Origin of the sequence: Arthrobacter sp. 2MCAF14 (genome assembly GCF_052115645.1) — a bacterium.
In the GTDB taxonomy this organism is placed as follows: domain Bacteria; phylum Actinomycetota; class Actinomycetes; order Actinomycetales; family Micrococcaceae; genus Arthrobacter.
This window is the reverse complement of record NZ_JBFRHB010000002.1, coordinates 1-113,428: the sequence shown is the minus strand read 5'-3', so window position 1 is coordinate 113,428 and position 113,428 is coordinate 1. Positions and strand designations below refer to the sequence as shown.

The following is a 113,428-nucleotide window of genomic DNA, read 5'->3' as shown; positions in this document are numbered from 1 at the left end:
CCCTCAATTGTCTCGTTCGGGCTTCGTTTGCCCGCCGTTGTTGGTGCTCTGGCTAGCCAATGGGCACAAGCAAGGCCACCGGGTATCTCTGCAGAAGCCTCGCGACGTGAACCTCGCCCGCAGGGTAACTGTTGCCTGTCAGTTCATCCTGGACTGCGCTCCCAAGACGAATGAACGTGTCCTGCCACCCGCCGCTCCGCTGAAGCTTCCGCGGGAGCCTGGTTGCCAAGGTGATGGCACCGCCACCGGCGGCAAGGACGCCACGGTCGAAGGCGATGAGATGTTCGGCCGCGGGACCCTCCGCATTGACAGCACTGTAGCCACCGAAAAGCTCCGGCCTGTCCCGGCCCAACCGCAGGGCCCGGGAAGTCAGCAGCAGTTTGGCCAGCTCGTCCCTCGCTTCAGTCTGGACACCGGCGTCGAGGGCTGCGAGAGCGGCCCTCCGCCGTTCGAAGTCGACCGCGCGCCGGTTGTCCGGGTCGGTAAGTGAACGATCCCAGAACTCCGTGCCTTGGTAGACGTCCGGTACGCCCGGCATGGTCAGCTGGACAATCTTTGCCGACAATGAGTTGGACGTCCCATACGGGTCCACGAGCGCAACGAACTCTTCCAGGGCGGTCGTCACCTCCGGCACGTCGAAGACGGCGTCGACGGCGGAAGCCAGCTTCGCTTCGAACTCTTCGTTCGGCTCGGTCCAGCTGGTGGAGTTGCCGGCTTCGCGTGCAGCCTTGACGACAAAACCCTGGAGGCGTTCACGACTGGCCGGCCAGGCACCCGCGATGGCTTGCCATACGAGGACTGCGAGTGGCCCGTCGGGAATCGGAGCCAGTTCCTGCATACGATCCACGAATGCTTCCCATTCGGCGACCGCCTCGGAGATAGCGGAGATCCTGGCCCGGGTGTCTTCGCTGCGTTTCGTGTCGTGGGTGGTCAGTGTGGTCATGGACAGCGGCAGCAGTGCCTGGCGCCGTACCATCCGCTCGTGGAATCCGGCCCCGGACAAGGCGAATTCCGTGGGATCCGCTCCCACCTCGGTCAGCGTCCCAAGGCGCGTGTAGCGGAAGAACGCAGTGTCTTCCACGCCCTTGGCCATGACCATGCCGGAGGTCTGCTGGAAGCGGCGGCCCAGTTCGCTGCCGGCGTCGAGCAGCAGCGGAAGCAGCGCCTTGAGGACCTGTTCCAACTCCGGTCTGGTGCGGGCAGCCCGTTCAACGGCCTCAACCAAGGTGTCTTTGCCGTACGGGAGATAGCTCCTGTAGACATGAAACGAGGCGATGGTCTCGGCCAGGGCGTCTGCCACCTCCGGATTGGCTACCCCTGAATTGGGCGTCTCCGGAGAGTCCGGGACGAGCCGCGCGAGCCGGAGGATTTCTGAATGCAGGATGCCGTCCGTGATACGCCGCTTGGTTCTGTGGATCATGGCCTGGTAGTCAACGGGCGAGCCGGTGCCCCGGAGCCTGGCATCCAAGGCATCAAGCTGCACCTCGGCGTCGGGATCCACGAAAAGGCGGTCGACGTCGGCGAGGGCGTCGTAGCCTGTGGTCCCCTCACAGTTGAAGTTCTCCGGAAGTTCCTCCCCTGGCTCAAGGATCTTCTCGACGAGCAGATAGGAGCCGGCCGTGGTTTCCTTGAGGCGCTCCAGGTACCCGGCAGGGTCAGCGAGCCCGTCGGGGTGATCGATCCTCAACCCGTCAACAAGCCCGTCACGGAACCATCGGGCGATCTCCGAGTGGGCTTCATCGTAGACCCATGGGATCTCGACGCGGATCCCGGCCAAGGTGTTGACTGCGAAGAACCGGCGGTAATTCAGCTCGTCGTCGGCCCGGCGCCAGCCGACCAGCTCATAGTGTTGGCGCGCATGGACGTCCCTGGCGTTGTCACCCGCGGCATAGCTGCCTTCGGCCAGCGGGAAGCGGTGGTCGAAGTAGCGTAATTCGCCGTCGACCACGTCCAGCTTGTCGACGTCGTCGTCGCTTCCGAGGACCGGGAGCCGGAGCTTTCCGCCGGCGAAGTCCCAATCGACGTCGAACGCTTCCGCATAGCGGGAGGCCTTGCCCTCTTTGAGGAGGGACCACCACCAAGCATTTTGCGGGGGCGACGCAACGCCCATGTGGTTCGGGACGATATCCACCAGGACCCCGAGGCCGGCCTCCCGTGCTGCCTTGGAGAGCGCTGCGAGCCCTTCGGCGCCGCCGCGCGAAGCATCAACGGTTGAGGGGTCGGTGACGTCGTAACCGTGGTCCGAGCCCTCCTCCGCCGTCAGGATGGGTGACACGTACACCCAATCCACCCCGAGCTCGCGCAGATAGCCCGTGAGGGCCGCCGCGTCCTGGAGCGTGAACGACGGCCTGATCTGGAGCCTGTATGTGGAGACGGGTGTCCTCATGATCCCCCGTTCTTGTGGGCGCGTGGCTTTCTGGGCTTCTTTGGCGCAGCGGCAGGCTTGGTTTCGGGGTCAGCCTTCGGCTCCGGAGCATGGCGCTTTTTCGGTTCAGGGGCTGCTTCCGGTACAGCCTGGAGCGTCCGGGTGGAGCGTTCCGGCGTGGCTGGGGCAGTCAAGGAAGCCGTTTCGGTGGTGGTTGTCTGCGACAACGCGGCGAGGGACGCCGCCACGGAATGGTCCGGGTCCGTGTCCGGGACGCTGTGTGCCCTCAACACGACGAGCGATTTGGCCCCAACACCCAGGACCGCTTCCGCCTGCACGGGTTCGGTGTCGGCTCCGCCACCGGCGGTGTCGATGATGATGTCCCACGCAGGTGCGTATTCGTCCGAGGGCACCTTGAAGCCGACTTCGTCGTCGTGGGCGTTGAAGTAGAGCAGGAAGTTGACGTCCGTGATGCGCCGGCCTTGGTTGTCCCGGCCGCGGATCCCGTCGCCGTTGAGGAACACGCCCACGGAGCGGCCGAAGCCGCTGTCCCAGTCCGACGGCGTCATGGTGGTTCCGTCGACGTCGAGCCATACGATGTCCGGAAGCCTCTCGCCTTCGCCTCGCAGTACCGGGCGTCCGTCGAAGAATCGGCTGCGCCGGAAGGTGGGGTGCTTGGCGCGCAAAGCGCTGACCGCGGCCGTGAACTCCACCAAGGGCTGGTCCACGCTGTCCCAGTTGATCCAGGTCAGCTCGGAGTCCTGGCAGTAGCCGTTGTTGTTGCCCCGTTGCGTCCGGCCGAGCTCGTCACCGTGCAGCAGCATCGGGACTCCCTGGGACAGGAGCATGGAGGCGATGAAGTTCCGCTGCTGGCGGGCACGAAGGCCCAGGACCTTCGGGTCCTCCGTGGGCCCCTCGACGCCGCAGTTCCAGGAACGGTTGTGCGATTCGCCGTCGTTGTTGCCCTCGCCGTTCGCCTCGTTGTGCTTCTCGTTATAGGACACCAGGTCGGCCAAGGTGAAGCCGTCGTGGGCCGTGACGAAGTTGATGGAAGCCACCGGGCGGCGCCCGGAGTGCTCGTAAAGGTCCGCCGATCCGGTCAACCGGGAGGCGAACTCGCCCAGGGTCGAAGGCTCGCCCCGCCAGAAGTCGCGGACCGTGTCCCGGTACTGGCCGTTCCATTCCGTCCATTGCGGCGGGAAGTTGCCCACCTGGTAGCCGCCGGGACCGACGTCCCACGGCTCGGCGATCAGCTTGACCTGCGAAACCACCGGATCCTGCTGGATAAGTTCGAAGAAAGTGGACAGCTTGTCCACGTCATAGAATTCGCGGGCCAGGGTGGATGCGAGGTCGAAGCGGAAACCGTCCACGTGCATTTCGGTGACCCAGTAGCGCAGGGAATCCATGAGCAACTGCAAGGAATGCGGGCTGCGCACGTTCAGCGAGTTGCCGGTGCCCGTGTAGTCCATGTAGTGCTTCTCGTCGCCCTCCATCAGACGGTAGTACGCGGAGTTGTCGATCCCCTTGAAGGACAGCGTGGGGCCCAGGTGGTTGCCTTCGGCCGTGTGGTTGTACACCACGTCGAGAATGACCTCAATGCCGGCCCGGTGGAGGGACCGGACCATGGCTTTGAAGTCCTGGACCTGCTGGCCGGTATCGCCCTTGGAGCTGTAGCTATTGTGCGGGGCAAAGAACCCGATGGTGTTGTAGCCCCAGTAGTTGTTCAGCCCCTTGTCCTGCAGGATGCCGTCGTTCGTGAACTGGTGCACCGGCATGAGCTCGATCGCGGTGATGCCGAGCTTTTGCAAGTGGGAAATCACCGCCGGGTGGGCGACGCCGGCGTAGGTGCCGCGCTGCTCCTCAGGAACCTCGGGGTGGAGCTGGGTCAGGCCCTTGACATGCGCCTCGTAAATCACGGAACGGTGGTACGGGATCCGCGGGAGGTGGTCTCCGTCCCAGTCAAAGAAAGGGTTGATGACCACGCCCATCATCATGTGGGGCGCGGAGTCCTTGTCGTTGCGGGAGTCCGGATCCCCCATGTTGTACGAGAAAAGCGCCGGGTCCCAGTCGATCTGCCGGTGGATGGCCTTGGCGTAAGGGTCCAGGAGGAGCTTGTTGGGATTGAAGCGCTGCCCGTTAGCAGGGTCATACGGACCGTGCACGCGGTAGCCGTACTTCTGTCCGGGCTGGACATGCGGGAGGTAGCAATGCCATACGTAGCCGTCCACCTCGCTGACGGTGTAGGAGATCTCTTCTCCGTCGTCGTCGAAGAGACACAATTCCACCTTTTCCGCCTTCTCGCTGAACAGCGCGAAGTTGGTTCCCGTGCCATCGAAAGTAGCCCCCAACGGGTATGCGGATCCTGGCCAAACGTCCATGTGTTCTCCTTCATGTGCCGGATAACTTTCTGCCAGCCTAGCGAGACTATGCGACATTCACGGAACATCCGGGATCATCCGGGGCGATGTTCCCCGAGAAATCGGAAGACATCGGGGACGGCCCGGGCAATATCGGAAGCGGTCAATGGCCCGCCCGCCGAGGCTTCGCTGCCTGCCATTCCGTGGATGCCCGCGCCGACGGCGGCTACCGCGGCCCAGCGCTCATCAGGGGCGATTCCCAACGCTGCGAAGGGTCCGTCGTCGTCCAGCCCGGATTCCGCGTACGCCGCAGCCAACGCGCCGACAATCCCGCCAAGGACGTCCCCGCTGCCCGCCGTTGACATCCACGCGCATCCATCCGACTGGCTGAAGACCGCCCCGGAAGGCGAAGCAACTACCGTCGTGGCACCTTTGAGCAAGACGACTGCACCGGTGTGCTCGGCCGCGAGCCGGGCGAAGTGCACGGTCCGCGATTCCACGTCCTCCCGCGTGACGCGCACCTCGCCTCGGCCGAGAAGGGCCGCGAGCTCCCCGGCGTGCGGGGTGAGAATCCAGTTCGGCGGGCAGCGTTCCGGCAGGAGCTCCAGGGCTCCGGCGTCGACGACGGCGGGCTGGCCGGCGCTGGCCGCCACGGCCAGCACTTCGCGGGCTCGCTGGAGTTGTTCGGCTCCGTCCAAGCCAGGGCCGAGCAGCCACGCCTGGACCCGGCCGGGCTCGGCCGGCTCCCAGATGGCTTCGGGGGTTCGTACCAGGACCTGCCGCGCCACGACTTCCGGACCGAGGTACCGCACCATTCCCGCACCGGCCGCGGAGGCGGCCTCGACACAGAGAGCCGCGGCCCCGGTGTAGCGCTCGGAACCTGCCACGATGCCCAGAACTCCCCTGGTGTACTTCTGGGCCCGACGCCCCGGCTCAGGAAGCACGGCGGCCAGGTCAAGGGCGGAGAAGCGGCGCAGGGCAGGTGCCGGAAGATGCTCCTCGATGCCGATGGGCACGAGGATCACGCGGCCGGCGCGGCCCTCACCCGGGTCGGCCATCAGCCCGGCTTTGATTCCCCCGAATGCCACGGTCAGCCGCGCTGCCAATACAGGCCAGTGGACCTCGCCTGTGTCGGCGTCCACTCCGCTGGGAGTATCGCAGGCCACCACCAGACTGGGCCTTAGCTCCTCCAGGGCGGCAATTAATTCCGCGGCCGGGCCTCCGAGGCCGCCACGGGCACCGGTGCCCAAGATGGCATCGATGACTGCATCGTCGCCGGCAATCAGCACGGCCAGTTCTTCGGCGTTGTCCCGGTCCAAGACGTGGACGCGTCCGCCCACGTCACGGAAGGCCTCGAGGGCGTCAGGATGGGCGGAACCGGCGGTGAGCACCGCCGTCGTGCGCATGCCACGCCTCGCGAGCATTGCCGCGGCGAAAAGACCGTCCCCGCCGTTGTTGCCCTTGCCCGCCAGCACGGTGACGCTCGAGCCGTAAAGGCGGCGGCCTTCCGAACGCAGTTCACGCACGACGGCGTTTGCCAGTCCGTATGCTGCGCGCTGCATGAGAACAGCGCCTTCGCCGGCATCAAGAAGCGGTTGTTCCGCTGCCCTGATCTGTGTTCCGGTGAAGGCGCTGATCATGGTTGCTTGCGCTGCTAGGCTTCGGCGATGACCATGGCAGTGGCGATTCCGCCGTCGTGGCTCATGGACACGTGCCAGCGCTTCACGCCCATGGACTCGGCCACTGCCAGCACGGTGCCCTTAACCTTGATGGTGGGGCCGTTCTGGTCCAGGCCGATCCAGCAGTCCTGCCAGTTCATGCCCGCCGGAGCCCCCAAGACCTTGGCTACGGCTTCCTTGGCCGCGAAGCGCGCGGCCAAAGACCGCGTGTTGAGTTCGCGTTCCGCGGGAACGAACAAACGGTCACGGAGGCCCGGGGTCCGCTCGAGTTGGCGCCCGAAGCGCTCTATGTCTACGACGTCTACGCCTATGCCAACAATCATGCGGCTATTCTACGGTCACACTCTTGGCGAGGTTGCGCGGCTGGTCCACGTCGTATCCCTTGGCCTTGGCCAGCTCGGCAGCAAAAATCTGCAGCGGAACAGTGGTGAGAAGCGGCATCAGCAGGGTAGGCGTCTGAGGAACGTAGAAAACGTGCTCGGCGTAAGCCCGCACGGCTTCGTCGCCTTCCTCGGCGATCACCAGGGTACGCGCACCGCGGGCGCGGATTTCCTGGATGTTGCTGACGACCTTCGCATGGAGGGAATCGCGGCCCCGAGGCGAGGGAACCACGACAAAGACGGGCTGCCCTTCGTCGATCAAGGCAATCGGACCGTGCTTGAGCTCACCGGCTGCGAACCCTTCAGCATGGATGTACGCGATTTCCTTGAGCTTCAACGCGCCCTCGAGCGCTACCGGGAAGCCGACGTGGCGGCCCAGGAACAGCACCGACTTCTCGTCCTTCATGCTGCGGGCGAGCTCGCGGATGGGACCCGCGTTGTCGAGGATCTTCTGGATGTGGGCGGGTATCTTGCCAAGGTCCGCCAGGACGTCCTTGATCTGACCGGAGAAGATGTTTCCACGCAGCTGGGCGAGGTAGAGACCGAGCAGGTACGCGGCCGTGATCTGGGCCAGGAACGCCTTGGTGGAAGCGACGGCGATCTCCGGACCGGCGTGGGTGTAGAGAACAGCATCGGATTCGCGCGGGATAGTGGATCCGTTGGTGTTGCAGATGGAGATCGTCTTGGCGCCCTGTTCGCGGGCGTAACGAACGGCCATCAGGGTGTCCATGGTCTCGCCGGACTGGCTGATGGACACCACCAGGGTGTTGGCGTCCACGATCGGGTCACGGTAGCGGAATTCATGCGCGAGCTCCACCTCGGTGGGGATGCGGCACCAGTTCTCGATCGCGTACTTGGCGACCATCCCGGCGTATGCGGCCGTGCCACAAGCCAGGACGATGATTTTGTTGACCTGCTTCAGCAGCTCAGGGTCGATCCGGAGCTCGCTCAAGGTCAGCTGGCCGTTAATGTCCGAGCGGCCGAGGAGGGTCTGGGTGACTGCGTCGGGCTGGTCGTGGATTTCCTTCTCCATGAAGGAGCTGAAGCCGCCCTTTTCCGCGGAAGCCGGGTCCCAGTCAACGTGGTATTCCTTGCCCTGGGCGGGGGCCCCGAAGAAGTCTGTGATCTCCACGGTCTCGGCGGTGATGGTGACGATCTGGTCCTGGCCCAGCTCGACGGCGCGGCGCGTGTGATCGATGAAACCGGAGACGTCGGAGCCGAGGAAGTTCTCGCCTTCCCCCAGACCTACAACAAGGGGGGAGTTGCGGCGGGCGGCGACGACGACGTCCGGCCGCTCGGCGTGCACGGCGAGGAGCGTGAACGCACCTTCGAGCCGCTGGCAGGCAAGCTGCATCGCTTTGGTGAGCTTGCCGTTGGAGGAGTCCCCGTTGAGCTGGTTACGGAAAATATCGCCCAGGAGTGCTGCCGCTACCTCGGTGTCCGTCTCCGACTCGAAAGTGACACCCTTGGCAATGAGTTCCTGCTTGAGCTCGGCGAAGTTTTCGATGATTCCGTTGTGGATCAGGGCCAAGCGTCCGCCATCGGCCAGATGCGGATGGGCGTTCTGGTCGGTGGGTCCGCCGTGGGTGGCCCAGCGGGTGTGGCCGATGCCGGTCAGCGAGTCCGGGAGCGGATTGGCATCGAGTTCGCTCAGCAGATTGCTGAGTTTTCCGGACTTCTTCCGGGATGCGATGGTTCCATCAGCCACCACGGCAACTCCGGCTGAATCATAGCCCCTGTATTCAAGCCTCCGGAGTCCTTCAAGCACGACGTCGAGAGCCGAGTGCCCGGCATCTGCCCGGCGGGATGAATTGCCAACGTAACCTACGATTCCACACATGCCTACAAGAGTAGCGGGTGCCCCTCGAAATGGACGTAGGATATCCGGGCCCGCACGTAGGCCAGACCGCGGGATATGCCGGATAGCGCACCTTTTCCGGAGAGCATGCTCACACAAAATCTTCCCGCCGTTCATGCTGTATTTCCGGATCAGCCAACGGAAGGGCAGAATCTCTATAGTGACTTTGCAACGCAATGAAGCGAACGGCGACAGCTCCTCTCCGTTCGTGGAGCTGGACAGGCAGACGTGGTCCCGGCTGGGTGCACAGATGGAGCAGCCGCTTAACGAAGAGGACATCATCCGGCTTCGCGGCCTCGGCGATCCCCTGGACATGAAGGAAATCCGCGAGGTCTACCTTCCGCTCTCCCGCTTGTTGCACCTTTATGTCCAGGCGTCACAGCAGCTTCATGCAGCCACAACCACCTTCCTTGGCGAGCAGACCCAGCGCACGCCCTTCGTGATCGGCGTCGCAGGTTCGGTGGCGGTCGGTAAGTCCACTATTGCCCGCGTGCTGCGCGAGATGCTCCGCCGTTGGCCTGGCACTCCGAACGTCGAACTCATCACCACCGACGGGTTCCTGTACCCGCTCGCTGAGTTGAAGCGCCGGCATTTGCTCGAACGCAAGGGCTTTCCGGAGTCGTACGACCGCCGGGCCTTGCTTCGATTCGTGAGTGCGATCAAAGGGGGCGCCGAAGAGGTCCGCGCTCCTTGGTATTCGCACGTCACCTACGACATCGTCCCGGACAAGGAAGTGGTGGTCCGACGGCCTGATGTCCTCATTGTTGAGGGCCTCAACGTGTTGGCACCCGCCCGTCCCCGGCAGGACGGCCGGCAAGGCTTGGCCCTGAGCGATTTCTTTGATTTCTCCATTTACGTTGACGCCAAGACCTCGTACATCGAAGACTGGTATGTGGACCGTTTCCGCAAGCTTCGAACCACGGCGTTCGCCCAGCCCGAATCCTACTTCCACCGTTACGCCACGCTCTCCGACGCCGAGGCGGAAGCCACTGCACGCGGCATTTGGAAGCGCATCAACGAACCCAACCTTGAGGAAAACGTGCTCCCTACCCGTGGCCGTGCGCAACTTGTCCTCACCAAGGACGCCGACCATTCCATCCGCCGCATGCTGCTCCGAAAGGTTTAGCACGGATGTGCTACAACTGCGGTCCCAGCCGAAGGTCCTTCACAACGCTACTTGCTGCAGGGGTGGGAATGGCGACCTTGGCGGCCTGCAGCCCGGATACCCGGGTCGCTTCGCCCACATCCGCACCGTCCTCTTCGGGCCCCCAGACCGCAACGCCGACGCCGACGACCACGACGCCGGTTCCCGCCGCAGCGGCGAGCGAGCCGCCGTCGAGCGCACCGCCGTCGAAGGCTCCGCCGTCGGGTGTGCTGTCCCAGCAGTTTTCCCTGAGCGACCCGGCGAGCCAGTGGGTCATCGTCAACAAGCACCGGCCGCTGACCCCCTTGCAGTTTGTCCCTGCCGACTTGGCACAGCCACGCGTGCAACTCGCAGTCAGCGGAGAGGCGTCCCTGCTCAACAGCACCACCGCCGGAGCAGCCGAAAAGCTCTTCGCGGCAGCCGCGTCGGCCGGCGTCACCATGACTCTGGCGTCCGGTTACCGTTCTTTCCAGACCCAAACGGCCACGTACAACGGCTACGTGAGCACCCGCGGCCAGGCCTCCGCGGACACGGCTTCCGCCCGTCCCGGCTTCTCGGAACACCAGACGGGTTGGGCGTTCGACATCGGAGACGGCGGCGGGGCGTGCAGCTTCGAGCCCTGCTTCGCTGACCAGCCGGCCGCCGTTTGGGCCAAGGCAAATGCATACAAGTACGGGTTCGTTGTCAGATACCCGGGGATGCTCAATGAAATCACCGGCTATTACTACGAACCGTGGCATTTGCGATTCATCGGGGTTGAGGCTGCAACGGATATGGCCAAGCGGGGCATCGGCACCCTCGAGGAGTACTTTGGACTCGAAGCGGCGCCGGGCTACCCCTAGAGGTTGATTAACCAGGGAAGTTCCCGACACTCCTGGGAATTGAACGGCTGCTCACTTCGAATTCACAAGCATGCACTAGCTTGGTGCCATGTTGAGTGGATTTAAGAATTTCATTCTGAAGGGCAATGTCGTAGACCTTGCCGTCGCCGTCGTCATGGGTGCCGCCTTCGGTGCAGTGGTTGATGCACTCGTCAAGAACGTCCTCATGCCGCTGATCGCTGCCTTGGTTGGATCCCCCAACTTCGACAGTTTCGCGAAGGTAACCATCAACGGAAATGACCTGCAGTTCGGGGTTTTACTGACCGCGATCGTCAACTTCGTCCTGGTAGCCGCCGCAATCTATTTCGTCGTGGTAGCCCCAATGAACCACATGATCGAGCGCCGCAACGCCAAGTTGGGCATCTCGGAAGATGAGCCCGCCGCCGATCCGGCGGTGACACTCCTCACCGAGATCCGCGACAACCTGGCCCAAAGGTAAGCAGTTGAAATAACTGTGGCCCGCCTCCTCACGGAGACGGGCCACAGTTGTTTGGTGCTTTCGGGCCTAGAGAGCCAGTTCGCGTGGAATAGCGAGGCGGTCTTCGACGACGCCGGCCAGTTCAGTGCATATGCGGGTGGCGGTTTCCATGTCCGCGGCCTCCACCATCACGCGCACCAGCGCTTCGGTGCCCGACGGCCGCAGGAGCACCCTGCCGGTGTCACCAAGTTCGAGTTCGGCGGCAGCCACCGCAGCGGCGACGCCTTCGTCCGTGGCGGCGCGCGACTTGTCTACGCCCTTCACGTTGATCATGAGTTGCGGCAGCTTGGTCATGGCGCGGGCAAGGTCTTGGAGGGTGCGGCCTGTCCCGGCCACCTGGGCGGCGATCTGCAGACCGGTCAGGACACCGTCGCCCGTGGTGGCGTAATCGGAGAAGATCACGTGGCCCGACTGTTCTCCCCCAAGGCTGAAGCCGCCGTCGCGCATTGCCTCCAGAACGTACCGGTCCCCCACCGCGGTCTCACGGAGGGTGATTCCAGCGTCGCGCAATGCGATCTTGAGCCCGAGGTTGCTCATCACGGTGGCTACCAGGACGTCGTCCTTCAGTTTTCCGGACGCCTTCAGCGCGAGGGCCAGGATCGCCATGATCTGGTCACCGTCGACCTCGTTGCCTTCGTGGTCTACGGCCAAGCAGCGGTCGGCGTCGCCGTCGTGCGCTATACCCAAGTCCGCACCGTGCTTGATGACCGCTTCCTTGAGCTGGCCAAGGTGGGTGGAACCGACGCCGTCGTTGATGTTCAGACCGTCGGGTTCCGCGCCGATCACCACAACCTCGGCGCCCGCACTGGCGAAGACCTGCGGGGAACAGCCGCTGGCTGCACCGTGGGCGCAGTCCAGCACAACCTTGAGACCCTCGAGGCGGTGCGGCAGGGTGCCGAGCAGGTGGACGATGTATCGGTCCTCGGCGTCCGAGAAACGCTGGATGCGGCCGACGTCGCCCCCCACTGGGCGTGAGGGTTCCTTGCCGAGCTGAGCCTCGATTGCGTCCTCCACCTCGTCCGGGAGCTTCTGGCCGCCGCGGGCAAAGAACTTGATTCCGTTGTCCGGTGCCGGGTTGTGCGAGGCCGAGATCATGACGCCGAAATCGGCATCGAGGTCGGCGATGAGGTAGGCCGCGGCGGGAGTGGGCAGCACGCCGGCGTCGTACACGTCGATGCCGGAGCTCGAAAGTCCGGCTTCCACGGCAGCGGCGATAAACTCCCCGCTGGCGCGCGGATCCCGGGCGACCACGGCGCGGGGCCGCGTTCCGTTGGCCGCACGCTCATGGCCAAGGACCACCGCGGCAGCTTGGGCCAACTGAAGAGCAAGCTCCGCGGTGAGCAATCCATTGGCGAGACCACGCACGCCATCTGTTCCAAATAATCTAGCCATCGCGTCCCAGTCTAGACGACGGTTGGAAGGTCGAGGGAAGGCGTGGCGAAGGGCCCGTCGGCGGGCGCCATCAATCCCCGATGGCGTTCCGGGGGCCGGCGCCCCATTGCTCTGGCATCCTGCTTGAGCCCATTATGGAGTTCACGGAACACGATCTTGATGCCTCCTGCAGTCTGGATCGTCAGTGCCCATAGCTTCTCCTTTTGCCTTGGGAGCCGTCGGCGCCGGTTGTTGGCGCCAAGGACCCGCCGTTCGCCGATTGGACCACCGCTTGCCCGATGCGCTTTTAGCCACTGAGCCGGACCACTTTGGCGCCGAGGTCGGGGCCGCCCAGGGTGAAGTTGCTCAGGCTGGTGAACTGCACGAATTTACCGATCAGGCCCTTGCAGCTGCCCTTGCAGCTGGGTGAGCCGTTGTTGTTCCAGCTGTGCCCGGGGAAGTTGAAGCCAAGGAGCTGGAACGCGGCGAATCCTTTGATGTGGTAGTTGCCGTTGCTGTCGACGTCGTCGAAGACGGGCAAAATGATGACCTGGTTCTCGAGAGAGTCGAATACGGCCGAGCACTGCCCGGGTTCGCTGACACCCTGCTTGGACTGGGCCGCTGGATTGGCGACTGAAATCGTTACCCCGCACTTTCCCGGGTCAGACTGCAGCCAACCGAACCCTCCGGGGATGATGTGTCCCGATGGGCTGGAACTGACGCAGGTCGTGGTGCCGTGGATCGGCAGGACCTGGATCGTTCCGGACAGATCGAACTGGCACTCGGAGAAGGTGACCGGAAGGGTGACCGTCCCGCCGGAGGGGGACCCCCATTTCGCTGTGGACTCGGCCTTGACGTCGGCGCGGTTCACGCCGAAGATCCTTGCCAGGCCCAGGGAGACTCCGCTGCCGTTGGCGTCCTGGGCCGAGACATCGACGACGACGGTGCCGGGGCTGGGGAACGTCGGGGCGGCCGCGTTGGCGAGGCCGCCGTCGGTGTTTGCCTTGGCCAGCTGCAGCGCCTTCCCCGGGGCGGCCGGGGTGCACAGGCTTGTGCCCCGTGTCGCGCAGTCCTGGGCGATCGCCAAGGCCCCGGCATCGGCTCCGTTTTGGAGTTTCGCCTTCGTGGCGTACAGGTTGCCGGCGTCAATGGCGATGGCTCCGAAACCCAGCAGCACCACCATGAGCAGTGCGATCAGGACAGCGGCGGCTCCGCGTTCACCCGTATCTTTCAAACCCGCCCCCAGGCAGCGTCCTTTGGGTTCGCCCGTTCGGCGCAACCCCCTCCGCAATCATAGGGGCTGAGAAGGGTACGGAACAGGTGCGCGGCGTTCCTTTTCAAGCTTCGGTGAGCCCGCGAATCGTGGCCAGATCCGGGTTTCATGGGTCTCGAAAACAGGTACTCGGTACTCGTGCCACGGACCACCCAAGGGATGTTAACTCGCACAAGGAACGTCAGTGCTTTGGGGAGGACATGGGATGGACGCTGGAGTGCCGCCACGGCAGGCTCCGTTGACCGTGCGACAGGCAGCCAGACGGGCAGGCCAGGACGTGATGTCCTTCAAGACCTTGGCAGACATGCTCAATGGCACGCCCGCGGATCTGTGCCCGTATGGGAACCGGGGCGCTGCCCGGTATGATGCGGAACGCCTCCGCCACTGGCTTAGGGGTCGGGAAATGCCTGACGAATCGCCACTGAAGGTGCGGATCACAGCGGCCTGAGACGGTGGGCAGTGGACTGTCCGAGATGCGGAGAGGTCCGTGAGTGTCACTGGTCCGCGTCTGATGGCTGCCAAGCGGTCCTTGGTGGAGCGCCTTGCCGAGGCCCTGCGGGTTGCCGGGGATCGGATACTTTTGGACATTACTTACGGAGCCGATCGCCCGGCCCTCCTAGCCTGGGCGGAGGCCGAGTCCCTGAAGGTCCGGGGGGACAAGCTTTTGAATGAAGCCGGCAGGCTTCGGGTGGAAGCGATCTTCGGGTTGATCGAAGAAGGCCTGACCCCGCCGGTCCCCCCAGCCGCTGTCGGCGCCGCAGGCGGCGCGGGTTTCATCCAGGGTATTCACCGACTCCGTGGACTAAGACGTGGCGGTTGCCACACCCTCATTGGAGATTTGTTCTGCGCCTCTTCAGCGGCTTCATATTGGTTTGGGGTCAGTTGCCCAAGGTCATTCCCTCCTGGAGCGCACGGGTGAGGAACTCGGACATGGCGGTTTTCAGAGTGCAGACGAGGCCGGGAAGAACGACGGCGTTGCGTGCTGCGCCTCGCATGTCGCCGTGGAGGATGCTTTGCTCAAGCCGGTCGCAGGCTTTCTCCATGGAGCGGGCGCCGACCATGTGGGCGTTGACTTTGAGGCTGAGGACGGCGTCGATAGCGTTCTCGGTGTCATTGTTGCCGATGGCAGAGAGGATGCGTTCTACCCGGGTCTGGAGCATTTTCAGAAATGTCAGCGCGTAGCTCCGGGGAATGGTGGTGCATTGCAGCTGCTCTGCGAGGTCGAGCAGGGCGTCTGGGTGGAAGACCGCATCGCATGCTGTGGCTGCCAAGTTCTTGTCCTCTTCGGGTTCAATGGGGTTGCCACGGGTGCTCTGTTGATCCATTGTCGTGGGTTCAGCCGCCGGTGGTCGTCCCGGTCCGGACCTGGGTGCGGTCCACGGTGATCCCGATGGTCAGTGTGGGGGCTGGTGTTTTGGGGACACTTCCGCTGAAGGTGATTCTTGCGCGGAGTCGTATTGCTGTCCCGGAGTCTGCAGGGGCCGGGCCAGAGGTGGCGGGGATGGTCGAGGTTCCCCAAGGTGTTGTCAGGACCGTTGCCACTGTTCCCCCCGGGCAGGCGCCGGTGGTTTCGTTCCACGTGCTGGTGCAGGATTCGATGATGAATCGCACAGTTGACGGAGCCGTAGTGGTGCCCACGTAGTTTGCTTGTGTGATGGGGATGGTGCCAGTGTTGCCGATGGTGAAGTACTTGGGCGTGAAAGAGGGGTGCGCGGGATTGCCGTTGTTGGTGAACGAGAGGGTCAGCGGGCCGCTGCCGTACGGCGCGGCGGTGCTTTTCGACGCGACGGCTCCCCAGCTGCCGCTCGAGACGGCTTGGGACGCGGTGGTTGTGGTGGCTAAGGTGACGGCTTGGGCTGGTGTGGACGTGCACGCCAGCAGGACCGCTGCCGCGATGGCGGCTGCGGCCCTCCTGGGGTAGTGGGGCACGTTCACGCGTTGTTAGCTTCCGGTGGTGGTGGAGGTGCGCTGGGTTTCGCCGAAGGTCCAGGTCAGTGCCGAGGCCAGGCCCTGGATCGTGGTGGCGGGGGCGGTGGGAGCGGGGGTTCCGTTGACCGTGGTTTCGTTCTGGTCCGGCAGGGTCAGGGAGACCTGGAGGTTCAAAGTGGACCCGGCAGTGACGGTGCCGGCGATCAAGGTCGAGGGCGTCGTTAAGAGGGTGTTGAGGGGGACGTTTGTCGCCAGGGCGGTGGGGGTGGCTCCGGCGCCTGTGCAGGATCCGGCGCCGGTGGTGGTCCAGGTGCCGCCAGTGCAAGCGGTGACGGTGACGTGCAGTCCCTTGATGGCGTCGGTGGTGAGCTTGCTCGGGGTGCCATCCGCGACCGTGAGGGTCAGGGCCTTGCCGTCCATGGTGGCGCCCTGGGTGAGGTTGACGTAGCGGTTCACGATGTCGCCGGGAGCCAGGTTGGAGACGGACTGGCCGAACCCGACTCCGTTGCTGGCCATGGTCAGGCTCAGGGTGCCGGAGGTGGCGTTCTGGGCGGTGGCGTTGGAGGCGGTGGCGTTCAGGGCGGCGAACACGCCGCCTCCGGTGATTGCCAGGCCTGCTGCGGCCACGGCGCAGGCGGCGAACAGGGCAGGGGCGCGGCGGCGGGTGGAGCGGGCGGCGCGGCGGGCTTTGATTTCAGACATGACGGATCCTTTGGAGGAGGGTGGTGCGGGATGGTTTTTAGAGAGCGGGGACGGCGCTGCGGCGACCGGACGTACCGGATTTGCGGCGTGCCGAGGAGACAGGGGCGCTTCTGAGGATCCACCAGACACCGGATCCGGTGACCGTGAGACCGAACAAGCCCGTCAGGAGAGCCCTCTGGAGAGGGCTCTCGATCCACAGAAGGACGCTTCCCACCGAGGGAACGACGGCGACGACGACCGGCACCTGGGTCTGGTCCAGCACGGCCTTCCAGTGGTCCGGGGCCGGGTTGGCGTCACCCTTGGTAGTGAGCGTCGGTTTCGACGGTGTGCCGGAGATGGCGGTGATGCGGTGGGCGAACGGTGTGCTTTCACCTGGAGGTGTAAACACTGCGATCTGGCCTGGGCGAAGGCTGGTCACGTCGGCCGGTGCCGTGATGAGCAGGTCCCCGGGGGCGTAAGCGGGAAGCATGCTGGCGGTCAAGACGGGAGAAAACCCGAGGTGCAGCAGCGGGGCCACAAGACCGACGGCAAGGAATACAAGCGTCGCGAGCGTCGCCGCCGTCGTCGCGATCACGCCGAGCACGCGGCGTGCAGAAAAGCGTTGGCGGGCCCTCGCCCCCAGGCGGGGACCCGCGCCAGAACTGAGTGAACTGTCCATGGGGACGTTTCCGTTTCGTTTGAGACCGTTTAGCGGAACAAGATCCACTTTTCTGGGCCCACCTCAAGACAGCTCAAATATTCCAATAAGGTTTGTTTAGGATTTTGGCTCAAGACTTAAGCGAATCTTGACCAAATCTTAAGAAGTCGAGCCTTTTGCTGGCAGCACCTACGTTCAGTTCTCTGGGCCTTACGCGGCACGCCGCTAGCTCGTCGGCTAGGGTCTCAGAGCAAACGAGACCCGCCTTTACTCCTTCAGCCGCGCGAGCGCAAGAGTAGAACTACTTGATTAGCTTGTTCTGCACCACTCTAGTATTGAGCCTTAACTATTATCTACGATTACCGCATGACACCTAGCTCTGGGGGCTTGGCGCTCGAAAGTAATTGTCCCCGTTTCAACGAGTCCGCCATACTCGAAAGAAGTATCAACCGGCTTGCCGACTATCTTTCTCGGGAATTGTTGCCCTGCTGGGAAATTTCGATTGCCTGTGCACGGGCCCGTACGGGGTCGGGTTGCCATGACTAATACAGACGGCAAGGACGTCACTAGCGCCTTGGTCGGTCCGCGGACTGCCTTTGCTAGGAAGTTTCCTCTGCTAACAAAAACCGCACTCGTTCTGGCGTGGCTCGCGGGTCCCTACTTCGCGGGGCACGGCATTTATTTCGCCATATTGAACAGCAACCCCGGCTTCGACGCTCATGCGTACTGGCTGGCAGGGCAGGGCCCCCTTTTGTATGACAAACCGGCCGGTCAATTGGATGCGTATCTTTACTCTCCGGCTTTTGCCACCGTCATTCGCCCGCTTGCCATGCTCGACTGGCCATTTTTCTTCGCAGTGTGGGCGTGTTTGGAGGCGGCTGTTCTTGTCTGGCTTCTCAAACCACTACAGCTCAAGTGGGCGATCCCGCTCTTCTTGCTGAGTGTTCCAGAATTGGTCAATGGAAACATCTTCATCCTGCTTGCCGCTTCGGCAGTAATCGGAACAAGAATGCCTGCCGCCTGGGCTTTCCCGGTGCTGACGAAGATCACCAGCGGTGTAGGTCTCATCTGCTTCGTGGTGCGTGGTGAATGGCGTCGACTCGCACAAGGCATCGGCGCGTGTGTGGGCATAGCGGGCGTTTCCTATCTTTTTAACCCCTCCGAGTGGCAGGCCTGGTTCACTTTCCTGATTAGTCACCGGGGCGCCACACAAGACGGCGGTCTCAGCTTCTTTTTACGATGCATGCTTGGAGCCGGCGTAGCTGCATTTGGCGCCCGAAAGGGTTGGCCTTGGCTCATAGCCCCCGCCATGGTGCTGGTCTCACCCGTATTCGCTCTGCCCACGCTTACGCTCCTAACAGCAATTCCGCGACTCACATTGGCCGTTGAGCATGGCAGACCGGGAAGCAGTTTCGGAATGAACCGTCACCCAGTTCATAAAACACTCGGGGGTTGAAGTGTCGCCGTCACGAAAGCTAGTGCTTACAGATACCACAGTCGCGTCCCAGAGCCCTGGACCAGGAAGCGCGGAGTTCCGGCTGTGTTGACGGGAGTCACAGAACGGACAAGAAGCTTCTGGTGGACCCTGTTCCGCGGCCCAGCCCAGGATCTTCCATGGCAGCGTCCGGTTCTTCTGGGCCTTCTGGCTTCTGCGTCTGCCCTCTATATGTGGGGGCTCGATCGCAACGGGTGGGCTAACTCTTACTACTCGGCTGCCGCCATGGCCGGGTCGGAAGATTGGACGGCATTCTTCTACGGGTCTTCGGATCCCAGTAATGCTATAACCGTTGACAAGCCTCCGATGTCTCTGTGGATCATGTCCCTCTCCGTACGTGTTTTCGGACTCAACTCATGGAGCATCCTCGTCCCACAGGCACTGATGGGAGTACTCAGCGTCTATCTGATATACCGGATGGTAAAGAAGCGGAGCGATCCTGCAACCGGCCTATTGGCGGGGCTATTCTTCGCAATTACGCCGGTCGCCACTGTCATGTTCCGATACAACAATCCGGATGCACTTCTGACACTTTTGCTGATTGGGGCTGCCTATGGCACTCTCGAGTCCCTCGATCGCCAGAGAGCAATCTGGCTGGTAGCGGCTGGTGCCTGCGTCGGAGCCGGGTTCCTCACCAAGCAACTCCAGGTCGCACTCATCCTCCCGGCGATCGGACTGGCGTATTTTCTTTTCGCACGGTTCCGTGTGCATGTCAGATTGCTCCACCTAGGTGCCGGGCTGCTCGCAGCGATCGTGACATCAGGCTGGTGGTTTATGATCGCACAGGCGGCTGATCCTGCCCACCGGCCCTTCGTAGGCGGTTCCAGATCCAACAGCATCTGGGAGCTAACGGTGGGATACAACGGACTGGATCGGCTGACCGGCGCGGATGCCAGCCGAACGATGTCAGGTGCAACGGCAGCGTTGGACGTGAAACTTGACCCCGGAATTACGCGATTCCTGCAACCGCAGTTCTCCGGCCAGTTCGGGTGGTTTCTCCCATTCGCCATTGCAGGAATCGGTATCACCGTTCTGTTTCTTGTCCGCCGTCACGGCACTACCGAACAGCGCTCGTTCTTGGTGTTGTGCTCAACATGGCTTATTTGTTCGGCCTCGGTGTTGGCCATGATGTCGGGCATTGTCCATCCCTACTACGCAATCTCGACAGTGCCGTCGCTCAGTTGCCTGGCCGCTTTCGCGGCAACCTTCATGATGCGCCGCCTGAAGAACGGTCTGGTCCGTGCTGTGTCTGGACTCGTTCTGGCCCTCTGCCTGATTCTGGGTTACGCTTCCGCGTCCAGGTCCGTGAAGGACTTCCCGTGGCTGCCCCCGATTTTACTGATCGCAGGTGGACTGGCCGTGGCAATCGCTTTGATTCCGCCGATCAAAGAGCAATTTAGAACAGCCGTAATTCTGCTGATGGGAGCGTCGATCTTCTTGGGTCCTACGATCTGGTCGATAAACACGGTACTGAACCCGCATGCGGGCGCCGGAGTGGTTTCCGGGCCCAGCATCCTTGGCGTCCGAACTGATCGTCCGGATCGAACGCAATTGCCTGCCGATACACCGGCAGCCTTCACCGCGGTCATGTTCGGCGACGTGCCGGCTAAGGGAGTCCTCAGCAGGATTAAGGCAAGTCCTGCGTCAGTGCGGTGGGCGGCCGCCGTCGTCGGCTCGGAGACGGCCGCCAACTATCAGCTGGCCAGCTCCAGGGCGATCCTGGCAGTGGGTGGTTTCGACGGCACAGATCCCTTCCCGACGCTGGAGCAATTCCAAACGATGGTCCATCAAGGTAGTGTCGGATCGTTTGTGATCCAGAACCTCCCACCTTTAACGGTTGAGGGGAGAGGGGAATCCGCCCGGATTGTGCAATGGGTCGAAAGCAACTTTCAAGCCGAGATGATCGACGGCGCGTCCTTCTACCGCCTCACCCAGTAGTTCAAAGTACGACGAAAGCCCGCCCCGCCAAACGGCGGGGCGGGCTTTCGTGCTGGGCGCTGAAGCGGTCCAGCGCATTTTTAGCGCTTGTGGATCCGAGCGCTAAAAAGCGCCGAGGGCCCCGTGGTGATGTCGCGCCAGCGGCAACGCCACGGGTAGGCGCATTTTTAGCGCTTGTGGATCCGAGCGCTAAAAAGCGCCGAGGGCCCCGTGGTGATGTCGCGCCAGCGGCAACGCCACGGGTAGGCGCATTTTTAGCGCTTGGAGTACTGCTGAGCCTTGCGTGCCTTCTTGAGACCAGCCTTCTTACGCTCGATAACGCGGGCGTCACGACGCAGGAAGCCGGCCTTCTTCAGGGTGGCGCGGTTGTTCTCGGTGTCGATCTCGTTCAATGAACGGGCGATGCCGAGACGCAGTGCACCTGCCTGGCCGGAAATGCCGCCACCGTGGATGCGGGCGAAGACGTCGTAGGCGCCGTCAAGATCAAGGATCTTGAAGGGCTCGTTGACGTCCTGCTGGTGCAGCTTGTTCGGGAAGTAGTTGGCCAGTTCGCGGCCGTTGATGATCCACTTGCCGGTGCCGGGCACGATGCGAACGCGTGCAACAGCTTCCTTACGACGGCCAACTGCGGCACCGGCAACGGTCAGTGCCGGGCGCTCCTTCTTCGGCGCTTCTGCTTCCGCAGCACCGCTCTCCGAGGTGTAGCTGGTCAGGTTTTCCTCAGCCACAACGGCCTCGGTGGTCAGTTCTTCGTTCTGAGCCACGATTCTCCTTGATTAAAAGTTGTTTGGTGGCCAGGACTACTGGGCGACCTGGGTGATTTCGAAAGTCTTGGGCTGCTGGGCGGCGTGCGGGTGCTCTGCACCGCGGTAGACCTTCAGCTTGCCCAGCTGCTGTGCAGCGAGGGAGTTCTTCGGGAGCATGCCCTTGATGGCCTTCTCCACGGCGCGGACCGGGTTGGATTCCAGCAGCTCCGCGTAGTTGACGGAGGTCAGGCCGCCCGGATAGCCGGAGTGGCGGTATGCGCGCTTCTGCTCCAGCTTGGCGCCGGTCAGGGCGACCTTTTCAGCGTTGATGATGATGACGAAGTCGCCCATGTCCATGTGGGACGCAAAGGTCGGCTTGTGCTTTCCGCGCAGCAGTGTTGCGGTCTGGCTGGCAAGACGACCAAGGACAACGTCGGTGGCATCGATGACGTGCCACTGGCGGTTGATATCGCCGGGCTTCGGGGTGTACGTACGCACGGTTTTGCCTCGTTCTTGTTCTGGCGTTCATGTTTTAGGCGGCACGCTTGAAGCGTGTGCCTACTAGGTATGCGTTACCGGAGCAGAGGTGAGGGCTCTATGTACCAGTTATCCCGAAGTCCCGATATGCCTGTCGAGTTAACGATCCTGCAACTGGATCCCCAAGCGGGCATGTGTCATCGAGAAAGGACACGCACAACGACTATCAACAATAGCGGCAACGGGCTTCAGGGTCAAAATAGGCTGGAAACCAGCGTGAACGACCGAGACCCTTCCTGAGCTCCTAGGAGATGCCATGACAGCAACTGCCGCCCAACCCTTGCTTGTGGCCGCCTTCGGGCTCCTGGGGCTGCTCACGAGCCCCCTCGCGGAGCTTCTGATAGCCCGTTCCCTGCCGCGGCTTGGCGGCATCCCGTCCCCCGTTATGAGGCTCACGACGGCGGTGATCACCGCGGCGTTGTTTGCCGTCCTGACGCTCCGGTTCGGTTTGTCTCCCACGCTCCCGTCCTATCTCCTCCTGGCAGTGGTCGCTGTGCAGCTTTCACGCGTTGACGTCGCACACCATTTGCTTCCAAACCCGCTGGTTCTGTTTCTGCTTGCTGCCGGCTTGGTCCTGCTAACTACGTCTGCTGCGCTGCTTTCGGACTGGCCGGGGCTGCTGCGCGCAGCTGCCGGCGGCGTCATTTTGTTCCTCGGGTACTTAATTCTTGGATTGATCTCTCCCGGAGGCCTCGGAATGGGCGATGTGAAGCTCGCAGCGCCACTCGGAATGTACTTGGGCTACTTGGGCTGGAGCCAAGTGTTCTACGGGGGACTGCTGGGACTCGTGGTTGGCGGGGTGATGACGGTACTGATGTTGCGCCTGAAGCGCGGAATCAAGCCCGCTGAGGTGGCACACGGGCCGGCTATGTTCGCAGCGGCAATTGGAGTGGTACTGCTCTTTGCATGAGGCAGCCCTATCTTCATTGGCTTCCCACGGCTCGCAGGAGCCCCATCCGTGTCGACGCCTAAGTAGTACTTAGCCAGAAAAATCGAGTACCCGCGAAGCTTCCTCGAGTAGTCGACGCAACCAGCACTGAGAAAGACGAGTACCACTACGCATTGTTTGTTAACCCTCCCAGGAGCAATTCTTGTCCTATCGAAATCCGATCCGCTAAACGGGATATGCGAGCGGCAGGAATTCGTAGACAAATTCACCTATCTGGGAAGGTTTTCCGATGTCAACTCTCATGATCCACACCCTCGCATTCATCGCCGGCGTAAAAGACAGGTTCTCCTCCGAAAAGGGCGCAACAGCCGTTGAATACGGTTTGCTTGTTGCACTGATCGCGGCGGTCATCGTCGCCGTAGTTGCAACTCTCGGCACGCAAATCAACAGCGCCTTCAACACAATCTCGGTCAAACTCTAACAAGTCCAATGACACACCTGATAATGCCAGCCCTGTCTCTTAGATGGCGGGCGCAGCAGTTGGTCAGATCCGAAAGAGGCGCAACTGCCGTCGAGTACGGCTTGCTGGTTGCACTGATCGCGGCGGTCATCGTCGCGATCGTGGTCACCCTGGGTGGTCAGATCAACACAGCGTTTACATCTGTTTCAACGGCCTTGTAATCCAGAGGCTGAAATATTGCCCGGGGGCGGTGCTGACGATCGGAGCCAAAGTTCCGCCAATGCAGTCACCGCTCCTGGGCATTTCTATTGTGTCGCCGCCAACGCCGGCCACGCCCCAAAGAAGCATTTCATTATTCTCGTTGGACATACAGGGGCTGTCACGATTCAACTTTCCAAATAAGATTTACGTGAGGGGAACAAGTGAAAACTCGCCTACTGGGAGGCATTGTTGCTCTTGTGCTGGCCGTTGTTGGCACACTGCTACTGGTCTCATACGTTCAAGGGGCCGAAGCTCGGGCCCAACGGGATCTCCAACCCGTCGACGTTTTGGTGGTGCAAAGCCAAATACCGTCCGGCGCAACTGCGGATAGCATCAAAACTGCTGTGAAACTCGTCTCGCTACCGCAAGCTTCAGTTCCCAACGGGGCATTGAAGAGCCTCGACGGCCTGCAGGGCAAAGTGGCTGCAACTGACTTGCTCCCGGGTGAGGCCCTGCTTGGGGCCCGTCTGGTAGATCCGAACACCCTGGCAGCCCCGGGATCAGTTCCCGTTCCACCTGGAATGCAGGAAATCTCCGTCCAGCTGGAGGCCCAGCGGGTCATCGGTGGCCGCATACAAGCCGGTGACACTGTCGGCGTCATTGTGCTTTTTGCGGACGGTGCCGCTGGGGAAACAGCCCAACAGGTCTTCCACAAAGTCTTGGTTACCAGCGTCCAGCGCGCGGATTCCAAACCTTCTACGACGACTCAAGACCCCAAAACGCAGGCCAACACACAGCTTCCTTCCGGATCACTCCTGGTCACCGTTGCCCGCAACGACGTCGATTCAGCCAAAATAGCCTTGGCCGCACAGTTCGGCACGATTTGGCTCACCAAAGAGCCAACGTCCACTACTGAAAGTGTGCCCACGGTCGTCAAAAAGGCAGATGTGTTCCGATGAGCCGTTTCGTGCTAATCACGCCAGACCAAGACTTTGAACGCCGCGCCCGGCTAGCTACGACGGGACTCCATGGCGCCATCCACGTGATCGTCGCCGATTACCTGCCACCGAGCCCTGACGATATCCTCCGAATCCTGACAGGCGAACCCGTTGAAGTAATACTCCTGGGCCCTGGCCTCCCGATGGGGGACTCAATTCGGCTTGCTAGCCTCTTCGACCTCCAATACCCGGAAATTAGCATTGTTGTTGTCACGGAGAAAGAAGCGGATATCGCCCTGCCAGCCATGCGCGCCGGCGTCCGGGATCTTCTTGCGCCCCACGCCCAGTCTGATGATATCCGGGCCATGCTGGAGCGCTCCAGCTTGGCAGCAGCCAGCCGGCGGCGCGGACTGGGCAATTCCGTTGAAAGCCACCCCGGCGCTGGCAGGATCATCTCCGTCATGTCGCCCAAGGGAGGAGTCGGAAAGACAACCGTCACCACGAACCTCGCGGTGGGCCTTGGCAAAGTTTCGCCCATGGGAGTCGTGGTCCTGGATCTCGACTTGCAGTTTGGTGACGTCGCTTCAGGGCTCATGCTGGAACCGGAACGGACTCTAGCCGATGCAGTACAAGGAGCGGCTGTCCAAGACAGCATGGTCCTAAAATCCTACCTGTCCGTACATCCGGCCGGGATCTATGCACTCTGCGCTCCCCTGAATCCGGTGGATTCTGACAAAATCTCCGGTGCTCAAGTGGCCCATTTGATCCAGCAACTCTCCACGGAGTTTCAATTTGTGGTGGTCGATACCGCCCCAGGCCTCGGGGAACACGTCCTCTCCACACTCGAGGTCGCCACTGATTCCGTCTGGGTATGCGGCATGGACATCCCCAGCATCCGGGGCCTCCGAACCGGCTTCAGCATACTCAACGAGCTTGGGTTGTTGAGTGAACACCGTCACGTCATCCTCAATTTCGCAGACCGTCGCAGCGGGCTCACACTCAAAGACGTGGAAGCCACGATCGGCTGCCCCGTTGACGTCGTGCTTCCACGGTCCCGGACGGTACCGTACTCCACCAACAAAGGAGTGCCGCTCCTTCAAGACGGATCCAGGGATCCAGCGGCTAAAGGCCTGGCGCAGTTGGTTGAGCGATTCAAGCCTGACTGGGAAGAACGGTCTCACAAGAAGCTTCACAGAAGGGCAGTAGTCCAATGAGCCTGAGCAGACGACTCCAAGCCGCACGAGGGATTGAAACCGCCGTCGCGGAACCTCAAAACACAAACGAATCGGTCCCTTGGGGAGGCCCGGCGACCACCGGCGCAGGACAGTCCTCTGGCCATTCCAGTGCGAGGGAAGCATCGGATACCAATGAGGCGCTCAACGCGGTCAAGGAGCGTGTCGGCACCGCACTCTATGAGCGGATGGGGAGCCGAATCACCGACTCGTCCATGGACGAGTCTGAGCTGCATCAGTACGTCAAGGACGAACTCCGAGTCATTATCGAACAGGATGAAATTCCGCTGACTCTCCCTGAACGCCAGCGCCTGGTCCAGGAAATTATCGACGACGTCCTTGGGCTCGGGCCGCTCCAGAAATTCCTGGAAGAGGAGTCCGTCACAGAGATCATGGTCAACGGAGCAGAAAAGGTCTACGTCGAGCGGGGCGGAAGGCTGCATCTCACCGGTGCCAAATTCAACGACGAAGAGCACCTCCGGCGCATCATCGAACGCATCGTGACCAAAGTCGGCCGGCGCATCGACGAGTCTTCCCCCTTGGTGGACGCACGGCTTTCCGACGGTTCCCGCGTCAACGCCATCATTGCCCCACTTGCCATCAACGGTTCAGCACTCACTATCCGCAAATTTAGCCGCGTCCCACTCAGCGTGGAGAAGCTGATCTCCTTCGGCACAATGTCCCCCGAAATGGCCGAATTGCTTCATGCCTGTGTCCAGGCTCGGTTGAACATTGTTGTTTCCGGCGGTACGGGTACCGGCAAGACCACGTTGTTGAACGTTCTCTCCAGCTTCCTTCCGGCTGACGAAAGAATCGTCACCATCGAGGATGCAGTGGAGCTACAGCTGCAGCAGGAGCACGTTGTCCGTTTGGAAAGCCGCCCGCGCAATATCGAGGGAAAAGGCGAAATCAGTATCAGGGACCTTGTACGAAATTCCCTCCGCATGCGCCCCGACCGCATCGTCATCGGTGAAGTCCGCGGCGGGGAATCTCTGGACATGCTTCAAGCGATGAACACCGGTCATGATGGTTCCATCTCCACAGTGCACGCCAACTCCCCTCGCGACGCGATTGCCCGCTTGGAAACCCTGGTTCTCATGGCAGGAATGGACTTGCCCCTCCGCGCCATCCGCGAACAAATCGCTTCCGCAATCAACCTGATTGTTCACATTTCAAGGCTTCGAGATGGAACCAGACGAGTCACCCATGTGACGGAGGTTCAGGGCATGGAGGGAGATATCGTCACGCTCCAGGATGCATTCGTCTTCGATTACGCCGCAGGGGTCGATGCAAATGGACGCTTCCTGGGACGACCGGTTCCTACGGGGGTGCGTCCACGGTTCGCGGATCACTTCGCCGATCTCGGAATCACCCTTTCTCCTTCGGTTTTCGCTCCAGCGCCGGTGGGGGGTGCGTTTAGGTGATAAGCGCAAACCCGGTGTTCCTGGCAATTGGCGTAGGGCTGTGCTTTGTCGCGCTGAGCATCTTCTTGATCGTTACTTTAGGATCTGGTCGAGGCCAGATTGCGTTGTCCCGCCGACGGCCCGGGGTCTCCGATAGCCGCTCTCTCCTCACCAAGGCCACCGATCAGGCCACCTCGTTCGTCGAACGCCGAGTCGGCCGCAGCGCCAGTTTCGGCAGTCGAGAGTCCCTCGATCGGGCCGGTCTTAAAATGAGCCAGGCAGACTTCATCCTGCTCGTGGCATGCGCTGCTGTCACTGCTGGTTTTATCGGGTTCGTTGTCAATGGAATAGCCTTTGGCACCCTGTTCTTTTTGGCCACCCCGATGGCTGCCATCATTCTCCTGAAGTTCCTGACGGGGCGGCGGCGGGCAAAATTCGAAGACCAACTCGGCGATACCCTGCAAATGCTGGCCGGTGGCCTGCGGGCCGGCCACAGTCTTCTCCGCTCGGTGGATGCCGTCGCCAAGGAAACCGAGGCACCCACGTCCGAAGAACTTGCAAGAATCGTCAATGAAACCAGGCTGGGCCGCGAACTCCGGGAATCCATCCAGGATGCCGCACATCGCCTTCGCAGCGAGGACTTCGACTGGACGGGGCAAGCGATTGAAATCCACCGCGAAGTGGGTGGGGACTTGGCAGAAGTCCTAGACCATGTGGGCGAGACCATTCGGGAACGATCCCAAATCAAGGGGCAAGTGAAGTCCCTAAGTGCGGAGGGTCGACTGTCGGCCTACATCCTCACGGGCTTGCCGATAGCGGTGTTTCTTTGGCTGAGTGTTGCAAATCCCAGCTATGTAGGAACTCTATACACAACCTTCTTGGGCTGGATCATGCTGGTGGTCGGGACATTGCTGCTCCTCACCGGCGCTTTCTGGCTCAGTCGAGTGATAAAGATCAAGTTCTAGGGGAGATCATGACGGCAATGGCATGGGTGATCGTGACAATCATTATTGTTCCCATTACATACATTGTGTGGTCCGTAGTATCCGTGGATCGTAGGGGATACGCGGCTGTTCGTTCCAATTTGAATCGAGGCCGGAACCTCATTGGTGACTCGGGGGCCGGTGCGCTTTCAACGAACGAAGCAAAGCAATCCGCGCCCCTAGGGGTTCGGATTACCCCCAAAGGCTACGCTGCGTGGCTCGACAAGCTTCTCGCGAAGGCCGGCCGGCCGACCCGCTTTCGGCTTGACCGCCTCCTCATGGCCAAACCAGCCCTGGCACTCATTGTCGCGGTCCTGGCGATCCTCATCCTATTAAAGTCGCCCAGCGGAAGCGGCGTGCTCGTGGCAATTGTCCTCACAACGCTGGCATATTTCGTGCCGGACATCTTGATCCACGGCCGCGGCGCCGAGCGGCAAAAGGCCATCGAATTTGAACTTCCCAACACCTTGGATCAAATGCTTATCTCCGTCGAAGCCGGGCTCGGCTTCGAAACGGCCATGGCCCGGGCCGGTCAAAATGGCAAAGGACCACTTGCGGCAGAGCTAGCCCGGACGCTTCAGGACATGCAGGTGGGACGAACCCGCAAGGACGCCTACCTCTCCATGGCCGAGCGCGCCGATGTGCCGGATCTTCGGAGCTTCGTCGCGGCAATCGTCCAGGCCGACATCTACGGCATTGCAATTGCCAACGTGCTGCGGTCCCAAGCCAAGCAGATGCGAATCAAACGCCGGCAGCGTGCGGAAGAAAAGGCGATGAAGCTGCCCGTGAAGGTCCTGTTCCCGCTGATGTTTTGCATCCTTCCGGCGCTCTTCATTGTGATCATCGGGCCGGCAATTATCAAAGTAATGGACAGCATGGCCGGAGCATACTAGCTCCCCACGACCACACATTTATCGGAAGTCTTCGGGTCCGCATAACACATTTTGAAGGAGCAACTGATGTCTAGAATCCGGGCAGGAAGGGCAGCGAAATGGAATGTTCGTCAGCGAGGTGCGGCGGCCGTTGAATTTGCCCTCGTCCTCCCCTTACTCCTCTCCATGCTCCTTGGGGTCATCGACTTCGGCACCGCTCTTGGGCAAAGCATCAGCCTCCAGGGTGCGGCGCGGGAAAGCGCACGGCAGGGTGTGACTCAAGGCGACGTCATTGCCTCCGCGAACTTGGCGAAGGGAATGATGGATAACACCAAACTCCAGGTGAAGTTCGTCGTCGATACCTCGGGGGGTACGCCCGGAGTGATGGTTGTGTGCTTGCGCTACCCCCAATCGTCCCTCTCGGGTTTCTACTCGTGGGTACTCAATGGCTTTTTCGAGGCCAAAGCGGTCATGAAAATGGAGGGCACAGCGGCTGTGACCTCGGGTTCACAGGGTTGGAGCGGAGGATCATGCACTCTCTAAAGGATAGAAACGGAAATACCGAAGCCGGTATCGGCGAGAGCGGGAACCCGATACGTCAGAGAATTGCTCCGGGCGTTCGGCGTCCGGACCTGACGGGCCGGGAGCGGGGCGCGTCGATTCTCATGTTTGCGCTGCTGGTTCCGGTGCTCTTTGGCTCGGTAGCGTTGGCCATCGATTTCGGCCACTTGCTTTTCGAGCGCCAGCACCTGAGTAATGCCCTGGATGCCGCCGCCTTGGCAGGTGTGGCCTCCCTCCCGAACGATCCCGCCACGGCACAGAGTGCCGCGCTCTCGTACGCCAACTCGAACGATCCCGGCACCGTCCCCACCGTCAAATTCTGGTGTGTGGTCGGCTCCACGGGAGCCACCAAGACCGTGGCCAGCGGACAGGTACCCAGTGTCTGCGACCCTGGAACCGTCGCCGGCGCCAAGTGCAACGAGACGATCTGCGCAATCCCCTGCGTAGCGGGAAGCGGCCACACCTGCAACTCGATAACTGTGACCGGGTCCATGGACGTCCCTTTCGCGTTCGCGCCAGTGATCGGCATAAACACCGGGAACACCGGATCTCTCTCCTCGAACGCATGCCACGGATCCTGCGGTGCGCAGAGTCCGAACCCCATGAATGTTGCGATCGTCGCGGACCGAACGGGCAGTATGAGCGACACTGACCTATCCTCGCTCACGTCAGGGATCCAGAGCACATTGCAAACCATGACGAAGGACCAGCAATACGTGGCTCTGGGCACCATTGGCAGGAGTAGCTCCACAGCACCCGCCAGCTGCCTCACCAATCCCTCCGCCTCGCAAACAAGCGGCCCTTGGCTCCCGGTTCCCTTTTCCAACGACTACACCACAGCAGCTTCGCCGCCCGCGCTCAACGGCAGCAGCAATCTCGTCAAAGGTCTGCAGTGCCTGGTCCACTCGGGCACAGGCACCAGCCTCGCATCGCCGATGAAAGCTGCGGCCCGGTATCTGCTGGGCTTCGACGCCAACAACCTGGGGAGCCTGCCCACCCGTTCAGGAACGCCACGCAATGCGATTATCTTGGAGACCGATGGTCAGCCGAACGAACCTGACGTCACCGGATCCACGTCGGTGGCGGTTCCCGGAGATATTGGAAGTTCGGACGGCATTAAAGCATGCAGCAATCTCTTAGCAGTGGCGCAGGATGCCAAGGACCGCGGAATTCTGGTGATCACCGTCGGGTACAACCTAGCCACGGAACGATGCGGAGGTACTGGAGCGTATGTCCGCGATGTCCTCGCCGCCGCAGCGTCAAAGGACCCCCAAGGCAATCCGAGTACGGCAAATGCCTGCTCCACACCTGCTCAGATCGCCGCAGAGAATTCTGATGGAGACTACTTCTTCTGCGCAGGGAGCGGAACGGCGCTTGGCCCGATCTTTGTCTCGGCGATCAACGCCATCAGCGGCAACTCCCACCTGATCCAAATCCCGAGCTGAACGCCCGTCCAAGCGACAGGCTCTCAGTTCCCTGAAAAGACCGGTCCTCCTCGACACCCAGAGTCGAGGAGGACCCCTTCGGAGCGACGGCCCCAAACCTACTCCCGCCGCGCCCGCGTCAGCTCGGCCCGCGCCAATAGTTCATCGTCAGAAGGATAGGCCACTTCCTCAAGCACCAAGGGGTGGGGAGCAGCCAGCACGGACTTGGCATCCCTTACACCCGCGAGCAGGCGCTCATGCAGCCACTCCGGACTTTCCAGTCCCTCCCCCACCCGCAAGGCGGATCCCACCAAGGCACGCACCATGTTGTGGCAGAATGCATCGGCCTGGACGTTGGCGACCAGTACGCCGTCATTGCCGCGCACGAACTCAAGCCGCTGCAGTTCTCTGATGGTTGTGGCTCCCTCACGGGGCTTGCAGTACGCGCGGAAATCCTGGAGCCCCAACAAAGCAGCGGCCCCGGAGTTCATCGCTCCCTGGTCCAGGGCGGCCTTGTGCCAAAGCGTCAGCCTGCGCAGGACGGGGTCCCAGCGTTCCGGGCCGTCGGCGATCCGGTAGCTGTAGCGGCGCCACAACGCTGAGAAGCGAGCATCGAAACCGTCAGGCGCCAGTCCGACGTCGTGCACTTCAATGGCCCCGGTTTCATCCTGCAGGACCCGGCTCAAGGCTCCCCTAAGCCTCCGCAACAGCGCGGCGGCGGGGTCGATCTCGTGGCCCCTCGGCAGCACGCCCCACTCCGCCTCGGACAGGTCAATGTGGGCCACTTGTCCGCGGGCGTGGACACCAGCGTCGGTCCGTCCCGCCACGGTGACCCGTACCGGGCGCCGCACGATCAGCGCCAATGCCTCTTCCAACGATCCCTGCACGGTCCGGAGACCGGGCTGAAGCGCCCACCCATTAAAAGGGCCGCCGTCATACGAAAGATCCATCCGGACACGCAAAAACCCGCCGCCCCCCAAAACGGGGGCAGCGGGTTTTCGTTCGTTCATAGACTTAAGTCTACTGTGAAGAATTCAGTGAATTACTTCTTTTCCTCAGCGGCCGGAGCCTCTTCGGTTTCAGCAGCTTCGGCTTCGGGAGCCTCGGCTTCGGTCTCCGGGGCTTCGGTCTCCTCGGCTTCGGTCTCAACGACCTCTTCCTCGACAACCGGAGCGGTCTCTTCGGCAGCCGGAGCAGCCTTCTCAGCGTCCTTCTTGGCAGCAGCAGTTGCCTCGGCAACTACAGCCTGCTTCGGGGAAACCGGCTCAAGAACCAGCTCGATGACAGCCATGGGAGCGTTGTCGCCCTTGCGGTTGCCGATCTTGGTGATACGGGTGTAGCCACCATCGCGGTTGGCAACGGCGCCGGCGATGTCGGTGAACAGCTCGTGGACAACGCCCTTGTCGCTGATCAGGCCGAGCACGCGACGGCGGGAGGACAGGTCGCCGCGCTTGGCGAAGGTCACGAGGCGCTCTGCGTACGGCTTCAGGCGCTTGGCCTTGGTGACCGTCGTGGTGATGCGCTTGTGCTCGAACAAGGCTGCTGCCAGGTTCGCGAGCATCAGGCGCTCGTGAGCCGGACCGCCTCCGAGGCGCGGACCCTTAGTGGGGGTAGGCATAGTAATTTCTCCTGTAATGAAGGCCGTCCGGGTCCGAACGTGGACTCGGTGGCCAAGATCTGCTTGTTAGAGCTCGTCGTCGCTGAACGCGGCGTCGTCCTCTTCGATGGCTGCGGCGCGGGCTGCAAGATCGAAACCGGGAGGGGAATCCTTGAGGGACAGACCCAGTTCAACCAGCTTTGCCTTGACCTCATCGATGGACTTCGCACCGAAGTTACGAATGTCCATCAGGTCAGCCTCGGAGCGGGCAACGAGTTCACCCACGGTGTGGATGCCCTCACGCTTGAGGCAGTTGTAGGAACGGACGGTGAGGTCCAGATCCTCGATCGGCAGTGCCATGTCAGCTGCCAGGGCAGCGTCCGTCGGCGACGGGCCAATCTCGATACCTTCAGCTGCGGTGTTCAGCTCGCGGGCCAGACCGAACAGCTCCACCAGGGTGGTGCCTGCCGAAGCAACGGCATCGCGCGGGGCGATAGCCTGCTTGGTCTCGACGTCGACAATCAGCTTGTCGAAGTCAGTGCGCTGCTCAACACGGGTAGCTTCCACGCGGAAGGTTACCTTCAAGACCGGCGAGTAGATCGAGTCGACCGGAATACGGCCGATCTCGGAGTCGCCGGACTTGTTCTGAGCTGCCGAAACGTAGCCGCGGCCGCGTTCGATGGTCAGTTCGAGTTCGAACTTGCCCTTCGAGTTCAGCGTGGCAATGTGCAGATCCGGGTTGTGGAATTCGACGCCGGCCGGCGGAGCGATGTCCGCGGCGGTGACGATTCCGGGGCCCTGCTTGCGCAGGTATGCAACAACCGGCTCATCGTGCTCGGAGGACACGGAGAGGCTCTTGATGTTCAGGATGATCTCAGTGACATCTTCCTTGACACCCGGAACCGTGGTGAACTCGTGCAGCACGCCATCGATCCGGATGCTGGTTACAGCAGCACCGGGGATGGAAGAGAGCAGGGTACGGCGGAGGGAGTTTCCGAGGGTGTAACCGAAGCCCGGTTCCAGCGGTTCAATGATGAAACGCGAGCGGTTCTCGGAGACTACTTCTTCAGACAGAGTGGGGCGCTGTGCAATAAGCACTTAGGTTTCCTTTCGGCGAGCATCCGCTATATGACGCAACACAGGTGGTGGAAATCGGCTGGTTCCGGCTTTGCCGGCCGGGCGCCACGGAGCAGTCAAGCTATTCCGTGGCGGACCCGGCCGGCAAGGCCAAGAATCCAATTAGACGCGGCGGCGCTTCGGCGGGCGGCAACCGTTGTGGGCGCTGGGGGTGACGTCCTGGATGGAGCCAACCTCGAGGCCAGCGGCCTGCAGCGAACGGATTGCGGTCTCGCGTCCGGATCCCGGTCCCTTGACGAACACGTCAACCTTGCGCAGGCCGTGCTCCTGGGCGCGCTTTGCAGCAGCCTCGGCAGCCATCTGGGCGGCGAACGGGGTGGACTTGCGGGAGCCCTTGAATCCAACCTCACCGGCGGAAGCCCAGGAGATTACGGCACCGTTCGGGTCCGTGATGGACACGATGGTGTTGTTAAAGGTGCTCTTGATGTGCGCCTGGCCAAGCGCGATATTCTTCTTGTCCTTCTTACGCGGCTTGCGAACCGCGCCACGAGTCTTCGGGGGCATTATTTCTCCTACAGAAAGTTTATTGGGGGAAAGCTAAACGCTTGGGCCCACATTTGCCGGGTTCCCTGAAATCGCGCAGCGATTTTAGGGGGCAAATGGGGATTAACGTCCGGCCTTCTTCTTGCCGGCGACGGTACGCTTCGGGCCCTTACGGGTACGAGCGTTGGTCTTCGTACGCTGACCGCGTACGGGCAGGCCCTTGCGGTGACGCAGGCCTTCGTAGCTGCCGATTTCAACCTTGCGGCGGATATCTGCTGCTACTTCGCGGCGAAGGTCACCCTCAACCTTGTAGTTGCCTTCAATGTAGTCACGCAGCTGGACCAGCTCGGCGTCAGTCAGGTCCTTGACCCGAACGTCAGCGCTGATGCCGGTGGCAGCCAGGGTTTCGTGTGCACGGGTCTTGCCCACGCCGTAGATGTAAGTAAGCGCAATTTCCAACCGCTTTTCGCGGGGAATGTCTACGCCAGCGAGACGAGCCATAGTGGCAGTACTCCTTGAATAAACCGGAGGTCGTAGGCAGTACACCCGCACTTTCAGTGCGGCCCCAGCCTCCGACCGGGGGTTAGCTGTCCAGGCTCTAATACGTCCCGATTCAGCTTGTGCTGCCTTTATTTACTTGCGTGGGTTAGCAACCCAGGTTGCCCTCGCGGGCGCTAGTTCCCTTGCGGGGAATTAGCCCTGGCGCTGCTTGTGGCGCGGGTTCTCGCAGATCACCATGACCCGGCCATTACGGCGGATCACTTTGCACTTGTCGCAGATCTGCTTAACGCTCGGCTTGACCTTCATGGCGTTCCTTTGCGTGTTGCAGTTGGTCAGCTGTTGCGGCAACTACCCCGGTTTCCCGAGGCTGCCGCCCAGCAATTACTTGTAGCGGTAGACGATGCGACCACGTGTGAGGTCGTAAGGGCTTAGCTCCACCACTACGCGGTCCTCAGGGAGAATCCTGATGTAGTGCTGTCGCATCTTCCCCGAGATATGTGCAAGAACGATGTGCTTGTTGGTGAGCTCAACGCGAAACATCGCGTTGGGCAGTGCCTCAGTCACAACGCCCTCGATCTCAATGACCCCGTCCTTCTTGGCCATATCCTCCGCTAACTGTTGTTTGCCGCAGCCCTCCGGTTAGGCACCGGAAAATCTGCGGACGTTTTTGTTTGTTTGGCCGTCCGGCTCTTGCCACTCCACGAAGCAGGACTCGCGACCTGTTAAATGGGCGTGGCTGTGGAGACAACCAACAAACAACTCTACGCCAAAATGGCACGAAAGTTAAATCCGCCCATGTTAGCGCAGACACCGGCACGGTGTCACCCTTCCGAGGACCGAGGAACCCCCTTGGATCCCGCTAAACCTCGCCGTAGGCAGTGAAGGTGCCTGCCGCCGTCGTGATGGATTCCGCAGCCGCGACACCGTCAAGGACCGCCAGGCGGACGGCGTCCGCCGCCGCGCTTTGCAGGGTAATGAGCGAAACCTGCCTTGCTTGTTCCGAACTGCGGTCAAGCCCGACGGCGCCGGTCGCCAGCGCGAACACAGTGTCGCCGTCGGCGAGGGTATGGGAAGGACTCAGCGCCCGGGCGAGGCCGGCGTGTGCCGCACTCGCGGTGCGCTTGCATTCGGCGGGGTCGAGGACCGCGTTGGTGGCGACGACGACGAGCGTGGTGTTCAGCGCCGGAGGCCCCGCCGGTTCTGAGCTGCCGGATTCGATCCGCGGGGACGATGTGCCGAAAGGCATCCCCAACGCGTTGACCACTGCGAGCGCGCCCACCACCACGCCGCTGTCCAAGGTGATCGACGAGGTGCCGACTCCCCCCTTGAACGCGCCGCGGCCAATCACTGCACCGGTACCGGCGCCGATGTTTCCGCGTCCGACGTCGGCGTGCTCGCTTGAGGCCGCAGCCGCAACGGCCGCTTCGTATCCCATGGCTTCGTCGGGGCGGGCGGCGAAGTCACCGCCGCGGCCCAAGTCGAAGATCGCGGCGGCCGGAACGATCGGCACCACTCCCCCGGGCACGGCGAACCCGCGCCCTTGCTCTTCGCACCATCGCTGGGCGCCGTGGGCCGTGACCAAACCGAAGGCACTCCCGCCGGTGAGCACTACCGCGTCGACTGTGGGCACGAGGGTGGTGGGGTCGAGGGCGTCGGTCTCGTGCGTGCCGGGGCCGCCGCCTCGCACGTCCACCGATCCCACTGTCCCTCGCGGCGGAAGGACAACGGTCACCCCACTCAGCCAGCCATCGCCGATCCGCTGGACATGTCCCACCCGAATTCCTGGCACATCAGTGATCTTCGAAGTCATGTGCCTATTCTGCTCCCCGCCACCAACTGGCTGACAGTTGTTGTCGTTATCAGCCGTTATCAGCCGCGATAACGACAACAACTGCGTGGGCCCACGCCGGCAGGGTTCCCTGGCCGTGGGGCCCCGCCGGCGAGGGCCCCCTGCCTGAGCTTGCGAAGGTTGGGAGCCGGTGGGGACTTGCGAGGCGAGGGTGGCGGTGGGGAGTACTTGGGCGTGCCCAGGATTTCGTGAGCACGCCCGGCCTCCTTCCGAACACAAACGGTAGTCGTGCCTCGAATGTGAACACGGGCCCATGCGCCACGAAACATCGAGTAAACGAGCGCAAAAGGCTTGTCCAACAATCCCGCGAACAGCCCTTTTTTTGACTTGACAGGTGCTCCCGTGTGGTGAGGTAAAACTAGCCGCCCCCTTGACCCAACAGTTCGGGTCCGGCGCGCCCCGATATCTGCGAACCGTTAGAGACCTCCCATGACAAGACAACTGACAGGCAGCCCCGCGGACACCGCGCAGGCTGTCCCGGCCCCTCAGCGCCGGGGACGCTGGTCCGGCCGAACCCGACGCGACTTCTTTGTGTTCCTGGCACTGGCCTTGCCGAACTTGGCGCTGATCGCGGTGTTCACGTATCTGCCGTTGATCAACAACATGTATTACTCGACCCTTGACTGGACCTTGGGCTCCACCTCGGCCACCGTTGTGGGCTTCGACAACTACGTCAACTTCTTCACCAGCTCCGACGCCCCGCAAGTGCTTGGCACCACGCTCACCTTCACCGTGGTCACCGTGGGCGGTTCCATGGTGCTGGGCCTCTTGGTGGCCCTGGCCCTGAACGCGAAGGTCCGCGGCACTACATTTGCGCGTTCCGCCGTCTTCGCCCCCTATGTCCTCAGCGGCGTAGGAGTCGGCCTCGTTTGGCTGTTCATCTTCGACCCCGGATACGGCGTGCTGTCCTGGCTGCTCCGGGGCATCGGCCAGCAAAGCCCGCAGTGGATCAACGATCCGAAGCTCTCCCTCGTGATGGTCATCATCGTCTACGTCTGGAAGAACCTGGGCTACTGCGCCGTCGTGTACCTCGCCGGGCTCCAGTCGCTCCCGAAGGACGTCATGGAGGCAGCCTCCCTGGACGGCGCCAACGGCTTCCGCCGCTTCATGAGCATCTCCGTTCCGTTGCTCTCCCCCACCACGTTCTTCCTGCTGATCACCACGATGATCAGCTCGCTGCAGGCCTTTGACCTGATCCGCATCATGACGCCGCTGGGCAACGGCACCAGCACGCTGATCTACGAGGCATATCTGCAGGCTTTCGGCGCCTACAACCGCGCCGGCTACTCCGCCGCCATCTCAGTGGTGCTCTTCGCCATCCTGCTCATCATCACCGTGCTCCAGCTGCGGTTCGTCGAACGGAAGGTGCACTACTCATGAGCACGCTCTCTCCCGTCAGCCCCAACCCCGCAAGCGGCGTCGGAACCCTTGAAGCTCCCGACGGCGGTCCGGAGCTCCCAGCGCGGCGCGACAAACCGTTCTCCCGCGCAAACCTCGTCCAGACACTGGCTGGAGGCTACATCCCGCTGATCGTGGCCACGCTGGTGGTTGTCCTGCCGCTGTTGTGGATGTTGCTGAGTTCCTTCAAGCAGCCCGGCGAGATCGTCACCACGGATCTCAAGATCCTGCCACAGGGCCTGAACCTGGAGAACTACCACACGGCCATGACCACAGTGCCGTTCGTCCGGTTCTTCCTAAACAGCCTGATTGTCACCGTGGTCGGTTCCACGGTCAAGGTGATCCTCGCCATCCTGACGGCGTACGCCCTGGTCTTTGTCCGTTTCCCGTTCAAGAACGTCATCTTCGTCGTGATCCTCGTGGCCCTGATGGTGCCTCCGCAGGTGTCGATCCTCCCCAACTACATCCTGATCGCGGGAATCGGCGGGAAGAACACCCTGTGGGGAATCATTCTTCCGGGACTCGGCACGGCCTTCGGAACCTTCCTCCTACGCCAGCATTTCAAGACGCTTCCGGGGTCCATCCTCGAAGCCGCGGAAATCGACGGCGCGGGCCATTGGCGCAGGCTGTGGCAAGTAGTCGCCCCGGTGTCGCTCCCCTCCATCGCCACCGTCGCCCTCGTCACCGTGGTCAGCGAATGGAACGACTACATCTGGCCCCTGATCATCACGGACCGGCCGGAAACCATGACCCTCCCGGTCGGCTTGACCCTGCTTCAGAACTCTGAAGGAAACGGCGCCGGCTGGGGGATCCTGATGGCCGGAGCAGTCCTGGTGATCATCCCCATCCTCCTGGTCTTCGCAGCGTTGCAACGCTACATCGTTGCCGGGCTCACCCAGGGCAGCGTCACTGGCTAGTAACACCGCACCTTCCACACAACCCCATCACCACCTTTGCATCCTTGAGAGGACCAACCATGGCAATGAATCTTGATCGTAGAAACTTCCTGGGGCTCGCCGGCCTTGGAGTCGGCGCCGCCGCCCTGGCAGCATGCGGCGGTCCGTCGACCAGCGGCAGCGCAGCGAGCAGCAGCCCTTCGGACATCGACTTCACCGGCGTCAAGCCGGCCGGCTCGTTCGACTTTTGGACCAGCCACCCCGGGCAGTCCCAAGCCGTCGAGCAATCCATCATCGACAAGTTCCAGGCGAAGTTCCCGGACATCAAGGTGAACCTCGTGATGGCAGGCGCCAACTACGAGGAAATCGCGCAGAAGTTCCAGACCTCGCAGGCCGCGAAGTCGGCCCTCCCGGGCCTCGTCGTGCTCTCCGACGTCTGGTGGTTCCGCTACTACACCAACGGCAACATCATTCCGTTGGACGGCCTCATCAAGCAGCTGGACGTCAAAATTGACGACTTCCAGAAGTCCCTCGTAGCGGACTACCAATACGCCAACAAGCAGTGGGCGCTCCCCTACGGCCGCTCCACCCCGCTCTTCTACTACAACAAGGACCACTTCAAGGCCGCCGGCCTTCCGGACCGGGCACCCAAGACCTGGCAGGAGTTCGCCGAGTGGGCCCCCAAGCTCCAGGCCAGCTCGGGCGCGAAGTACGCCTACATCTACCCGGCCCTTGCCGGATACGCCGGATGGACCCTGCAAAACAACCTGTGGGGCTGGGGCGGCAGCTGGTCAAACGGTTGGACCTTCAACTGCGATTCCACTGAGTCCGTTGCGGCCCTGCAGTGGGCCCAGGACTCCATCTACAAGGACAAGTGGGCCGGCGTCTCCTCCAAGAACGCCGCGGACGATTTTGCCGCAGGCATCACGTCCACCACTATCTCCTCCACCGGGGACCTGCTGGGCGTGCTGAAGTCCGCCAAGTTCAACGTCGGCATCGGCTTCATGCCGGGCGGACCCAAGGCCGAGACCAACGTCTGCCCCACCGGCGGCGCCGGACTCGGGATTCCGAGCGGTGTGAGCAAGGAAGTCCAGCTCGCGGCCGCCACCTTCCTGAAATTCATGACCGAGCCGGAGAACACCGCGGCATTCTCCGCTGCAACCGGCTACATGCCCACGCGCGTTTCCGCCGACATGACGGCGGTCCTCGCCAAGACCCCGCAGATCAAGACGGCCATGGACCAGCTCGCGGTGACCAAGGTGCAGGACAACGCCCGAGTGTTCCTGCCCGGTGCCGATCAGGAGATGGCCAAGGCCGCCGCGAAGATCCTCACCCAGCAGGGCGACGTGAAGGCCACAATGACGGACCTCAAGACAACCCTCGATGGCATTTACACCAAGGACGTGAAGCCCAAGCTCAAGAGCTAGCTAAACTCCCCCGATACGCAGAATCCCTGGCGACCCCCGAATACGGGTGTCGCCAGGGATTTTCTGTATCGGCTCCCGGCCGTGGCGTCAGGGAATCGGAACGGGCACGACGCCGAGCGGCGCCAGCTGCTCTGCACCGCCGTCGGGCGCGGAAAGCACCCAGATGCCCTTTTCGTGGACGGCAACCGAGTGCTCCCACTGGCACGAACGCTTGCCGTCAGTGGTCACCACGGTCCAGTCGTCGTCGAGGGTTGCTGTTTCAATGCTGCCGCGGACGAGCATGGGTTCAATCGCAAGGCACAGTCCCGGCCTGATCTTCGGGCCGCGGTGCGTGGTGCGGTAGTTCAACACATCCGGGGCCATGTGCATCTCGGAGCCGATGCCGTGGCCGACGTAGTCCTCCAGGATGCCGAGCGGTTTCCCCGGTACGGAGGAGACGTAGTCATCCACGGCGTTGCCGATGTCGCCCACGAACTTGCCCTTCGCCAAAGCAGCGATTCCACGCCACATGGCGGCCTGGGTGACATCCGAGAGCCGCTGGTCTTCAGGATCCGCCGTCCCGACTATCACGGTGCGTGCGGAGTCGGAGTGCCAACCGTCAACGATCGCTCCGCCATCGATCGAAATGATGTCCCCGTCCTGGAGGACGCGGTCGCCCGGGATGCCGTGGACCACTTCCTCGTTGACGGATGCGCAGATGGTGGCCGGGAAGCCGTGGTACCCGAGGAAGTTCGACTTCGCTCCAGCGTCGATGAGGACCGCGGCGAACACTGCGTCGATCTCACGCGTGGTAACGCCGGGTTTCGCAGCGTCAACGGCTGCGTCGAGCGCTCTGCTGAGGACCAATCCGGCCTCCTGCATCTTGCGCATTTGCTCATTGGTCTTGTATTCGATGCGGGGCTGGCCGAACGCCATGGTCTCCTCTTGTCGTGTGCTGCTTGTGGTGGGCTGGGGAACCAGACCACCCTCAGATCTCTTATTTTCCCGCATCGGCGGTCCTGCCCGAAACCGGAGCTGCGAACGCCCCGAAACGGTCCCGGGTCCCGCCCCCGCAGACAGAACTGAAAAGGGCGTGTCCCGCACGGGGAGCAGTTCACTCCGGCGCGGGACACACCCTTTTCAACAGTCGTGCGGCGACTAGGAGTGCGCTGAACTAAGTGCTTTTCGGGGCTTGTCCGGGCTGGCCCTGTGTGCGTGGGCGGAACCTTCGGAGGCGAGTCGTTTTTGGTGTGCCGGGCTTTTGGCGCTTTGTAGCCGGGTCTGGCGGCCTGTTTTGTCGGGCGTCGGGCGTGGGTCGGGCCCGGTGTCTTATGCGGTGGCCCATGATCCGTTTTCGTTGGTGAGTCCGAGCTTCAGGAGGCGTTTGAGGTTCACCGCGGCGATGCGCAGCTGCCACCAGGCATGGTTCTTCGTGGCCCCGCGGTAGCGCAGGCGCCGGTTTCCTCTCACGAGCCATGCGATGGAGCGTTCGACCATGGGCCGGTGGCGTGTGTAGTCGGCTTGGAACCCGTGGTCCCGGGCTGCGGCGCGGTGCTCGCGCATCAGCGCGTGCTCGGGATGCAGCTCGATCTTCCGGCCTCGGGCTGCGGTGGTGCAGCGGGACCGCAACGGGCAGCCGGTGCAGCCTGCGCCGAACGTTGCCCGTCCCTTCGTGGTGATCGTTCTTACCAGCCCGTTGGGGCAGGTCAGTGTCCCGGCCTGGTCATCAAAAGCGAAGTCATCGATCGTGAACCCGCCCTCGACCGCCGTGGCGAGGGGCTTGGGCTTGATCAACGCCGTGTGTCCCGCTGCGGCCAGGGTCCTGAGCAGTTCCCCGGTCCCGTATGCGGAGTCCGCCAGCACCTGAACCTGTCCGGTGATCGTCGGATCCTGCCCCAGCAGCACGGCGCAGGCTTCGGCGTCGGTGGCGCCCTGCCCGGCGGCTTTGGTGAGCACGGCCGCGGTCACCAAACCCGTGTCGGGTTCGATCACGATGTGCCCCTTGTATCCGTCCCGGCGGTCCTCCGGGGTCTTATGAGCATGCCGGGCCTCCGTGTCCACGATCGAGATCACCCGGTCGGGGGCGACCTTCCGTGCGATCCGCCACCGCCCGTCGGTGCCGTCCGAGCCGTCCGCGGGTTCGACGTCCTGCCCGGCCACCAGCGCCAGCAGCGCGTACGCATCCGCTGCCTTGCCGTCCAGAGTCTCCGGATCCACCGCGGCCAGCAGTGCCAGTGCGTCCGCCACGAGGGCTGAGACCAGTGAATCCTTCGCGTCCGGATCGTCCCAGGCAATGTCGGGTTTGCCGGTGCGGCTGTAGTCATAACCGGTGGCATGAGCGGCAGAGAGCTCCTTGCCGCCGGGCACGTCGCGGCCGAAGCGGCGGATCGCGGCAATCAGCTGCGTGACCGTGTCCTGCCGGGCGACTGCGTCATCGAGCACCGTGGAATCCACCGCCCGCCGGCGTCGGCCCTTGAGGATCCCGGTTTCGGCGACGACTTCGGTGATCGCGTCCATGATCCGATGCGGATTCGAACTCGCGGCGAGCCGTTTACGCCAATATGTCAGGGTGGTTGGGTGGAACGCGGTCTCGTTCAGCCCGTAACCACACGCGGCTTTCCACCGCAGGTCATACGTCAACGCTTCCGCGGTCTCCCGGTCCGAGAGGCCCTGCAATGCCTGGAGCACCAAGACCGAGCCGATCACCGGCGCCGGCACCGACAGGCGCCCCCGTCCCGATGGGAAGAGATCCTCCATCATCGAATCCGGAAACAACCATCCCCGGTTTCCGGCCAGGAACGCGAAAACGCTGCCCGGGACCAACAACTCCCCGGCCAGCGCCTCCACATCCAAATACCCGCGTTGAGCATCCTCACGACCCTGCATGAAACCAGTCTTAAATCACCAGTCTCGAAAGTCCAACAGGCGCGCTTAACCCAGCAGATTATTCAGCGCACTCCTAGACGGCCTTGGCCGCCTCGATGGCCAACAGGACGCGATCCGTGACCTCGTCGATGCCGCCAATGCCATCGACCTGGGTCAGGATGCCGCGTTCGGCGTACTTGGCCACGACGGCCTCGGTCTGCTCGTGGTAGAGGTCCAGGCGGTGGCGGATGACACCTTCGTTGTCATCCGAGCGCCCGGTCTCCTTGGCACGGCCCAGCAAGCGTGAAACAAGTTCCTCGTCGTCGGCGGTCAGCTGAAGCACGACGTCGAGCTTCTCTTCCCCATCGGCGAGGATCTGATCCAGGTATTCCACCTGGGCGGTGGTGCGCGGGTATCCGTCGAGCAGGAAGCCGTTCTCGACGTCGCTCTCGCTCAAGCGGTCACGGACCATTTTGTTGGTGACGCTGTCCGGAACGAAGTCGCCGGCGTCCATGTACTTCTTGGCTTCGATACCCAGCGGCGTTTCGCCCTTGACGTTTGCCCGGAAGATGTCGCCGGTGGAGATGGCGACTACGCCCAAGCGCCCGGAAATCCGCTCAGCCTGGGTTCCCTTGCCCGAACCCGGGGGTCCAATGATCAGCATTCTCGTCATCGCAAAAGCCCTTCGTAGTGACGTTGTTGTAGCTGCGCATCAATCTGCTTGACGGTTTCCAGGCCCACACCCACCATGATCAGAATTGACGTGCCACCGAACGGGAAGTTCTGGTTTGCGCCGATCAGGACGAGTGCGACCAGCGGAATCAACGCCACGAAGCCCAGGTAAAAGGCGCCGGGGAGGGTGATCCTGGAAAGCACGTACTGCAGGTAGTCCGCGGTCGGTTTACCCGCCCGGATGCCCGGAATGAACCCGCCGTACTTCTTCATGTTGTCCGAGACCTCTTCAGGGTTGAAGGTGATCGCGACGTAGAAGTAGGTGAAGAACACAATCATGACGAAGTACAACGCCATGTAGATGGGGTGGTCGCCCTTGGTGAGGTTGTTGTTGATCCACTCAACCCACGGAGCGATGGACTCTCCGGCCTTCGGCTGGTTGAACTGCGCAATCAGCCCGGGCAGGTAGAGCATGGAGGAAGCAAAGATGACGGGGACGACGCCGGCCATGTTCACCTTGATGGGGATGTAGGTGCTGGTGCCGCCTACGGTGCGCCGGCCGATCATACGCTTTGCGTACTGGACCGGAATACGCCGCTGGGACTGCTCCACGAAGACTACGAGTGCGACCGTCACGAGGCCGATCGCCAACACCGTGAAGAAGGTGCCCGGTCCCTTGGAGTTCCAGATGGCACCAAGCGAGGTCGGGAAGCCGGCTGCGATGGAGGTGAAGATGAGCAACGACATGCCGTTGCCCACGCCCTTCTCGGTAACCAGTTCGCCCATCCACATAATGAGGCCTGTGCCGGCCGTCAAGGTGATGACGACAAGAATCGTGGCGATGATGCTCGTGTCGGGGATGATCGGCAGCTGGCAGTTGGGCAGCAGCTGCCCGGAGCGTGCCAGGGACACCAATGTGGTGGCGTTCAGCAGACCCAGCGCGATGGTCAGATAACGCGTGTACTGCGTCAGCTTCGACTGGCCCGAGGCGCCTTCGTCATACAGCTCCTGGAACCGCGGAATGACCACGCGGAGCAGCTGCACGATGATGCTGGCCGTGATGTACGGCATGATCCCCAGGGCAAAGATCGAAACCTGCAGCAGTGCACCACCGCTGAACAGGTTGACGAGCTGATAGAGGCCGCCCTGGTCCTGATTGCTTGACAAACATTGCTGAACATTTTGGTAGCTCACACCAGGCGAGGGGATAAAAGCTCCCAAGCGGAAGATTGTGATGATTCCCAGCGTGAACAACAACTTGCGTCGCAGATCAGGCGTACGAAATGCCCGGCCGAATGCGCTTAGCAAGCGTCCTCCTGAGTTAAAAGTCCAAGGGTGTCGAAAGGGGTCATTGAAACCCAACACCCGAGTCTAACGGTTTGATGCGCCATGCGAACAATCGAGGGGTGCTCGCCACATGAAAAGACTCCCGGCGCGAGGGGCCGAAGCCCTCCACACCGGGAGTCTTTTCACAGCGGGCGGTAGCCCCAGAGCCCTTTAGAGGGCAGTGGTGGTTCCGCCTGCTGCCGCGATCTTCTCAGCTGCGCTGGAGGAGAAAGCGTGGGCGGTGACGTCAACCTTGACGGTGATGTCACCGGTGCCCAGCACCTTGACGGGCTGGTTCTTGCGAACGGCACCCTTCTCAACCAAGGACTCGACGGTGACAGCGCCACCTTCCGGGAACAGCTCGTTGAGCTTGTCCAAGTTTACAACCTGGAACTCAACCCGGAACGGGTTCTTGAAGCCGCGAAGCTTCGGCAGGCGCATGTGCAGCGGCAACTGGCCGCCGGCAAAGCCAGCCTTGACCTGGTAGCGGGCCTTCGTACCCTTGGTACCGCGACCGGCGGTCTTACCCTTGGAGCCTTCACCACGACCAACACGGGTCTTGGACGTCTTGGCACCGGGGGCGGGACGCAGGTGGTGGACCTTCAGAGTGTTCTGCTTGTCGGCAGCCTCTGCGGCGGTCTTGTTCTCAGCCATTACTTCGCCTCCTCTACATTCACGAGGTGCGGAACCGTGTTGAGCATTCCGACGGTTACGGCATCAGCGGTGCGGACAACAGTGTGTCCGATGCGCTTGAGGCCGAGGGACCGCAGGGTCTCACGCTGGTTCTGCTTGGCGCCGATGACGCCCTTGATCTGGGTGATCTCCAACTGAGCGTCGGAGGGAGTCAGGTTCTTAGCCATGACTAGACACCTGCCTTTTGGTTCTGGAGTGCGCGCACCAGAGCTGCAGGAGCAACCTCGTCCAGCGGCAGGCCACGGCGGGCTGCCACGGAAGCGGGCTCTTCCAGTCGCTTCAGGGCGTCAACAGTCGCGTGAACGATGTTGATGGCGTTCGAGGAACCGAGCGACTTGGAGAGAACGTCGTGGATACCGACGCATTCCAGTACCGCGCGGACCGGACCACCGGCGATAACACCGGTACCCGGGGAAGCCGGACGCAGCATGACAACGCCTGCTGCGGCCTCACCCTGCACGCGGTGCGGGATGGTGCTGCCAACGCGGGGAACGCGGAAGAAGGACTTCTTAGCCTCTTCAACGCCCTTTGCGATAGCTGCCGGAACTTCCTTGGCCTTGCCGTAGCCAACGCCAACCAGGCCGTTGCCGTCACCGACGACGACGAGGGCGGTGAAGCTGAAGCGACGACCACCCTTGACGACCTTGGCAACACGGTTGATGGTTACAACGCGCTCTACGAACTGGCTCTTCTCGGCCTCGCGGCCGCCGTCGCGGCCACCACGGCCACCACGGTCGCCGCGGCCCTGGCCACGGTCACCACGCTCGCCACGACGGCCGCCGCGGCGGTCGTCGGTGGCAGCAGCAGTCTCAGTTGCCTCAGCAGCTGCAGCTTCAGTCACCTGAATGTCCTTTTCGTTATTCTCAACGGTCACAGTGCCAGCCCACCTTCACGTGCGCCGTCAGCGACGGCGGCGATCCGGCCGTGGTACTTGTTACCACCGCGGTCGAAGACAACAGCTTCGATACCTGCAGCCTTGGCACGCCCGGCAACGAGCTCGCCGACGCGCTTGGCCTTGGCAGTCTTGTCGCCATCGAATGCACGAAGGTCAGCTTCCAAAGTGGAAGCGTAAGCCACGGTTACACCCTTGCTGTCATCGACAACCTGGACGAAGATGTGGCGTGCGGAGCGGTTGACGACCAGACGAGGACGAGCAGCCGTGCCGGTGATGCGCTTGCGGATACGAAGCTGGCGACGGCTGCGTGCAGCAGACTTGCTCTTGTTCGACCGCTTCTTGTTAATTGCGATGGCCATGGTTTACTTACCAGCCTTTCCGACCTTGCGGCGGATAACTTCGCCGGCGTAACGGACACCCTTGCCCTTGTAGGGGTCGGGCTTGCGCAGCTTGCGAATGTTGGCAGCAACCTCGCCGACCTGCTGCTTGGAGATACCAGCGACGGAGAGCTTGGTCGGCCCCTCCACCGTGAAGGTGATGCCTTCGGGAGCGGCGACATTCACCGGGTGGCTGAAGCCGAGAGCGAACTCAAGGTCAGAACCCTTGGCCTGAACGCGGTAACCGGTACCAACGATTTCAAGCTTCTTTTCGTAGCCCTTGGTGACGCCCTCGATCATGTTGGCGATCAGGGTGCGGGTCAGGCCGTGCAGGGAACGCGAAGTGCGCTCGTCGTTCGGGCGGGTGACAGTCAAGGTGCTTTCGTCCAGGGTGACCTCGATCGGGCTGGCTACAGTGTGGCTCAGCTCGCCTTTGGTGCCCTTGACGTTGATGACAGAGCCATCAACCTTAACTTCAACGCCGGCAGGAACGGTGATGGGGAGACGTCCAATACGTGACATTATTCTCTTCCTTTCCCGTTACCAGACGTACGCGAGGACTTCGCCGCCCACGCCCTTCTTGCCGGCCTGCTTGTCAGTCAGGAGGCCGGAAGAGGTGGACAGGATTGCGATACCCAGGCCACCCAGCACGTGAGGCAGGTTGGTGGACTTCGCGTAAACGCGGAGACCAGGCTTGGAAATGCGGCGGACACCAGCAATTGAACGCTCGCGGTTCGGACCGAATTTGAGGTCGATGGTCAGCTTCTTGCCGACTTCGGCTTCCTCTTCCTTCCAGGCAGCAATGTAGCCTTCTGCCTTCAGGATGTCGGCAACGCGTGCCTTGAGCTTGCTGTACGGCATGCTCACGGTGTCGTGGTATGCCGAGTTGGCGTTGCGCAGACGCGTAAGCATGTCTGCGACAGGATCTGTCATAGTCATTGTGGGCTCTTGCCCTTCCTCGTAATGGTTTCCGCGTTGACTGCAAAGCAGCCGCGGCCGGACCTACTACGTAGTTATTAGTCTTCGGATTTGAACGGGAAGCCAAGTGCCTTGAGGAGCGCACGGCCTTCGTCATCGGTCTTTGCAGTGGTGACAACCGTGATGTCCATACCGCGAACGCGGTCGATGGAGTCCTGGTCGATTTCGTGGAACATAACCTGCTCGGTCAGGCCGAAGGTGTAGTTGCCGTTGCCGTCGAACTGCTTGCCGTTGAGGCCGCGGAAGTCGCGGATACGGGGCAGGGCGAGGGACACGAGGCGGTCCACGAATTCCCACATACGGTCCCCACGCAGAGTTGCGTGTGCACCGATGGGCATGCCTTCGCGCAGCTTGAACTGGGCGATCGACTTGCGGGCCTTGGTTACCTGCGGTTTCTGGCCGGTGATCAGGGTGAGGTCGCGGACAGCGCCGTCGATCAGCTTGGAGTCCTTGGCGGCATCTCCAACACCCATGTTCACAACAACCTTCACCAGGCGGGGAACCTGGTTCACGTTCTCGTACTTGAATTCCTCAACCAGGGTCTGCTTGATGGAATCGGCGTACTTCGTCTTCAGACGCGGAACGATCTTCGCTGGAGTCTCGAGAGTCTCAGTCATTAGATGTCCTTCCCGGATGCCTTGGACACGCGGACACGGACGGTCTTGGAGACGCCGTCCTTCTCAACGGTCTCGAGACGGAAACCAACGCGGGTCGGCTTCTTGGTCGAGGGGTCAACAAGAGCAACGTTGGAGACGTGGATCGGGGCCTCAACGACCTCGATGCCACCGGTCTTGGTGCCGCGCTGCGACTGACCGACCTTGGTGTGCTTGGTGACTCGGTTGATGCCTTCTACCAGGACGCGGTTGGTCTCGGTGAACACGCGCAGAACCTTGCCCTGCTTACCGCGGTCGCCGCCACGTTCCTGCTTGGCGCCAGTGATGACCTGAACGAGGTCACCCTTCTTGATCTTTGCACCCATGGGTTACAGCACCTCCGGAGCCAGCGAAACGATCTTCATGAACTTCTTGTCACGGAGTTCACGACCAACCGGGCCGAAGATACGGGTACCGCGGGGGTCGCCGTCGTTCTTCAGGATCACAGCTGCGTTCTCGTCAAACTTGATGTAGGAACCATCCGCACGGCGGCGTTCCTTCTTGGTACGAACGATGACAGCCTTGACGACGTCACCCTTCTTTACGTTGCCGCCCGGGATAGCGTCCTTGACGGTTGCGACAATGACGTCGCCAATGCCTGCGTAGCGACGGCCGGATCCACCGAGAACGCGAATGGTAAGGATTTCCTTAGCACCCGTGTTGTCGGCGACCTTCAGTCGCGACTCCTGCTGAATCAATTTTTACTCCTTGCGTCGCGCCGGTTCTCAGACCGAAATGGAGCATACGGAATGAGCCTTGCGGAACGGTTGATCGGGGTGTCTCTTGACCTGCCTGGATTTTGCCAGTGCAGGCCTAAACTCCCGTGCCGCCAGCATCAGCTTCCCTTGCGGAAATAACTGCGCGGGGCAGTATGCCGCGGCACGATTGTTTACGAGGTGGTTTGTTGACGCACAACTGGCGCCATACAAACTCAATATCCTAGCACGTTTTGCGCTAGGAGCCGAAACGCGGAAAGGCCCGCATTCCTTCCGGAATGCGGGCCCTCCCACCAATCCATATCGCTGCCGGACAAAGCCCGGCGCGGGATTACTTAGCCTTTTCGAGGATCTCAACCAGGCGCCACCGCTTTGTAGCGGACAGCGGGCGGGTCTCAGAGATCAGAACGAGGTCGCCGATGCCGGCGGTGTTCTGCTCGTCGTGAGCCTTGATCTTCGAGGTGCGGCGAATGACCTTGCCGTACAGAGCGTGCTTCACGCGGTCTTCGACCTGAACAACGATAGTCTTTTCCATCTTGTCAGAGACAACGTAGCCGCGACGCGTCTTACGGTAACCGCGCTGTTCAGCGCTGGCTGCTGCTTCCGTCACAGTTTCCTTCTGTTCGCTCACTTGGCGTCCTCTCCAGCCTCGGCTTCGGCCTTATCAGCCTTGGCTTCTGCCTTCTTGGACTTCTTTTCTTCCTTGGCTTCCACAACCGGTGCGGCAACCTCGGCACGAATGCCCAGCTCGCGCTCACGGAGAACGGTGTAGATGCGTGCGATGTCCTTCTTTACCGCGCGCAGACGACCGTGGTTCTCCAGCTGACCGGTGGCGGACTGGAAACGCAGGTTGAACAGCTCTTCCTTGGCCTTGCGGAGTTCTTCAACGAGTCGCTCGTTGTCGAAACCGTCCAGCTGTGCGGATGCAAGTTCCTTGGATCCTACTGCCATTTCTATTCACCACCTTCGCGACGCAGAATGCGTGCCTTCAACGGGAGCTTGTGGATTGCCAGGCGCAGTGCCTCGCGAGCAACCGATTCTTCGACACCGGCGATCTCAAAGAGAACCCGGCCCGGCTTGACGTTTGCGACCCACCATTCCGGAGAACCCTTACCGGAACCCATGCGGGTTTCGGCCGGCTTCTTCGTCAGCGGGCGGTCCGGATAGATGTTGATCCAGACCTTGCCGCCACGCTTGATGTGGCGGGTCATCGCGATACGGGCAGACTCGATCTGACGGTTCGTGACGTAGGCCGGGCTCAGCGCCTGGATGCCGTACTCACCGAAAGTGACCTTGGTGCCGCCCGTTGCAGCGCCGGAACGACCCGGGTGGTGCTGCTTACGGTGCTTGACTCGACGTGGGATAAGCATTTAAGCCTGTCCTCCTTCTGCCGCGGGAGCAGCAGCTTCAGCTGCCGGAGCCTCTGCAGCAACAGGTGCTGCGTCAGCTGCCGGACGGTCGGTACGACGACGGCGGTCACCACGGTCGGCGCCACCCGGGCGGCCCGGGCGGTCGCTGGGACCGCGGCCGCGGGACGGAGCAGCAGCTGCCTGCTGAGCCAGTTCCTTGGCAGTGACGTCACCCTTGTAGATCCAGACCTTCACGCCGATGCGGCCGAAGGTGGTCTTGGCCTCGTAGAAGCCGTAGTCGATGTTCGCACGCAGGGTGTGCAGGGGCACACGGCCTTCGCGGTAGAACTCCGAGCGGGACATTTCTGCGCCACCCAGTCGACCGGAGCAAGCAATACGGATACCCTTGGCACCCGCACGCTGTGCGGACTGCATGGCCTTCTTCATCGCACGGCGGAAAGCCACGCGGGAAGTCAGCTGCTCAGCAACGCCCTGGGCAACAAGCTGTGCTTCCATCTCGGGGTTCTTGACCTCGAGGATGTTCAGCTGGACCTGCTTGCCGGTGAGCTTTTCGAGCTCGCCGCGAATGCGGTCCGCTTCTGCGCCTCGGCGGCCGATGACGATACCCGGGCGAGCCGTGTGGATGTCCACGCGTACACGGTCACGGGTGCGCTCGATTTCGACCTTGGCGATACCAGCGCGCTCCATGCCCGTGGACATGAGCTGGCGGATGCGGATGTCTTCGCGAACGAAGTCCTTGTACCGCTGGCCAGCCTTGGTGCTGTCAGCAAACCAGTGCGATACGTGATCGGTGGTGATGCCGAGTCGGAACCCGTGCGGGTTTACTTTCTGTCCCACTTAGCGAGCCTCCTCTTTCTCCGGGGTAGCGACTACCACGGTGATGTGGCTCGTGCGCTTCTTGATCTGAAATGCGCGACCCTGAGCACGCGGCTGGAACCGCTTCATGGTCGGGCCTTCATCAACAAACGCTTCGCTGATGTAGAGGTCTCCCTCGTCAAAGGCAACGCCGTCGCGGTCCGCGAGGACCCGTGCGTTTGCCATTGCCGACTGAACTACCTTGAATACCGGCTCCGAAGCTGCCTGTTCGGCGAACTTCAGAATTGCCAGAGCCTCATTCGCTTGCTTACCACGAACAAGGTTGACGACGCGCCGGGCCTTCATAGGCGTTACGCGGATGTGACGCGCAATAGCCTTGGCTTCCATTGCTTTCCTTCTCTCGTCTTAGCCGTAGAGCCAGCGCCTTAGCGGCGCTTGCCCTTACGGTCGTCCTTGACATGGCCGCGGAATGTCCGCGTGGGAGCGAATTCGCCGAGCTTGTGCCCGACCATCGACTCAGTGACAAACACCGGAATGTGCTTGCGTCCGTCGTGAACGGCAATCGTGTGACCCAGCATGTCCGGGACGATCATCGAACGGCGGGACCAGGTCTTGATGACGTTCTTGGTGCCCTTTTCGTTTTCCCTGGCGACCTTCACAAAGAGGTGCTGGTCTACGAAAGGACCTTTTTTCAGGCTGCGTGGCATGTGTCCAGGCTCCTATCGCTTGTTCTTGCCAGTACGGCGGCGACGAACAATAAGCTTGTCGCTCTCTTTGTTGGGGCGGCGGGTGCGGCCTTCACGCTTACCGTTCGGGTTGACCGGGTGACGTCCACCGGAAGTCTTACCTTCACCACCACCGTGCGGGTGATCGACCGGGTTCATGGCGACACCACGGACGGTCGGGCGAACGCCCTTCCAGCGCATACGGCCGGCCTTACCCCAGTTGATGTTCGACTGCTCGGCGTTGCCGACCTCGCCGACGGTTGCGCGGCAGCGCACGTCAACGTTGCGGATTTCACCGGAGGGCAGACGCAGCTGGGCGAAACGGCCTTCCTTGGCGACGAGCTGAACCGAAGCACCTGCGGAACGGGCCATCTTGGCGCCGCCACCCGGACGCAGTTCAACTGCGTGGATGGTGGTACCAACCGGGATGTTGCGCAGCGGCAGGTTGTTGCCCGGCTTGATGTCAGCGTCGGGGCCAGCCTCGACGAAGTCACCCTGGGACAGCTTGTTCGGGGCGATGATGTAACGCTTGGTGCCATCAACGTAGTGCAGGAGGGCGATGCGAGCCGTGCGGTTCGGATCGTACTCGATTTCGGCAACGCGGGCGTTGACGCCGTCTTTGTCGTGGCGACGGAAGTCGATCAGACGGTACTGGCGCTTGTGGCCACCACCCTTGTGACGGGTAGTGATCTTACCGGTGTTGTTACGGCCGCCAGTCTTGTGCAGCGGACGCAGCAACGACTTTTCCGGAGTCGATCGCGTGATTTCGGAGAAGTCGGCTACGCTCGAGCCGCGACGGCCCGGGGTAGTCGGCTTGTATTTACGGATTCCCATAATTCATTTCCTCGTTAAAGTGGTCTCCGCTACGCGAGCGGACCGCCGAAGATGTCGATTGTGCCTTCTTTGAGGGTCACAATTGCACGCTTGGTGCTCTTGCGCTGTCCCCAGCCGAATTTGGTGCGCTTGCGCTTACCGGCACGGTTGATGGTGTTGATCGATTCGACCTTGACGGAGAAAATTTTCTCCACGGCCAGCTTGATCTCGGTCTTGTTCGAGCGGGGGTCCACCAGGAAGGTGTACTTGCCCTCATCGATCAGGCCGTAGCTCTTTTCCGAAACGACGGGTGCAATGACGACGTCGCGCGGGTCTTTGATGGTGGCTGCACTCACTTGGCATCCTCCTCGTTCTTTGCCTTGTCAGCGATGAAAGCCTCGAACGCAGCCTTGGTGAAGACAACGTCGTCGGAAACCAGCACGTCGTAGGTGTTCAACTGGTCTGCGTACAGAACGTGAACATCCGTGAGGTTGCGCACGGAAAGTGCAGCAACATCGTTGGCGCGCTCGATAACAACGAGCAGGTTCCGACGCTCGGAAACTGCACGCAACGCGGCCAGTGCTTCCTTGGAGGACGGCTTGGGGCCGGCGACCAGTTCAGCAACGACGTGGATGCGGCCGTTACGGGCGCGGTCGGACAGGGCGCCACGCAGTGCGGCAGCCTTCATCTTCTTGGGGGTCCGCTGGCTGTAGTCACGCGGAGTCGGGCCGTGGACAACGCCACCACCGGTCATGTGAGGAGCACGGATGGAACCCTGACGGGCGCGGCCGGTACCCTTCTGCTTGAACGGCTTGCGGCCTGCACCGGAAACTTCGGCGCGGGTCTTGGTCTTGTGGGTACCCTGGCGAGCAGCAGCGAGCTGTGCGACGACGACCTGGTGCAGCAGCGGCACGTTGGTCTGGACGTCGAAGATCTCTGCAGGCAGGTCTACCTTGACAGTGCTAGTCATTTAACTAGGCTCCCTTCACGGCGGTGCGTACGAGGACGACCTGGCCGCGGGCGCCGGGGACGGCACCCTTGATAAGGAGCAGCGACTTCTCGGCGTCAACAGCGTGAACCGTGAGGTTCAGCGTGGTGTGACGTTCTGCGCCCATGCGACCGGCCATTTTCAGACCCTTGAAGACGCGGCTCGGGGTGGATGCGCCACCGATGGAACCGGGCTTGCGGTGGTTCTTGTGCGCACCGTGGGAGGCTCCAACACCGTGGAAGCCGTGACGCTTCATAACACCGGCGAAGCCCTTACCCTTGCTGGTGCCGACGACGTCGATCTTCTGACCGGCTTCGAAGAGCTCAACAGAAAGCTCCTGGCCCAGTTCGTAAGACGCGGCGTCTGCAGTGCGCAGTTCGACGACGTGGCGGCGAGGAGTTACGCCAGCCTTTTCAAAGTGACCAGCCAGCGGCTTGGTGACCTTGCGGGGATCGATCTGGCCGTAGCCGATCTGGACGGCGACATAGCCATCAGTCTCTGCATTGCGCAGCTGAGTGATGACGTTGGAGTCAGCCTGGACGACAGTTACCGGGATGAGCTTGTTGTTCTCGTCCCAGACCTGGGTCATGCCGAGCTTCGTGCCCAGCAGGCCCTTTACATTACGGGTTGCGGTCATAGTTTTCTCAGCACCTCCCTACAGCTTGATTTCGATGTTCACGTCGGCCGGCAGGTCGAGACGCATAAGCGAGTCAACAGCCTTCGGCGTGGGGTCGATGATGTCGATCAGACGCTTGTGAGTACGCATTTCAAAGTGCTCACGGCTGTCCTTGTACTTGTGGGGAGAGCGGATCACGCAGTAGATGTTCTTCTCCGTCGGCAGCGGCACGGGGCCTACTACCGTTGCGCCTGCGCGCGTGACCGTCTCAACGATCTTCCGCGCTGAAACATCAATGACCTCGTGGTCATATGACTTCAGCCGGATGCGGATTTTTTGTCCCGCCATGTCGCCTGACTCTCTTTCAGTCTGTGCTGCCCTCGAATAAAGGCTGCCCTGTTCACTTACGTGTTGTATGTGGCTGCCGAAGCATTTGAAGTAGTACTACCACCCGCCGCACAAGCTGAATCCGGAGGGATCCGGGTTCCTCAACTTGCCGGTGTAACCGACCCCCGCGGTCGGGCGTGTCGCGATTTCCACGCAAACGCGTCCGACTTCCTTAGGGGATCTGGGTTATGTTTGGGCTTCAGCTTGGACCCTGACACCCGGCATTATCCGGATCGGGACGCGAAGAAGCGCTTGAACAACTCACCTAGTATGCCGGATTTCCCCGGCATAAGCCAATCGGGCCTCGCGGACCATTGCCATCAGCTCCTGCGCTCGGGATGATGGGGTCATGACTGTCCAAGATTCTGCCACGGTGGGGGATCTTGCAGGCCGCATCCGGCCGGACTTCACCTTGGGCGTCGCTGCGGCAGCCTTCCAGATCGAGGGCTCGCTCTCAGCGGACGGGCGCGGACCGTCAAGCTGGGATGCATTTGCCGAGAAACCAGGCGCGATCGTCGACGGGCACTCCCCCGCAGTAGCCTGCGACCACTACAACCGGACGGACGAGGACATTGCCCTCATGCAGGATCTGGGCGTGGATTCCTACCGGTTCTCGCTCTCCTGGCCCCGGATCCAACCCGGCGGCAAGGGTCCCATCAACGAACAGGGCCTGGACTTCTACGACCGTCTGATCGACAAGCTCCTGAAGGCCGGGGTCTCGCCCATGGTGACTCTGTTCCATTGGGATACTCCCCTGCCGTTAGAGCACGACGGCGGCTGGCTGAACCGGGCGACGGCGGAACGGTTCGCCGAATACTCCGCTGCGGCCGCGCACCGCTTCGGTGACCGCGTGGCGCAATGGGTCACCCTGAACGAACCCGTTTCGGTCGCGTTGCAAGGTTATGCGCTCGGTGTCCACGCTCCCGGCAGGCGGTTGCTTTTCGATGCCTTGCCGGCCGCCCACCACCAGTTGTTGGGGCACGGCCTTGCTGTCCAGGCCCTGCGCGCTGCCGGCGTGGCGGGAACTGTCGGCGTAGCCAACGTCCATTCGCCAGTCCGGCCCGCAAGCAAGCGGCTTGCAGACGGTCTCATGGCCAAGGCCTTCGACCTCATCTTCAACCGGGTCTATGCCGATCCCATCCTCTTGGGGCGGTACCCGAAACCGCCACTACAGGTAAGGCCCTGGTTCCGGGCCTTGGGCAAGGTCCGGGACGAGGATCTCAAGACCATCCACCAGCCGTTGGATTTCTACGGCTTGAATTACTACTACCCCGTCAAGGTAGCCTCGGGCCGCGGCGGCGGAAGCACCCCGGTCAGCAACCCGGAGATGATGGCCAAACTGCCGTTCCACCTTGCGGCCTTCCCCGAATACGAAACCACAGGATTTGGTTGGCCGGTGGCTCCTGAACACCTCGGAATCCTGTTGCGGGAGCTGAAAGACCGCTACGGAGCAGCATTGCCTCCCCTGTTCATCACGGAGAGCGGCGCGAGCTTCCCGGAACCGGACCACACCCGGGGTCCAGTGCACGACGCCGACCGCATCAGCTACCTTGCTTCCCACCTTGGCCAGGCCTTGAGGGCGACGGCCCCCGGCGGGATCGCCCACGACGTCGAACTTCTGGGTTACTACGTCTGGACGTTGCTGGACAACTTCGAATGGGCCGCCGGATATTCACAGCGATTCGGGCTGGTGCACGTTGACTTCGACACCCTCGAAAGAACCCCCAAAGACTCGTACTACTGGTACCAATCCTTGAGCAAGGCACGCAGGAGCTGATTCGAGCCCCTTTCGTGGACCGATCGTGCTAAATCAATCTTTCCTGTTGGCCCGATTGATGCGCTTGGCGCGCTCGATCTCGCGACGGAAGTATTTCCTCCCCCACATCAGGCCCGCTACCACGACAACCACTACGATCAGAAAAATGAGCCATCCCATTCCGCATTCCTCCTTTGAGGCAACGCTATCAGGGCGCGGTCCTGTTGAGGCGCCAGACGGCAAGGACGATCAATGCCGGCTTATAGGCCAAAACGTGTGTAATTCCCGGGCGCGTCATGTCCGTCCCGGGATCGTCTTCGCTCGGATGTCGGATTCTGCTGAATCATTCGAATGGACAAATTCCGGGCCCGCGGAATCACGCGACCGGCAACTTCGGCGAAGAGAATGATCCAGCAGAATCCGACGGTGGCCGAACGCAAAGAAGAACCCCGCCACGATAGTGACGGGGTTCTTCTTTGGTTTGCTACCGGTCGCGGGGCGGCCGGTCCTCCACCGATCTACAAGTAGAAACTACTTGAGGATCTTGGTGACACGTCCCGAACCAACGGTGCGGCCACCTTCACGGATCGCGAAGCCGAGGCCCTCTTCCATAGCGATCGGCTGGATGAGCTCAACGGTCATCTCAGTGTTGTCGCCAGGCATAACCATTTCCGTGCCTTCCGGCAGGGTGATAACGCCGGTTACGTCCGTGGTACGGAAGTAGAACTGCGGGCGGTAGTTCGAGTAGAACGGGTTGTGACGTCCGCCTTCGTCCTTGGAAAGGATGTAGACGTTGGCCTCGAAGTCGGTGTGCGGGGTGATGGAACCCGGCTTGACGACAACCTGGCCACGCTCGACGTCGTCGCGCTTCAGACCGCGGAGCAGGAGGCCACAGTTCTCGCCGGCCCATGCTTCGTCGAGCTGCTTGTGGAACATCTCGATACCGGTAACGGTGGTCTTCTGGACCGGACGGATACCAACGATTTCAACTTCGGAGTTGATCGCGAGGGTACCGCGCTCGGCGCGACCCGTAACAACGGTGCCACGACCGGTGATCGTGAAGACGTCTTCGATCGGCATCAGGAACGGCTTGTCGCGGTCACGAACGGGGTCCGGAACCGAGTTGTCGACAGCTTCCATGAGGTCCTCGACGGACTTGACCCAAACCGGGTCGCCTTCGAGTGCCTTGAGGCCGGAAACACGTACAACCGGAGCGTCGTCGCCATCGAAGCCCTGAGCGCTGAGCAGCTCGCGAACTTCCATTTCAACGAGGTCGAGAAGCTCTTCGTCGTCGACCATGTCGGACTTGTTCAGCGCGACCAGCAGGTAGGGAACACCAACCTGGCGGGCGAGCAGAACGTGCTCGCGGGTCTGAGCCATCGGACCGTCAGTGGCGGCAACCACGAGGATCGCACCGTCCATCTGTGCAGCACCGGTGATCATGTTCTTGATGTAGTCAGCGTGACCCGGAGCGTCTACGTGTGCGTAGTGGCGCTTCTCGGTCTGGTACTCAACGTGGGAGATGTTGATGGTAATACCACGCTGGCGCTCTTCCGGAGCAGAGTCAATCGACGCGAAGTCGCGCTGCTCGTTGAGAGTGGGGTACTTGTCGTACAGCACCTTGGAAATGGCGGCAGTCAGCGTCGTCTTACCGTGGTCAACGTGACCAATGGTGCCGATGTTGACGTGCGGCTTAGTCCGCTCGAACTTTGCCTTTGCCACAGGTTCCTCCTAGAACGATTTCAAGTGAGTTGCTCCTCGGCCGCGCTTTTCGCGGCAGAAACTCCAGCAAGTCTACTTGGGGGCTTTGGATTTGGTGAAATTGCAGATTCAGGGACCATTATTGGGACCTGGAGTCTGTTCGCACAGGGACCGGACTGCTGCCTGGGCTACAGCCCGGCGCCTGCGCTGAATGCTTTCCCGGAACGGGCCAACATCCTGGTTTATCCGTCGGTGATTACTCGCCGCGGTTCTTCTGGATGATCTCGTCGGCAACTGCCTTCGGGACCTCGGCGTAGCTGTTGAACGTCATGGAGTACACAGCACGGCCCTGGGTCTTCGAACGCAGGTCACCGATGTAGCCGAACATGCCGGACAGCGGAACGTGCGCGCGGATCACCTTGACGCCGGCGGCATCTTCCATGGACTGCATCTGGCCACGGCGGGAGTTCAGGTCACCGATTACTTCACCCATGTATTCCTCAGGGGTGCGGACCTCAACATCCATCAGCGGTTCGAGCAGAACCGGGTTCGCCTTGCGTGCGGCCTCCTTGAAAGCCATACGGCCGGCGATCTTGAACGCCATTTCCGAGGAGTCAACATCGTGGTACGCGCCGTCAATCAGCGTGGCCTTGATGCCGACAACCGGGTAGCCGGCCAGAACGCCGTCGTTGAGTGCATCCTGGATGCCCGCGTCAACGGACGGGATGTACTCGCGGGGCACGCGGCCACCGGTGACCTTGTTCTCGAACGCGTAGAGCTCGCCGTCGGCGGTGTCCATCGGCTCGATGGCGATCTGGATCTTTGCGAACTGACCCGAACCACCGGTCTGCTTCTTGTGCGTGTAGTCGTGACGCTCTACAGCGCGCTTGATGGTTTCGCGGTAAGCAACCTGCGGCTTGCCGACGTTTGCCTCGACCTTGAATTCGCGGCGCATGCGGTCCACCAGGATGTCCAGGTGGAGCTCGCCCATGCCGGCGATGATGGTCTGACCGGTGTCTTCGTTGAGGGAGACCTGGAAGGTCGGGTCCTCAGCCGAGAGCTTCTGGATGGCCGTGGAGAGCTTCTCCTGGTCACCCTTGGTGTTCGGCTCGATGGCAACCGAGATCACGGGCTCCGGGAAGCTCATGGACTCGAGGACGATCTGGTTGTTCGCGTCGCACAGGGTGTCGCCCGTGGTGGTGTCCTTCAGACCGATCGCTGCGTAGATGTGGCCAGCGGTAGCGCCTTCAACAGGCATTTCCTTGTTGGCGTGCATCTGGAACAGCTTGCCGATGCGCTCCTTCTTGCCCTTGGTGGAGTTGACCACCTGTGCGCCTGCTTCCACGTGACCGGAGTAAACGCGGATGAAGGTGAGCTGGCCGAAGAACGGGTGCGCGGCAATCTTGAACGCCAGGGCCGAGAACGGCTCTTCGGCAGAAGGCTTGCGGGTGAGCTCCTTCTCTTCGTCGCGCGGGTCGTGACCGACCATGGGCGGGACGTCGAGCGGGTTCGGCAGGAAGTCAACAACAGCATCCAGCATCGGCTGTACGCCGCGGTTCTTGAAGGCAGAACCACAGAGAACCGGGTAGAGCTCAGAGTTGATGGTCATCTTGCGGATGCCGGCCTTGAGCTCCTCGACAGTGAGTTCTTCACCCTCGAGGTACTTCTCCATGAGTTCTTCGGAAGCCTCGGCAACAGTCTCAACGAGCTGTGCACGGTACTCTTCAGCCTTGGCCTGAAGATCAGCGGGGATCTCCTGGACCTCGTACTTGGCACCCATGGTGACGTCACCCTTGGCATCGCCCGGCCACACCAGGGCGCGCATCTCAAGGAGATCCACAACGCCGATGAAGTCGTTCTCTGCGCCGATCGGCAGCTGGAGGACCAGCGGCTTGGCGCCGAGCCGACTGATGATGGTGTCTACGGTGAAGTAGAAGTCAGCGCCGAGCTTGTCCATCTTGTTGACGAAGCAGATACGCGGCACGTTGTACTTGTCAGCCTGGCGCCAAACAGTCTCGGACTGCGGCTCAACGCCTTCCTTGCCATCGAAGACAGCAACGGCGCCGTCGAGGACGCGCAGCGAGCGCTCGACCTCAACCGTGAAGTCCACGTGGCCCGGGGTGTCGATGATGTTGATCTGGTTCTTGTCCCAGAAGCAGGTCACGGCGGCAGACGTGATGGTGATGCCGCGTTCCTTTTCCTGTTCCATCCAGTCGGTCGTCGAAGCGCCGTCGTGCGTTTCGCCGATCTTGTGGTTCACACCCGTGTAGAACAGGATGCGCTCGGTGGTGGTGGTCTTGCCGGCATCGATGTGGGCCATGATGCCGATGTTGCGGACCTTGCTAAGGTCGGTAAGCACGTCCTGTGCCACGGTGTCTCCCTTTCGGATGGACTACACGTTCGCCGCCAGCTCAGGGAGCCGGCGGCGTACGGGAAGTTTTACCAGCGGTAGTGTGCGAAGGCCTTGTTCGACTCGGCCATCTTGTGGGTGTCTTCGCGACGCTTCACAGCGGCACCGAGACCGTTGGACGCATCCAGGATTTCGTTCTGGAGGCGCTCGGTCATCGTTTTCTCGCGGCGGGCCTTGGAGTAGCCAACCAGCCAACGGAGAGCGAGAGCGGTGGAGCGGCCCGGCTTGACCTCAACGGGAACCTGGTAGGTTGCGCCACCGACACGGCGGGAGCGGACCTCGAGGGAAGGCTTGACGTTGTCCATGGCCTTCTTGAGGGCGGCGACGGGGTCGCCACCGGACTTGGCGCGTGCACCTTCGAGTGCGCCGTAAACGATGCGCTCTGCGGTGGACTTCTTGCCGTCGATCAGAACCTTGTTGATCAGCTGGGTGACCAACGGGGAACCGTAAACGGGATCGGAAACTAGCGGCCGCTTCGGGGCCGGACCCTTGCGAGGCATATTACTTCTTCTCCATCTTTGCGCCGTAGCGGCTGCGGGCCTGCTTGCGGTTCTTGACACCCTGGGTATCGAGGGCACCACGGACGATCTTGTAACGGACACCCGGAAGGTCCTTCACACGACCACCACGGACCAGCACGATGGAGTGCTCCTGGAGGTTGTGGCCAACACCGGGGATGTAGGCGGTAACTTCAACGCCACCGTTGAGGCGGACACGTGCAACCTTACGGAGAGCCGAGTTCGGCTTCTTCGGGGTGGTCGTGTAAACGCGGGTGCAAACACCGCGGCGCATCGGGCTGCCCTTAAGCGCGGGAGCCTTGGTCTTGGAGACCTTCGGCGTGCGGCCCTTGCGGACCAGCTGGTTAATCGTAGGCACTTTCGTGTTCTCCGTTGGTTGATCTCTGCTCTGCGCCCAGGCGTTGGCCTGTGTTTGCGTGAGAGCTTTGGCGTTGTCCATGCGGCCCTGGTCCGAAGACCGGTGGGCGTGCAAAAGTGCGGCATTCGTTGCGCACGTAGCCCGCAACCCGGAAACAGGCTCCACCCAACATCATGAGAACAAAACCGAAATGATGCTGCGGCGGCCTTCATCCACTGCCACACAGAACAATTACCAAAATTCTAGCATGGCTTGATCTGAGGCCTTAATCGGGTGTAAAAGGGTGAACCACCGCGGCGGGTGCCGCCCGCCGTCGTCGGGCACTTAACGGGAAGGACCCCGTACTCACTGAGTACGGGGTCCTTACCTTGACTAGAAGACTTCTCAGCGGAAGTCGTTGCCGAGATCGTAGTCATCCAGCGGGATGGCGTGGAACTCGGGAGCTCCGTCGCCGCCCAGGGCGTCATACGAGAAGTCGGTGAAGGCGCTGGGGCCCGTGAACAGGCTTGCCTTTGCTTCTTCAGTCGGCTCCACGGTGACCTCGGTGTAACGGGGCAGGCCCGTACCGGCCGGGATGAGCTTACCGATGATGACGTTCTCCTTGAGGCCAAGCAGCGGGTCGCTCTTGCCTTCCATGGCCGCCTGCGTCAGAACGCGGGTGGTCTCCTGGAAGGAAGCGGCCGACAGCCAGGACTCGGTTGCCAGAGATGCCTTGGTGATACCCATCAGTTCCGGACGACCGGAAGCCGGGGTACGGCCTTCGGACACCACGCGACGGTTCTCGTCTTCGAAGCGGCTGCGCTCAGCGAGCTCGCCCGGAAGCAGATCGGAGTCGCCGGATTCGATGACGGTCACGCGGCGCAGCATCTGACGGACGATGACTTCCACGTGCTTGTCGTGGATGCCGATGCCCTGGCTGCGGTAAACGCCCTGGACCTCGTCCACCAGGAACTTCTGGGCGGCACGCGGACCCATGATGCGCAGAACCTGCTTCGGGTCCACAGGACCGTTGATCAGCTTCTGGCCGACGCTGACGTGCTCGCCATCCTCGATGAGGAGGCGGGAACGGCGCAGCACCGGGTAGGCGATCTCCTCGGAACCATCGTCCGGGGTGATGATGAGGCGCATCTGGCGCTCGGACTCTTCGATGGCGATGCGGCCGGCTGCTTCAGCAATCGGTGCAACACCCTTCGGAGTACGGGCTTCGAAGAGCTCCTGGATACGGGGCAGACCCTGGGTGATGTCGTCGCCACCGCTGGCGGAAACAGCACCACCGGTGTGGAACGTACGCATGGTCAGCTGGGTACCGGGTTCACCGATGGACTGTGCGGCGATGATGCCGACGGCCTCTCCGATGTCCACGGTCTTGCCTGTAGCCAGCGAACGGCCGTAGCAGAGCGCACAGGTACCGACCTTGGACTCACACGTGAGCACTGAACGGACTTTGACCTCGGTGATGCCGGCTGCGAGCAGCTCGGCAATGACGACGTCGCCGCAGTCGGTGCCGGCAGCTGCCAGCACCGCACCCTTGGAGTCGACGACGTCGACGGCGAGGGTACGTGCGTAGGCGCTGTTCTCGACGTTCTCGTCCAGGACGAGCTCACCGTTGGAGTCCGGCACGGCGATTGCGGTCATGAGACCACGCTCGGTACCGCAATCCTCTTCACGGACGATGACGTCCTGCGAAACGTCCACCAGACGACGGGTCAGGTAACCCGAGTTGGCGGTACGCAGCGCGGTGTCGGCCAGACCCTTACGGGCACCGTGCGTGGCGATGAAGTATTCCAGCACCGACAGGCCCTCGCGGTACGAGGACTTGATCGGACGCGGGATGATCTCACCCTTCGGGTTGGCCACAAGACCACGGATACCCGCGATCTGGCGGACCTGCATCCAGTTACCACGTGCCCCGGAGGACACCATGCGGTTGATGGTGTTCATCGGGGACAAGCTGTCACGCATCGCCTGGGCGATTTCGTTGGTGGCCTTGTTCCAGATCTCGATCAGTTCCTGGCGACGCTCGTCGTCGTCGATCAGGCCCTTGTCGTACTGGCCCTGGATCTTGGCAGCCATGGTCTCGTAGCCGGCCAGGATGGCCGGCTTGGAGGTGGGCACCTCGATGTCGGAGATTGCCACAGTGACGCCCGAGCGGGTTGCCCAGTAGAAACCGGCGTCCTTCAGGTTGTCCAGCGTTGCGGCCGTGACAACCTTCGGGTAGCGCTCCGCGAGGTCGTTGACGATCCGGGAAAGCTCGCCCTTGTCGGCAACAGCCTCAACCCACGGGTAGTCCTCCGGCAGGGTCTCGTTGAAGAGAACCTGGCCGAGGGAGGTCTGGACCAGTGCGACCTGACCCGGCTCCCAACCTTCCGGAGCTTCCCAGCCGGCGTAAGGGACAAAGCCCTCAAGGCGGATCTTGACCTGGGAGTTCAGGTGCAGCTCGCGGGCATCGTAGGCCATGATGGCTTCCGCAACCGAGGAGAAGATCCGGCCTTCGCCGGCGGAACCAACGCGCTTGGTGGTCAGGTGGTACAGACCGATGATCATGTCCTGCGAAGGCAGGGTCACCGGGCGGCCATCAGACGGCTTCAAGATGTTGTTGGAGGAGAGCATCAGGATGCGGGCTTCAGCCTGCGCTTCGGGGCTCAGCGGCAGGTGGACTGCCATCTGGTCGCCGTCGAAGTCGGCGTTGAAGGCGCCACAAACCAGCGGGTGAAGCTGGATGGCCTTGCCTTCAACAAGCTGCGGCTCGAATGCCTGGATGCCGAGGCGGTGCAGGGTAGGTGCACGGTTGAGCAGCACCGGGTGTTCGGTGATGATCTCTTCCAGCACGTCCCAGACCTGCGGGCGGTAACGCTCGACCATGCGCTTTGCCGACTTGATGTTCTGCGCGTGGTTGAGGTCAACCAGTCGCTTCATCACGAACGGCTTGAAGAGCTCCAGGGCCATCTGCTTGGGCAGACCACACTGGTGCAGCTTCAGCTGCGGGCCGACGACGATGACCGAACGGCCGGAGTAGTCGACGCGCTTGCCGAGCAGGTTCTGCCGGAAACGACCCTGCTTGCCCTTGAGCATGTCGCTCAGGGACTTCAGCGGACGGTTGCCCGGACCCGTGACGGGACGGCCGCGACGTCCGTTGTCGAAGAGGCTGTCAACAGCTTCCTGAAGCATGCGCTTCTCGTTGTTGACGATGATCTCCGGAGCGCCGAGGTCAAGCAGTCGCTTGAGTCGGTTGTTGCGGTTGATCACACGGCGGTAGAGGTCGTTGAGGTCGGAGGTCGCGAAGCGGCCACCGTCCAGCTGGACCATCGGGCGCAGTTCCGGCGGGATCACCGGGACGGCGTCAAGAACCATGCCAAGCGGGCTGTTGTTGGTGGTCAGGAATGCGTTGACAACCTTCAGTCGCTTGAGGGCGCGGGTCTTGCGCTGGCCCTTGCCGTTCTGGATGGTGTCGCGGAGGGACTCCGACTCTGCCTGCATGTCGAAGTTCTCAAGACGCTTCTTGATGGCTTCGGCACCCATGGAGCCTTCGAAGTACATGCCGTAGCGGTCGCGCAGTTCGCGGTACAGGCCTTCGTCACCTTCAAGGTCGGCGACCTTGAGGTTCTTGAAGCGGTCCCAGACCTGCTCGAGGCGCTCGATCTCAGCATCCGCGCGCTTGCGGACGTTGGCCATCTGACGGTCCGCGGAGTCGCGGGCCTTCTTCTTGTCCGCAGCCTTGGCGCCTTCACCTTCGAGGCGGGCAAGCTCGTCCTCAAGGTCGCGGGCGATCGTGGCGATGTCGCTGTCGCGGTTGTCGACGAGCTGCTTCTTCTCGAGGTCGTGCTCCACCTGAAGGTTCGGCAGTTCCGCGTGACGGCTCTCGGTGTCGACGCTCGTGATCATGTAGGCAGCGAAGTAGATGACCTTTTCAAGGTCCTTCGGCGCCAGGTCAAGGAGGTAGCCCAAGCGGGAGGGAACACCCTTGAAGTACCAGATGTGCGTGACGGGAGCGGCCAGCTCGATGTGGCCCATGCGCTCGCGGCGCACCTTGGCGCGAGTGACTTCAACGCCACAACGCTCGCAGATGATGCCCTTGAAGCGCACGCGCTTGTACTTGCCGCAGTAGCATTCCCAGTCCCGGGACGGGCCGAAGATCTTCTCGCAGAAGAGGCCGTCCTTCTCGGGCTTGAGCGTGCGGTAGTTGATGGTTTCCGGCTTCTTGACCTCACCGTAAGACCAGCCGCGGATGTCTTCCGCGGTGGCGAGGCCGATCTGCATGAGGCCGAAGGAGGATTCGCTGGACATATGGTCCCTGTTCTCTCTTGTTCTCTAAATTCTGAAGTCTTGGGTTTACGGAAAGAGGCAGCTGCCTTGGCTGGCGGTCTGCACCGCCAGCCAGAGCGGCTGTTAGACCTCTTCTACGGAGCTGGGCTCTGCGCGAGACAGATCAATGCCCAGTTCTTCCGCAGCCGTAAAGACTGCGTCATCAGAGTCACGCATTTCGATCGTCGTACCGTCCGTGGAAAGAACTTCCACGTTCAGGCACAGCGACTGCATTTCCTTGATCAAGACCTTGAAGGATTCCGGAACGCCAGGCTCGGGGATGTTCTCGCCCTTGACGATGGCTTCGTAGACCTTCACGCGGCCGTGGATGTCGTCCGACTTGATCGTCAGCAGTTCCTGGAGGGTGTAGGCAGCGCCGTATGCTTCGAGCGCCCACACTTCCATTTCACCGAAGCGCTGGCCACCGAACTGTGCCTTACCACCCAGCGGCTGCTGCGTGATCATGGAGTACGGGCCGGTGGAGCGCGCGTGGATCTTGTCGTCCACCAGGTGGTGGAGCTTCAGGATGTACATGTAGCCCACGGAGATCGGGTCAGGGAACGGCTCGCCGGAGCGGCCGTCGAACAGACGGGTCTTGCCGGAGGAGTCGATCAGGCGGTCGCCGTCGCGGGTCACGTTGGTGGAATCCAGCAGACCTGTGATTTCCTCTTCGCGTGCACCGTCGAACACCGGGGTGGCGACAGTGGTCTGGCCGGATTCACGAGGCAGGTTCGGGAGGTTCTTGACCCACTCCGGCTCGCCTTCGATCTTCCAACCGGTCTTCGCAACCCAGCCGAGGTGCGTTTCGAGCACCTGGCCGACGTTCATACGACCCGGAACACCCAGCGGGTTCAGGACGATGTCCACCGGCGTACCGTCGGCAAGGAACGGCATGTCTTCGATCGGGAGGATCTTGGAGATGACGCCCTTGTTACCGTGGCGGCCGGCGAGCTTGTCGCCGTCGGTGATCTTGCGCTTGGCAGCAACGTAGACGCGGACCAGCTGGTTGACGCCCGGGGGCAGCTCGTCGTCGTTGTCGCGGTCGAAGACGCGCACGCCGATAACCGTGCCGGACTCACCGTGGGGAACCTTCAGGGAGGTGTCACGCACTTCGCGGGACTTCTCGCCGAAGATTGCACGGAGGAGGCGCTCTTCCGGAGTCAGTTCGGTTTCACCCTTCGGGGTGACCTTTCCGACCAGGATGTCGCCGGCTTCAACCTCGGCACCGATGTGGATGATGCCGCGCTCGTCCAGTCCTGCGAGGACTTCCTCGGACACGTTGGGGATGTCACGGGTGATTTCCTCGGCACCAAGCTTGGTGTCGCGGGCATCGATCTCGTGCTCCTCGATGTGGATGGAGGAAAGAACGTCCTCAGCGACGATGCGCTGCGACAGGATGATGGCGTCCTCGAAGTTGTGGCCTTCCCAGGACATGAATGCCACGAGGAGGTTCTTACCGAGGGCGAGTTCACCCTGGTCCGTTGCCGGGCCGTCAGCGATGATGCCGCCGACTTCGAGGCGCTGGCCTTCGTTGACCAGGACACGGTGGTTGTAGCAGTTGCCCTGGTTGGAACGGGCGAACTTGTTGATGCGGTAGCTGGTTTCCGTGCCGTCGTCGTTAAGCATGGTGACGAGGTCAGCGGAAACTTCGTTGACGACACCGGCCTTCTTCGCGATGACAACGTCACCGGCGTCGACGGCGGCAGCGCGCTCCATGCCCGTACCCACGAACGGGGCCTCGGAACGGACCAGCGGCACAGCCTGGCGCTGCATGTTGGCACCCATGAGTGCGCGGTTTGCATCGTCATGCTCGAGGAACGGAATCAGGGCGGTAGCCACGGACACCATCTGGCGCGGGGAAACGTCCATGAACTGAACTTCGCCGGCCGGAACCAGGACGGGCTCGCCTCCACCACCACGGGCACGGACAAGCACGGTTTCTTCCGCGAACTTCTTGTCGGCGTCGAGCGGTGCGTTGGCCTGTGCAATCAGGACTTCTGCTTCGTCGTCGGCGGTGAGGTACTGGACCTCATCGGAAACGACACCCTCGGACACCAGGCGGTACGGAGTCTCGATGAAACCGAACGGGTTGATACGGCCGTAGGAAGCCAACGAACCGATCAGACCGATGTTCGGGCCTTCAGGAGTTTCGATGGGGCACATACGTCCGTAGTGGGACGGGTGCACGTCTCGAACTTCCATGCCTGCGCGGTCACGGGACAGACCACCCGGGCCAAGGGCCGACAGGCGGCGCTTGTGGGTCAGACCCGACAACGGGTTGTTCTGGTCCATGAACTGCGACAGCTGGGACGTTCCGAAGAACTCCTTGATAGCTGCCACAACAGGGCGGATGTTGATCAGGGTCTGCGGCGTGATCGCTTCGACGTCCTGCGTGGTCATGCGTTCGCGGACGACGCGCTCCATGCGGGACAGGCCGGTGCGGACCTGGTTTTCGATCAGTTCGCCGACGGCGCGGATGCGACGGTTGCCGAAGTGGTCGATGTCATCGATCTCGACGCGCAGCTCGTGGTCTTCGCCATCGCGCTTGCCCATGAGGGTCTTCTCGCCGGCGTGAAGCGCGACGAGGAACTTGATCATGGCCACGATGTCTTCAACGTGCAGGACCGAAGCTTCCTTGTCGCCAAGGGAGCGGTCGATGCCGAGCTTGCGGTTGATCTTGTAACGGCCGACCTTGGCCAGATCGTAGCGCTTGGCGTTGAAGTACAGGTTGTCCAGCAGGGACTGGGCAGCCTCGACGGTGGGCGGCTCGCCCGGACGCAGCTTGCGGTAGATGTCCAGCAGGGCGTCTTCGCGGGTTTCGGTGGCGTCCTTCTCCAGCGTTGCGCGCATGGAGTCGTACTGGCCGAACTCTTCGAGGATCTGGCCTTCGGTCCAACCGAGGGCCTTCAGCAGAACGGTGACCGACTGCTTGCGCTTGCGGTCGAGGCGTACGCCGACCTGGTCGCGCTTGTCGATTTCGAGCTCGAACCATGCACCGCGGGACGGGATGATCTTTGCAGTGAAGATGTCCTTGTCACTGGTCTTGTCAGCGGTGCGCTCAAAGTAGGCGCCCGGCGAACGGACCAGCTGGGAGACGACGACACGCTCGGTGCCGTTGACAACGAACGTTCCCTTCTCGGTCATGAGAGGGAAATCGCCCATGAACACGGTCTGCTGCTTGATTTCACCCGTGTTGTTGTTCATGAACTCGGCCTTGACATACAGCGGTGCCGAGTAAGTGGCGTCACGGTCTTTGCATTCGGCCATGGTGTACTTCGGATCAGCGAACTCCGGCTCGGAGAAGCTCAGGGACATAGTGCCCTGGAAGTCCTCGATGGGGGAGATCTCTTCGAAGATGTCAGCAAGTCCAGAGGTGGTGGCGACGCTCAGGTCGCCTTCCTCGACGGCCTTCGCTACCCGCGACTGCCAGCGTTCGTTTCCGACCAGCCAGTCAAAGCTGTCCGTCTGCAGTGCGAGCAGATTCGGAACGTCCAGCGGTTCGTGAATCTTTGCGAATGAGAGCCGGCGAGTTGCACCATCGGTGCTTGCCGTATTAGCGGTTTCGTTATTAGAGGTGCTCGAGGCGACCAAGAGGGATCCTTCCACAGACCTTCAGGCGTTTTCAGATCTCCCCCGCTTGCACCCTGCAGATTGAATCCGCAGTGTACCTTTCCGGTTCCGCTATATGACCCGGGACCCCCGCTGGCCAAGACCATGCGCGTTCTTAACGGCACGTCGATGGCGCAGCTGAGAGGTAAAGCCCACCGCTATATGAAGGCTGAAGGTTAACAGGGAAGACGCAAATATCCACGATACGGCAAATCAACCCACCTGTCTACCCCACATCCCGCCCGAATGCAAGCACAGTTGCTGCAGGCACCTATGCGGCCCGGCCCGATACTGCCCTGGGCGGAATGTTGATCCAGGCTCCATTGTTGAATGGAGAGGCGATGTAGGCCACGGTAACCTTGGCTCACCACCCTTGATCGGAAGAGAGAAAATGAGCACCCCCTCAGACACGACGGACAACAACAACGACGTTGTCATCCTTTCCGCCAGCCGCACCCCACAGGGACGGTTGAACGGGCAACTGGCCGGGCTCACCGCCGTCGAGCTCGGCGCTCACGCCATTTCAGGCGCCATCGCGGCGAGCGGCCTCACCGCGGACAAAGTGGACGCAGTGATCATGGGACAGGTCCTGCAGGCGGGCGCCGGCCAGAATCCGGCCCGGCAAAGCGCCATCGCCGCCGGAATCGGCTGGAACATCCCGGCCGTCACCATCAACAAGGTCTGCCTCTCCGGACTGACTGCTGTAATCGATGCCGCGCGAATGATCCGCAGCGGGGACGCCGCCGTCGTGGTTGCCGGCGGCCAGGAATCGATGAGCCGCGCCCCCCACTTGCTGCCCGGTTCGAGGCAAGGGTGGAGCTACGGAGCGATCCAGGCCCTCGACGTCGCGGCCCACGACGGGCTCACCGACGCGTTTGATGGCCAGTCAATGGGCTTGTCCACCGAAATCAAGAACCTCTCCCTGGGCATCGACCGCCGGTCCCAGGATGAAGTGGCCGCCGCTTCGCACCAGCGCGCGGCTGCGGCCGCCGCACAAGGAGTGTTCGAGGGCGAGATCACACCCATCAGCGTCAAGCAGCGCAAGGGAGAACCCCTGGTGCTGACAAGCGACGAAGGTGTCCGCCCCCAGACCACACTGGAGACCTTGGCCCCCCTGAAGGGCGCCTTTGCGACCGACGGAACCATCACCGCCGGCAACTCCTCTCCCCTGTCCGACGGCGCCTCCGCACTCGTTCTCACGAGCCGCCGCTTTGCCGAGGAGAACGGCCTTGACTACCTCGCCGTCGTCGGCAAGCCCGGCCAGGTAGCCGGACCCGACAACAGCCTGCATTCGCAGCCTTCGAACGCCATACGGCACGCCCTGGACCGCGCGGGGTGGACCACGGGCGATCTGGACTTCATCGAGATCAATGAAGCCTTCGGTTCGGTTGCGGTGCAGTCCTTGAAGGACCTGGACTATCCCTTGGAGAAGTGCAACGTCCACGGCGGAGCCATTGCGATCGGACACCCGATCGGTGCCTCAGGAGCGCGTCTAGCCCTCCATGCGGCCCACGAGCTGAAGCGCCGCGGGAAGGGCAAAGCTGCGGTCGCCCTTTGTGGTGGCGGCGGCCAAGGCGAAGCACTGCTTCTCTACCGCGACTAGATCTTTGGCGTATTCGGCAGCGGGAGCGGCCATGAACGGAAATGGAGCATGAATGCGGGGCACTGAGCGATTCCTCGCCGACGCGGCCGCCCGCGGACTCGACGTCCAACTCGTGGAGCGGGCCGCGGCAAGCAGCCTTGACGAAGCGGCCCGCATCATGGGGATCAGTCCGGCGGACATCGTGAAGTCCCTTGTGGTCAAGCACCGGGATGGCACGTTCCTGTTTGCGCTGGTTCCGGGTGACCGGCAGATCTCCTGGCCCAAGCTGCGCGCCCTCCTGGGCGTCAACAAGCTGTCCATGCCCTCGGCAGACATCGCCTTCGAGGCAACCGGCTATGAGCGCGGTACCATCACGCCGCTGGGAAGTTCGAAGCCCTGGCCGGTCTATGCCGATGCCAGCATCGCCGGACGCAGGATCTCCATGGGCGCAGGCGAACACGGATTCAGCGCTTTCGTGAAGGCCGATGAGCTGGCAGCCGCGCTGCAGGCCGTAGTCGCCGACATCAGCGACCCCATCTGAGCAACGCGGGGTCACTTACGGCCCATCAAGCGGCACCCAATGGGCCGTAAGTGACCCCGCGTTGCCCTTAAAGTGCAGGAAAGCCCCGCCCGGACGAATCCGGACGGGGCTTTCTGGGTAAAGCGGCGAGTTACTTGACAGTAACCGTGGCGCCTGCAGCTTCGAGCTGGTCCTTGGCCTTCTCAGCGGCTTCCTTGGTGGCGCCTTCGAGAACAGCCTTCGGTGCACCGTCAACCAGGTCCTTGGCTTCCTTGAGGCCGAGGGAGGTGATGGCGCGAACTTCCTTGATCACTGCGATCTTCTTTTCACCGGCAGCTTCGAGGATGACATCAAATTCGGTCTTCTCTTCAACTTCTTCGCCAGCGCCGGCGCCAGCCGGGCCTGCAACTGCAACAGCAGCAGCAGTAACTTCGAAGGTCTCTTCGAAGAGCTTGACGAACTCGGAGAGCTCGATGATGGTCAGTTCCTTGAAAGCTTCAATGAGCTCTTCGTTGCTGAGCTTCGCCATGTTTGGCGTCCTTCCTTTAGGTGGTGCTGCCACGGACGTCGCCCGTTACTGCACCGCAGTTTGAATGGGGAGAACTTAGTTCTCTTCGGTTGCTGCTCCAGCGGCTTCAGCCGGAGCGGCAGCCTCTTCTGCAGCAGCCTCGGCGGGAGCCTCTTCGGCAGCCGGTGCTTCTTCAGCGGCCGGTGCTACAGCGCCGCCCTCTTCTTCAAGCTTGAGGCGCAGAGCGTCAATGATGCGTGCAGCCGCGGCAGCAGGTGCCTTGAGGATGCCTGCAACCTTAGCGAGCTGCAGCTCACGGGACTCGAGGGCTGCCAGTGCGGCAACCTCTGCTGCGTTCAGTGCCTTGCCTTCGAAGTAGCCGGTCTTGATGACCAGCTGCTTGTTGACCTTGGCAAAGTCCGTCAGGCTCTTGGCGGCAGCAACCGCGTCACCCTTGATGAATGCAATTGCAGTGGGGCCGGCGAGCTGACCGTCGAATGCTTCGACACCAGCTTCCTTGGCTGCAATGGCGGTCAGGGTGTTCTTGACGACCGAGAACTTGGTGTCCAGGCCGAGAGAAACACGCAGCTGCTTGAGCTGTGCAACAGAGAGCCCGCGGTATTCGGTCAGGACAGCGGCGTTCGATTCCTTGAAATCGTTGGTGATCTCAGCTACTGCAGAGATCTTGCTAGGCGTTGCCATAACCCTCCTTCCGGGGAATAAAGCCGGTTTTCCGGGTCCCCGCTCAAAAGAGCTGCAACTAAAAAACGCCCCGCGCAGATGCACGGGGCTTGGCTCAACACGATCGAATGATCGCGGAGATTTGCTTCGTTCACCTGCGCCGGCCGCCCTTTGTCAGGGTCCTTCGTCAAGGAATCCACTTGGTTCTTCCGCGCGTGGCTGCAGAGTTGAGCTGCGCCCGGAGGAGTGGATTCCCATCAACCGACGGTCTTTGGTAGTTCAAGCTTACGGGACGGGCAAGTGCATCGCCAAATCGCGCGGCCTCACTCGGAGGAGGTGACTCTCGGGCCCATGTTCGGCAGTTCCTTCTGCCAAAGCCCCGTGACCCCGGCCGTCGTGAATCCCAATTGCTTGTTCACCGTCAGCAGGTACCGGTTTTCGGGGGCATTCCAGGTGTAGATCACCCGGGCGTCGGGGAACTGTTCGCTAAGGCGCTGCATGTTGGCGACCTTGATGAGGAGCCCGAGCTTGTTTCCCCGGTGCTCCTGCAGGACGATCGTGTCGTCCTGGAAGACGACGTCTTGGCGTTGCGCCAGGACACCGATCGTGGTGAGTCCGACGATCCGCCCGCTCGCGACGTGCTCGACGGCGGTGACCACCGTTCGGCGCCCCTGCGCGACGGCGGCGTCCTCCGCCTGCCGCAACACGCCGGCGTCGAACACTAACTGCTGCTGCTCGGCCTCGGCAGTCTCGCTGCCCTCGGACACCACTTCTCCGGCCGCGTTCTCCAGCGCGGCCACTGCTTCGAGCCACTGTTGCGGGCAGCGATCGGTCCAGTGGTGGACCCGATAGCGGCCGGCGTTCGCGGCTTCGGCCTCGGCCTCAAGCTCAGCGACGAGTTTTGAATCCAGCGGGAGCGCACAGGAACTGAACTGTTCGATGTGCTGGAGGGTGTAACCGGTACGACGGGCAAAGTCGACCTCGCGGCTGGCCAGGGGAACGAAGCCCAGGCCGCTGCCAGGTACCAACTGGCCCTCGGCACCGCCGCGCAAGGACTCGGCAGGGTGGTTGGTGTCCACCATGATCATCGTCCGGCCCTCGCTTTTCGCGAAATGTTCGGCAGCTTCCAGAAGCTGCCGGCCGACGCCCCTGCGCTGGAATTCAGGAAGGATGTCGAGGGTGAACTCGGCCAGGTCCATGTTGTCGGCAAGGGGCAGCGCGATGTCCACGGTACCGACAATGCGGCCGTCGACGCGGGCTACGAGAATGACCTGGCGTTCGTAAGGGTCGCCGAGTTCGAGCAGTTTCTCCAACGGAGTGTAGGCGAGATCGTCCGTGCCCCAGATCTGCATGCGGACCCTGCGGCTGACTTCGACGGCCGCCAGAAAATCCTTTGCGTCGTCGGCGTCAAGGGAATCCGGGATCCAGAGTTGGCCGATCTCCACCGTGCTCGTCATTTGATCCTCTTTTGCCATTCGCCGTCGTATCCCGCCGGTTTGAAGCCGAGCTGTACGTTGATGGACAGCATATGTTCGTTTTCCTCGGCGTTAAAAGTCATGACGCGCTGGACGGCTGGATATTCCGTTTGAAGCCTGCGCAGATTGGCCAGTTTCACGAGCATTCCCAGCCCGTGGCCCCGGTGCGGCTTTGCCACGAGAGTATCGTCCTGCTCGGCGACCCATGGCTTCGCGGGATCAAGGTAGATCACGGTGTAAGCGACGAGGTCCCCTGTCCGCCGATGTTGCGCAGCGGCCACAAGGGCACTCTGGCCCTCGGCAAGCGTTGTGTCCTCGAGTTGCCTGACGCGCGCAGCATCCCAGGCCTCTGCCTCGATCTCAAGACCGCCCGCCGGGGTATCCGTGCTCATCCGGCCCATCAGCACGGCCATGTGGTCCACGTGTTCTGCGGGGCACCGGTTCGTCCAGGCAAGGACCTCGTAGGCGGCGTCGGCCTTGGAACGGGCCGCAAGCTCCAGGCTTGACCACTCCCCGCTGTGGTCCATGTCCAGGCTGCTGAATCTGCTGGCCTGTTCCAAGGTGAATCCGTTCTTGAGGCAGAAGGCCACTCCCGGACTGTCTTCGGGCACTCCCCCGGGTACTCCCCCTGCTCCTGCGGAACCGATCGGGTGTTCGGTGTGCGCCTGCAGGACGCGCCTCCCCTGTGCCTTGGCAACCTCTTCTACGGTGCGGAGCAGTGCGGTTCCGATTCCATACCGGCGGTGCTCCTCCAGAACATCTACCTGGAGCCAAGCGGTGTGGACGTTGTCCTTGAGCGGAACCTGGCAGGAAGCGTAGCCGACGATGCTTCCGTCAACCCGGGCGAAGAAGTTCCTTGTGGCCTCGTATGGGGAATCCCGCCATCCGGCGAGCCGGGCCTGCGCCGATGATGCCCGGTCCAGTTTTCCCCAGGTTTCCAGCACCATGGCATCCATTACGGAGGAAAGCTCCCGGAATTCCTTGGCGTCCGGCCCATCCAGGGACTCCGGCAGGTGGAGCTCATGGATGCTGAAATCCGGAAGCCGGTCTGTCATGCCCTTAGCCTAATCAGCGGTCGGTACGCGCGATAGGTGCCGGTTTGCATACAACGAAAGGACCGCCCGGCGAATGCCGGACGGTCCTTTCAGAGTCGATGCTCCCGGTGGCTTACGCCTCGGTGAGAACCTTGGTGACGTTCGGGTCAACGGAGATGCCCGGGCCGAACGTGGTGGCGACCGTAGCCTTCTGGATGTACCGGCCCTTGGAAGCGGACGGCTTCAGGCGAAGCACCTCTTCCAGTGCGGCTGCGTAGTTCTCGGCCAGCTTCAGTTCATCGAAGGAAACCTTGCCGATGATGAAGTGCAGGTTCGAGTGCTTGTCGACGCGGAAGTCGATCTTGCCACCCTTGATGTCGTTGACAGCCTTGGTGACGTCTGCGGTCACGGTACCGGTCTTCGGGTTCGGCATGAGGTTACGCGGGCCGAGGACCTTACCGAGACGGCCAACCTTGCCCATGAGGTCCGGGGTTGCCACTGCGGCGTCGAAGTCGGTCCAGCCGGCTGCGATCTTTTCGATCAGGTCATCGGAACCAACGAAGTCGGCGCCTGCAGCGATTGCTGCTTCAGCCTTGTCGCCCGTTGCGAAAACCAGGACGCGGGCAGTCTTACCCGTGCCGTGCGGCAGGTTGACCGTGCCGCGGACCATCTGGTCGGCCTTACGCGGGTCAACGCCCAAACGGAAAGCGACCTCAACGGTGGCGTCGAACTTGGACGGGTTGGTGTCCTTGGCGAGCTTGATGGCCTCGAACGGGGCGTAGAACTTGTCCGCCTCGATCTTGGCTACGGCTGCCTCATATGCTTTGCTGCGCTTTGCCATGCTGCTTATTCTCCTTGTGCAGTTGTGGTCTGCGGACCGCGCTGGGCCCTGCCACAGTTGGAAATCCGGCGTGGATCTCCAACATTTTCAATATTTCAATGGTGCCGGTTTCCCGGCGGGAGGTGATTAGCCCCCGACTGTATCTAATCGTCGAAAATCTCCGGGACTCACTTCCGGCGAGTGCTTCGTTCCTCAGCCCTCACCGTCCGTTCATTCCTCGATTATTCGACGGTGATGCCCATGGAGCGTGCGGTGCCGGCGATGATCTTGGCAGCGCCCTCAAGGCTGGTGGCGTTGAGGTCTTCCATCTTGGTGGTGGCGATCTCGTTCACCTGTGCCTGGGTCAGCTTGGCAACCTTGACGGTGTGCGGCGTGGCCGAACCCTTTGCAACGCCCGCAGCCTTCTTGATGAGCTCTGCAGCCGGCGGGGTCTTGGTGATGAAGGTGAAGGAGCGGTCTTCGTAGACCGTGATTTCAACCGGGATAACGTTTCCGCGCTGGGCTTCCGTTGCAGCGTTGTACGCCTTGCAGAATTCCATGATGTTGACACCGTGCTGGCCAAGCGCAGGACCGATCGGCGGGGCCGGGTTGGCGGCACCTGCCTGGATCTGCAGCTTGATGAGGCCGGTGACCTTCTTCTTGGGAGCCAATGTAGGTCCTTCTCTCAATAACTTCCTAGGACACAGGAGCGTGCCTCAGGTTTGTGGCCGCCATGGCAAGGCGACCGACCGCTCCGCGGCTGCTAAGCGGGCAACCGCGGGGCGAAATTCTTGGATCAACTAGATCTTGGTGACCTGGTTGAATGCGAGCGTAACCGGGGTTTCGCGTTCGAAGATCGACACCAGGACCACAAGCGTCTGGGAATCCATCTTGATCTCGGAGATCGTGGCGGGAAGTGTCTCGAATGGACCTTCCTTGACGATGACCGACTCTCCGACCTCGAAGTCGATGTCGACGGGCGTCTGGTGCTGCTTGTTGACCGGCTTGCCCTTTTCGGCCTGCTGCTCTTCGAAGACCGGAGCCAACATGGAGAAGACCTCGTCGAGGCGAAGCGGAACCGGGTTGTGTGCGTTGCCTACGAAGCCGGTAACACCGGGAGTGTGGCGGACGGCGCCCCAGGATGCGTCGGTCAGGTCCATGCGGACGAGGACGTAACCCGGAATGCGTACGCGGTTGATGATCTTGCGCTGGGCGTTCTTGATCTCAACCACTTCCTCCATGGGCACCTGGATCTCGAAGATGTAGTCTTCCATGTCCAGGGTCTGGATGCGGGTCTCAAGGTTGGCCTTGACGCGGTTTTCGTAGCCGGCGTAGGAGTGGATGACGTACCAGTCACCTTCCTGGCGGCGAAGCTTGGCCTTGAACTCCTCAGCGGGGTCGGCGGGCGCTACAGCTGCAGCGGCGGCCAGGGCGTCGGCGTCGTCGGACGCGTCAGCAGACTCGTCGTCGGCGTCGGACACCTCGGCGTCGGACTCATCGGCGTCATCGACGTCGGCAGTTTCGGGCGCAGCAGAATCGACCTCGGATCCTTCCACGGCGTCAGCCGTGGCGTGGGCCGTGCTTTCAGCGGGCCCATCCAGCTCAGTCTCAGTTACCTCGAGCTCCTGCTCAGACACTTGGTCTCCTGCTTCCTCATTGCCTAACATGCCTATTTAAATGGCTCAATTCCGCAAACCCTGCGAAATCCCTTGATTTTCCGGGGATTCCACGCGGTTTGCGGAGCGATCCGCTTAGTGGTTCGTGGTGCCAGTAGCGCCGAAAACCCATTTGATTCCCGTACCGAAAGCCAGGTCCAGGATGGTGACGACCAGCATCATGATGGCCACGAACACCAGCACCACGACTGTGTAGTTGACCAGTTCCTTACGGGTGGGGGCAACTACCTTCTTGAGCTCGCCAATTACCTGGCGAACAAAAAGCGCAATTCGAGCGAAGAGGCCGGAATCGGACTTCTTGGCAGGGCGGCCCTTCGAGCTGCTCGCAGCTGTTTCGGTCACCTGATCCTCACTCATCTATGCAAACGTCGTTGACCCGACTCTGATCAGAGTCATGGTTGCTGCGCTTGTTCCGAGCAAAACCCGGAACAGCTTGCGCAGGGCAGACAGGACTCGAACCTGCAACCTGCGGTTTTGGAGACCGCTGCGCTACCAATTGCGCCACTACCCTATGGAACGAATCCATATTTCGGCCGCACTCCATCGAAGCCAAGGAATCCAGAAGAACACGAGATTCCGGAGCCTATCTGGGGCGCGAACCATTGTGATGTTTTTCAACACCGGTGAACCAGTCTACGCAACAACGTCGCGATAGTCGAACCGGGCCATTTCCGGAGCGTTCAGGCCGTCCCGCTCGTGTGATCAGCGCTCGCTTGATCAGCCTTCACTGTCACTTTCCCGGCGTTAGCCCGATAGCTCCGCAGAACAGCATAAAGTAGATTTCGTCGAATCCCACCATCCAGCCCATGAGCTGCCCGCGAAGAACGGTGCTTTAATGTCTGCCGGAATACCAGCCGCCCGCATTTCACAGCGAATTTCCGCCATCGCCGAATCCGCCACCCTTGCCGTTGACGCCAAGGCCAAGGCGCTCAAGGCAGCGGGTCGCCCCGTGATTGGCTTTGGCGCCGGGGAGCCCGACTTCCCGACCCCCGACTACATCGTCAAGGCCGCCGTCGAGGCCGCCGGCCAGCCGAAGTACCACCGCTACTCCCCTGCCGCCGGCCTGCCGGAACTGAAGCAGGCTATCGCGGACAAGACGTTCCGCGACTCGGGCTACAAGGTAGATGCTTCCCAGGTGATGGTCACCAATGGCGGCAAGCAGGCTGTCTACAACACCTTCGCCACACTGGTTGACCCGGGCGACGAAGTAATCATCCCCACGCCTTTCTGGACCACCTACCCGGAGGCAATCCGCCTCGCCGGAGGCGTTCCCGTCGAGGTCTTCGCCGGCCCGGAGCAGGGTTACCTGGTCACCGTGGAACAGCTCGAGGCCGCGGTCACCGACAAGACGAAGATCCTGCTTTTCGTTTCCCCGTCCAACCCGACCGGCGCCGTCTACAGCGCCGAACAGGTGGCGGAGATCGGAAAATGGGCAGCGGCGAAGGGCCTCTGGGTAGTCACCGACGAGATCTATGAGCACCTGACGTACGACGGCGTCCCCTTCACCTCGATTGCCACTGCCGCCCCCGAACTCGGCGACAAGGTGGTCATCCTCAACGGTGTCGCCAAGACCTACGCCATGACCGGATGGCGTGTCGGATGGATGATCGGCCCGGCCGACGTCATCAAGGCCGCCACCAACCTCCAGTCGCACGCAACGTCGAACGTTTCCAACATCATGCAGATCGCAGCCCTGGCCGCGGTCTCGGGCCCCCTGACCGCCGTCGACGAAATGAAGGTCGCCTTCGACCGCCGCCGCAAGGCGATTGTCGCCGGACTGAACGCGATCGAGGGTGTGGAATGCCCGACGCCGACCGGCGCCTTCTACGTTTACGCCGACGTCCGCGGACTGCTGGGCAAGGAATTCCCGACGTCGAACGGTACCGCCCGTCCGTCAACGTCCGCTGAGCTTGCCTCACTGATCCTCGACGAGGTTGAGGTCGCCATCGTTCCGGGCGAGGCCTTCGGCCCCTCCGGTTTCGTTCGCCTCTCGTACGCCTTGGGCGACGACGACCTCGCAGAAGGCGTTCGACGCCTCCAGGAATTCCTCGGCCAGGCCAAGTAGCCTTCCGCTTCCACAAACGCCCGCTCACCTTGGGATATAGGTGAGCGGGCGTTTGGGTTTAAGGCGTTATAGGTGAGCGGGCGTTTGGGTTTAAGGCGCTATAGGTGAGCGGGCGTCAGAGGAGGCGGCGCTCGGCGGCCCACTTTGTCAGTTCGTGGCGACTGGAGAGCTGGAGCTTGCGGAGTACCGCGGAGACATGGGTTTCCACGGTCTTGATGGAAATGAACAACTCCTTGGCCACCTCCTTGTAGCTGTAGCCCCGGGCGATGAGGCGCATGACTTCCAGCTCCCTCGCGGAGAGACGGTCGAGTTCGTCGTCGGCGATCTCGGCCGGGGAGGTTCCGAACGCGTCCAGGACAAAACCCGCCAGCCTCGGCGAGAAGACGGCGTCCCCGTCGGCCACGCGGATCACGGCATCGGAGATCTCGGGGCCGGAAATGGTCTTGGTGACATAGCCCCGGGCTCCGGCGCGAATGACGGCCACGACGTCCTCGGCGGCATCGGAAACGCTCAAGGCCAGGAAGCTCGTGCTCCCACGCAACGGCGCGGATGCGCTGATGACCTCCCGACCGCCACCGCCAAGGCCGCCAGGCAGGTGGACGTCGAGCAACACCACTTCCGGGTGAACCTCGGCAATCACGGCGATAGCTTGCTCCACTGTTCCGGCTTCGCCTACGACGTCGATCCTGGAATCGAGGTCGGCCTTCAGCCCGGACCGGAAAATGGCGTGATCGTCCACGATCACCACACGAACCTTCCGCGCTACTTGCTCTGATAGGGCGTTCATGCTTTGGCTTCTCCGTTTCGGTTCTCTGCTTTGTCGGCGTTCTCGACGGGCAGTTTCAGGCGTACTTCGGTACCCTCGGAGCTACTGCTGATGACAGCAGTACCGCCGTGGCGCTTCATCCGTCCGATGATTGATTCCTTGACTCCGAGCCGGTCTTCCGGGACGGTATCGGGGGCAAAGCCAGGCCCGCGGTCCCTGACAAAAACCTCGCTGCCGGTGTCCGAGCTCTCGAGATAGACGGACACCGCGCCGCCGCCGTGCCGGGCGGCATTGTGCATGGCCTCCCGGGCCGCCAGGACGAGCGCTTCGTGCCTGTCTGTCATGGCGGCGTCTCCCACGCTGACGACGTCGACGGCGTGTCCGTGGGCGTCCTCGACTTCGGCTGCGGCCGCGGCAATCCGCTCCGCCAGGAGTCCCACATCCTTGGCGGCGTCCCGGTACAGCCAGGTGCGCAGTTCACGCTCCTGGGCACGGGCGAGGCGGACCACGTCCTGCTCGGAACCTGCCCGGCGCTGGATCAAGGCGAGCGTCTGCAGTACCGAGTCGTGCAAGTGGGCGGCAATCTCGGCCCGCTCCGTCTCGCGGACCCGCGCCGCCCGCTCAGCTTCAAGGTCCTTCCAGAACTTCAAGCCCCACGGCAGCAGCACCAGGGCGACGCCGCCAAGCACTGCGATCGAAGCCAGCAGCGCGAGCCAGGTCTGCTCCCACGAGCCGGAACCGGACACCATGACCAACACCCCGGCAACCACCAAGGCCAGGCCCGCGGCAAGACGGACCCAGCCGCCTGCTTGGTCGGCCTTGGTCTTGTCCACCAGCCCGGCCCGGCGCGTCTCGTCCAACTGCATCCACGCGATCGACGCTCCGCCGAGTATGGCCGCCGCCGGGATCAGCGTGCCGAGAGGGACCTCGACGCCGAACTGCCGGACGATGAGGATGGCGGCCACTAGGAGCAGGCCGGATCCGAGGAGGATCTCTTTCCCGTACTGGATGCGACGAATCCTGAACCAGGAGGCGAAGACGGGGGCCGGGGTGGACAGCGGCAGCGGCTGCGCGCCGCCGTCGGGCGCTGTTACCTCCAGAGGCATGCTCACCGAAAGGGGTATGCTCACCGCGGGAGCAATGGGCGACGCCGGCCGGCGGCTATTGTGACGGGCGCTTTCGTCGGCGGTGGGCACCATGACCCAAAGCCAGGCGTAGAAGGCCAGGCCCGCGCCGCCGGCGAACGAGGCAAGGACCATACCGAGCCGGATGTATTTCACAGGCCAGCCAAGGTGGTCCGCCAGGCCACTGCACACGCCGGCAATCATCCGGTCGCTGCTCCGGACCAGCGGCGGGCGTTGCATGGCGGTTGTCATGATTCCATCCAAACACGTATCAGGGCCTTCGGCGCTCGAAGCTAGGGCATCTCAGGGGACCACTCAGGGAACGTTCAGGGTATCCCCCAATAGAGGGCGGCGTCGCCGGGCGGCAAGATCGAAGTATGAACGCAAACAGCATGAATCCCGAGGACTCCGGACAAGCAGCGGAGCCCGGTCAACCTGAAGAATCCGGCCAGCCGGCCGGGACAGGCTCGCCGGAAGAACCGGCCCAGCCAAACGCCGCCAACAGCGGCGCCTCGCCGAACTACGCCGTTCCCGCTCCCCCGCGGAACTTCTTCAACTGGATCCGCAGCCAAGGCATCAGCCGTGGCCGGGACCGTTGGGTGGGCGGCGTAGCGAGCGGCGTCGCGCACCGCTTCGGCGTCGATCCATTGATCGTCCGCGGCATCTTCATCGTCCTTACTCTCTTCGCCGGTGTCGGCATACTGCTCTACGGCGTCGCCTGGGCGCTCCTGCCCGAACCGGACGGCCGCATCCACGCCCAGGAGGCCGGAGCAGGCCGCTGGTCCGCAGGCATGACCGGCGCCCTCATCACGACCATCACCGGATTGCCGGGCCTCGGCCGCGGTTTCTGGGGATGGGGCTGGAACGGCGTTCCTGGAATCCTCTGGACGCTGTTCTGGGTAGGCGGCACCATCTACCTGATCTACTTCTTGGTCCAGCGCAGCAAATCCCGCAACGGAAGGCAGACCATGGGCCCTCACAACTATGCGGCCGCCCCGGGTTCCCCTGGCGGAGCGGGCACCCCTGCCTCGGCAGGTTATCCAGCCGGCCCTTACAGCGCAGGCCCTTACGGTGCAGTTCCTTACAGCGCAGCTCCTTACGGCTCCGGTACTTACGGGACAGGCGGCCACTCAACTCCCGCAGGCCCCGTCAATCCCGCGGGGCCGTACCCACCAGCTGGCGTACCGAACCGCCCAGAGCGGCCGAGGCGGCAGGGACCGGGCGCGGCCATCGTAGCGGTCTCAGCCGGGGCGGCCCTGTTGGCCGGCGCAACGCTCAAGCTGCTCGACACCGGCAATGTCATCCACCTTGGCGACGCCGCGAACGCAGTGGTCTGGGCCACGGGCGCCGCGGTCCTCGGCCTCGGCATCCTTGTCGCCGGACTCCGGGGCCGCTCGTCGGGGCTGCTCGGCTTCCTGGCCGTAGCGACGCTGATAATCGGAGCCATCTTCAATATCGCCCCGAGCGCGGACCACTTCCGCCTCCAGAATGCCCAATGGAATCCCGTGAGCATCGACGATGCCCGCAAAGGCTACGACATCACGGGAGCCAACGGGACCGTTGACTTGACCAAGCTGAACCTGAGCGCGCCGTTGGCCTCCGACGTCGTGGTTCCGATGGACGTGACCGCAAGCAACATCAAGCTCGTCATCCCCTCGACCGTGCCGGTGGAGGTCCAAGCAGACATGACCTTCGCGAACCTCAAGCAGGACGGTAGCGCCGTCACCCAAAGCAACGGTGGTACCAGGGAGAGCTTCAACACTGACAAACCCGGGGCCAAGCTGGTCGTCAGACTCAACGGCACCTTCAGCAACGTCACCGTCCAGGAAGGAAACTGACATGAGCACGCACGAACCCACACGCGCATTTGAAACGGCACCCGAACCCACGGCGCAAGCCACCCGGGCCAGGGTGGGCACAGTGGTCTGGGGGCTGATTGTCGTGGCACTCGCTGCTTTGATCATCATTTCCAAGCTCGGCCTCGTGGCGCTCAACGGCAACTATGTGTTGATCGGGCTCATGATCGGGGCCGGAGCGGCACTCGTGATCGGAGGCCTCGTGTCCGCCCGCTCCCGAAAGGGCAGCGGGTCAGGCCCGGACTCCGGGGCCGGCGCCACCGATTCGGACCACCGGTAGCAAGCAGCACGTGACAAAGCAGGCACAACAGGGAAGGCTCTAGCCATGAACAAGTTCTTCAGCATCGTACGGGGCATCGGCCTGAAGCGCGGTCCGCAGCGTTTTATCGGAGGGGTGTGCGGTGGCATTGCCGCCAAACTGAATGTGGACGTGGCCTACGTCCGCATTGGCTACCTGATCTTCTGCCTGCTACCCGGGCCTGCCGTGGTGATTTACGTGGTGGCTTGGCTGCTGCTTCCCAACCAAAGCGGCACCATTGCGCTGGAATCTTTCCTCACCCAGCGTTCGCAAGGCCGGAAGTAGCACAGCCGGGATTTGTCCGTCCCGTTTCAACCCTGTTTCAAAAGTCTCATCCCCGGCGACGGTCATGGTTGTGTCCCACCCCACATTGCCCCCTACAATCATTGTGAGCTCAGCGTGGCGCTCTGCACGTATACCTCCTAGCCAGGATTTGAGCCCTCATGAAAATTGGAATCCTTACCAGCGGTGGCGACTGCCCCGGACTTAACGCCGTCATCCGCGGCGCCGTCCTCAAGGGAATTGCCATTCACGGCCAGGAATTCGTCGGTTTCCGCGACGGTTGGCGAGGCGTCGTGGAGGGCGACGTCATCGACATTCCCCGCACCATGGTCCGCGGTATCGCCAAGCAGGGTGGAACCATCCTCGGCACGTCCCGCACCAACCCGTTCGAGAACGGTGGCGGGCCGGACGTCATCAAGGCCCACATGGACCGCCTCGGCATCGACGCCATCATTGCCATCGGCGGCGAAGGCACCCTTGCAGCCGCGAAGCGCCTGACCGACGCCGGTCTGAAGATCGTGGGCGTCCCCAAGACCGTGGACAACGATCTCGACGCCACCGACTACACCTTCGGTTTCGATACCGCCGTCCAGATCGCCACTGAGGCCATCGACCGGCTGCGCACCACCGGGGAATCCCACCACCGCTGCATGATCGCCGAGGTCATGGGCCGCCACGTGGGCTGGATCGCCCTGCACGCGGGCATGGCGGCCGGCGCGCACGCCATCCTGATCCCCGAGCAGAAAGTCAGCATCGAGCAGATCACCGAGTGGGTCCAGGAGGCCCACGATCGTGGCCGCGCACCGTTGATTGTTGTTGCCGAGGGTTTTGTTCCCGACCACATGGAAGCCCCGCACTCCGAACGCGGCCTGGATACCTTCGGCCGGCCCCGACTGGGTGGCATCGCCGACCAGCTCGCCCCCGAAATCGAAGCCCGCACCGGCATCGAGACCCGCGCCACGATCCTCGGCCACATCCAGCGCGGCGGCGTCCCCTCGGCTTTCGACCGCGTCCTGGCCACCCGTCTGGGAATGGCAGCCATCGATTCCGTCGTGGAAGGCCGCTGGGGAACCATGGTGGCCCTCAAGGGCACGGACATCGAGCACGTGGGCTTCGAAGCTGCCCTGGGCAAGCTCAAGACCGTCCCGCAAAACCGCTACGACGAAGCCGCGGTGCTGTTCGGCTAAGCCGCTTCTTCAAGGGAGCCGGTTCTTCATGGAGCAGGCGGGTACCACCAGGTGCCCGCCTGCTCCTTCCTTTCCAAGGACTGCATAGACTCGATGCCATGGAACTTGATGCGGGATCGGCGGAAATTGTGCTGCTGGCCTGGGCCCGGCATTTAGGGTTCGACGACGATGCCTTCAGTTTCGTCTCCGGCTCACCTGCTGCCCGCAACGGGGAGCGGTTGGTCCGGGAAGACGAAGACGCCGAATCCATTACGTTCGTGAGGCTCTTTGGCCGCTCCGCATTGGTGGCTCCGGCATGGGCGGCGGCCGCCGCCGTCGAGCTCCCGGACGATCAGCTGAGCGAGCATTCCGTGCTATTGCGGATCAGCCGCGAACACGGTGGCCACGGGCTCGGGACGTCCGCGCTGCTGTTCGCCGACGACCTTCCCCTCTTCCAGCCGGGCGGCGAAGTCACCGTGTCCCACGGCCATCCCGAGGCGATTGAGTTGGAGGGCAGGTGCCCTCCGGACGACGTCAATGAAGTCCATCTCTCCAGGATGGACCACCATTTCACCGTGATGGATGGCAACGAACCGGACCGCAAACCGGTGGCCTGCGGCGCTTATGCGGAGTGGCAGGGGATCCTCGCGGACTTGGGCGTCCTGGTGCCGCCCGAGTTGCGCCGACAGGGGCTCGGAACCCTGGCTGCGTCGATCGCCGCCCACGAGGCGCTGGCCTCCGGCCTCACGCTGCAATGGCGGACGGCGCTGGACAACCGGGGCTCGATGGCCTTGGCCCGGAAGCTGGGATTCGTCGACGGCGGCATCCAGACCTCCGTGCTGCTCCGCTAGCGCCCTCCACTGCCCGCGAGTTGGCAGACGATGCCCTCAAAATCGCATTTTGAGGGCATCATCTGCCAGTTCGCGCGGGCTAACTGTCTTGCGAAACAGTCTCAGGCTTGGCCTCTACGGCAGTCGGCGCGCCCCAACCCTGGACGGCTTTGGGCTTGCCAAACAGCAACGCCGCTACTGCGCCCAGCAGAATCGCAAAGGCCGGCAGCAGGACTGACTGGCTCATCGCCGTCGAGAAGCCGTCATGCAGGAATTCAGGCAACTTGCCGGTGAATCCGCCTTCGCCCGCCGGGGCGGCACCTGGCGGAGCCGCGGGAAGCTCGGCCGCGAGCCGGGACTGGATGAGTGCGGCGATGGCCGCCGATCCCAGTACCGCACCGATCTGGCGCGTCGTGTTGAAGACGCCGGAACCGGCGCCTGCCGAGCGCGGCGGGAGGTTGCGGGTGGTGGCGTTCGAGACCGGGCCCCAGATGAAGCCGTTGGCCACACCCTGGAGGGCGCTGGGCAGCAGGAACATCCAGATGGGAGTGTCCGGTTTCAGAAGGGTCGAGGTCCAGAAGAGTGCACCGGACAGGCAGACCAGGCCGAAGGCGGCGAACCAACGCGGGTTGATGCGGTCGATCAGCTTGCCAACGAAAGGTGCCAGCGCGCCGGAGATCACGGCCATGGGGATCATGAGCAATGCGGACTGCGTCGGGGACAAACCGCGGACTACCTGGTAGTAGAAAATGGTGGGCAACGGGAACGCGGTGATGGTGAAACCCACCGCCATGATAGTGGTGTTTCCCAAGGAGAAGTTGCGGTCCTTGAACAGGCCCAGCGGCAGCAGGGGTTCGCCTCCGCGGCGCTCCAGGAGCCACTGCCACAAGACGAACACGGCAAGGACCACGAGCCCCGTAATGATCAGTCCCCACACGGTAATGGGTCCGCTGACGGTGCCCCACTTGTAGCTTTGGCCCTCCTGGATGCCGAACACCAGCAGGAACATACCCGCTGCGGACAGCAGCACACCCAGGACGTCGAACTTGTGGCTGTGCGTGGTCAGCTTCGGTACGAGCCGGGTCACGAGGACAAAGGCAACGACGCCGATGGGAACGTTGACGAAGAAGATCCACTGCCAACCGAGGCCGTCAACCAACACGCCGCCGAGGATCGGGCCGACGAGGATAGCCATGCCGGCCGTCGCTCCCCAGAGGCCCATGGCCGCGCCGCGGCGGTCCGGCGGGAAGATCCGGGTAATGACGGCCATGGTTTGGGGCGTCATCATGGCCGCGCCGATGCCCTGGACCACCCGGGCGGCGATCAGCATGCCGATATCGCCCGCGAGGCCGCACCACAGCGAGGCCAGGGTGAAGACCACGAGGCCGATCAGGTAGAGGTTCTTCGGCCCGAAGCGGTCACCGAGCCGTCCGGTGATCAGCAACGGGACGGCGTAGGCGAGGAGGTAGGCGCTCGTCACCCAGATGACGGCGTTGATATCGGTGTGCAGGCCCTCCATGATCCGCGGGTTCGCCACGGAGACAATGGTGGTGTCGATCAGGATCATGAAGAACCCGACCACGAGGGACCACAGTGCGGGCCACGGTTTAGCTACGTTTTCCATGGGTTTCCTTTGACTGTGCTGAATCTATTGCAAGTTGGTTCGTGGGATGGGCGGTCACCATGGCAACTGCCCGCTGCGGAGATCATTTTGGAAGCTGCGTATCCACTCGATTTCCGTCCGCAGCATGGTTTGTTGGTACTTGACGTCAATCCAGAACTTGGGCTCGACGCCTTTGGCAGCGACAGCTTCTTCACCGCGGACCAGGAAGTCGAGCTGGTTTTCCAGGTTCGCCACGCGGTGGTCCAGTAGTTCGAGTACGACGCCGGACGGCAGGTTGTGTGCCTCGGCGATCGCGTGGGGGAACACCGGGTACTCATTCACGGGTTCCGCCAGCATGTTCTGGAGGCGCTCGGTCAGCGCCTCCCGGCCGGTTCCCGTGATTCGGTAGGTGGTGCGCTCGGGCCGGTTGCCGGAGCGGTCAATGCCTGTGGACTCGACCAAACCCGCCTCTTCCAGGCGACCGACTGCGTGGTAGAGCGTACCCGGCCGGACTTTGACCAAACGGTCCTCGTGGCGGGCCATCAGGAGCTGGTACATCTCGTAGGGATGCATCGGCGCCTCGACAAGGAGGGCCAATGCAGCGACGCCCAGTGGAGTCAGTGCGGCTCGTGCCATTTCCCCATCCTCCGTGCGAACTATTCCACAACAACTATTCCACATGGAATATTTGACCGCAAGGCAGCCGGCGCGGCGAGGCCGTCACGCATGGGCAAAGCCCGACGGCCCCGCCTTGGCTTATCCGAGCAGTCCGAGAATCTCCGTGCGGGCAAACATCCGGGCGGCGTCGCGCGCTGTGGGTGCACCGGCGTCGGGATCGGCACCGGCGTCGATCAGAACCCGGGCCACCTCCGTGTAACCCTTGAAGACTGCGCCGGCCAGCGGAGTCTGGCCACGGTCGTTGGCGCCGTTTGCATCGGCACCATGGTAGAGCAGAAGCTGAACGGTTTCAGCGTGGCCATGGTATGCGGCCAGCATCAGCAGCGAGTCACCCGCGGCAGTGCGCATTCCAACTGGCGCACCGGCATTGAGGTAGCTGCGCAGGATCTGCGAGTTGCCTTCCCTGGCGGCATCGAACAAGGCATGCGCCAAGGCAATGGCCTCGTCATCGGCACCGCCCGTTTGGGCTTCGGCGCCCGTCGTTTCGCTCATCGATGGGGTCCCTTCAGGAATCCGGTCTGACGCCCCACCACCTGTCCGGCATCGGGCGCAACGATTACTTCCTGGGCGGCCGGATAAGGCTCCTCACCGTCCAGCACGGTCAGCACTTCGTGCGGGTCGACGGACCGCTTGATCAGAGCCAGTCCCACTGCCCCCATTTCGAAATGCTGGGCCACGGATGTCAGCGTACCCACCTTGCGCTCTCCGGCAAATACGACGCTGCCCGGCGCCGGAAGGGTGTGCTGCGAGCCGTCCAATTGCAGGAAAACGAGCCGCCGGGGTGGGTGTCCCAGGTTGTGGACGCGGGCGATGGTCTCCTGGCCCTTGTAGCAGCCCTTGGACAAGTGGACCGAGGTCCGCAGGAGATCGAGCTCGTGCGGAATGGTCTTCTCGTCCGTCTCCGCGCCGAGCCGGGGACGCCACGCGGCAATGCGGAGCGCCTCCGCCGCCAACGAGCCGGCGAGGGCCATGCCTTCAACGGCCGCTTCAAGCTCGACCGCGGGAATGAGGTACTCGAACCAGGGACGCTCAAGGCCGGGATGGGAGCTTTCCTCCACCACGCTGTAGGAATAGCCGCCGACGCCGATGTGCGGCCACGGGTCCTCCCAGACGAGCCGGCCGGACCACGCGTCAATGGCCTTGGTCGAGCCGACGACGGCCCAACCGGCCGACACGTCGGCCACCTCGACGCGCAACATGAAGCGCATTTTGTCGAGCCACTCCGCAAGAGGGGCAGCCTCGGCGGCTTCGACCAGCAGCCAGGTGGTCTCGCCGTCGTCCACCACGCGGGCGTCAAACTCGATGCGGCCCTGGATGGTGAGGAGCAGCAGTTCGCTCGAGACACGGGGCTGGAGGTTGGTCAGTTGCTGCGAGGAAAGGGTGTTGAGCCAGCTCAGTCGGTCAGGGCCGGCGACGGTGACAACGCCCCGGTAGGAAAGATCGACGACGGCGGTGCCTGCGGCGAGTGCGCGCTGCTCCCGCAGGGGTTCGCCGTAGTGGGCCGCGACGCCGGAGTCCTCGCCGCCGCCTTCTACAGCTCCGGGGCGCGACAATAGGGGGCTCTTGTAAGTCATATGTAGTAGAAGTCCTTGGGGCTCAGCGGTATTCCGGGTTTTCAAAATCGAAGCGTGTGCCGGCTTTCCATTCATCCGGGAGGTTGCCGTAGGCAGGAATGCCGCCGACGTCCTTGAGCATGCGGGCGTAGTGGAGCAGGTTCCACGTCATGAAGGTGGTGTTCCGGTTGGTGAAGTCGCTCTCGGGGCCACCTGATCCTTCGTCGAGGTAGCTGGGGCCGGGGCCGACGGCACCGATCCAACCGGCGTCGGCCTGCGGCGGAATCGTGAAGCCGACGTGCTGGAGGCTATACAGGACGTTCATGGCGCAATGTTTGATGCCGTCCTCGTTGCCGGTGATGAGGCAGCCGCCGACTTTTGGATAGTAGGCCCATTGGCCTTTGCTGTTGAGCTGGCCCGAATGGGCGTAGAGGCGCTCGATGAGCTTCTTGGTCTGGGAGGAGTTATCACCAAGCCAGATAGGACCGGCCACCACCACGATGTCGGCCTCCAACACGGCTGGGTACAACTCCGGCCATTCGTCAGTGGCCCAGCCATGTTCGCGCATGTCCGGATACACGCCGGCGGCAATGTCGTGGTCCACCGTGCGGATCACCTGCGTACTGACGCCCTGCTTTTCCATGATGCGCCGGCTGATGGCTATCAGTCCGTCGGTGTTGCTCACTTGCGGGGATGGCTTGAGCGTCCCGTTGAAAAACACAGCTTTGAGATCGTCATAGCTGGCAGGCTTTGTTGCTTCGTTCACTTGCTGCTCCCCTTTGGTTCGGACTGCGAAACGGGACGTTCAGTGAGACCTCTTCGGTAAGACCTTGAAGCCAGGGAACAAGCCCTCCTACTAGAGCTTGTTCAGGAAAGCTGAAGCGTGGGCCTCGAGCGACTTGCCCGGAGTGGACACATCCCAGCGCCACAACAGATTGCCATCCACGAGGCCGAAGATGCGTGTGGCCGCAGTGTATTCCTTGGAGTGGCCGCCGCGCATCACCATATCGGTGCTCATCTGGATCTGCGGCCCCTTGATTTGGCCGTAGTACAGCTCGCTGATGCCACCGGGATGGGCGATCGTCACGGTGATGTCGAACCCGCCGTCCGCGTTCCGGTGGGCCTCGACGTCGTCGGCGGTTTTCAAAACCGGGACAATTTCCGCGGGAATCAAGCCGGGGCCGCCGTCGGCGTCGAGCATTTTCCGCTCCAGCGCCCAGAAGCCTGTTTCCACCGTGAGGGGCCGCAACTTGGTGCCGTCCTCGTCGCTGAGCCAGCTTTCCGCGCGGTACTCCAGGTAGGGCAGACCGTGGTGCGTGAAGGAGACATGCTGGATGAAATGATCCGAGTCTTCTTCACCGGTTCCAAGCCGTCCCCGGCCTTCCCACTCACCAATGAGCCAGGAAAGGGGTACCAATTCGGGTGTCAGGTCGGAAGGGATTTCGATGGGCACAGCAATTACCTCAGTGGACCGGAAGGTACAAGTTGATCAAAAGCGATGGGAGCTCTACTTCTGGCCCTTGAAGAGACGGTAAACGACAAAACCAGCGAACCACGCCATCGAGAGGCTGGCCAGACCGAGGAGGACAAGGAAGAAGATTTCAAATGCAAGTACGGACATGATGCCATCCTAACTGTTAGTAGATGAGTAGTTTGTCGATGAAGTAGCACAAGGCACCGACCGCCCAGACGGGCGCGACGCCCATTCCAAGGACAGACGGGAAATTGAGGCGGCCGAGCCGAAGCGTCACCATCCGGCGGAAACTGACCAGGACCGAGCCGATGACGACGCCCACCACGATGGCGGCCACGATCGCGATATTGGAGAACACCAGGCCTGCCAGCGGAGCCACCAACCCGGCCGCCACGATGCCCAAAGGCGCCACGACCCGGTCCGGCCAGCGCAACAAGCCGACGAGGAGGGCGACGGCGGCGCTGAGAGCGGCGACCAACACCATTTCCTTGATCCCGTTGAACCTCGCACCCGCAATCCAGCCCGCGCCAAGGCAGCTCAGCAGGACGCCGGCGCAGCTGCCAAGGGTGGATTCGAGCCGTTGGGCCTGACCGGTTCCGCGAATCAGCTGCACGACGAACACCGCGATCACGCCTGCGGCGATGAAGGCGGGGGTTGCGTCGAGAAATCCGGGGGCTGGCACGAAGCCGGCAGCCAGGGCTGAACCCGCACCGCTCAGGCCGATCACGGTGGCGAGTGTTTTCTTCGCGGGGACCGCTAGAAAATGGGGCCAACCGATGCCAACCGCGGCCGACGCCAGAACTCCGACGGCGACCAGCCCTTCCGTGGGACCGTAAGAGCTGGCGACGAAAACCGCGAGCGCCACGAGGCCGACCACCCCGATGCTCCAAGACTTCACTGCGCCCCTGACCTCACTGTGTCCCTAACCTCGTTGCGCCCTCGTGGGATCCTCGATGGGCCCCATTTCGTTCCAGGCTGCGAGCAACCTCCTGCCAATCCTGCCTTATACGGCACAAATATGTCGCAAACATGGGTTGAAGGTGACACGAATCCCTGACGTTGCAGGGGCCTTTGGGTATACTCGGTTGTCAACAGCGCTTCTTGTTGCAACGCTTCCGTTACAACGGAACCACGCCCCATAAGCAGCTACCGGCCGGTGGAAACCCGGTTCAGACGCCCGATGATGCGCGGACCGCCCATTGGAGGAACTATGTCGCACATCCTGCTCCTGACGAACAGCACCGGCTCGTCGGTAGACATCCTGCCCGCCTTGGAGCTATTGAACCACCGGGTCCACATCCTTCCGGCAGAGCCAACGGCCCTGCTCGAAACCGACCCCACCGACGTCGTCTTCCTTGATGCCCGCAAGGATCTGGTAGGAGCCCGCTCCCTGACCCAGTTGCTCAAAGCCACGGGCTTGAGCGCCCCCCTCATCCTGATCCTCACCGAAGGCGGCATGGCTGCCGTCTCTTCCGCATGGTCTGTTGATGACATCGTCCTCGACTCGGCGGGGCCGGCCGAAGTCGAAGCCCGGATCCGCCTGGCCGTGGCCCGCGCCATCCCCGGCGAAGAGGAAACCAACACCGAAATCCGGGCGGCCGGCGTCGTGATCGATGAAGCGAGCTACACGGCCCGCGTGAACGGGCAGCCGCTCAACCTGACCTTCAAGGAGTTCGAACTCCTGAAGTACCTGGCCCAGCACCCGGGCAGGGTATTCACGCGCCAGCAGCTGCTCACCGAAGTATGGGGCTACGACTACTACGGCGGCACGCGCACCGTGGACGTTCACGTCCGGCGCCTGCGCGCCAAGCTGGGCGTGGACCACGAGAACCTCATCAGCACGGTCCGCAACGTCGGCTACCGCCTGACCTTGGTCCGCTTGCCGGAAGACGAGCTCACGGAGGCCTAGGCTTCCGAAACCCTTCAAAACACAGGGAAGGCCCGGACTCACTGAGTCCGGGCCTTCCCTTGCTTGAGTGGAGGACATACGGGTCGAACGTATCGAGGCCACCCCACTGGTGGATCCCCCTCGTATCCTGCTTCGCGAAGCCGGACGAGATATAGACCTTACACGGCCAACACAGTGGCCGCAAAATCCATCCCGCCAAACCGGCCGGAGACGTATAGCCTTGCAGCATGAGCCCTGCGCACCCGGAGAACTGGCCCGTCCTCGTCGTCAAAGGCGCGTCGGACAACGACTTGCTGAAAGACATCAAGACGCTGGCCGCAGCTGCCGAGGAGTCGGACGGCAATCCCCCGCTGTCCGAACAGACCCTGGTCATGCTGCGCGGAGCCGATGCCGGCGACCACTCGGTGCTCACGCTGGCCCTCTACGCCCCGGACGAGCAGTCCGATCCCGCAAGCGGCCAGGATCTGGCGGGAATCGCCGTCGTGGTTGAAGCGGACGACGGGACGGGAGTCCTGGAAATGGCGGTGCACCCCAGCTACCGCAACCAGGGTGTCGCAGGCCGGCTGTTGGACTCGCTCCGGGACAGCCGCGGGCTCGAGGGGCTGAACGCCTGGTCCCATGGGAATCACGAGGCCGCCGCGGAGCTTGCGGCCCGTTACGGCTACGGGCCGGCACGCGAACTGTGGAGGATGCGCCTCATGACCTCCACAGCGGAGCTGCCCGACGCCGGCCTCCCTGAGGGAGTCTCGTTGCGCGCCTTCGTGCCGGGTCAGGATGAGTCCGCCTGGCTGGCCGCCAACAGGGCGGCATTTGCCCACCACCCCGAGCAGGGTTCCCTGACCAGAGCCGACCTGGACGCGCGGATGGCCGAGGACTGGTTCGATCCCGCAGGTTTCCTGCTGGCTGTGAACCCGGCCGGGGAGCTGCTCGGATTCCATTGGACCAAGGTGCACCCCCGGCAAGGACCCCATCCGGCCATCGGAGAGGTCTACGTCGTCGGTGTGACCCCCGCGGCCCAAGGGCTGGGGCTTGGCAAGGCGCTCACGGTCGCCGGAATCAGGTATCTCCAGAGCCACGAGCTGCACTCCGTGATGTTGTATGTGGACGCCGACAACACCGCGGCCGTCGCCCTTTACCAGAAGCTGGGCTTCGTCCGCTGGGACGTCGATGTCATGTATGCGCCATTGACCCGGAAATAATCCGGAACCAAGGCGTATCTGAAAGGCTAGGACATCTAGGATTCCGGCACGTGGAATCCTTGTAGGGTTGAATCAAACCCCCCGCGCTGAACGAAGGAGAGCCCGATGAACCCGGACCCGGTCGGAACCACCAAAACCGAGGTCAAGGGCGCAACCTTGCCTCCCCGCTTCGGATCTTCCGAAGTCCCGGCTGCGCGGGCAACACAGGACCGAATCGACATTCCCGAATTTGCGCCCTCCCTTGAACCGGAAGGCGACATCACCCCGGACCGCTTCCTGGACCGCGAGCTGAGCTGGCTCGCCTTCAACTCCCGGGTTCTCGAGCTCGCAGAGGATCCGGACCTCTTCCTGCTGGAGCGGGTCAATTTCCTCTCCATCTTCGCCTCGAATCTGGATGAATTCTTCATGGTGCGGGTTGCCGGCTTGAAGCGGCGCATCGCCACCGGGCTCGCGGTGCCCTCCCCCGCCGGGCTAAGCCCGATCGAAGTCCTGGAGCAGATCGGCGATGCCGCCCGGAAGCTGCAGGAACGACACGCGCGCGTGTTTGCCGAGCAGATCCGCCCCGCTTTGGCCTACGAGCACATCCACCTCATGCGCTGGGACGAACTCGACGACGAGGCCCAGCACCGCTTGAGCATCATGTTCGGCGAGAAGGTCTTCCCGATCCTCACCCCGCTCGCCGTTGATCCCGCCCACCCGTTCCCATATATCTCCGGCCTTTCCCTCAACCTGGCCGTGATTGTCCGCAACCCCGTGAGCGACAAGGAACTGTTCGCACGCGTCAAGGTTCCGGACCAGTTGCCGCGGCTAGTCTCGATCGACGGACCGCGTGCCGGCGCGGTCCCGGGCCGCGTGGCACGATTCATCGCGCTCGAAGAGGTCATCGCGGTGCATCTGGACAAGCTGTTCCCCGGAATGGAAGTCATGGAGCATCACAGCTTCCGCGTCACCCGCAACGAGGACGTGGAAGTTGAAGAGGACGACGCCGAGAACCTCCTGCAGGCGCTTGAAAAAGAACTGCTGCGCCGCCGCTTCGGCCCGCCCGTCCGGCTTGAGGTCACCACCGACATCAACCCGAACATCCGTGCGCTCCTGGTGCGGGAACTCGGCGTCGAGGAATCCGAGGTGTACTCCGTTCCGGCTCCCTTGGACCTCCGGGGCCTGTCGGTCATCGGCGGAATTGACCGCGCCGACCTCCACTACCCCAAGCACGTGCCCCACACCTCGCGGTACCTGAACGAATCCGAGACCTCCAAAGCCGCCAACGTCTTCGCGGCGATGCGTCGCCGTGACATCCTGCTGCACCACCCGTACGACTCGTTCTCGACGTCGGTCCAGGCCTTCCTGGAGCAGGCCGCCGCCGACCCCAAGGTCCAGGCCATCAAGCAGACCCTGTACCGCACGTCCGGCGATTCCCCGATCGTGGACGCACTGATCGACGCCGCCGAGGCCGGCAAGCAGGTCCTGGCCCTCGTGGAGATCAAGGCCCGCTTTGACGAGCAGGCCAACATCTCCTGGGCCCGCAAACTTGAGCAGGCCGGCGTGCACGTGGTGTACGGCATCGTGGGACTCAAGACGCACTGCAAGTTGTCCCTGGTTGTCCGTCAGGAAGTGGATGGCCTCCGCCGGTACTGCCATATCGGCACGGGCAACTACCACCCACGGACGGCCCGCTACTACGAGGACCTTGGCCTGTTGACCTCCAATGAGCAGGTGGGCGAGGACCTGTCCAAGCTCTTCAACCAGCTCTCCGGATATGCCCCCAAGTCGACCTTCAAGCGGCTCCTCGTGGCGCCGCGCTCGGTGCGGTCCGGCCTGATCGACAGGATCGAGACCGAGATCCGCAACGCCCGCGCGGGAATTACCGCCAAGGTCCAGATCAAGGTCAACTCCATGGTTGACGAGGCCACCATCGATGCCCTTTACCGGGCGTCACAGGCCGGGGTAAAGGTTGACGTCATTGTCCGTGGCATCTGCTCGCTGCGTCCGGGAGTGCCTGGACTGAGCGAGAACATCACGGTGCGCTCCGTCCTTGGCCGCTTCCTGGAGCACTCGCGCGTGTTTGCCTTCGCCAATGCCAACGATCCCGTGGTCTACATCGGCTCTGCGGACATGATGCACCGCAACCTCGACCGCCGGGTTGAGGCCTTGGTACAGCTCTCCAACCGCGAAGACACGGCCGAGGTCATGGACCTGCTGCGCCGTTACATGGACCCAGGCACGGCCAGCTGGCACCTCGACAACCAAGGCCACTGGACCAGGTTCCACCAGACCGAAGACGGCACGCCGCTGTTGGACATCCAGTCCTGGCTTCTTGCCTCCCGGTCCCGCCAACGTGCAGTTGCCCGGCGGTAGGCAGCGAAAAGTTGAAGAGCGATACACCTGTTGCAGACCAGACGGACCATCCCGGGGAGCCGATCGCCGTCACGGCCGCCGGCGCTATTCCTTGGCGCGTAACCAAGGGCGCCCTTGAGGTCCTGCTGATTCATCGGCCAAAATACGACGACTGGTCCTGGCCCAAGGGCAAGCTCGACTCCGGGGAAACCATCCCGGAGTGCGCCGTCCGCGAGATCAAAGAAGAGATCGGCCTCGACGCTGCCCTCGGGATCCCCCTTCCTCCGACCCACTACCATGTGGCGGCCGGGTTGAAGGTGGTGCATTACTGGGCGACGCAGGTCAACGGGTCCATCATCAAGCCGGACGGCGAGGAAGTGGATGCCTACATGTGGGCCGCGCCGGACAAAGCGGCACGTTTCCTCAGCAACCCGACGGATGTGGGACCCCTCCAGGCGCTGGCGAAGGCACACCTGAATGGTGAGCTGGAAACCTGGCCCCTGATTCTGGTGCGTCATGCCAAGGCCAAGCCACGATCCTCCTGGTCCAAGGCCGAAGGTAGCCGCCCGCTGGCCGTGACTGGACTCCGGCAGGCGCTGGCCGTGGAACGGCTTTTGGGCGTGTGGAAGCCCCTCCGGATCGTGAGCAGTCCCTGGGCAAGGTGCGTATCCACCATCGCGCCGTACGCCAAGGCAGCCGGAGCCAAGGTGAAACTCGTGGAAGCCTTGACCGAGCACAACCACCAGAGGAGCCCGAAGAAGACATCCGCCGTCGTCGAGGGCTTGTTCGACAAGCAGCGCGGGGTTGCGCTGTGCACCCACAGGCCGGCACTCCCCACCGTCCTGAAGACGCTCGGCGAGCGTATGGGCCCCGAGCTTCACGGGATGCTGCCTGCCCAGGATCCGTACCTGGCGCCTGGCGAGATGATCGTGTGCCACGTGGCCCGGGCAAACGGCCAGCGCGTTGTGGCCGTGGAACAGATCAAGCCCTTCGACGACTGACTCCAGTAAGCTGGGTGCGTGAGCATCCCAACCCCATATGAAGACCTCCTGCGCGACGTCATGGCCAACGGCACACATAAGGCGGACCGTACGGGCACCGGCACGCGGAGCGTTTTCGGCCGCCAGTTGCGCTTCGATTTGAGCCAGGGTTTCCCGCTCATAACCACCAAACGGGTGCACTTCAAATCCCTCGCGCTGGAGCTCTTGTGGTTCCTCCGCGGCGAGTCGAACGTGGAGTGGCTCCAGGAGCAGGGTGTCACCATCTGGGACGAATGGGCGGACGCCGACGGCGAACTCGGCCCGGTGTACGGCGTGCAGTGGCGCAGCTGGCCGACCCCCGATGGCGGGCACATTGACCAGATCGCCGAGCTTATGAAGGGCCTGGCCGCCAACCCGGATTCGCGCCGGCACATCGTTTCGGCATGGAACGTGTCCGAGATCAAGGACATGGCCCTGCCGCCGTGCCACGCGTTCTTCCAGTTCTACGTAGCCGACGGCAAGTTGTCCTGCCAGCTGTACCAGCGTTCGGCAGACATGTTCCTGGGCGTTCCTTTCAACATCGCTTCCTATGCTCTGCTGACTTGCATGGTGGCCCAGCAGCTGGGCCTTGAGCCCGGCGATTTCGTGTGGACCGGCGGGGACGTCCACGTCTACGACAACCACGTGGAACAAGTCACCGAGCAGCTCTCCCGGGAGCCTTACGAGTACCCGCAACTGCGCTTCGCCCGCAAGCCGGACTCGATCTTCGACTACACCTTCGAGGACTTCGAAGTAGTCGGCTACCGCCACCACCCCTCGATCAAAGCGCCCGTGGCGGTATGAACACCCACGAAACTCCTGCCGCGGAAACGCTTTCCTCCGGGGAGGACGCGGAAACGCTCAACGGAATCGGCCTGGTCTGGGCACAGACGGGCAGCGGAGTGATCGGCAAGGGCGGGACCATGCCTTGGCACGTTCCCGAAGATCTGCAGCATTTCAGCCGGCTGACAAAAGGACATCCGGTCATCATGGGCCGGAAAACCTGGGAGTCCTTTCCGGCAAAGTACCGGCCCTTGCCCGGCCGCACCAATATCGTGGTGACCCGGCAACACGGCTGGGCGGACTCGCCCGAAGCACGTGGCGCCGTCGTGGTTTCATCCCTTGACGCAGCCCTGCTCGAGTCCCAGTTCGCACCGGGCGGCCAGAATGTCTGGATCATTGGCGGCGGCGAAATTTACCGGCAGTCCATGGATATCGCGAATGTCGCCGTCGTCACGGTTATCGAAACCGACACCGACGGCGACACTTACGCGCCGGAGTTCGGCGAGGCCTGGAATCTTGAGGCGACGGAGCCGGCTGAAGGCTGGCTGACGTCCAAGAACGGCACCAACTACCGGATCGCCACATGGCGCCGGACGGAAGACTGAGAATGCTGAAGAAACCTGAGACCCTGTTCGTGCTCGGCTACATGTTGTTGCCGCTCTTCGCGCTCCTGTCCGCGATCGTTGGACTCACCATGATCCTGGGCGGCAACAAGATCCTGGGAATCATCGTGCTTGTAGTTGTGACCCAGGTCTTCGCTTTTGGCGCCTTCTACGCCCTGCGCGCCCGCAAGGCGGCCCTGCTGGAAGAACCCGACTCCGGCAAGTAAGGCTCTGTGTGCCCTGCCCAACTAACTCGCATTAGTTGTCGTTATGAACGCCCAAAACGGCATCTACTGCCAGTCAGTTGGGTCCGGGAACCGCCGTCGCGGATTTCCTCGTGACGTAACCGACAGCGGCTGGGAGCCGCGAAAGTCTAGACTGGTTCAATGACTACAGCAGCTAATCCGTCCGTTGGACTGGTCGGTTGGCGTGGCATGGTCGGCTCCGTCCTGATGCAGCGCATGCAGGAAGAAGGCGACTTCGCCAACATCAACCCGGTATTTTTCTCCACCTCGAACGCTGGAGGTGCCGCGCCGTCATTTGCCGACGGCTCAGGCAAGCTCGAGAACGCGTTCGATATTGAGACTCTTGCCAAGCTGCCGATTATTGTCACGGCCCAGGGCGGCGACTACACGAAGAAAGTCCACGGTGAGCTGCGCGGCCGCGGCTGGGACGGGCTGTGGATCGACGCCGCGTCCACCCTGCGCATGAACGACGACTCCATCATCGTGCTGGACCCCATCAACCGCGACGTCATCGACGCAGGCCTGTCCGGCGGCGTGAAGGACTACATCGGCGGCAACTGCACGGTTTCCTGCATGCTCATGGGGCTCGGCGGCCTGTTCAAGAACAACCTGGTCGAGTGGGGTACCTCCATGACCTACCAGGCGGCCTCGGGCGGCGGTGCCCGCCACATGCGCGAACTGCTCAATCAGTTCGGCACCCTCAACAACGAAGTCAGCAGCGAACTGGACGATCCGGCCTCGGCGATCCTGGAAATCGACCGCAAGGTCTTGGCGACCCAGCGCTCCGGCGTCGACGCCACCCAGTTCGGCGCGCCGCTGGCCGGCTCCCTGATCCCGTGGATCGATGCCGACCTCGGCAACGGCCAGTCCAAGGAAGAGTGGAAGGCCGGGGTGGAAACCAACAAGATCCTCGGCACGGGCAACGGAAAACCAGGCAAGGACCATGTGGTCATGGACGGCCTCTGCGTCCGTATCGGCGCCATGCGCTCCCACTCCCAGGCACTGACGCTCAAGCTGCGCGAGGACCTGTCCGTCGCCGAAATCGAGAAGCTCCTCGACGCTGACAACGAGTGGGCCAAAGTCGTTCCCAACACCAAGGAAGCCTCCATGGCGGACCTCACCCCGGTAGCCGCCTCCGGCACCTTGGAGATCCCCGTGGGCCGTATCCGCAAGCTCGAGATGGGCCCTGAGTACATCAGCGCCTTCACGGTGGGCGACCAGCTCCTCTGGGGCGCTGCCGAGCCGCTGCGCCGCATGCTGAAGATCGCTACGGGCACCCTCTAGGACTCCTGCACGAATATCTGCACTGGCCCGCTGTCCAGTCGCTGCCCGCGACTGCATGGCGGGCCGGCGGCGTTTTCGGGAGTCCCTCACCTCTCCATGAACCGCAGGTACTTCGCGGCCTGGAGTTCGAAGGACCGTTTGGCTGCCGGAGTCAGGCTTTCCGGGGCGAACGGTTCGGGCACGACGACGGCGCTCCGGCCGGTGCCGCTGCGGGACCAGGTGCCCACCACTTCGCCGCCGGACACGATCATCCGCTTGAAGACCCCGTTGCTGCCCGGAACGACCTTCTGAAAATGCTCCGGGGGCAGGACAAGGCTGCGGTCCGTATACCCGAGCAGGAATTCATCGAATCCCGGCAGGGCGAAGACCGTCCGCGAGCCGGGGACGCCGTCGTCGAGCAGTGCTGCCGTCTCAGGCGACAGCCAATAGGACGTTCCACGGAAGACGAGCTCAACGAGTTGGCTGCGAATAGTCTCGTGGGCTGCCCGGACCTCGGCTTTGGGAATCTGGGTCCACCACGCGAAGTCCGAGAGCGTGGCCGGTCCGTGGCTGCGTATATACCTGAGCAGGAATTCGGCAATTCCCTCTTCACGGCCCAAGGCCTTGGATTCCGGAATCCACTCATCGAAGGCCACGAATAGTTGCTGTCCAAGCGCTTTGCCTGCCGTGCCGGCCGGAGGACCTTGGACCAGCCAAGCGTTCTGGCACAGGATCCACAGCAAATGGATCCCGCGTTGGGCCGCGGTCACTTGGCCTGCGGATTCGAAGATCTTGAAGAGTTCCTCGCGCGTTGCGCCTGGGCTTCCGGTGACCCGTTCAAGGGCAAGATCCCGGCACGTGGCGATGTCTGCCTCGTCGATCCCAAGCTCCCGATGCCGTGCGGCAACCGAACGCATGGACCGATCCGCGGTGATGGCCAGGATCCAGCGCAAGTCCTGCGGCGGAACCAAGTGAAGTGTGCCCCGCATGGGCCAGGACCGGACCACTGTGCCGTTCTCCAGCGCTTCCAGCACCTTCGAGAGGCCAGAACCGGGGACCCGCTGTCCCACCGCCCAGAACGCCGAGGCAAGGTCTTGGGCCTGCATCGCGCCCATCCTGGAGACGCATTCCTCCGGGCTGCTGAATCCGCCAAGCAATCCTTGGCTCGCAAGGCGCAGCCTGCCCATGACTTTGGGAGTGACGCTGATCGTCGTCGAAGCTGCCATGGCCCCATCATAGGATGCACGGCGGACAGCTTCGGTCCTCATTAGCACGCTGGAGGAACTCCCATGCCGCTCACAGGGGCCTTCCAGCGGGCCCTCCTACGCTAGGGGAATGCTGTTCGGTGAGTTAGGTCCGCTGCTGCGGCCGCTCAGCCGGCGGTTAGCGGCCGCTGGTTGGTGCGCCGCCGCCGTCGGGCTTGTCTGCGGCTTGGCAATAGCTGTTGGTGCGGGGGTCCGGTTGTCCCCGTCGATGCAGGCTGTCCAAGAGGTGGGACTCGCCGCCACCGGTGCCGCGGCCCTCCTCCTGGGCCTTGCCGCCGCGTGCCAGCCCTCGTCCGAGCGGCACGTTGACGATTCCGAACCAGGGTTCCAGACAGGCGCGAGCGATCAAGTGCGCAGCTTCCTGCTTGCCGCCATTGTTATGCTCCTGGGCGTCGCTGGCTTCGCGGCAGCCGGCTGGATTTCGCCCGGCGGTCCGTCGCCGCAGAGCATAGCGTTCAGCCAGATCTTCCTCTTGGGAGCAGCCAGCTGCGGGCTGACGTTCCTGCTCCTCAACAAGGTCCTCCCGAGCGGAAAGCGCTGACGCGCACTCCCCACGGGTTCCGAAGCGGTTTTCTACAGGGCCAAACCGATCAATAGCGGCTCCGGATGCAGTTCAATACCAAAGCGCTCGACGACGCCGCGCCGCACCTCGCGCGCGATCGCCACCATATCCTCCGCGCTGGCTCCTCCCCGGTTGGTGATGGCCAGGGTGTGCTTGGTGGACAGCGAGGCGCGGCCGCCGGAGACGCTTGCGGGTTCGAGTCCGAAGCCCTTTCCGAAGCCGGCCTGGTCGATCAGCCAGGCTGCCGACAGCTTGACGAGTCCATCGTTTCCTGCCGGGTACTGGGGCGCTCCCTCGGGCAGTGACGCGGCCGCTGCGGCCGGGACAATCGGGTTGGTGAAGAAGGAGCCCGTGGAATAGGTGTCCCTGTCCGAAGCGTCGAGGACCATGCCCTTGGAGGCACGCAGCCGCAGGACTTCGCGCCGGACGTCGTTGGAATACGCGCGTTTCCCGGCCTCGACCCCGAGTGACCGGGCCAGTTCTGCGTACCGGATGGGCGCGCTCATGCGTCCGAGCGGCAGCTGGAATTCAACTGTCAGCACCACGTATCGCGGTGAGCCCTCGGTGGTGGTCTGTTTGAGGATGGAGTCCCGGTAGCCGAACTTGAGCTCGGAGTTGGTGAAGGTTTGCACGGCGTTGCGTTCGCGGTCCCAGGTACGGACCGCCGCGATGGTCTGGGAGACATCGGCACCGTAGGCGCCCACATTCTGAACAGGAGTGGCGCCCGTGGCTCCGGGGATGCCGGAAAGGGCCTCAAGTCCCGACCACGCGTGCAGCACCGAGTGCTCCACGAAGGCATCCCAGTTGTGCCCGGCCTGGACCACCACGGAAACGCCTCCGCAGCTATCCTCCGAATTGACGGTGAAGCCTTGCGTAGCGATCTTGAGCACGGTGCCCGGGTATCCGGCGTCAGAGATCAGCAGGTTGGATCCCCCGCCGATGATGAGCAGTTTCTCGCCCGCGGCATCCGCCGAGCGGACGGCGTCGATGATTTCCCCTTCGGTGCGGGCCTCCACAAAGGTGCCGGCAGGGCCGCCAACGGCGGCCGTGGTCAGTTCGGAAAGCGTCGTCTGGGTCACCAAACAAGCCTAGCGGGGATTGCCTGCCCCAGCCGACTCAGGGGGTGCGCCGACTCAGGGACGCGCCGGCTCAGGGACGCGCCGGCTCAGGAACGCGCGTACGCGAGACGGGCGCCAGGAAGAAACTGGCGACGAGCAGGACCAGGACGGCGAGCAAGGAATGCAGGATGCCGAAGTGCTCCGCCAGCAGTCCCAACAGCGGCGGACCGCAAAGGAAAGCCCCATAGCCGATCGTGGAGACGACCGAAACCCGGGCCGCTGCGTGCGCTGGATCGTCGGCGGCAGCGGACATGCCCACCGGGAACCCCAAAGAGGCACCCAGACCCCAGATGGCCAGGGCCGCGAAGGCGAGCCACGGCACCGGGGCGAAGACAAAGAGTGCCAGCCCGACCACAGCCGTGGCCGAGCACCAGCGCATTACAGGCACCCGTCCGAAGCGGTCCAGGACCACCGTCCCGGCAAAGCGGCCCACAGTCATGAACGTCACGAAGATTCCGTAGCCGATGGCTCCGGCAGCATCGGATTGACCGTGGCCATCGGCCAATGCCAAGGCCACCCAGTCCCCCGCCGCGCCCTCAGCCAGGGCGAGCCCCAGGACGAGCAATCCAAGCAGGAGGGTCCGGCGTTCGCGCCACGCCCGGGCCACCATGCGCTTGCTGTCCAAAGGTTCGGCCGGTCCCTGCTGGCCGGGCTGACCCGGCTGGATGACCGGCAAGGGGCCGGTTGAAGGATCTTCGAAGGTGTCCGGCCTTTCGGGCTTGAAAGCCTTGGCAACCCCTCGCGCTATGGAATGGCGGGTGATATCCGCACGGAACCAGGCAGTGGCTGTCACCACCGAGACCGCGACCACCAGGCCGGCCGCGGCCAGATGCCAGAAGACCGGCAGTCCCGCGGCGGCGGCCCAAGCGCCGAGCCCTGCGCCCGCAACGGTGCCGAGGCTGAAGGATCCATGGAGACGCGGCATGATGTGCCGTTCGAGGGCGCGTTCCAGTGACGCCCCCTCGACATTCGATGCCGTGTTCCAGCTGGCCGTGCCGAGGCCGATCACCATGAGTCCAAGCGCTACGACCACCGGGCTGGCCAGCACGGACGTGCCAAAACCGGCAACCGCGAGGCCGAGGCCCACCATGGCGCCGCCGATCCGCGTGGTCAGTCGTGATCCGAGCCGGATCACGATCACCCCGGACGCCGACACAGAGAGAAACGATGCCACAGTCATGCACATCAGCAGGAGCCCTACCGTGCCGGGCGTCAGGTTCAGGCCATCGCGGATCGCGGGCAAGCGGGAGACCCACGAAGAGAAGGCCAGGCCGCTGGCGCCGTACGCGGCCACCACAGCATTACGCCACCGCGACAGTTCCGCCGCGGTGGCGCAAGGTGCTGATTGTTGCAACCGGCTCAAGCGAGCTTCACAACGGCCTGGGACTTCATGAGGACCTTCTGGCCGGCAAAGGTGACGGTCAGGTCGATGCGCGCGGTGCGGGCTTCGGCGTCGAGCGCTCCCACCACTCCGGCAACCTCAATCACGGCGCCGGGCTCGCTGGTGCCGGTCGTGTCGGTGACCAGCACCGGTTTGGTGAAGCGCGTCTGGTAGTCGACGACGGCGGCGGGGTCGCCGGCCCAGTCGCTCACCAGCTGCACGGCGGAGCCCATGGTGAACATACCGTGGGCGATGACTCCGGGAAGTTCGACGCCGGTGGCGAAGGATTCGTTCCAGTGGATCGGGTTGAAGTCGCCGGACGCGCCGGCGTACTTGACCAGGTCCTGGCGCGTGACCTCGATGCTGCGGGTGCCGATTTCCTGCCCGACGGTGAGTTCTTCAAATCTCAAGCTCATGGCTACTGTCCCTCTCCGCGGACCAGGATGGACGAGGTGGTGGTGGCGACTCTCTCGCCGTCCACGGTGGTGATTTCCGAACGGGTGGTGATCATCGCCCCGCCGCCCATGGCACGGACGCCGTCGACGTGCAGTTCGGCCCGCAACTGATCCCCCGCAACGATCGGGCGGTGGTGCGTGAAGCGCTGGTCCGCGTGAACCACGCGGCTGAAGTCAATCCCGGAATCGGGGTCCTCGATCAGCTGGGCATCGGCCCGCTGCGCGACGATGATGGCGAAGGTCGGCGGGGCGACGAGGTCGCTGTGGCCAAGTGCTTTGGCGGCTTCGACGTCGAAGTGAGCGGGATGGGTGGCCTTCACGGCCCGGGCGAACTCCCGGATCTTTTCGCGGCCGACGTCGTACACCTCTGCGGCAGGGTAGCTGCGGCCCTGCAAGTCCGGGTTAATAGTCATAGTCCAACCCTATCGGCCCGGGACGTGTCTGCGGATGAGCATCGACGCCGTACCGCTACTCCGCGGCAGGCGGTCCGAACCATGTGGTCAGCGCGTCGGAAAGGCCCGCCTGGGTTCGGTCTCCCACCCAGGCCACGTATCCGTCGGGCCGAATCAACACGGCGGCCGGAGGAGTGACGGCCCCGAGTGCCGGAAGCTCCCAGGTACCAAGGTAGGCGGCGTCGACCAACTGGACGCGGTCCGCCCACGGCGTGATGTCGATGCCGCCGGGCTCGCCAAGGTTGAGGAGGACCGGCTGGGCATCGTGCAGCAGGCTGAAGACGCGCAACGGGCCGTTAGCCGTGACCAGGTCGAGATCGGGTATGCGGCGTCCGAGCAGCGGGTGCCCCTCGCCGACGTCGTAATGTACATCGAGGCCGGACTGCATCGCCGCGAAGCGCTTGCGGGGTTCCTCCATGCCTAGGAGCTCGGCAATGACCTCGCCCACGGCTTTTGTGCGTTCGTCCGGGCGGCGAAGGGCGACGCTCGCCATCGTGTTTCGCAGCACACGGGCGGCCACCGGGTGGCGCTCGGCGTGGTAGCTATCGAGGAGGCTCTCCGGCGATGTCCGCTTGACCACCTGGGCCAGCTTCCATCCCAGGTTCACGGCATCCTGCACCCCGGTGTTGAGGCCTTGTCCGCCGTCGGGGGCATGCACGTGCGCGGCGTCGCCAGCTAACAGGACCCGCCTGTCGCGGTAGCTCGCGGCCTGCCGGGTCATATCGGTGAATCTGGAGATCCAGATAGGACTGTGGACCCCGTAATCCGTGCTGCATACGGCGATGAGCGCCTCGCTCAGGTCGTGGAGGGTGGGGTCAGTGGCGGGTCCGACGTGCTCTTCGGTCACCATGACCCCCACCGGGCCGCCATCCGCGTAGACCACCTTGCCGTCGAGAATCTTGTAGTCCAGCTTGCCGAAGGAGTGGATGCCGAAAGCATTGGGGTGGACGCCCAATGGCGGCTGCTCGGTCATCTCGACTTGGGCGATCAGGGCGCTTGTGGTCGGATCCCACCCGGGGAACTCGATTCCGGCTGCTTTACGGACCAGGCTGCGTCCGCCGTCGCACCCGACGAGGTATTCAGTGCGCAACGGCTCGCCGGCGGACAGATCGACGTCGACGCCGGTCTCGTCCTGCGCGAAACCGGTTACCTCGCGTCCGTAGTAGATCGGCACCGCAAGCTCGGCGACCCAGCCGGCCAGGATGCGCTCGATGTGGTTCTGCCACAGCCCTAGCCCGTAGTTGTGCCGGGTGGGAAAGTCGCTGATGTCAAAACGGACGCCGCCGAACCCCGCGACCTGGGCCACCTGCCCCTCGGAAAGGAACCGATCTGCGATTCCGCGCTGATCGAGGACCTCGATGGTGCGCGAGTGCAAACCGCCCGCACGTGAGCCGGCCAGAGCCTGGCTTGGGCGCCGCTCGACAATCGCGACATCGACGCCGGCCAACGCCAGCTCGCCCGCGAGCATCAGCCCTGTGGGGCCTCCTCCGGCGATCACCACCGCATGCTTGGTCATCGCCGTGCTCCGCCAGGCTACTTCTTCAAGCCCTTGCGGACCTGCTGTCCGCGGACCACCATGCCCACGACATGCAGGACCAGGCCGAGCCCGATCACGAACAAGGACGTCAGTGCAAGGCCTTGGTTATGGGAGGTGTTGCCGATGATCGTGAGGATGATCCCGACGGCGATAAGCCCCATCGCACCGAAAACCAGCGTCTTGTAGGCGATAGAGGCAGTGGCCCAGAATTCATTCAGCACCCCCCAAGTTTAGGGCACTTGCCAGAGCAGCGGGGCCTGGAGGCCGGAAACCCGACGGACCCTCGCTCACATATCAACGGTTGCGGGCGAACCCTCGCTCACATATCAACGGTTGCGGGCGAACCCTCGCTCAGATCATGTGCGCGATGGTTTCGGGAATTGCCGTCATAAGTGAGCGGGCGTCGTGAAAAAGCCGGACATAAGTGAGCGGGCGTCCGTGGGTGCCCTTAGAGCGAGGGCTGGACTCCGAAGGCCACCGCGAGCTTCATGATCTTTTCGGCGCGGCCGAGGCGCGGAAGGTCGGAACCGTCGCGGATGACCCTGCCATTGGCTTCGAAGTCGTTCATGAAGTCGGTGGCCCAGGCGACGTCGGATGGCGTGGGGCTGATGACCTCGTTGATGACTGTGGTCTGGTCAATCGCCAGGCAGAGCTTGCCGGTCATGCCCATGGTCACCGTGATGCCGGTCTGCTCGCGCAGGATCGGGTGGTTGGTGCCGACGGTGGGGCCGTCGATCGGTCCCGGCAGGTTGCCAACGCGGCTCGCGACGACGAGCTTGGCACGCGGGTAGGCCATTGCCTCAGGCGTTGCGGCCATGCCGGTGTCCCGGCGGAAGTCGCCCGAACCGAAGGCCAGGCGGAAGGCGCCTTGGGCGCGGGCGATGTGGTTGGCTTCCTCGATGCCGAGGGCCGACTCAACGAGGGCGACCACAGGGGTCTTGCCGTCCATGCGGTGGAAGGACTCGGTGACCTGGTCCGCTGACTCGGTCTTGGCCAGCATGACGCCCAACAGGCCCGGCGTGCCACGCAGACCGGCGAGGTCGTCGGCCCAGAACGGGCTAGTGGCGTCGTTGATGCGGACCCAGGCCTGGCCGCCGGCGGTCAGCCAGTTGATGACGTTATCGCGGGCGATGTCCTTCTGGGACGGGTCCACAGCGTCTTCGATATCAAGGATGACGGCGTCCGCGCGCGATGAGGCCGACTGGTCGAAAAGCTCCGTCTTCATGGCGTTCACGAGGAGCCAGGAACGGGCAATGTCTGCGGGAATTTTGCGGGTTGACCGAATGGACTCGGCGGCGGTGCTTGACGTCATGTATCTACCGTATCCGGCCAGCCGCCAGGAACGCTAAGAATCTGGCACCGGTGTGAGCATCAATACGAACAAAACGATTGTGACAGGCAACCCCACCCCAACTGGGTCGCAGTAGATGACGTTATGCGCCGTCAAAACGACATCTACTGCGAGCTAGTTGGGTTTGGCGCGCTTTGGGGAGCCCGCAGCTCAACCCAGCGACGCAGGGCGAATTGTGTCCTTGCATTGCCCGGAGTTGCGCGGGCATGTCGCCGGATTTCGCCCGGTTTCCCGGCATTTCCGGGCGTTACTGGCGGGCTTCCCCTGAGCAGTCGACATGCGCTTACATCGTTCCCACCGGCAGTTCGGTCTACTCCAGACCACGCCCGGACCACGAATTCCACTCCCCCCAGAAAGTAGCTCCCATGAAACTGCACCAGACCCTGCTAAGCGTCGCGGCCGCCGTCGTACTTGCGCTGACGGTGACCGGCTGCGGCGGCAATGCTCAAGCGGGAGACCAATCAGCCGGCCAAACAGCCGGTCAACCGGAAATCAGAGTGCTCCGCTACCAAGGCTCGGCCAACAACGTCGGGCTCCCCGAACTGGCTGCGGACCTCGGTTACCTGGGTGACATCAAACTCAACTGGGTAGGCAACACCACCAGCGGCCCCCAGGACATCCAATCGGCGGCCACCAACCAGACCGACTTCGGCGGTGCGTTCGCCGGGGCAATCGTGAAGCTGATTGAGGCAGGGGCGCCAGTGACCGCCGTCGTGAACTACTACGGCGAAGACGCCAAGACCTTCAACGGCTTCTACGTCAAGGCGGACAGCCCCATCAAGACCGCCAGGGACCTCATCGGCAAGAAGATCGCAGTCAACACCCTCGGCGCCCATTCCGAAGCCGTCATCAACAGCTACCTCGGCAAGAACGGCCTCAGCCAGGACGAAATCAAGCAAGTACAACTGGTAGTGCTCGCGCCCAACGACACCGAAGAAGCGATCCGCCGCGGCCAAGTGGACGTCGGAAGCCTGGGCGGGGTCCTGCAGGACCATGCGGTTGCCGCCGGTGGACTGCGCTCCCTCTTCAACGACTATGAACTCTTCGGCACCTTCGCCGGCGGACAGTACGTGCTCCGCAACGACTTCATCGAGAAAAACCCCAACACGGCGCGGACCTTTGCAACGGGCGTGGCCAAGGCCATCAAATGGGAGACCGAGACGCCGCGCGACCAAGTGATCGCGCGCTTCAAGAAGATCATCGACGCCCGCGGACGCAATGAGAGCACCGCGAACCTGCAGTACTGGAAGAGCCCCGGAGTACCCGACAACGGTGTGATCAAGGACGAGGATTTCAGCCGCTGGTCCGCCTGGCTGAAGAGCTCGGGGATTGTCAAGAGCGATCTCGCACCGTCGAAGTACTACACCAACAAATTCAACGATCTCGCATCAAGCACCCCAACAAGCACAGCGAAGGGATAGTGATGACCGCAAAAATCAGCCTCCGTGACGTCACCAAGCAATTCACCGTCCGCCCCGGCAAGGGCTCCAAGGCCTCCCCGACCGGCGCGACTGGCAAGACCGGCGCGAAAGCGTCCACTACGCTCACCGCCCTCGACTCTTTGAGCCTCGACGTGCGCGACGGCGAATTCCTCACCTTGGTGGGGCCCAGCGGTTCCGGCAAGACCACCTTGCTGGACCTCCTGGCTGGCCTGTCCACGCCCACCTCTGGCGAGGTATTGGTGGACGGCCAGCCCGTGACGGGTCCCGGGAAGGACCGTGCCGTGGTTTTCCAGCAGTACGCGCTCTTTCCCTGGCGCACGGCGTCGGCCAACGTGTCGATCGGGCTTGAAGGCAAGGGCACGGACGGGCGCAAGCTCAATCGCCGCGAACGTGCCGCCAAGGCAAGCGAATACCTCAAACTGGTTGGCCTGGCCGGCTTCGAGGACCGTTTCCCGCATGAGCTCTCGGGCGGCATGAAGCAGCGAGTGGCCATTGCCCGGAGCCTCGCCTATGAGCCCGATGTGCTCCTCATGGACGAACCCTTCGCCGCGTTGGACGCCCAGACGCGTGAACAACTCCAGGACGAGCTCCTGCGGATCTGGCGGGCCACGGGAAAGACGATTGTGTTCATCACCCACGGCATCGACGAGGCCGTGTACCTGGGGCAGCGCGTCGCCGTCCTCAGCGCCCGGCCCGGACGGCTCAAGGAAATCGTGGACGTGGACATCCCGGACCGCGACGGCGAGGACGACATCCGCTCGCACCCCGCCTTCGTCGAACAACGGCACAAGGTCTGGACCTTGTTGCACGACGAAGTCCGCCTGGCCCGGGACGCCGGGCATCGCAAGATCCTGCCGGACGGCACGGCCCCGGATGAAGTTCCGGGAACAACTCTCGAAAGGAGCGCAGCCTGATGACCACAACACTCGCGCAACAGCCCGCGGCGAGCGCCGCACCCAAGCAACCTCCCGCCGTCGGGCACTCCGGTCCTGTTGAGGCGAGGCGTCGGCGCACGACGGCGATACCCGCCTTTGTGCGGACCGCCGCCGCGCGCGCCGGTTCCGGCCTGTGGAAGTCCGCAGGGATCATCGCATTCCTGGCTCTGTGGGAACTCGGGCCGACACATCTGGCCAGCCCCTCAACCCGGGTATTCCTGCCGCCCTTGCACGAGGTCCTGGCCGCGTGGGGCAAATTGTTCGAATCCGGCACCATCCAGGCGCATCTGGCCGCGAGCCTCACCCGTTCGGTGTCGGGATTCGGCGCAGCCCTCGTGGCCGGCGTATCCCTCGGTCTGCTGATCGCCTGGTACGGACGGCTCAATGCGGTGCTAAACCCACTCCTGGAACTGTTCCGCAACACTGCCGCCCTTGCACTGCTGCCCGTCTTCACACTGCTGCTGGGGATCGGCGAAGAGTCCAAGATCAGCATCGTGGCGTATGCGGCGTTCTTTCCGGTCCTGCTGAACACGATCGCGGGCGTGAAGACCGTGGATCCGCTGCTCATCCGGGCCGCGAAATCGCTCGGCCTCTCGAGCCTCGCGCTGTTCCGCAAGGTGATTCTGCCCTCCGCGGTGCCCACCATTTTCACGGGTATCCGCATGGCCGGCACGGCTTCCATTTTGGTGTTGATCGCCGCCGAAATGGTGGGAGCGAAGGCTGGGCTCGGCTACCTCATCGTGAATTCCCAGAGCAGTTTCCTTATCCCGGACATGTACGCCGGCATTCTCACGGTGTCCCTTCTGGGCTTGGCCGTGAATTTCCTCCTTGTAGCCCTGGAACAGCATTTCTCCCGCTGGAGGACCGCCGTCGGATCCGGGTCCTGACCGTCAATCCATCTATCCCGTAAGTCACTAGAGAGTCACAACAGAAAAGGAACAAAAAATGTCCGTCATCACTGAAACAAAGTTGGAATTTGCCAAGCTCGGATCCCGCATCGGCGCCGAAATCCGCGGCTTCGACCTCACCGGCGATCTCGCCCCGGAAACCGTGGCGCAAATCCGGGCCGCGCTCAACGAACACAAGGCCCTCGTTTTCCGGGAGGCCAACATTCTCAGCGATGAGGCCCAGGTGAAATTCGCCAGCCATTTCGGCCCGCTCACCACGGCGCATCCGACCGTGGCCTCCGTGGAGGGCGAAGAGAATGTCCTGCCCGTGGACAGCGAGAACGGTTCCGCCAACAACTGGCACACTGACGTCACGTTCGTGGTCAACCCGCCGCAGGCTTCGACCCTGCGCAGCATCGACCTTCCGTCGTATGGAGGCGAAACCCTGATCGCCTCTTCGGCGGGAGCGTACGCGGACCTGCCGGACGAGCTCCGGAACTTCGCGGACACGCTCTGGGCGATCCACACCAACGATTACGACTACTCGGTGCCGAAAAGCTTGGAACATGAGAACGCCGATGAGCGCCGCAAGGAGTTCACCCGCATCAAATTCGAAACCGCCCACCCCGTGGTGCGTGTCCACCCCCTGACCGGCGAGCGCGGATTGTTCATTGGGGGCTTCGCGCAGCGCCTTCGGATCGTCGGGCTATCGAATACGGAGTCGAAGGACATCATCCGCTTGCTGCAGGCCTACGTCACCAGACCGGAGAACGTGGTGCGCGTGAACTGGGAACCGAACCAGTTGGTGCTCTTCGACAACCGCATCACCCAGCACTACGCCCCCGACAACTACGACGGCCAGCCGCGCAAGCTCAACCGCGTGACCATTGCCGGAGACATCCCGGTGGGAGTGGACGGCAAGCAGAGCCAATCGATCCAGGGTGACTCGTCAAGGTATTCCGTCGTCGCGCCGCTGTAGTAGCACACGTGTGTTGCTGTAGCTGCCTTAGCCTTGATCCACCGATGATGATCGAGACGCGGGCGGCGGTTTAAACCGAGAATGCCCGTCTTTTCGAGGAAAATGGAGCTTGTCTAGAGCACATTGACCACCGAAAAGAGAGGCATCTCGTAGATGAAAGTTTCCCACAAGCCTG

At 62.7% G+C, this 113,428-nt stretch carries 117 protein-coding genes and 1 tRNA gene; 40 read left to right on the top strand and 78 right to left on the bottom strand.

Going from position 1 to position 113,428, the window contains the following annotated elements; all coding sequences use genetic code 11:
• Positions 1–52: 52 nt before the first annotated feature.
• The 5 genes from treY to glmS form a co-directional block, all read right to left on the bottom strand.
• Positions 53–2,386 (bottom strand): malto-oligosyltrehalose synthase, encoded by a 2,334-nt coding sequence (gene treY / locus AB4074_RS02415; RefSeq protein ID WP_441411919.1) that lies wholly within the window; start codon positions 2,384–2,386, stop codon positions 53–55.
• Complete coding sequence (gene glgX / locus AB4074_RS02410) at positions 2,383–4,743, bottom strand: glycogen debranching protein GlgX (protein ID WP_441411918.1); 2,361 nt, start codon at positions 4,741–4,743, stop codon at positions 2,383–2,385. Before glgX ends, treY begins: the two co-directional genes overlap by 4 nt.
• 74 nt (positions 4,744–4,817) lie before the next feature.
• A complete protein-coding gene (locus tag AB4074_RS02405) occupies positions 4,818–6,362 on the bottom strand; it encodes an NAD(P)H-hydrate epimerase (RefSeq protein ID WP_441411917.1) in 1,545 nt (514 codons plus the stop codon).
• Positions 6,363–6,376: 14 nt separating this feature from the next.
• Positions 6,377–6,724, bottom strand: a complete 348-nt coding sequence (locus AB4074_RS02400) for a holo-ACP synthase (RefSeq protein ID WP_236812218.1) — start codon at positions 6,722–6,724, stop codon at positions 6,377–6,379.
• Positions 6,725–6,728: 4 nt separating this feature from the next.
• Positions 6,729–8,621 carry a glutamine--fructose-6-phosphate transaminase (isomerizing) gene (glmS, locus tag AB4074_RS02395; RefSeq protein WP_441411916.1) on the bottom strand — a complete coding sequence of 631 codons (1,893 nt, stop codon included), beginning with the start codon at positions 8,619–8,621 and terminating at the stop codon, positions 6,729–6,731.
• Between the two features lie 133 nt (positions 8,622–8,754).
• On the opposite strand from glmS, the gene coaA reads away from it, so the two are divergent.
• The 3 genes from coaA to mscL all read left to right on the top strand — a co-directional run bounded on the left by coaA (position 8,755) and on the right by mscL (position 11,103).
• On the top strand, positions 8,755–9,765 hold the full coding sequence (coaA, locus tag AB4074_RS02390) for a type I pantothenate kinase (RefSeq protein ID WP_441411915.1): 1,011 nt from the start codon (positions 8,755–8,757) through the stop codon (positions 9,763–9,765).
• Between the two features lie 5 nt (positions 9,766–9,770).
• Positions 9,771–10,625 (top strand): M15 family metallopeptidase, encoded by an 855-nt coding sequence (locus AB4074_RS02385; protein WP_441411914.1) that lies wholly within the window; start codon positions 9,771–9,773, stop codon positions 10,623–10,625.
• Positions 10,626–10,713: 88 nt separating this feature from the next.
• Positions 10,714–11,103 (top strand): large conductance mechanosensitive channel protein MscL, encoded by a 390-nt coding sequence (gene mscL / locus AB4074_RS02380; RefSeq protein ID WP_441411913.1) that lies wholly within the window; start codon positions 10,714–10,716, stop codon positions 11,101–11,103.
• 66 nt (positions 11,104–11,169) lie between these two features.
• Here mscL and glmM read toward each other — a convergent pair whose 3' ends face one another.
• The 6 genes from glmM to AB4074_RS02350 all read right to left on the bottom strand — a co-directional run bounded on the left by glmM (position 11,170) and on the right by AB4074_RS02350 (position 17,075).
• Entirely contained in the window at positions 11,170–12,534 is a 1,365-nt protein-coding gene (gene glmM, locus AB4074_RS02375; RefSeq protein WP_441411912.1) for a phosphoglucosamine mutase, read from the bottom strand.
• Between the two features lie 286 nt (positions 12,535–12,820).
• Positions 12,821–13,747 carry a TadE/TadG family type IV pilus assembly protein gene (locus AB4074_RS02370; RefSeq protein WP_441411911.1) on the bottom strand — a complete coding sequence of 309 codons (927 nt, stop codon included), beginning with the start codon at positions 13,745–13,747 and terminating at the stop codon, positions 12,821–12,823.
• Positions 13,748–14,664: 917 nt separating this feature from the next.
• The gene (locus tag AB4074_RS02365; RefSeq protein WP_441411910.1) at positions 14,665–15,111 is read right to left on the bottom strand and encodes an Hpt domain-containing protein; all 447 of its coding nucleotides are present in this window, start codon (positions 15,109–15,111) and stop codon (positions 14,665–14,667) included.
• A 10-nt stretch (positions 15,112–15,121) separates the two neighbouring features.
• A complete protein-coding gene (locus AB4074_RS02360) occupies positions 15,122–15,715 on the bottom strand; it encodes a hypothetical protein (RefSeq protein WP_441411909.1) in 594 nt (197 codons plus the stop codon).
• Positions 15,716–15,727: 12 nt separating this feature from the next.
• On the bottom strand, positions 15,728–16,417 hold the full coding sequence (locus AB4074_RS02355; protein ID WP_441411908.1) for a TasA family protein: 690 nt from the start codon (positions 16,415–16,417) through the stop codon (positions 15,728–15,730).
• Positions 16,418–16,454: 37 nt separating this feature from the next.
• Positions 16,455–17,075 (bottom strand): signal peptidase I, encoded by a 621-nt coding sequence (locus AB4074_RS02350; protein ID WP_441411907.1) that lies wholly within the window; start codon positions 17,073–17,075, stop codon positions 16,455–16,457.
• A 517-nt stretch (positions 17,076–17,592) separates the two neighbouring features.
• Between AB4074_RS02350 and AB4074_RS02345 the strand changes: the two genes are divergently transcribed.
• Positions 17,593–18,510: a glycosyltransferase family 87 protein gene (locus AB4074_RS02345; protein WP_441411906.1), complete on the top strand. Its 918-nt coding sequence runs from the start codon at positions 17,593–17,595 to the stop codon at positions 18,508–18,510.
• Between the two features lie 345 nt (positions 18,511–18,855).
• Positions 18,856–20,487, top strand: coding sequence for an ArnT family glycosyltransferase (locus AB4074_RS02340; RefSeq protein ID WP_441411905.1), 1,632 nt, complete (start codon positions 18,856–18,858; stop codon positions 20,485–20,487).
• A 254-nt stretch (positions 20,488–20,741) separates the two neighbouring features.
• On the opposite strand, the gene rpsI is transcribed toward AB4074_RS02340, so the two are convergent.
• Together rpsI and rplM are read right to left on the bottom strand one after the other, a co-directional pair.
• Positions 20,742–21,251, bottom strand: a complete 510-nt coding sequence (gene rpsI / locus AB4074_RS02335; RefSeq protein WP_441411904.1) for a 30S ribosomal protein S9 — start codon at positions 21,249–21,251, stop codon at positions 20,742–20,744.
• Positions 21,252–21,287: 36 nt separating this feature from the next.
• Positions 21,288–21,731 (bottom strand): 50S ribosomal protein L13, encoded by a 444-nt coding sequence (rplM, locus tag AB4074_RS02330; protein ID WP_024817563.1) that lies wholly within the window; start codon positions 21,729–21,731, stop codon positions 21,288–21,290.
• Between the two features lie 295 nt (positions 21,732–22,026).
• On the opposite strand from rplM, the gene AB4074_RS02325 reads away from it, so the two are divergent.
• The 10 genes from AB4074_RS02325 to AB4074_RS02280 all read left to right on the top strand — a co-directional run bounded on the left by AB4074_RS02325 (position 22,027) and on the right by AB4074_RS02280 (position 30,754).
• Positions 22,027–22,680, top strand: coding sequence for a prepilin peptidase (locus tag AB4074_RS02325; RefSeq protein ID WP_441411903.1), 654 nt, complete (start codon positions 22,027–22,029; stop codon positions 22,678–22,680).
• Positions 22,681–22,948: 268 nt separating this feature from the next.
• Positions 22,949–23,140 carry a Flp family type IVb pilin gene (locus tag AB4074_RS02320; protein ID WP_441411902.1) on the top strand — a complete coding sequence of 64 codons (192 nt, stop codon included), beginning with the start codon at positions 22,949–22,951 and terminating at the stop codon, positions 23,138–23,140.
• Positions 23,141–23,148: 8 nt separating this feature from the next.
• A complete protein-coding gene (locus AB4074_RS02315) occupies positions 23,149–23,340 on the top strand; it encodes a Flp family type IVb pilin (protein WP_441411901.1) in 192 nt (63 codons plus the stop codon).
• 201 nt (positions 23,341–23,541) lie between these two features.
• On the top strand, positions 23,542–24,279 hold the full coding sequence (cpaB, locus tag AB4074_RS02310) for a Flp pilus assembly protein CpaB (RefSeq protein WP_441411900.1): 738 nt from the start codon (positions 23,542–23,544) through the stop codon (positions 24,277–24,279).
• Positions 24,276–25,472, top strand: coding sequence for an AAA family ATPase (locus tag AB4074_RS02305; RefSeq protein WP_441411899.1), 1,197 nt, complete (start codon positions 24,276–24,278; stop codon positions 25,470–25,472). Before cpaB ends, AB4074_RS02305 begins: the two co-directional genes overlap by 4 nt.
• Entirely contained in the window at positions 25,469–26,914 is a 1,446-nt protein-coding gene (locus AB4074_RS02300) for a CpaF family protein (RefSeq protein WP_441411898.1), read from the top strand. Before AB4074_RS02305 ends, AB4074_RS02300 begins: the two co-directional genes overlap by 4 nt.
• A 14-nt stretch (positions 26,915–26,928) precedes the next feature.
• A complete protein-coding gene (locus AB4074_RS02295; protein WP_441411897.1) occupies positions 26,929–27,858 on the top strand; it encodes a type II secretion system F family protein in 930 nt (309 codons plus the stop codon).
• 296 nt (positions 27,859–28,154) lie between these two features.
• Entirely contained in the window at positions 28,155–28,769 is a 615-nt protein-coding gene (locus AB4074_RS02290; RefSeq protein ID WP_441411896.1) for a type II secretion system F family protein, read from the top strand.
• 66 nt (positions 28,770–28,835) lie between these two features.
• Positions 28,836–29,291 carry a TadE/TadG family type IV pilus assembly protein gene (locus AB4074_RS02285; RefSeq protein WP_441411895.1) on the top strand — a complete coding sequence of 152 codons (456 nt, stop codon included), beginning with the start codon at positions 28,836–28,838 and terminating at the stop codon, positions 29,289–29,291.
• Positions 29,279–30,754, top strand: coding sequence for a pilus assembly protein TadG-related protein (locus tag AB4074_RS02280; protein WP_441411894.1), 1,476 nt, complete (start codon positions 29,279–29,281; stop codon positions 30,752–30,754). The genes AB4074_RS02285 and AB4074_RS02280 overlap by 13 nt, the downstream gene beginning before the upstream one ends.
• A 98-nt stretch (positions 30,755–30,852) precedes the next feature.
• On the opposite strand, the gene AB4074_RS02275 is transcribed toward AB4074_RS02280, so the two are convergent.
• The 8 genes from AB4074_RS02275 to AB4074_RS02240 all read right to left on the bottom strand — a co-directional run bounded on the left by AB4074_RS02275 (position 30,853) and on the right by AB4074_RS02240 (position 36,261).
• Entirely contained in the window at positions 30,853–31,743 is an 891-nt protein-coding gene (locus AB4074_RS02275) for a tRNA pseudouridine synthase A (RefSeq protein WP_441411893.1), read from the bottom strand.
• A 32-nt stretch (positions 31,744–31,775) separates the two neighbouring features.
• Positions 31,776–32,351 carry a 50S ribosomal protein L17 gene (gene rplQ / locus AB4074_RS02270; protein WP_441411892.1) on the bottom strand — a complete coding sequence of 192 codons (576 nt, stop codon included), beginning with the start codon at positions 32,349–32,351 and terminating at the stop codon, positions 31,776–31,778.
• A 66-nt stretch (positions 32,352–32,417) separates the two neighbouring features.
• Entirely contained in the window at positions 32,418–33,428 is a 1,011-nt protein-coding gene (locus AB4074_RS02265) for a DNA-directed RNA polymerase subunit alpha (protein WP_265979357.1), read from the bottom strand.
• Positions 33,429–33,569: 141 nt separating this feature from the next.
• Positions 33,570–33,971: a 30S ribosomal protein S11 gene (gene rpsK / locus AB4074_RS02260; RefSeq protein ID WP_028265083.1), complete on the bottom strand. Its 402-nt coding sequence runs from the start codon at positions 33,969–33,971 to the stop codon at positions 33,570–33,572.
• A gap of 102 nt (positions 33,972–34,073) precedes the next feature.
• The gene (gene rpsM, locus AB4074_RS02255) at positions 34,074–34,451 is read right to left on the bottom strand and encodes a 30S ribosomal protein S13 (RefSeq protein WP_011775569.1); all 378 of its coding nucleotides are present in this window, start codon (positions 34,449–34,451) and stop codon (positions 34,074–34,076) included.
• Between the two features lie 192 nt (positions 34,452–34,643).
• Positions 34,644–34,757, bottom strand: a complete 114-nt coding sequence (gene rpmJ, locus AB4074_RS02250; RefSeq protein ID WP_011775570.1) for a 50S ribosomal protein L36 — start codon at positions 34,755–34,757, stop codon at positions 34,644–34,646.
• A gap of 75 nt (positions 34,758–34,832) precedes the next feature.
• Positions 34,833–35,054: a translation initiation factor IF-1 gene (infA, locus tag AB4074_RS02245; RefSeq protein WP_009358723.1), complete on the bottom strand. Its 222-nt coding sequence runs from the start codon at positions 35,052–35,054 to the stop codon at positions 34,833–34,835.
• 256 nt (positions 35,055–35,310) lie between these two features.
• Positions 35,311–36,261 carry a P1 family peptidase gene (locus AB4074_RS02240; protein WP_441411891.1) on the bottom strand — a complete coding sequence of 317 codons (951 nt, stop codon included), beginning with the start codon at positions 36,259–36,261 and terminating at the stop codon, positions 35,311–35,313.
• Between the two features lie 468 nt (positions 36,262–36,729).
• Here AB4074_RS02240 and AB4074_RS02235 point away from each other — a divergent pair, with 468 nt between their 5' ends.
• The 3 genes from AB4074_RS02235 to AB4074_RS02225 are packed head-to-tail and all read left to right on the top strand — an operon-like array spanning position 36,730 to position 40,021.
• Positions 36,730–37,680 carry a carbohydrate ABC transporter permease gene (locus tag AB4074_RS02235; RefSeq protein ID WP_441411890.1) on the top strand — a complete coding sequence of 317 codons (951 nt, stop codon included), beginning with the start codon at positions 36,730–36,732 and terminating at the stop codon, positions 37,678–37,680.
• A complete protein-coding gene (locus AB4074_RS02230) occupies positions 37,677–38,615 on the top strand; it encodes a carbohydrate ABC transporter permease (RefSeq protein ID WP_441411889.1) in 939 nt (312 codons plus the stop codon). Before AB4074_RS02235 ends, AB4074_RS02230 begins: the two co-directional genes overlap by 4 nt.
• A 59-nt stretch (positions 38,616–38,674) precedes the next feature.
• Positions 38,675–40,021: an ABC transporter substrate-binding protein gene (locus AB4074_RS02225; RefSeq protein ID WP_441411888.1), complete on the top strand. Its 1,347-nt coding sequence runs from the start codon at positions 38,675–38,677 to the stop codon at positions 40,019–40,021.
• A gap of 87 nt (positions 40,022–40,108) precedes the next feature.
• On the opposite strand, the gene map is transcribed toward AB4074_RS02225, so the two are convergent.
• From map to rpsJ, 24 genes are all read right to left on the bottom strand, one after another.
• Positions 40,109–40,936: a type I methionyl aminopeptidase gene (map, locus tag AB4074_RS02220; protein WP_441411887.1), complete on the bottom strand. Its 828-nt coding sequence runs from the start codon at positions 40,934–40,936 to the stop codon at positions 40,109–40,111.
• A 393-nt stretch (positions 40,937–41,329) separates the two neighbouring features.
• Positions 41,330–42,886 (bottom strand): IS1182 family transposase, encoded by a 1,557-nt coding sequence (locus tag AB4074_RS02215; RefSeq protein ID WP_441411886.1) that lies wholly within the window; start codon positions 42,884–42,886, stop codon positions 41,330–41,332.
• Between the two features lie 73 nt (positions 42,887–42,959).
• On the bottom strand, positions 42,960–43,529 hold the full coding sequence (locus tag AB4074_RS02210; protein ID WP_441412136.1) for an adenylate kinase: 570 nt from the start codon (positions 43,527–43,529) through the stop codon (positions 42,960–42,962).
• Between the two features lie 5 nt (positions 43,530–43,534).
• Positions 43,535–44,845, bottom strand: coding sequence for a preprotein translocase subunit SecY (gene secY / locus AB4074_RS02205; protein ID WP_236812275.1), 1,311 nt, complete (start codon positions 44,843–44,845; stop codon positions 43,535–43,537).
• A gap of 189 nt (positions 44,846–45,034) precedes the next feature.
• Positions 45,035–45,517, bottom strand: coding sequence for a 50S ribosomal protein L15 (gene rplO, locus AB4074_RS02200; protein WP_441411885.1), 483 nt, complete (start codon positions 45,515–45,517; stop codon positions 45,035–45,037).
• On the bottom strand, positions 45,517–45,723 hold the full coding sequence (gene rpmD, locus AB4074_RS02195) for a 50S ribosomal protein L30 (RefSeq protein WP_059387371.1): 207 nt from the start codon (positions 45,721–45,723) through the stop codon (positions 45,517–45,519). The genes rplO and rpmD overlap by 1 nt, the downstream gene beginning before the upstream one ends.
• A gap of 2 nt (positions 45,724–45,725) precedes the next feature.
• Entirely contained in the window at positions 45,726–46,397 is a 672-nt protein-coding gene (rpsE, locus tag AB4074_RS02190; RefSeq protein WP_028265093.1) for a 30S ribosomal protein S5, read from the bottom strand.
• 29 nt (positions 46,398–46,426) lie between these two features.
• The gene (gene rplR, locus AB4074_RS02185) at positions 46,427–46,810 is read right to left on the bottom strand and encodes a 50S ribosomal protein L18 (protein WP_234749066.1); all 384 of its coding nucleotides are present in this window, start codon (positions 46,808–46,810) and stop codon (positions 46,427–46,429) included.
• A 3-nt stretch (positions 46,811–46,813) separates the two neighbouring features.
• The gene (rplF, locus tag AB4074_RS02180; RefSeq protein WP_437771053.1) at positions 46,814–47,350 is read right to left on the bottom strand and encodes a 50S ribosomal protein L6; all 537 of its coding nucleotides are present in this window, start codon (positions 47,348–47,350) and stop codon (positions 46,814–46,816) included.
• Between the two features lie 18 nt (positions 47,351–47,368).
• The gene (gene rpsH / locus AB4074_RS02175) at positions 47,369–47,767 is read right to left on the bottom strand and encodes a 30S ribosomal protein S8 (protein WP_028265096.1); all 399 of its coding nucleotides are present in this window, start codon (positions 47,765–47,767) and stop codon (positions 47,369–47,371) included.
• Positions 47,768–47,844: 77 nt separating this feature from the next.
• A complete protein-coding gene (gene rplE / locus AB4074_RS02170; RefSeq protein WP_234749062.1) occupies positions 47,845–48,423 on the bottom strand; it encodes a 50S ribosomal protein L5 in 579 nt (192 codons plus the stop codon).
• Positions 48,423–48,785 (bottom strand): 50S ribosomal protein L24, encoded by a 363-nt coding sequence (rplX, locus tag AB4074_RS02165; protein WP_390278693.1) that lies wholly within the window; start codon positions 48,783–48,785, stop codon positions 48,423–48,425. Before rplX ends, rplE begins: the two co-directional genes overlap by 1 nt.
• Before the next feature lie 3 nt (positions 48,786–48,788).
• Positions 48,789–49,157 carry a 50S ribosomal protein L14 gene (rplN, locus tag AB4074_RS02160; protein WP_003803789.1) on the bottom strand — a complete coding sequence of 123 codons (369 nt, stop codon included), beginning with the start codon at positions 49,155–49,157 and terminating at the stop codon, positions 48,789–48,791.
• 349 nt (positions 49,158–49,506) lie between these two features.
• Positions 49,507–49,806, bottom strand: coding sequence for a 30S ribosomal protein S17 (rpsQ, locus tag AB4074_RS02155; protein ID WP_059387365.1), 300 nt, complete (start codon positions 49,804–49,806; stop codon positions 49,507–49,509).
• On the bottom strand, positions 49,803–50,126 hold the full coding sequence (rpmC, locus tag AB4074_RS02150) for a 50S ribosomal protein L29 (protein ID WP_441411884.1): 324 nt from the start codon (positions 50,124–50,126) through the stop codon (positions 49,803–49,805). The genes rpsQ and rpmC overlap by 4 nt, the downstream gene beginning before the upstream one ends.
• Positions 50,127–50,128: 2 nt before the next feature.
• Positions 50,129–50,545: a 50S ribosomal protein L16 gene (gene rplP / locus AB4074_RS02145; protein ID WP_234749058.1), complete on the bottom strand. Its 417-nt coding sequence runs from the start codon at positions 50,543–50,545 to the stop codon at positions 50,129–50,131.
• A complete protein-coding gene (rpsC, locus tag AB4074_RS02140) occupies positions 50,546–51,382 on the bottom strand; it encodes a 30S ribosomal protein S3 (RefSeq protein WP_028265102.1) in 837 nt (278 codons plus the stop codon).
• On the bottom strand, positions 51,383–51,748 hold the full coding sequence (gene rplV, locus AB4074_RS02135) for a 50S ribosomal protein L22 (RefSeq protein WP_028265103.1): 366 nt from the start codon (positions 51,746–51,748) through the stop codon (positions 51,383–51,385).
• A 38-nt stretch (positions 51,749–51,786) separates the two neighbouring features.
• On the bottom strand, positions 51,787–52,068 hold the full coding sequence (rpsS, locus tag AB4074_RS02130; protein ID WP_018773666.1) for a 30S ribosomal protein S19: 282 nt from the start codon (positions 52,066–52,068) through the stop codon (positions 51,787–51,789).
• Positions 52,069–52,080: 12 nt separating this feature from the next.
• Positions 52,081–52,920: a 50S ribosomal protein L2 gene (gene rplB, locus AB4074_RS02125; protein WP_028265104.1), complete on the bottom strand. Its 840-nt coding sequence runs from the start codon at positions 52,918–52,920 to the stop codon at positions 52,081–52,083.
• 29 nt (positions 52,921–52,949) lie between these two features.
• Complete coding sequence (gene rplW, locus AB4074_RS02120; protein ID WP_059387362.1) at positions 52,950–53,255, bottom strand: 50S ribosomal protein L23; 306 nt, start codon at positions 53,253–53,255, stop codon at positions 52,950–52,952.
• A complete protein-coding gene (gene rplD, locus AB4074_RS02115; protein ID WP_234749056.1) occupies positions 53,252–53,869 on the bottom strand; it encodes a 50S ribosomal protein L4 in 618 nt (205 codons plus the stop codon). Before rplD ends, rplW begins: the two co-directional genes overlap by 4 nt.
• A gap of 4 nt (positions 53,870–53,873) precedes the next feature.
• Entirely contained in the window at positions 53,874–54,524 is a 651-nt protein-coding gene (rplC, locus tag AB4074_RS02110; protein WP_059387360.1) for a 50S ribosomal protein L3, read from the bottom strand.
• Between the two features lie 18 nt (positions 54,525–54,542).
• On the bottom strand, positions 54,543–54,851 hold the full coding sequence (gene rpsJ / locus AB4074_RS02105) for a 30S ribosomal protein S10 (protein ID WP_038464699.1): 309 nt from the start codon (positions 54,849–54,851) through the stop codon (positions 54,543–54,545).
• Between the two features lie 388 nt (positions 54,852–55,239).
• Here rpsJ and AB4074_RS02100 point away from each other — a divergent pair, with 388 nt between their 5' ends.
• Complete coding sequence (locus AB4074_RS02100) at positions 55,240–56,667, top strand: GH1 family beta-glucosidase (RefSeq protein WP_441411883.1); 1,428 nt, start codon at positions 55,240–55,242, stop codon at positions 56,665–56,667.
• A gap of 33 nt (positions 56,668–56,700) precedes the next feature.
• On the opposite strand, the gene AB4074_RS02095 is transcribed toward AB4074_RS02100, so the two are convergent.
• The 7 genes from AB4074_RS02095 to rpoB form a co-directional block, all read right to left on the bottom strand.
• Positions 56,701–56,826, bottom strand: a complete 126-nt coding sequence (locus AB4074_RS02095) for a hypothetical protein (protein WP_441411882.1) — start codon at positions 56,824–56,826, stop codon at positions 56,701–56,703.
• Positions 56,827–57,177: 351 nt separating this feature from the next.
• On the bottom strand, positions 57,178–58,368 hold the full coding sequence (tuf, locus tag AB4074_RS02090; RefSeq protein ID WP_028265109.1) for an elongation factor Tu: 1,191 nt from the start codon (positions 58,366–58,368) through the stop codon (positions 57,178–57,180).
• A gap of 235 nt (positions 58,369–58,603) precedes the next feature.
• Positions 58,604–60,718 (bottom strand): elongation factor G, encoded by a 2,115-nt coding sequence (gene fusA / locus AB4074_RS02085; protein WP_236812282.1) that lies wholly within the window; start codon positions 60,716–60,718, stop codon positions 58,604–58,606.
• Between the two features lie 68 nt (positions 60,719–60,786).
• The gene (gene rpsG, locus AB4074_RS02080; protein WP_059387355.1) at positions 60,787–61,257 is read right to left on the bottom strand and encodes a 30S ribosomal protein S7; all 471 of its coding nucleotides are present in this window, start codon (positions 61,255–61,257) and stop codon (positions 60,787–60,789) included.
• Position 61,258: 1 nt separating this feature from the next.
• The gene (gene rpsL / locus AB4074_RS02075; RefSeq protein ID WP_009358312.1) at positions 61,259–61,633 is read right to left on the bottom strand and encodes a 30S ribosomal protein S12; all 375 of its coding nucleotides are present in this window, start codon (positions 61,631–61,633) and stop codon (positions 61,259–61,261) included.
• 384 nt (positions 61,634–62,017) lie between these two features.
• Positions 62,018–65,917 carry a DNA-directed RNA polymerase subunit beta' gene (locus tag AB4074_RS02070; protein WP_236812283.1) on the bottom strand — a complete coding sequence of 1,300 codons (3,900 nt, stop codon included), beginning with the start codon at positions 65,915–65,917 and terminating at the stop codon, positions 62,018–62,020.
• Between the two features lie 102 nt (positions 65,918–66,019).
• Positions 66,020–69,526, bottom strand: a complete 3,507-nt coding sequence (gene rpoB / locus AB4074_RS02065) for a DNA-directed RNA polymerase subunit beta (RefSeq protein ID WP_078108119.1) — start codon at positions 69,524–69,526, stop codon at positions 66,020–66,022.
• 409 nt (positions 69,527–69,935) lie between these two features.
• Between rpoB and AB4074_RS02060 the strand changes: the two genes are divergently transcribed.
• Together AB4074_RS02060 and AB4074_RS02055 are read left to right on the top strand one after the other, a co-directional pair.
• The gene (locus AB4074_RS02060) at positions 69,936–71,147 is read left to right on the top strand and encodes an acetyl-CoA C-acetyltransferase (protein WP_441411881.1); all 1,212 of its coding nucleotides are present in this window, start codon (positions 69,936–69,938) and stop codon (positions 71,145–71,147) included.
• 52 nt (positions 71,148–71,199) lie between these two features.
• Positions 71,200–71,667: an aminoacyl-tRNA deacylase gene (locus tag AB4074_RS02055; protein WP_441411880.1), complete on the top strand. Its 468-nt coding sequence runs from the start codon at positions 71,200–71,202 to the stop codon at positions 71,665–71,667.
• A 130-nt stretch (positions 71,668–71,797) separates the two neighbouring features.
• Here the strand turns inward: AB4074_RS02055 and rplL are convergent, their stop codons facing one another.
• The 9 genes from rplL to AB4074_RS02010 form a co-directional block, all read right to left on the bottom strand.
• Positions 71,798–72,175, bottom strand: a complete 378-nt coding sequence (gene rplL, locus AB4074_RS02050; protein WP_234749044.1) for a 50S ribosomal protein L7/L12 — start codon at positions 72,173–72,175, stop codon at positions 71,798–71,800.
• Between the two features lie 75 nt (positions 72,176–72,250).
• The gene (gene rplJ / locus AB4074_RS02045; protein WP_441411879.1) at positions 72,251–72,856 is read right to left on the bottom strand and encodes a 50S ribosomal protein L10; all 606 of its coding nucleotides are present in this window, start codon (positions 72,854–72,856) and stop codon (positions 72,251–72,253) included.
• 302 nt (positions 72,857–73,158) lie between these two features.
• Positions 73,159–74,310, bottom strand: coding sequence for a GNAT family N-acetyltransferase (locus AB4074_RS02040; protein ID WP_441411878.1), 1,152 nt, complete (start codon positions 74,308–74,310; stop codon positions 73,159–73,161).
• Positions 74,289–75,365, bottom strand: coding sequence for a GNAT family N-acetyltransferase (locus AB4074_RS02035; RefSeq protein WP_441411877.1), 1,077 nt, complete (start codon positions 75,363–75,365; stop codon positions 74,289–74,291). Before AB4074_RS02035 ends, AB4074_RS02040 begins: the two co-directional genes overlap by 22 nt.
• A 112-nt stretch (positions 75,366–75,477) precedes the next feature.
• Complete coding sequence (gene rplA, locus AB4074_RS02030) at positions 75,478–76,185, bottom strand: 50S ribosomal protein L1 (protein WP_234749040.1); 708 nt, start codon at positions 76,183–76,185, stop codon at positions 75,478–75,480.
• 221 nt (positions 76,186–76,406) lie between these two features.
• Positions 76,407–76,835, bottom strand: coding sequence for a 50S ribosomal protein L11 (rplK, locus tag AB4074_RS02025; RefSeq protein ID WP_028265119.1), 429 nt, complete (start codon positions 76,833–76,835; stop codon positions 76,407–76,409).
• 129 nt (positions 76,836–76,964) lie between these two features.
• Positions 76,965–77,801, bottom strand: coding sequence for a transcription termination/antitermination protein NusG (nusG, locus tag AB4074_RS02020; protein ID WP_234749039.1), 837 nt, complete (start codon positions 77,799–77,801; stop codon positions 76,965–76,967).
• A gap of 114 nt (positions 77,802–77,915) precedes the next feature.
• The gene (gene secE / locus AB4074_RS02015) at positions 77,916–78,197 is read right to left on the bottom strand and encodes a preprotein translocase subunit SecE (protein WP_059387348.1); all 282 of its coding nucleotides are present in this window, start codon (positions 78,195–78,197) and stop codon (positions 77,916–77,918) included.
• Between the two features lie 81 nt (positions 78,198–78,278).
• A tRNA-Trp gene (locus AB4074_RS02010) sits at positions 78,279–78,351 on the bottom strand.
• 324 nt (positions 78,352–78,675) lie between these two features.
• On the opposite strand from AB4074_RS02010, the gene AB4074_RS02005 reads away from it, so the two are divergent.
• Positions 78,676–79,905: a pyridoxal phosphate-dependent aminotransferase gene (locus AB4074_RS02005; protein WP_441411876.1), complete on the top strand. Its 1,230-nt coding sequence runs from the start codon at positions 78,676–78,678 to the stop codon at positions 79,903–79,905.
• 115 nt (positions 79,906–80,020) lie between these two features.
• Here the strand turns inward: AB4074_RS02005 and AB4074_RS02000 are convergent, their stop codons facing one another.
• Entirely contained in the window at positions 80,021–80,692 is a 672-nt protein-coding gene (locus tag AB4074_RS02000; RefSeq protein WP_236812294.1) for a LuxR C-terminal-related transcriptional regulator, read from the bottom strand.
• Positions 80,689–82,047 (bottom strand): ATP-binding protein, encoded by a 1,359-nt coding sequence (locus tag AB4074_RS01995; protein ID WP_441411875.1) that lies wholly within the window; start codon positions 82,045–82,047, stop codon positions 80,689–80,691. Before AB4074_RS01995 ends, AB4074_RS02000 begins: the two co-directional genes overlap by 4 nt.
• A gap of 125 nt (positions 82,048–82,172) precedes the next feature.
• On the opposite strand from AB4074_RS01995, the gene AB4074_RS01990 reads away from it, so the two are divergent.
• From AB4074_RS01990 to AB4074_RS01970, 5 genes are all read left to right on the top strand, one after another.
• On the top strand, positions 82,173–83,633 hold the full coding sequence (locus AB4074_RS01990; RefSeq protein ID WP_441411874.1) for a PspC domain-containing protein: 1,461 nt from the start codon (positions 82,173–82,175) through the stop codon (positions 83,631–83,633).
• A gap of 1 nt (position 83,634) precedes the next feature.
• Entirely contained in the window at positions 83,635–83,931 is a 297-nt protein-coding gene (locus AB4074_RS01985; RefSeq protein WP_441411873.1) for a hypothetical protein, read from the top strand.
• 45 nt (positions 83,932–83,976) lie between these two features.
• A complete protein-coding gene (locus tag AB4074_RS01980) occupies positions 83,977–84,234 on the top strand; it encodes a PspC domain-containing protein (protein ID WP_441411872.1) in 258 nt (85 codons plus the stop codon).
• Positions 84,235–84,392: 158 nt separating this feature from the next.
• The gene (locus tag AB4074_RS01975; RefSeq protein ID WP_234749032.1) at positions 84,393–85,418 is read left to right on the top strand and encodes an ATP-dependent 6-phosphofructokinase; all 1,026 of its coding nucleotides are present in this window, start codon (positions 84,393–84,395) and stop codon (positions 85,416–85,418) included.
• A 98-nt stretch (positions 85,419–85,516) separates the two neighbouring features.
• A complete protein-coding gene (locus tag AB4074_RS01970; RefSeq protein ID WP_441411871.1) occupies positions 85,517–86,248 on the top strand; it encodes a GNAT family N-acetyltransferase in 732 nt (243 codons plus the stop codon).
• A gap of 79 nt (positions 86,249–86,327) precedes the next feature.
• Here AB4074_RS01970 and AB4074_RS01965 read toward each other — a convergent pair whose 3' ends face one another.
• The 7 genes from AB4074_RS01965 to AB4074_RS01935 all read right to left on the bottom strand — a co-directional run bounded on the left by AB4074_RS01965 (position 86,328) and on the right by AB4074_RS01935 (position 92,433).
• A complete protein-coding gene (locus tag AB4074_RS01965; RefSeq protein ID WP_441411870.1) occupies positions 86,328–87,851 on the bottom strand; it encodes a DHA2 family efflux MFS transporter permease subunit in 1,524 nt (507 codons plus the stop codon).
• Between the two features lie 54 nt (positions 87,852–87,905).
• Positions 87,906–88,466, bottom strand: a complete 561-nt coding sequence (locus AB4074_RS01960; RefSeq protein WP_441411869.1) for a PadR family transcriptional regulator — start codon at positions 88,464–88,466, stop codon at positions 87,906–87,908.
• Positions 88,467–88,586: 120 nt separating this feature from the next.
• Entirely contained in the window at positions 88,587–89,000 is a 414-nt protein-coding gene (locus AB4074_RS01955; protein ID WP_441411868.1) for an ankyrin repeat domain-containing protein, read from the bottom strand.
• Entirely contained in the window at positions 88,997–90,082 is a 1,086-nt protein-coding gene (ygfZ, locus tag AB4074_RS01950) for a CAF17-like 4Fe-4S cluster assembly/insertion protein YgfZ (protein ID WP_441411867.1), read from the bottom strand. The genes AB4074_RS01955 and ygfZ overlap by 4 nt, the downstream gene beginning before the upstream one ends.
• Positions 90,083–90,104: 22 nt before the next feature.
• A complete protein-coding gene (locus AB4074_RS01945) occupies positions 90,105–90,827 on the bottom strand; it encodes a flavodoxin family protein (RefSeq protein WP_059387341.1) in 723 nt (240 codons plus the stop codon).
• Positions 90,828–90,917: 90 nt separating this feature from the next.
• Positions 90,918–91,514 carry an FABP family protein gene (locus AB4074_RS01940; RefSeq protein WP_437771075.1) on the bottom strand — a complete coding sequence of 199 codons (597 nt, stop codon included), beginning with the start codon at positions 91,512–91,514 and terminating at the stop codon, positions 90,918–90,920.
• 184 nt (positions 91,515–91,698) lie between these two features.
• A complete protein-coding gene (locus tag AB4074_RS01935; protein ID WP_441411866.1) occupies positions 91,699–92,433 on the bottom strand; it encodes a permease in 735 nt (244 codons plus the stop codon).
• 312 nt (positions 92,434–92,745) lie between these two features.
• Between AB4074_RS01935 and AB4074_RS01930 the strand changes: the two genes are divergently transcribed.
• The 8 genes from AB4074_RS01930 to asd all read left to right on the top strand — a co-directional run bounded on the left by AB4074_RS01930 (position 92,746) and on the right by asd (position 100,910).
• Positions 92,746–93,444, top strand: a complete 699-nt coding sequence (locus AB4074_RS01930; protein ID WP_059387339.1) for a winged helix-turn-helix transcriptional regulator — start codon at positions 92,746–92,748, stop codon at positions 93,442–93,444.
• 227 nt (positions 93,445–93,671) lie between these two features.
• Positions 93,672–94,643: a mycothiol synthase gene (gene mshD, locus AB4074_RS01925; RefSeq protein WP_441411865.1), complete on the top strand. Its 972-nt coding sequence runs from the start codon at positions 93,672–93,674 to the stop codon at positions 94,641–94,643.
• Between the two features lie 105 nt (positions 94,644–94,748).
• Positions 94,749–96,998 carry an RNA degradosome polyphosphate kinase gene (locus AB4074_RS01920; RefSeq protein ID WP_236812317.1) on the top strand — a complete coding sequence of 750 codons (2,250 nt, stop codon included), beginning with the start codon at positions 94,749–94,751 and terminating at the stop codon, positions 96,996–96,998.
• Between the two features lie 11 nt (positions 96,999–97,009).
• The gene (locus tag AB4074_RS01915) at positions 97,010–97,978 is read left to right on the top strand and encodes an NUDIX hydrolase (protein WP_441411864.1); all 969 of its coding nucleotides are present in this window, start codon (positions 97,010–97,012) and stop codon (positions 97,976–97,978) included.
• 18 nt (positions 97,979–97,996) lie between these two features.
• Entirely contained in the window at positions 97,997–98,800 is an 804-nt protein-coding gene (locus AB4074_RS01910) for a thymidylate synthase (protein WP_441411863.1), read from the top strand.
• Positions 98,797–99,384, top strand: a complete 588-nt coding sequence (locus AB4074_RS01905; RefSeq protein ID WP_441411862.1) for a dihydrofolate reductase — start codon at positions 98,797–98,799, stop codon at positions 99,382–99,384. Before AB4074_RS01910 ends, AB4074_RS01905 begins: the two co-directional genes overlap by 4 nt.
• A gap of 2 nt (positions 99,385–99,386) precedes the next feature.
• The gene (locus AB4074_RS01900) at positions 99,387–99,608 is read left to right on the top strand and encodes an NF038396 family protein (protein ID WP_437771080.1); all 222 of its coding nucleotides are present in this window, start codon (positions 99,387–99,389) and stop codon (positions 99,606–99,608) included.
• Positions 99,609–99,767: 159 nt separating this feature from the next.
• Positions 99,768–100,910: an aspartate-semialdehyde dehydrogenase gene (gene asd, locus AB4074_RS01895; protein WP_441411861.1), complete on the top strand. Its 1,143-nt coding sequence runs from the start codon at positions 99,768–99,770 to the stop codon at positions 100,908–100,910.
• Between the two features lie 86 nt (positions 100,911–100,996).
• On the opposite strand, the gene AB4074_RS01890 is transcribed toward asd, so the two are convergent.
• The gene (locus AB4074_RS01890) at positions 100,997–102,115 is read right to left on the bottom strand and encodes a winged helix DNA-binding domain-containing protein (RefSeq protein WP_441411860.1); all 1,119 of its coding nucleotides are present in this window, start codon (positions 102,113–102,115) and stop codon (positions 100,997–100,999) included.
• Between the two features lie 109 nt (positions 102,116–102,224).
• Between AB4074_RS01890 and AB4074_RS01885 the strand changes: the two genes are divergently transcribed.
• On the top strand, positions 102,225–102,695 hold the full coding sequence (locus AB4074_RS01885) for a hypothetical protein (RefSeq protein ID WP_345448664.1): 471 nt from the start codon (positions 102,225–102,227) through the stop codon (positions 102,693–102,695).
• 32 nt (positions 102,696–102,727) lie between these two features.
• Here AB4074_RS01885 and AB4074_RS01880 read toward each other — a convergent pair whose 3' ends face one another.
• The 7 genes from AB4074_RS01880 to AB4074_RS01850 all read right to left on the bottom strand — a co-directional run bounded on the left by AB4074_RS01880 (position 102,728) and on the right by AB4074_RS01850 (position 108,971).
• Positions 102,728–103,795, bottom strand: coding sequence for a UDP-N-acetylmuramate dehydrogenase (locus tag AB4074_RS01880; RefSeq protein ID WP_441411859.1), 1,068 nt, complete (start codon positions 103,793–103,795; stop codon positions 102,728–102,730).
• A 70-nt stretch (positions 103,796–103,865) separates the two neighbouring features.
• Positions 103,866–105,197: an MFS transporter gene (locus tag AB4074_RS01875; protein ID WP_441411858.1), complete on the bottom strand. Its 1,332-nt coding sequence runs from the start codon at positions 105,195–105,197 to the stop codon at positions 103,866–103,868.
• Positions 105,194–105,631, bottom strand: a complete 438-nt coding sequence (locus AB4074_RS01870) for a MaoC family dehydratase (RefSeq protein ID WP_441411857.1) — start codon at positions 105,629–105,631, stop codon at positions 105,194–105,196. The genes AB4074_RS01875 and AB4074_RS01870 overlap by 4 nt, the downstream gene beginning before the upstream one ends.
• 2 nt (positions 105,632–105,633) lie before the next feature.
• Positions 105,634–106,083, bottom strand: coding sequence for an FAS1-like dehydratase domain-containing protein (locus AB4074_RS01865; protein ID WP_306958999.1), 450 nt, complete (start codon positions 106,081–106,083; stop codon positions 105,634–105,636).
• A gap of 55 nt (positions 106,084–106,138) precedes the next feature.
• Positions 106,139–107,638: an FAD-dependent monooxygenase gene (locus AB4074_RS01860; RefSeq protein WP_441411856.1), complete on the bottom strand. Its 1,500-nt coding sequence runs from the start codon at positions 107,636–107,638 to the stop codon at positions 106,139–106,141.
• A gap of 17 nt (positions 107,639–107,655) precedes the next feature.
• Positions 107,656–107,880 (bottom strand): DUF3188 domain-containing protein, encoded by a 225-nt coding sequence (locus tag AB4074_RS01855; protein WP_284983266.1) that lies wholly within the window; start codon positions 107,878–107,880, stop codon positions 107,656–107,658.
• A gap of 227 nt (positions 107,881–108,107) precedes the next feature.
• Positions 108,108–108,971 (bottom strand): HpcH/HpaI aldolase/citrate lyase family protein, encoded by an 864-nt coding sequence (locus AB4074_RS01850; RefSeq protein ID WP_441411855.1) that lies wholly within the window; start codon positions 108,969–108,971, stop codon positions 108,108–108,110.
• 404 nt (positions 108,972–109,375) lie between these two features.
• Here AB4074_RS01850 and AB4074_RS01845 point away from each other — a divergent pair, with 404 nt between their 5' ends.
• Genes AB4074_RS01845 through AB4074_RS01830 form a run of 4 tightly spaced genes read left to right on the top strand, consistent with a single transcriptional unit; the run spans position 109,376 to position 113,253 of the window.
• On the top strand, positions 109,376–110,431 hold the full coding sequence (locus tag AB4074_RS01845) for an ABC transporter substrate-binding protein (protein WP_441411854.1): 1,056 nt from the start codon (positions 109,376–109,378) through the stop codon (positions 110,429–110,431).
• Between the two features lie 2 nt (positions 110,432–110,433).
• Positions 110,434–111,366, top strand: a complete 933-nt coding sequence (locus tag AB4074_RS01840) for an ABC transporter ATP-binding protein (protein ID WP_441411853.1) — start codon at positions 110,434–110,436, stop codon at positions 111,364–111,366.
• The gene (locus AB4074_RS01835; RefSeq protein ID WP_441411852.1) at positions 111,366–112,274 is read left to right on the top strand and encodes an ABC transporter permease; all 909 of its coding nucleotides are present in this window, start codon (positions 111,366–111,368) and stop codon (positions 112,272–112,274) included. The genes AB4074_RS01840 and AB4074_RS01835 overlap by 1 nt, the downstream gene beginning before the upstream one ends.
• A gap of 58 nt (positions 112,275–112,332) precedes the next feature.
• Positions 112,333–113,253, top strand: coding sequence for a TauD/TfdA dioxygenase family protein (locus AB4074_RS01830; RefSeq protein ID WP_441411851.1), 921 nt, complete (start codon positions 112,333–112,335; stop codon positions 113,251–113,253).
• Positions 113,254–113,428 lie beyond the last annotated feature (175 nt).

Coding starts and splice junctions, on each gene's coding strand:
- AB4074_RS02225 (WP_441411888.1), top strand. CDS start 38,675: ATGGCAATGAATCTTGATCGTAGAAACTTCCTGGGGCTCGCCGGCCTT.
- AB4074_RS02095 (WP_441411882.1), bottom strand. CDS start 56,826: ATGGGATGGCTCATTTTTCTGATCGTAGTGGTTGTCGTGGTAGCGGGC.
- AB4074_RS01980 (WP_441411872.1), top strand. CDS start 83,977: ATGAACAAGTTCTTCAGCATCGTACGGGGCATCGGCCTGAAGCGCGGT.
- rpsJ (WP_038464699.1), bottom strand. CDS start 54,851: ATGGCGGGACAAAAAATCCGCATCCGGCTGAAGTCATATGACCACGAG.
- AB4074_RS01970 (WP_441411871.1), top strand. CDS start 85,517: ATGGAACTTGATGCGGGATCGGCGGAAATTGTGCTGCTGGCCTGGGCC.
- AB4074_RS01830 (WP_441411851.1), top strand. CDS start 112,333: ATGTCCGTCATCACTGAAACAAAGTTGGAATTTGCCAAGCTCGGATCC.
- AB4074_RS02215 (WP_441411886.1), bottom strand. CDS start 42,886: ATGCAGGGTCGTGAGGATGCTCAACGCGGGTATTTGGATGTGGAGGCG.
- rplX (WP_390278693.1), bottom strand. CDS start 48,785: ATGGGTGCAAAGATCAAGAAGGGTGACCTCGTTCAGGTCATCACTGGC.
- AB4074_RS01930 (WP_059387339.1), top strand. CDS start 92,746: ATGTCGCACATCCTGCTCCTGACGAACAGCACCGGCTCGTCGGTAGAC.
- AB4074_RS01965 (WP_441411870.1), bottom strand. CDS start 87,851: ATGGAAAACGTAGCTAAACCGTGGCCCGCACTGTGGTCCCTCGTGGTC.
- rpsS (WP_018773666.1), bottom strand. CDS start 52,068: ATGCCACGCAGCCTGAAAAAAGGTCCTTTCGTAGACCAGCACCTCTTT.
- AB4074_RS01900 (WP_437771080.1), top strand. CDS start 99,387: ATGCTGAAGAAACCTGAGACCCTGTTCGTGCTCGGCTACATGTTGTTG.
- AB4074_RS02320 (WP_441411902.1), top strand. CDS start 22,949: ATGTCAACTCTCATGATCCACACCCTCGCATTCATCGCCGGCGTAAAA.
- AB4074_RS02100 (WP_441411883.1), top strand. CDS start 55,240: ATGACTGTCCAAGATTCTGCCACGGTGGGGGATCTTGCAGGCCGCATC.
- rplR (WP_234749066.1), bottom strand. CDS start 46,810: ATGGCCATCGCAATTAACAAGAAGCGGTCGAACAAGAGCAAGTCTGCT.
- rpmC (WP_441411884.1), bottom strand. CDS start 50,126: ATGGCAGTAGGATCCAAGGAACTTGCATCCGCACAGCTGGACGGTTTC.
- AB4074_RS02055 (WP_441411880.1), top strand. CDS start 71,200: ATGCGGGGCACTGAGCGATTCCTCGCCGACGCGGCCGCCCGCGGACTC.
- rplE (WP_234749062.1), bottom strand. CDS start 48,423: ATGACTGAGACTCTCGAGACTCCAGCGAAGATCGTTCCGCGTCTGAAG.
- rplC (WP_059387360.1), bottom strand. CDS start 54,524: ATGACCGCAACCCGTAATGTAAAGGGCCTGCTGGGCACGAAGCTCGGC.
- AB4074_RS01885 (WP_345448664.1), top strand. CDS start 102,225: ATGCTGTTCGGTGAGTTAGGTCCGCTGCTGCGGCCGCTCAGCCGGCGG.
- treY (WP_441411919.1), bottom strand. CDS start 2,386: ATGAGGACACCCGTCTCCACATACAGGCTCCAGATCAGGCCGTCGTTC.
- AB4074_RS02035 (WP_441411877.1), bottom strand. CDS start 75,365: ATGACAGACCGGCTTCCGGATTTCAGCATCCATGAGCTCCACCTGCCG.
- infA (WP_009358723.1), bottom strand. CDS start 35,054: ATGGCCAAGAAGGACGGGGTCATTGAGATCGAGGGCGTTGTGACTGAG.
- rpsG (WP_059387355.1), bottom strand. CDS start 61,257: ATGCCTCGCAAGGGTCCGGCCCCGAAGCGGCCGCTAGTTTCCGATCCC.
- AB4074_RS02355 (WP_441411908.1), bottom strand. CDS start 16,417: ATGTCTGAAATCAAAGCCCGCCGCGCCGCCCGCTCCACCCGCCGCCGC.
- AB4074_RS01995 (WP_441411875.1), bottom strand. CDS start 82,047: ATGACAACCGCCATGCAACGCCCGCCGCTGGTCCGGAGCAGCGACCGG.
- AB4074_RS02345 (WP_441411906.1), top strand. CDS start 17,593: ATGACTAATACAGACGGCAAGGACGTCACTAGCGCCTTGGTCGGTCCG.
- AB4074_RS01865 (WP_306958999.1), bottom strand. CDS start 106,083: ATGACTATTAACCCGGACTTGCAGGGCCGCAGCTACCCTGCCGCAGAG.
- mscL (WP_441411913.1), top strand. CDS start 10,714: ATGTTGAGTGGATTTAAGAATTTCATTCTGAAGGGCAATGTCGTAGAC.
- rplF (WP_437771053.1), bottom strand. CDS start 47,350: ATGTCACGTATTGGACGTCTCCCCATCACCGTTCCTGCCGGCGTTGAA.
- rplA (WP_234749040.1), bottom strand. CDS start 76,185: ATGGCAAAGCGCAGCAAAGCATATGAGGCAGCCGTAGCCAAGATCGAG.
- AB4074_RS02315 (WP_441411901.1), top strand. CDS start 23,149: ATGACACACCTGATAATGCCAGCCCTGTCTCTTAGATGGCGGGCGCAG.
- asd (WP_441411861.1), top strand. CDS start 99,768: ATGACTACAGCAGCTAATCCGTCCGTTGGACTGGTCGGTTGGCGTGGC.
- AB4074_RS02000 (WP_236812294.1), bottom strand. CDS start 80,692: ATGAACGCCCTATCAGAGCAAGTAGCGCGGAAGGTTCGTGTGGTGATC.
- AB4074_RS01870 (WP_441411857.1), bottom strand. CDS start 105,631: ATGAGCTTGAGATTTGAAGAACTCACCGTCGGGCAGGAAATCGGCACC.
- rplB (WP_028265104.1), bottom strand. CDS start 52,920: ATGGGAATCCGTAAATACAAGCCGACTACCCCGGGCCGTCGCGGCTCG.
- AB4074_RS01845 (WP_441411854.1), top strand. CDS start 109,376: ATGAAACTGCACCAGACCCTGCTAAGCGTCGCGGCCGCCGTCGTACTT.
- AB4074_RS02070 (WP_236812283.1), bottom strand. CDS start 65,917: ATGTCCAGCGAATCCTCCTTCGGCCTCATGCAGATCGGCCTCGCCACC.
- map (WP_441411887.1), bottom strand. CDS start 40,936: ATGGCGTTCGGCCAGCCCCGCATCGAATACAAGACCAATGAGCAAATG.
- rplJ (WP_441411879.1), bottom strand. CDS start 72,856: ATGGCAACGCCTAGCAAGATCTCTGCAGTAGCTGAGATCACCAACGAT.
- secE (WP_059387348.1), bottom strand. CDS start 78,197: ATGAGTGAGGATCAGGTGACCGAAACAGCTGCGAGCAGCTCGAAGGGC.
- glgX (WP_441411918.1), bottom strand. CDS start 4,743: ATGGACGTTTGGCCAGGATCCGCATACCCGTTGGGGGCTACTTTCGAT.
- AB4074_RS01840 (WP_441411853.1), top strand. CDS start 110,434: ATGACCGCAAAAATCAGCCTCCGTGACGTCACCAAGCAATTCACCGTC.
- coaA (WP_441411915.1), top strand. CDS start 8,755: ATGCTGTATTTCCGGATCAGCCAACGGAAGGGCAGAATCTCTATAGTG.
- AB4074_RS02285 (WP_441411895.1), top strand. CDS start 28,836: ATGTCTAGAATCCGGGCAGGAAGGGCAGCGAAATGGAATGTTCGTCAG.
- AB4074_RS01890 (WP_441411860.1), bottom strand. CDS start 102,115: ATGGCAGCTTCGACGACGATCAGCGTCACTCCCAAAGTCATGGGCAGG.
- rplQ (WP_441411892.1), bottom strand. CDS start 32,351: ATGCCTACCCCCACTAAGGGTCCGCGCCTCGGAGGCGGTCCGGCTCAC.
- AB4074_RS01860 (WP_441411856.1), bottom strand. CDS start 107,638: ATGACCAAGCATGCGGTGGTGATCGCCGGAGGAGGCCCCACAGGGCTG.
- AB4074_RS02235 (WP_441411890.1), top strand. CDS start 36,730: ATGACAAGACAACTGACAGGCAGCCCCGCGGACACCGCGCAGGCTGTC.
- AB4074_RS02240 (WP_441411891.1), bottom strand. CDS start 36,261: ATGACTTCGAAGATCACTGATGTGCCAGGAATTCGGGTGGGACATGTC.
- rplL (WP_234749044.1), bottom strand. CDS start 72,175: ATGGCGAAGCTCAGCAACGAAGAGCTCATTGAAGCTTTCAAGGAACTG.
- AB4074_RS02340 (WP_441411905.1), top strand. CDS start 18,856: ATGTCTCTGTGGATCATGTCCCTCTCCGTACGTGTTTTCGGACTCAAC.
- AB4074_RS01990 (WP_441411874.1), top strand. CDS start 82,173: ATGAACGCAAACAGCATGAATCCCGAGGACTCCGGACAAGCAGCGGAG.
- AB4074_RS01920 (WP_236812317.1), top strand. CDS start 94,749: ATGAACCCGGACCCGGTCGGAACCACCAAAACCGAGGTCAAGGGCGCA.
- AB4074_RS02060 (WP_441411881.1), top strand. CDS start 69,936: ATGAGCACCCCCTCAGACACGACGGACAACAACAACGACGTTGTCATC.
- AB4074_RS01955 (WP_441411868.1), bottom strand. CDS start 89,000: ATGAGCGAAACGACGGGCGCCGAAGCCCAAACGGGCGGTGCCGATGAC.
- AB4074_RS02275 (WP_441411893.1), bottom strand. CDS start 31,743: ATGAACGAACGAAAACCCGCTGCCCCCGTTTTGGGGGGCGGCGGGTTT.
- rpmD (WP_059387371.1), bottom strand. CDS start 45,723: ATGGCTAAGAACCTGACTCCCTCCGACGCTCAGTTGGAGATCACCCAG.
- AB4074_RS02040 (WP_441411878.1), bottom strand. CDS start 74,310: ATGGCAAAAGAGGATCAAATGACGAGCACGGTGGAGATCGGCCAACTC.
- AB4074_RS02400 (WP_236812218.1), bottom strand. CDS start 6,724: ATGATTGTTGGCATAGGCGTAGACGTCGTAGACATAGAGCGCTTCGGG.
- rplV (WP_028265103.1), bottom strand. CDS start 51,748: ATGGAAGCCAAGGCTATTGCGCGTCACATCCGCGTAACGCCTATGAAG.
- AB4074_RS02350 (WP_441411907.1), bottom strand. CDS start 17,075: ATGGACAGTTCACTCAGTTCTGGCGCGGGTCCCCGCCTGGGGGCGAGG.
- rplP (WP_234749058.1), bottom strand. CDS start 50,545: ATGCTTATCCCACGTCGAGTCAAGCACCGTAAGCAGCACCACCCGGGT.
- AB4074_RS02305 (WP_441411899.1), top strand. CDS start 24,276: ATGAGCCGTTTCGTGCTAATCACGCCAGACCAAGACTTTGAACGCCGC.
- AB4074_RS02290 (WP_441411896.1), top strand. CDS start 28,155: ATGGCCAAACCAGCCCTGGCACTCATTGTCGCGGTCCTGGCGATCCTC.
- AB4074_RS02300 (WP_441411898.1), top strand. CDS start 25,469: ATGAGCCTGAGCAGACGACTCCAAGCCGCACGAGGGATTGAAACCGCC.
- AB4074_RS02280 (WP_441411894.1), top strand. CDS start 29,279: ATGCACTCTCTAAAGGATAGAAACGGAAATACCGAAGCCGGTATCGGC.
- AB4074_RS02385 (WP_441411914.1), top strand. CDS start 9,771: ATGTGCTACAACTGCGGTCCCAGCCGAAGGTCCTTCACAACGCTACTT.
- AB4074_RS02005 (WP_441411876.1), top strand. CDS start 78,676: ATGTCTGCCGGAATACCAGCCGCCCGCATTTCACAGCGAATTTCCGCC.
- AB4074_RS01975 (WP_234749032.1), top strand. CDS start 84,393: ATGAAAATTGGAATCCTTACCAGCGGTGGCGACTGCCCCGGACTTAAC.
- AB4074_RS01960 (WP_441411869.1), bottom strand. CDS start 88,466: ATGGCACGAGCCGCACTGACTCCACTGGGCGTCGCTGCATTGGCCCTC.
- rplD (WP_234749056.1), bottom strand. CDS start 53,869: ATGACTAGCACTGTCAAGGTAGACCTGCCTGCAGAGATCTTCGACGTC.
- rpsK (WP_028265083.1), bottom strand. CDS start 33,971: ATGCCCCCGAAGACTCGTGGCGCGGTTCGCAAGCCGCGTAAGAAGGAC.
- AB4074_RS02405 (WP_441411917.1), bottom strand. CDS start 6,362: ATGATCAGCGCCTTCACCGGAACACAGATCAGGGCAGCGGAACAACCG.
- mshD (WP_441411865.1), top strand. CDS start 93,672: ATGAGCCCTGCGCACCCGGAGAACTGGCCCGTCCTCGTCGTCAAAGGC.
- AB4074_RS01905 (WP_441411862.1), top strand. CDS start 98,797: ATGAACACCCACGAAACTCCTGCCGCGGAAACGCTTTCCTCCGGGGAG.
- AB4074_RS02365 (WP_441411910.1), bottom strand. CDS start 15,111: ATGGATCAACAGAGCACCCGTGGCAACCCCATTGAACCCGAAGAGGAC.
- AB4074_RS01985 (WP_441411873.1), top strand. CDS start 83,635: ATGAGCACGCACGAACCCACACGCGCATTTGAAACGGCACCCGAACCC.
- AB4074_RS01850 (WP_441411855.1), bottom strand. CDS start 108,971: ATGACGTCAAGCACCGCCGCCGAGTCCATTCGGTCAACCCGCAAAATT.
- rpsM (WP_011775569.1), bottom strand. CDS start 34,451: ATGGCTCGTCTCGCTGGCGTAGACATTCCCCGCGAAAAGCGGTTGGAA.
- AB4074_RS01835 (WP_441411852.1), top strand. CDS start 111,366: ATGACCACAACACTCGCGCAACAGCCCGCGGCGAGCGCCGCACCCAAG.
- AB4074_RS02210 (WP_441412136.1), bottom strand. CDS start 43,529: ATGCTGATCATTGGACCCCCGGGTTCGGGCAAGGGAACCCAGGCTGAG.
- rplO (WP_441411885.1), bottom strand. CDS start 45,517: ATGGCTGAGAACAAGACCGCCGCAGAGGCTGCCGACAAGCAGAACACT.
- glmM (WP_441411912.1), bottom strand. CDS start 12,534: ATGGCTAGATTATTTGGAACAGATGGCGTGCGTGGTCTCGCCAATGGA.
- glmS (WP_441411916.1), bottom strand. CDS start 8,621: ATGTGTGGAATCGTAGGTTACGTTGGCAATTCATCCCGCCGGGCAGAT.
- AB4074_RS02230 (WP_441411889.1), top strand. CDS start 37,677: ATGAGCACGCTCTCTCCCGTCAGCCCCAACCCCGCAAGCGGCGTCGGA.
- rpsH (WP_028265096.1), bottom strand. CDS start 47,767: ATGACTATGACAGATCCTGTCGCAGACATGCTTACGCGTCTGCGCAAC.
- AB4074_RS02325 (WP_441411903.1), top strand. CDS start 22,027: ATGACAGCAACTGCCGCCCAACCCTTGCTTGTGGCCGCCTTCGGGCTC.
- rpmJ (WP_011775570.1), bottom strand. CDS start 34,757: ATGAAGGTCAAGCCGAGCGTTAAGCAGATCTGCGACAAGTGCAAAGTG.
- ygfZ (WP_441411867.1), bottom strand. CDS start 90,082: ATGACTTACAAGAGCCCCCTATTGTCGCGCCCCGGAGCTGTAGAAGGC.